Annotated in this window: 91 protein-coding genes and 3 tRNA genes (1 of these 94 running past the window's edge); 70 read left to right on the top strand and 24 right to left on the bottom strand. The window is 40.9% G+C overall.

The features are described from left to right. The 3 genes from AB4128_RS10195 to AB4128_RS10185 all read left to right on the top strand — a co-directional run. Nucleotides 1-288: the end of an NCS2 family permease gene (locus AB4128_RS10195; RefSeq protein ID WP_080916420.1), read on the top strand. The gene continues 1,002 nt to the left of window position 1, outside the view; only the last 288 of its 1,290 coding nucleotides appear in the window; its start codon lies off the left edge, out of view; its stop codon occupies nucleotides 286-288. A 214-nt stretch (nucleotides 289-502) separates the two neighbouring features. Then, nucleotides 503-1,612 (top strand): glutamate 5-kinase, encoded by a 1,110-nt coding sequence (proB, locus tag AB4128_RS10190; protein WP_055023692.1) that lies wholly within the window; start codon nucleotides 503-505, stop codon nucleotides 1,610-1,612. A gap of 16 nt (nucleotides 1,613-1,628) precedes the next feature. Beyond that, complete coding sequence (locus AB4128_RS10185; protein ID WP_372037659.1) at nucleotides 1,629-2,897, top strand: glutamate-5-semialdehyde dehydrogenase; 1,269 nt, start codon at nucleotides 1,629-1,631, stop codon at nucleotides 2,895-2,897. Between the two features lie 104 nt (nucleotides 2,898-3,001). Here the strand turns inward: AB4128_RS10185 and AB4128_RS10180 are convergent, their stop codons facing one another. Continuing rightward, the gene (locus AB4128_RS10180; protein ID WP_225442089.1) at nucleotides 3,002-3,331 is read right to left on the bottom strand and encodes a hypothetical protein; all 330 of its coding nucleotides are present in this window, start codon (nucleotides 3,329-3,331) and stop codon (nucleotides 3,002-3,004) included. Nucleotides 3,332-3,464: 133 nt separating this feature from the next. Beyond that, the gene (locus tag AB4128_RS10175) at nucleotides 3,465-4,364 is read right to left on the bottom strand and encodes a DMT family transporter (RefSeq protein ID WP_080916417.1); all 900 of its coding nucleotides are present in this window, start codon (nucleotides 4,362-4,364) and stop codon (nucleotides 3,465-3,467) included. Nucleotides 4,365-4,636: 272 nt separating this feature from the next. Here AB4128_RS10175 and dnaK point away from each other — a divergent pair, with 272 nt between their 5' ends. From dnaK to greA, 8 genes are all read left to right on the top strand, one after another. Beyond that, entirely contained in the window at nucleotides 4,637-6,556 is a 1,920-nt protein-coding gene (gene dnaK / locus AB4128_RS10170; RefSeq protein ID WP_055023695.1) for a molecular chaperone DnaK, read from the top strand. Nucleotides 6,557-6,643: 87 nt separating this feature from the next. After that, nucleotides 6,644-7,774 carry a molecular chaperone DnaJ gene (dnaJ, locus tag AB4128_RS10165; protein ID WP_372037574.1) on the top strand — a complete coding sequence of 377 codons (1,131 nt, stop codon included), beginning with the start codon at nucleotides 6,644-6,646 and terminating at the stop codon, nucleotides 7,772-7,774. Between the two features lie 214 nt (nucleotides 7,775-7,988). Beyond that, on the top strand, nucleotides 7,989-8,780 hold the full coding sequence (locus tag AB4128_RS10160; protein ID WP_372037573.1) for a M48 family metallopeptidase: 792 nt from the start codon (nucleotides 7,989-7,991) through the stop codon (nucleotides 8,778-8,780). Between the two features lie 107 nt (nucleotides 8,781-8,887). Further along, complete coding sequence (locus AB4128_RS10155) at nucleotides 8,888-9,502, top strand: FKBP-type peptidyl-prolyl cis-trans isomerase (RefSeq protein WP_055023698.1); 615 nt, start codon at nucleotides 8,888-8,890, stop codon at nucleotides 9,500-9,502. Between the two features lie 52 nt (nucleotides 9,503-9,554). Beyond that, complete coding sequence (dapB, locus tag AB4128_RS10150; RefSeq protein ID WP_055023699.1) at nucleotides 9,555-10,367, top strand: 4-hydroxy-tetrahydrodipicolinate reductase; 813 nt, start codon at nucleotides 9,555-9,557, stop codon at nucleotides 10,365-10,367. 181 nt (nucleotides 10,368-10,548) lie between these two features. Next, nucleotides 10,549-11,706: a glutamine-hydrolyzing carbamoyl-phosphate synthase small subunit gene (carA, locus tag AB4128_RS10145; protein ID WP_119968453.1), complete on the top strand. Its 1,158-nt coding sequence runs from the start codon at nucleotides 10,549-10,551 to the stop codon at nucleotides 11,704-11,706. Nucleotides 11,707-11,733: 27 nt separating this feature from the next. Then, a complete protein-coding gene (gene carB / locus AB4128_RS10140) occupies nucleotides 11,734-14,958 on the top strand; it encodes a carbamoyl-phosphate synthase large subunit (protein WP_055023701.1) in 3,225 nt (1,074 codons plus the stop codon). Nucleotides 14,959-15,224: 266 nt separating this feature from the next. Next, nucleotides 15,225-15,701 (top strand): transcription elongation factor GreA, encoded by a 477-nt coding sequence (greA, locus tag AB4128_RS10135; RefSeq protein WP_055023702.1) that lies wholly within the window; start codon nucleotides 15,225-15,227, stop codon nucleotides 15,699-15,701. Between the two features lie 152 nt (nucleotides 15,702-15,853). Here the strand turns inward: greA and yhbY are convergent, their stop codons facing one another. Then, on the bottom strand, nucleotides 15,854-16,153 hold the full coding sequence (gene yhbY, locus AB4128_RS10130) for a ribosome assembly RNA-binding protein YhbY (protein WP_055023703.1): 300 nt from the start codon (nucleotides 16,151-16,153) through the stop codon (nucleotides 15,854-15,856). 90 nt (nucleotides 16,154-16,243) lie between these two features. On the opposite strand from yhbY, the gene rlmE reads away from it, so the two are divergent. The 14 genes from rlmE to rpsO all read left to right on the top strand — a co-directional run bounded on the left by rlmE (nucleotide 16,244) and on the right by rpsO (nucleotide 29,506). Further along, nucleotides 16,244-16,873 (top strand): 23S rRNA (uridine(2552)-2'-O)-methyltransferase RlmE, encoded by a 630-nt coding sequence (gene rlmE, locus AB4128_RS10125; RefSeq protein ID WP_055023704.1) that lies wholly within the window; start codon nucleotides 16,244-16,246, stop codon nucleotides 16,871-16,873. A gap of 45 nt (nucleotides 16,874-16,918) precedes the next feature. Then, nucleotides 16,919-18,871 (top strand): ATP-dependent zinc metalloprotease FtsH, encoded by a 1,953-nt coding sequence (ftsH, locus tag AB4128_RS10120; RefSeq protein ID WP_192021400.1) that lies wholly within the window; start codon nucleotides 16,919-16,921, stop codon nucleotides 18,869-18,871. A gap of 114 nt (nucleotides 18,872-18,985) precedes the next feature. After that, complete coding sequence (gene folP, locus AB4128_RS10115; RefSeq protein WP_372037572.1) at nucleotides 18,986-19,825, top strand: dihydropteroate synthase; 840 nt, start codon at nucleotides 18,986-18,988, stop codon at nucleotides 19,823-19,825. Nucleotides 19,826-19,888: 63 nt separating this feature from the next. Continuing rightward, nucleotides 19,889-21,229, top strand: a complete 1,341-nt coding sequence (gene glmM, locus AB4128_RS10110) for a phosphoglucosamine mutase (RefSeq protein WP_372037571.1) — start codon at nucleotides 19,889-19,891, stop codon at nucleotides 21,227-21,229. Nucleotides 21,230-21,404: 175 nt separating this feature from the next. Then, complete coding sequence (tpiA, locus tag AB4128_RS10105; protein WP_055023708.1) at nucleotides 21,405-22,187, top strand: triose-phosphate isomerase; 783 nt, start codon at nucleotides 21,405-21,407, stop codon at nucleotides 22,185-22,187. Between the two features lie 4 nt (nucleotides 22,188-22,191). Then, entirely contained in the window at nucleotides 22,192-22,524 is a 333-nt protein-coding gene (gene secG, locus AB4128_RS10100) for a preprotein translocase subunit SecG (RefSeq protein ID WP_055023709.1), read from the top strand. 68 nt (nucleotides 22,525-22,592) lie between these two features. Next, nucleotides 22,593-22,678 (top strand) — tRNA-Leu (locus tag AB4128_RS10095). Nucleotides 22,679-22,759: 81 nt separating this feature from the next. Beyond that, nucleotides 22,760-22,836: transfer RNA gene (locus tag AB4128_RS10090), tRNA-Met, on the top strand. 162 nt (nucleotides 22,837-22,998) lie between these two features. Next, nucleotides 22,999-23,454, top strand: coding sequence for a ribosome maturation factor RimP (gene rimP, locus AB4128_RS10085; RefSeq protein WP_055023710.1), 456 nt, complete (start codon nucleotides 22,999-23,001; stop codon nucleotides 23,452-23,454). A 29-nt stretch (nucleotides 23,455-23,483) separates the two neighbouring features. Further along, entirely contained in the window at nucleotides 23,484-24,983 is a 1,500-nt protein-coding gene (gene nusA / locus AB4128_RS10080) for a transcription termination factor NusA (RefSeq protein ID WP_055023711.1), read from the top strand. Nucleotides 24,984-25,008: 25 nt separating this feature from the next. Next, nucleotides 25,009-27,657, top strand: coding sequence for a translation initiation factor IF-2 (infB, locus tag AB4128_RS10075; RefSeq protein WP_055023712.1), 2,649 nt, complete (start codon nucleotides 25,009-25,011; stop codon nucleotides 27,655-27,657). A 61-nt stretch (nucleotides 27,658-27,718) separates the two neighbouring features. Then, nucleotides 27,719-28,159: a 30S ribosome-binding factor RbfA gene (rbfA, locus tag AB4128_RS10070; protein WP_065108657.1), complete on the top strand. Its 441-nt coding sequence runs from the start codon at nucleotides 27,719-27,721 to the stop codon at nucleotides 28,157-28,159. Further along, nucleotides 28,159-29,103: a tRNA pseudouridine(55) synthase TruB gene (gene truB / locus AB4128_RS10065; RefSeq protein WP_192021397.1), complete on the top strand. Its 945-nt coding sequence runs from the start codon at nucleotides 28,159-28,161 to the stop codon at nucleotides 29,101-29,103. Before rbfA ends, truB begins: the two co-directional genes overlap by 1 nt. A gap of 133 nt (nucleotides 29,104-29,236) precedes the next feature. Beyond that, the gene (rpsO, locus tag AB4128_RS10060) at nucleotides 29,237-29,506 is read left to right on the top strand and encodes a 30S ribosomal protein S15 (RefSeq protein ID WP_055023715.1); all 270 of its coding nucleotides are present in this window, start codon (nucleotides 29,237-29,239) and stop codon (nucleotides 29,504-29,506) included. A gap of 138 nt (nucleotides 29,507-29,644) precedes the next feature. Here rpsO and AB4128_RS10055 read toward each other — a convergent pair whose 3' ends face one another. Beyond that, on the bottom strand, nucleotides 29,645-31,681 hold the full coding sequence (locus AB4128_RS10055) for a bifunctional diguanylate cyclase/phosphodiesterase (RefSeq protein ID WP_055023716.1): 2,037 nt from the start codon (nucleotides 31,679-31,681) through the stop codon (nucleotides 29,645-29,647). Nucleotides 31,682-32,058: 377 nt separating this feature from the next. Between AB4128_RS10055 and pnp the strand changes: the two genes are divergently transcribed. The 10 genes from pnp to deoD all read left to right on the top strand — a co-directional run bounded on the left by pnp (nucleotide 32,059) and on the right by deoD (nucleotide 45,590). Next, complete coding sequence (pnp, locus tag AB4128_RS10050) at nucleotides 32,059-34,161, top strand: polyribonucleotide nucleotidyltransferase (protein ID WP_055023717.1); 2,103 nt, start codon at nucleotides 32,059-32,061, stop codon at nucleotides 34,159-34,161. A gap of 276 nt (nucleotides 34,162-34,437) precedes the next feature. Then, entirely contained in the window at nucleotides 34,438-35,349 is a 912-nt protein-coding gene (gene nlpI, locus AB4128_RS10045) for a lipoprotein NlpI (RefSeq protein ID WP_065108655.1), read from the top strand. Between the two features lie 249 nt (nucleotides 35,350-35,598). After that, a complete protein-coding gene (gene prfC, locus AB4128_RS10040) occupies nucleotides 35,599-37,182 on the top strand; it encodes a peptide chain release factor 3 (protein ID WP_055023719.1) in 1,584 nt (527 codons plus the stop codon). A gap of 278 nt (nucleotides 37,183-37,460) precedes the next feature. Next, nucleotides 37,461-38,225, top strand: coding sequence for a TatD family hydrolase (locus AB4128_RS10035; protein ID WP_372037567.1), 765 nt, complete (start codon nucleotides 37,461-37,463; stop codon nucleotides 38,223-38,225). Nucleotides 38,226-38,403: 178 nt separating this feature from the next. Next, complete coding sequence (locus tag AB4128_RS10030) at nucleotides 38,404-39,666, top strand: NupC/NupG family nucleoside CNT transporter (RefSeq protein ID WP_065108653.1); 1,263 nt, start codon at nucleotides 38,404-38,406, stop codon at nucleotides 39,664-39,666. 363 nt (nucleotides 39,667-40,029) lie between these two features. Beyond that, nucleotides 40,030-40,860 carry an outer membrane protein OmpK gene (locus AB4128_RS10025; RefSeq protein ID WP_055023722.1) on the top strand — a complete coding sequence of 277 codons (831 nt, stop codon included), beginning with the start codon at nucleotides 40,030-40,032 and terminating at the stop codon, nucleotides 40,858-40,860. Nucleotides 40,861-41,278: 418 nt separating this feature from the next. After that, on the top strand, nucleotides 41,279-42,052 hold the full coding sequence (gene deoC / locus AB4128_RS10020) for a deoxyribose-phosphate aldolase (protein ID WP_055023723.1): 774 nt from the start codon (nucleotides 41,279-41,281) through the stop codon (nucleotides 42,050-42,052). A 144-nt stretch (nucleotides 42,053-42,196) separates the two neighbouring features. After that, nucleotides 42,197-43,528 (top strand): thymidine phosphorylase, encoded by a 1,332-nt coding sequence (gene deoA / locus AB4128_RS10015; protein WP_055023724.1) that lies wholly within the window; start codon nucleotides 42,197-42,199, stop codon nucleotides 43,526-43,528. 11 nt (nucleotides 43,529-43,539) lie between these two features. After that, entirely contained in the window at nucleotides 43,540-44,754 is a 1,215-nt protein-coding gene (locus tag AB4128_RS10010; RefSeq protein WP_282166402.1) for a phosphopentomutase, read from the top strand. A 125-nt stretch (nucleotides 44,755-44,879) separates the two neighbouring features. After that, nucleotides 44,880-45,590 carry a purine-nucleoside phosphorylase gene (deoD, locus tag AB4128_RS10005; protein ID WP_055023726.1) on the top strand — a complete coding sequence of 237 codons (711 nt, stop codon included), beginning with the start codon at nucleotides 44,880-44,882 and terminating at the stop codon, nucleotides 45,588-45,590. Nucleotides 45,591-45,675: 85 nt separating this feature from the next. On the opposite strand, the gene AB4128_RS10000 is transcribed toward deoD, so the two are convergent. Beyond that, the gene (locus AB4128_RS10000) at nucleotides 45,676-46,611 is read right to left on the bottom strand and encodes an AhpA/YtjB family protein (RefSeq protein ID WP_372037565.1); all 936 of its coding nucleotides are present in this window, start codon (nucleotides 46,609-46,611) and stop codon (nucleotides 45,676-45,678) included. An 87-nt stretch (nucleotides 46,612-46,698) separates the two neighbouring features. Between AB4128_RS10000 and serB the strand changes: the two genes are divergently transcribed. Together serB and AB4128_RS09990 are read left to right on the top strand one after the other, a co-directional pair. Next, nucleotides 46,699-47,685 carry a phosphoserine phosphatase SerB gene (gene serB, locus AB4128_RS09995; RefSeq protein WP_372037564.1) on the top strand — a complete coding sequence of 329 codons (987 nt, stop codon included), beginning with the start codon at nucleotides 46,699-46,701 and terminating at the stop codon, nucleotides 47,683-47,685. A gap of 226 nt (nucleotides 47,686-47,911) precedes the next feature. After that, nucleotides 47,912-48,805 (top strand): alpha/beta hydrolase, encoded by an 894-nt coding sequence (locus AB4128_RS09990; RefSeq protein WP_080916391.1) that lies wholly within the window; start codon nucleotides 47,912-47,914, stop codon nucleotides 48,803-48,805. A 64-nt stretch (nucleotides 48,806-48,869) separates the two neighbouring features. Here the strand turns inward: AB4128_RS09990 and AB4128_RS09985 are convergent, their stop codons facing one another. Next, complete coding sequence (locus tag AB4128_RS09985; protein ID WP_372037563.1) at nucleotides 48,870-51,269, bottom strand: PilZ domain-containing protein; 2,400 nt, start codon at nucleotides 51,267-51,269, stop codon at nucleotides 48,870-48,872. A 207-nt stretch (nucleotides 51,270-51,476) separates the two neighbouring features. Between AB4128_RS09985 and radA the strand changes: the two genes are divergently transcribed. Together radA and AB4128_RS09975 are read left to right on the top strand one after the other, a co-directional pair. Continuing rightward, nucleotides 51,477-52,850: a DNA repair protein RadA gene (gene radA, locus AB4128_RS09980; RefSeq protein WP_372037562.1), complete on the top strand. Its 1,374-nt coding sequence runs from the start codon at nucleotides 51,477-51,479 to the stop codon at nucleotides 52,848-52,850. Between the two features lie 166 nt (nucleotides 52,851-53,016). After that, nucleotides 53,017-53,868, top strand: a complete 852-nt coding sequence (locus AB4128_RS09975) for a transporter substrate-binding domain-containing protein (RefSeq protein ID WP_082972230.1) — start codon at nucleotides 53,017-53,019, stop codon at nucleotides 53,866-53,868. Between the two features lie 81 nt (nucleotides 53,869-53,949). On the opposite strand, the gene AB4128_RS09970 is transcribed toward AB4128_RS09975, so the two are convergent. After that, nucleotides 53,950-54,312 (bottom strand): PilZ domain-containing protein, encoded by a 363-nt coding sequence (locus AB4128_RS09970; RefSeq protein WP_080916387.1) that lies wholly within the window; start codon nucleotides 54,310-54,312, stop codon nucleotides 53,950-53,952. Between the two features lie 225 nt (nucleotides 54,313-54,537). Then, nucleotides 54,538-55,815, bottom strand: coding sequence for a YjiH family protein (locus AB4128_RS09965; protein WP_372037658.1), 1,278 nt, complete (start codon nucleotides 55,813-55,815; stop codon nucleotides 54,538-54,540). 500 nt (nucleotides 55,816-56,315) lie between these two features. Here AB4128_RS09965 and AB4128_RS09960 point away from each other — a divergent pair, with 500 nt between their 5' ends. Next, nucleotides 56,316-57,026, top strand: a complete 711-nt coding sequence (locus AB4128_RS09960) for a hypothetical protein (protein WP_080916385.1) — start codon at nucleotides 56,316-56,318, stop codon at nucleotides 57,024-57,026. Between the two features lie 6 nt (nucleotides 57,027-57,032). Here the strand turns inward: AB4128_RS09960 and AB4128_RS09955 are convergent, their stop codons facing one another. Continuing rightward, nucleotides 57,033-57,923: a U32 family peptidase gene (locus AB4128_RS09955; protein ID WP_372037561.1), complete on the bottom strand. Its 891-nt coding sequence runs from the start codon at nucleotides 57,921-57,923 to the stop codon at nucleotides 57,033-57,035. Nucleotides 57,924-57,933: 10 nt separating this feature from the next. Next, the gene (locus AB4128_RS09950; RefSeq protein WP_119968466.1) at nucleotides 57,934-58,935 is read right to left on the bottom strand and encodes a peptidase U32 family protein; all 1,002 of its coding nucleotides are present in this window, start codon (nucleotides 58,933-58,935) and stop codon (nucleotides 57,934-57,936) included. A 136-nt stretch (nucleotides 58,936-59,071) separates the two neighbouring features. Here AB4128_RS09950 and AB4128_RS09945 point away from each other — a divergent pair, with 136 nt between their 5' ends. After that, complete coding sequence (locus tag AB4128_RS09945; RefSeq protein WP_080916381.1) at nucleotides 59,072-59,593, top strand: SCP2 domain-containing protein; 522 nt, start codon at nucleotides 59,072-59,074, stop codon at nucleotides 59,591-59,593. A 135-nt stretch (nucleotides 59,594-59,728) separates the two neighbouring features. On the opposite strand, the gene AB4128_RS09940 is transcribed toward AB4128_RS09945, so the two are convergent. After that, a complete protein-coding gene (locus tag AB4128_RS09940) occupies nucleotides 59,729-59,980 on the bottom strand; it encodes a YfhL family 4Fe-4S dicluster ferredoxin (RefSeq protein WP_065108640.1) in 252 nt (83 codons plus the stop codon). A gap of 6 nt (nucleotides 59,981-59,986) precedes the next feature. Continuing rightward, the gene (gene yegQ, locus AB4128_RS09935) at nucleotides 59,987-61,384 is read right to left on the bottom strand and encodes a tRNA 5-hydroxyuridine modification protein YegQ (RefSeq protein ID WP_065108639.1); all 1,398 of its coding nucleotides are present in this window, start codon (nucleotides 61,382-61,384) and stop codon (nucleotides 59,987-59,989) included. 231 nt (nucleotides 61,385-61,615) lie between these two features. On the opposite strand from yegQ, the gene AB4128_RS09930 reads away from it, so the two are divergent. Both AB4128_RS09930 and AB4128_RS09925 read left to right on the top strand, forming a co-directional pair. Next, nucleotides 61,616-62,458, top strand: coding sequence for an HDOD domain-containing protein (locus tag AB4128_RS09930; RefSeq protein WP_055023744.1), 843 nt, complete (start codon nucleotides 61,616-61,618; stop codon nucleotides 62,456-62,458). Nucleotides 62,459-62,539: 81 nt separating this feature from the next. Then, nucleotides 62,540-64,060, top strand: a complete 1,521-nt coding sequence (locus tag AB4128_RS09925; protein WP_080916378.1) for a bifunctional diguanylate cyclase/phosphodiesterase — start codon at nucleotides 62,540-62,542, stop codon at nucleotides 64,058-64,060. A 14-nt stretch (nucleotides 64,061-64,074) separates the two neighbouring features. Here AB4128_RS09925 and AB4128_RS09920 read toward each other — a convergent pair whose 3' ends face one another. The 7 genes from AB4128_RS09920 to ettA all read right to left on the bottom strand — a co-directional run bounded on the left by AB4128_RS09920 (nucleotide 64,075) and on the right by ettA (nucleotide 77,213). Next, a complete protein-coding gene (locus AB4128_RS09920) occupies nucleotides 64,075-64,509 on the bottom strand; it encodes a thioesterase family protein (protein WP_080916377.1) in 435 nt (144 codons plus the stop codon). 170 nt (nucleotides 64,510-64,679) lie between these two features. Next, on the bottom strand, nucleotides 64,680-68,462 hold the full coding sequence (locus AB4128_RS09915; RefSeq protein WP_372037560.1) for an EAL domain-containing protein: 3,783 nt from the start codon (nucleotides 68,460-68,462) through the stop codon (nucleotides 64,680-64,682). Nucleotides 68,463-68,714: 252 nt separating this feature from the next. Then, on the bottom strand, nucleotides 68,715-69,188 hold the full coding sequence (locus AB4128_RS09910) for an NYN domain-containing protein (RefSeq protein WP_144430148.1): 474 nt from the start codon (nucleotides 69,186-69,188) through the stop codon (nucleotides 68,715-68,717). 80 nt (nucleotides 69,189-69,268) lie between these two features. Continuing rightward, a complete protein-coding gene (locus tag AB4128_RS09905; protein ID WP_372037559.1) occupies nucleotides 69,269-72,379 on the bottom strand; it encodes a multidrug efflux RND transporter permease subunit in 3,111 nt (1,036 codons plus the stop codon). Continuing rightward, entirely contained in the window at nucleotides 72,379-73,500 is a 1,122-nt protein-coding gene (locus tag AB4128_RS09900) for an efflux RND transporter periplasmic adaptor subunit (protein ID WP_372037558.1), read from the bottom strand. The genes AB4128_RS09905 and AB4128_RS09900 overlap by 1 nt, the downstream gene beginning before the upstream one ends. 293 nt (nucleotides 73,501-73,793) lie before the next feature. Further along, nucleotides 73,794-74,966: a hypothetical protein gene (locus tag AB4128_RS09895; protein WP_080916371.1), complete on the bottom strand. Its 1,173-nt coding sequence runs from the start codon at nucleotides 74,964-74,966 to the stop codon at nucleotides 73,794-73,796. A gap of 579 nt (nucleotides 74,967-75,545) precedes the next feature. After that, nucleotides 75,546-77,213 carry an energy-dependent translational throttle protein EttA gene (gene ettA, locus AB4128_RS09890; protein WP_065108633.1) on the bottom strand — a complete coding sequence of 556 codons (1,668 nt, stop codon included), beginning with the start codon at nucleotides 77,211-77,213 and terminating at the stop codon, nucleotides 75,546-75,548. 192 nt (nucleotides 77,214-77,405) lie between these two features. Here ettA and glyA point away from each other — a divergent pair, with 192 nt between their 5' ends. From glyA to AB4128_RS09845, 9 genes are all read left to right on the top strand, one after another. Continuing rightward, a complete protein-coding gene (glyA, locus tag AB4128_RS09885) occupies nucleotides 77,406-78,662 on the top strand; it encodes a serine hydroxymethyltransferase (RefSeq protein WP_055023752.1) in 1,257 nt (418 codons plus the stop codon). A 176-nt stretch (nucleotides 78,663-78,838) separates the two neighbouring features. Further along, nucleotides 78,839-79,288, top strand: coding sequence for a transcriptional regulator NrdR (nrdR, locus tag AB4128_RS09880; protein ID WP_055023753.1), 450 nt, complete (start codon nucleotides 78,839-78,841; stop codon nucleotides 79,286-79,288). 70 nt (nucleotides 79,289-79,358) lie between these two features. Further along, nucleotides 79,359-80,498, top strand: coding sequence for a bifunctional diaminohydroxyphosphoribosylaminopyrimidine deaminase/5-amino-6-(5-phosphoribosylamino)uracil reductase RibD (gene ribD / locus AB4128_RS09875; RefSeq protein ID WP_282166415.1), 1,140 nt, complete (start codon nucleotides 79,359-79,361; stop codon nucleotides 80,496-80,498). Nucleotides 80,499-80,584: 86 nt separating this feature from the next. Then, nucleotides 80,585-81,241 carry a riboflavin synthase gene (locus AB4128_RS09870; RefSeq protein ID WP_065108631.1) on the top strand — a complete coding sequence of 219 codons (657 nt, stop codon included), beginning with the start codon at nucleotides 80,585-80,587 and terminating at the stop codon, nucleotides 81,239-81,241. 69 nt (nucleotides 81,242-81,310) lie between these two features. Further along, the gene (gene ribBA, locus AB4128_RS09865; protein ID WP_055023756.1) at nucleotides 81,311-82,414 is read left to right on the top strand and encodes a bifunctional 3,4-dihydroxy-2-butanone-4-phosphate synthase/GTP cyclohydrolase II; all 1,104 of its coding nucleotides are present in this window, start codon (nucleotides 81,311-81,313) and stop codon (nucleotides 82,412-82,414) included. A gap of 121 nt (nucleotides 82,415-82,535) precedes the next feature. Further along, nucleotides 82,536-83,015 (top strand): 6,7-dimethyl-8-ribityllumazine synthase, encoded by a 480-nt coding sequence (gene ribE / locus AB4128_RS09860; RefSeq protein ID WP_055023789.1) that lies wholly within the window; start codon nucleotides 82,536-82,538, stop codon nucleotides 83,013-83,015. Between the two features lie 14 nt (nucleotides 83,016-83,029). Then, entirely contained in the window at nucleotides 83,030-83,434 is a 405-nt protein-coding gene (nusB, locus tag AB4128_RS09855; protein ID WP_055023757.1) for a transcription antitermination factor NusB, read from the top strand. Nucleotides 83,435-83,523: 89 nt separating this feature from the next. After that, nucleotides 83,524-84,480: a thiamine-phosphate kinase gene (gene thiL / locus AB4128_RS09850; protein ID WP_055023758.1), complete on the top strand. Its 957-nt coding sequence runs from the start codon at nucleotides 83,524-83,526 to the stop codon at nucleotides 84,478-84,480. Then, nucleotides 84,480-84,971: a phosphatidylglycerophosphatase A gene (locus tag AB4128_RS09845; protein ID WP_065108629.1), complete on the top strand. Its 492-nt coding sequence runs from the start codon at nucleotides 84,480-84,482 to the stop codon at nucleotides 84,969-84,971. Before thiL ends, AB4128_RS09845 begins: the two co-directional genes overlap by 1 nt. A gap of 76 nt (nucleotides 84,972-85,047) precedes the next feature. On the opposite strand, the gene recN is transcribed toward AB4128_RS09845, so the two are convergent. The 4 genes from recN to barA form a co-directional block, all read right to left on the bottom strand. Next, a complete protein-coding gene (gene recN, locus AB4128_RS09840) occupies nucleotides 85,048-86,706 on the bottom strand; it encodes a DNA repair protein RecN (protein WP_192021381.1) in 1,659 nt (552 codons plus the stop codon). A gap of 140 nt (nucleotides 86,707-86,846) precedes the next feature. Beyond that, on the bottom strand, nucleotides 86,847-87,812 hold the full coding sequence (locus tag AB4128_RS09835) for an AEC family transporter (protein WP_065108627.1): 966 nt from the start codon (nucleotides 87,810-87,812) through the stop codon (nucleotides 86,847-86,849). 183 nt (nucleotides 87,813-87,995) lie between these two features. Beyond that, nucleotides 87,996-88,607 (bottom strand): YjaG family protein, encoded by a 612-nt coding sequence (locus AB4128_RS09830; RefSeq protein ID WP_065108626.1) that lies wholly within the window; start codon nucleotides 88,605-88,607, stop codon nucleotides 87,996-87,998. After that, nucleotides 88,597-91,428, bottom strand: coding sequence for a two-component sensor histidine kinase BarA (gene barA, locus AB4128_RS09825; protein ID WP_065108625.1), 2,832 nt, complete (start codon nucleotides 91,426-91,428; stop codon nucleotides 88,597-88,599). Before barA ends, AB4128_RS09830 begins: the two co-directional genes overlap by 11 nt. Nucleotides 91,429-91,529: 101 nt before the next feature. On the opposite strand from barA, the gene rlmD reads away from it, so the two are divergent. From rlmD to AB4128_RS09755, 14 genes are all read left to right on the top strand, one after another. Then, nucleotides 91,530-92,903 carry a 23S rRNA (uracil(1939)-C(5))-methyltransferase RlmD gene (gene rlmD, locus AB4128_RS09820; protein ID WP_372037556.1) on the top strand — a complete coding sequence of 458 codons (1,374 nt, stop codon included), beginning with the start codon at nucleotides 91,530-91,532 and terminating at the stop codon, nucleotides 92,901-92,903. Nucleotides 92,904-93,238: 335 nt separating this feature from the next. Then, on the top strand, nucleotides 93,239-95,446 hold the full coding sequence (gene relA, locus AB4128_RS09815) for a GTP diphosphokinase (protein ID WP_372037555.1): 2,208 nt from the start codon (nucleotides 93,239-93,241) through the stop codon (nucleotides 95,444-95,446). Nucleotides 95,447-95,657: 211 nt separating this feature from the next. Beyond that, nucleotides 95,658-96,497, top strand: coding sequence for a nucleoside triphosphate pyrophosphohydrolase (gene mazG, locus AB4128_RS09810; protein ID WP_372037657.1), 840 nt, complete (start codon nucleotides 95,658-95,660; stop codon nucleotides 96,495-96,497). 513 nt (nucleotides 96,498-97,010) lie between these two features. Next, a complete protein-coding gene (locus AB4128_RS09805; RefSeq protein ID WP_055023767.1) occupies nucleotides 97,011-98,648 on the top strand; it encodes a CTP synthase in 1,638 nt (545 codons plus the stop codon). Nucleotides 98,649-98,880: 232 nt separating this feature from the next. Beyond that, nucleotides 98,881-100,182, top strand: coding sequence for a phosphopyruvate hydratase (gene eno / locus AB4128_RS09800; RefSeq protein WP_055023768.1), 1,302 nt, complete (start codon nucleotides 98,881-98,883; stop codon nucleotides 100,180-100,182). 102 nt (nucleotides 100,183-100,284) lie between these two features. Continuing rightward, complete coding sequence (gene ftsB / locus AB4128_RS09795) at nucleotides 100,285-100,587, top strand: cell division protein FtsB (RefSeq protein WP_055023769.1); 303 nt, start codon at nucleotides 100,285-100,287, stop codon at nucleotides 100,585-100,587. A gap of 4 nt (nucleotides 100,588-100,591) precedes the next feature. Then, entirely contained in the window at nucleotides 100,592-101,314 is a 723-nt protein-coding gene (gene ispD, locus AB4128_RS09790) for a 2-C-methyl-D-erythritol 4-phosphate cytidylyltransferase (RefSeq protein ID WP_119968481.1), read from the top strand. Nucleotides 101,315-101,359: 45 nt separating this feature from the next. Beyond that, nucleotides 101,360-101,839, top strand: a complete 480-nt coding sequence (gene ispF, locus AB4128_RS09785) for a 2-C-methyl-D-erythritol 2,4-cyclodiphosphate synthase (protein WP_372037554.1) — start codon at nucleotides 101,360-101,362, stop codon at nucleotides 101,837-101,839. 61 nt (nucleotides 101,840-101,900) lie between these two features. After that, nucleotides 101,901-103,061 (top strand): tRNA pseudouridine(13) synthase TruD, encoded by a 1,161-nt coding sequence (gene truD, locus AB4128_RS09780; protein WP_372037553.1) that lies wholly within the window; start codon nucleotides 101,901-101,903, stop codon nucleotides 103,059-103,061. Continuing rightward, entirely contained in the window at nucleotides 103,058-103,807 is a 750-nt protein-coding gene (surE, locus tag AB4128_RS09775) for a 5'/3'-nucleotidase SurE (protein WP_055023773.1), read from the top strand. The genes truD and surE overlap by 4 nt, the downstream gene beginning before the upstream one ends. After that, entirely contained in the window at nucleotides 103,804-104,439 is a 636-nt protein-coding gene (locus AB4128_RS09770; protein ID WP_055023774.1) for a protein-L-isoaspartate(D-aspartate) O-methyltransferase, read from the top strand. The genes surE and AB4128_RS09770 overlap by 4 nt, the downstream gene beginning before the upstream one ends. A 36-nt stretch (nucleotides 104,440-104,475) precedes the next feature. Further along, nucleotides 104,476-105,366, top strand: a complete 891-nt coding sequence (locus AB4128_RS09765) for a peptidoglycan DD-metalloendopeptidase family protein (protein ID WP_372037552.1) — start codon at nucleotides 104,476-104,478, stop codon at nucleotides 105,364-105,366. A 78-nt stretch (nucleotides 105,367-105,444) separates the two neighbouring features. Further along, nucleotides 105,445-106,425, top strand: a complete 981-nt coding sequence (gene rpoS, locus AB4128_RS09760) for an RNA polymerase sigma factor RpoS (protein ID WP_055023776.1) — start codon at nucleotides 105,445-105,447, stop codon at nucleotides 106,423-106,425. Between the two features lie 92 nt (nucleotides 106,426-106,517). After that, nucleotides 106,518-106,925 (top strand): hypothetical protein, encoded by a 408-nt coding sequence (locus AB4128_RS09755; RefSeq protein ID WP_055023777.1) that lies wholly within the window; start codon nucleotides 106,518-106,520, stop codon nucleotides 106,923-106,925. A gap of 85 nt (nucleotides 106,926-107,010) precedes the next feature. Here the strand turns inward: AB4128_RS09755 and mutS are convergent, their stop codons facing one another. Then, on the bottom strand, nucleotides 107,011-109,590 hold the full coding sequence (gene mutS / locus AB4128_RS09750; RefSeq protein WP_055023778.1) for a DNA mismatch repair protein MutS: 2,580 nt from the start codon (nucleotides 109,588-109,590) through the stop codon (nucleotides 107,011-107,013). A gap of 421 nt (nucleotides 109,591-110,011) precedes the next feature. On the opposite strand from mutS, the gene recA reads away from it, so the two are divergent. The 4 genes from recA to AB4128_RS09730 all read left to right on the top strand — a co-directional run bounded on the left by recA (nucleotide 110,012) and on the right by AB4128_RS09730 (nucleotide 115,306). Continuing rightward, complete coding sequence (gene recA / locus AB4128_RS09745) at nucleotides 110,012-111,070, top strand: recombinase RecA (protein WP_055023779.1); 1,059 nt, start codon at nucleotides 110,012-110,014, stop codon at nucleotides 111,068-111,070. Nucleotides 111,071-111,400: 330 nt separating this feature from the next. Continuing rightward, entirely contained in the window at nucleotides 111,401-114,025 is a 2,625-nt protein-coding gene (alaS, locus tag AB4128_RS09740) for an alanine--tRNA ligase (protein ID WP_372037551.1), read from the top strand. Nucleotides 114,026-114,525: 500 nt separating this feature from the next. Beyond that, nucleotides 114,526-114,726: a carbon storage regulator CsrA gene (csrA, locus tag AB4128_RS09735; RefSeq protein WP_055023781.1), complete on the top strand. Its 201-nt coding sequence runs from the start codon at nucleotides 114,526-114,528 to the stop codon at nucleotides 114,724-114,726. 488 nt (nucleotides 114,727-115,214) lie between these two features. After that, nucleotides 115,215-115,306, top strand: a tRNA-Ser gene (locus tag AB4128_RS09730). Nucleotides 115,307-115,343 lie beyond the last annotated feature (37 nt).

Genomic DNA, 115,343 nt, shown 5'->3' with positions numbered 1-115,343 from the left:
CCGTTAGCAGGGATGGTTCCGGCCTATGCGACTAGTGGTGCATTATTTTATGTTGCCATTTTAATGATGTCTGGTTTAGTCAATGTGGAATGGGAAGATCTTACAGAGGCAGCACCAGTGGTGATAGTGTGCTTACTAATGCCATTGACGTTTTCTATCGCTAATGCGATAGGTTTTGGCTTTATCTCATATGCCGTCATTAAAGTATTAACGGGCCGCTTTAAAGATCTTAACTTAGGGATTTTATTCATTGCATTATTGTTTTTAGCTAAATTCATTTATGGCTAAAATGGTATGTAGCAGTCGTTATCGCGTGTAAAGCAATATTCGATGGCTTTGTTATGTTTATATTAAGGGTTATGCAATGCATAGCCCTTTTTTGTGCGTCATCTAAAATTTAACAGTGAATATATTTATCCCTAGTAATGGATAGCTGTTATTTTCTGTATTTATTAGGTATAAAAATCTTTCATTAAACAATTTTTGTTGGGATAAGGTACAAATGGGTTACCAGCGGATCGTAATCAAGTTAGGCACCAGTGTGCTCACATCAGGCAGCAGAAGCCTTGATAAAGCGCATATGGTTGAATTGGCTAGACAAATGGCTTTGTTAATGCGCTCAGGCGTTGAAGTCGTATTATGTACTTCAGGCGCAATAGCTGCCGGACGTGAACATCTGCAATACCCCGTACTTCCCGATACGATGCCCAATAAGCAATTGTTAGCAGCCGTAGGGCAAAGCCAGCTGATTTTAGCTTGGTCTGAATTGTTCAGCATATACGGTCTGCATGTCGGACAGTTATTACTGACTCGTGCAGACTTGCGAGATAGAGAGCGATACCTTAACGCTAGAGATACGCTCAACGCCTTGCTAGATAATAATATTATTCCAATCATTAATGAAAATGATGCGGTTGCGACTAACGAAATTAAAGTTGGCGATAACGATAATTTATCCGCTCGCGCAGCACTACTTTGTGACGCAGATTTATTAGTGTTATTAACGGATCAAAAGGGGTTATTTGATGCTGACCCTCGAACCAACCCTGATGCCAAGCTTATCTCGTCGGTAAAAAATATTGATGCTGATTTACGCTCGCTCGCTGGCGGGGCAGTTTCAGGGTTGGGCACGGGAGGAATGGCGACAAAGCTCGAAGCGGCTGACATTGCTAGACGTGCAGGCATTGAGGTCGTTATAGCTTCTGGGCATCATCTCAATGTCATCACAAAAGTGGCCAATAAAGAACCCGTAGGGACACATTTTAGTGCTATTGATAATCCACTGGAAAGTCGCAAACAATGGATTTTAGCAGGTCCAGCTTCAGAAGGGCGCTTAGTGTTAGATTCTGGCGCATCAGTTGCCGTCACACAAAACGGTAGAAGTTTATTATCAAAAGGCATTATAAAAGTAGAAGGCAAATTTGAGCGTGGTGCGCCGATAATGTTAGTCGATGAAAAAGGTAAGGTACTCGCAAAAGGGATGAGCCGATATTGTGCAAATGCTTTAGCTTTAATCGCAGGTAAACACTCAAACGAGATAGAAAGTTTACTCGGTTATAACTATGGCGTGGCCGTGGTACATCGTAATGACATGGTATTACTAGATGAATAATTTACAGGACGAAAAAATGTCGAATCAGCAATATTTGCAAACATTAGGTCAGCAAGCTAAAACTGCAAGTTTTCAACTAGCTAATCTATCAAGCCAACAAAAATCAGCACTACTACATTGCATCAGCGAACAACTGACATTGAATACCGATGCGATATTATCTGCCAATGCTAAAGATGTCGCAGCAGCTAAGCAGAATGGGCTAACTGATGCGATGATTGATCGTTTATTACTTGATAAACCAAGATTGGCAGGCATTATCGCGGATATTGATAATGTCATTAATCTAGCTGATCCTGTTGGTAGTGAGTCGGCAAGTCAATTGTTAGATAATGGCTTACGCCTTACCCAACGCCGAGTCCCTTTAGGTGTCGTTGGGGTTATTTATGAAGCACGTCCCAATGTGACAGTAGATATTGCAGTATTAGCACTTAAAACGGGTAATGCCGTTATCTTGCGTGGCGGTAAAGAAACGCTCACCTCAAACCAAGTGTTAAGTGATGTCATTCGCCAAGCCCTGCGAATTCAAGGTTTGCCAGAAGATGCTGTGCAGCTGATTAATTCAACCGATCGTGAACTCGTAACTGGCTTACTGACATTAGATCAATATGTAGACATGATTATTCCTCGTGGTGGTCAAACTTTGCAGCGCTTATGTGCTGTAAAAGCCAGTATTCCTGTCATTTTAGGTGGGATTGGTATTTGTCATTTATACCTGGATAAAATGGCCGATCTCAGTCGCAGTGCAGAAGTGATCATTAACGCTAAAGTACAACGCCCTACAGTATGTAATGCGCTAGATACTTTGTTGATTCATGAAGCGGTTGCTGCAGAATACTTACCTAGATTATTTGAAGAAATGGCCGCATTAGGGGTGAGTTTTTATACCTGTGATAAAACCAAAGCCTTAGTTGATAGCCCTGCTTTTGAGCTACATTCAGCAACTGATGAGAGCTATTCTACAGAGTGGTTATCCTTGACCTTAGGTGTCAAAGTCGTCAGTAATATTGATGATGCTATTGAGCATATTAGAAAGCATTCAAGCGGACACTCAGAAGCCATTTTATCTGATGATATTCATGCAACGACCCATTTTTTGAATGAAGTTGATTCTGCTGCTGTGTATGTCAATGCCAGTACTAGGTTCACCGATGGCTCTCAATTTGGCTTAGGAGCTGAAGTTGCCGTAAGTACACAAAAGTTACATGCCCGTGGACCAATGGCGTTGGATGCATTAACGACCTATAAATGGCTTGCAACTGGCGATTACACAGCAAGAAAATGATTTGGGGTTTCGACTTCGTTTTTATACAAAAAGCACTTCGGTGCTTTTTTGTTTTAGCAATGTGGAAAAGCTAATGGCTTGAATGCAGAAAGTAACTGCTAGATCTACATATTATAAATAAGGTGGCTGGGCATAGGAGGGATAGAGAGCCTTAAATAAGTCGCATAACCCCAAACGCACAAGCTGGCTAAAGTCATAAAGATGGCAACGATGCGAGTTGCTTGAACATATTCTTTTAGCAATGGAAAGTATTTGTCTTGAGTCTTATTTGTAAAATACACCGCAGGGAATACAAAAACACATAGGTACATCGCTGGAAATTGTGTCGAAATATCGCCATTTAACAGTTCATAGAATATGATTAATGCAGTGACCACTAAACTGCTAAGCCTTATTTTTCGCTCAATCGTATCGCTTAAATTCCAACGTGGCATTCCCATTGCCCAGTTCTCCATGTAGTTGAATATTTGTACAATATATTAGTAGCAAGTAATGATGAAGCAATCAACTATCAATAAGAGGATGTACCAGTTGAACGTTAGCTTAATCGAGCTTATCGCTGTTTTATTACGGGTTATTAGTTTTTAGTAATCGAGGTAATAATTTTTGCAGCATTAAGCCCGTCAAAATAAAACACAAGCCAATGTAGGTGCTAATGGTTATGTGCTCTTTTAAGATAACAGCAATAAGGCCAACAGATAATACAGGCGTTAAAAAAACTAAGGTGGTAATGTTGGCCGTTTTCTGTGTTGTTTTAAGTGCCATTAGCCACAACACGAAAGTTAACCCCATCTCGAACAAACCAACATACATGCCAGCCCCTAGAGCTTGCCAACTGATGGATTCAATAGGTTGGTGTAACATCATTGCCACAGTGACAAATGGCAAACCAATTAAGAAACTGAGCAACAGGCTAACGATTGCATCACCATCATCTTTAGTATTAATAACCCAGTAAAGGCACCAAATCACTGTGCTACTTAATACAAAGGCTATTCCTGTAGGGCTTTCGAAATTAAATTCACGGATATTGCCGCCTGTGGCAATAACATACACTCCGGCATAAGCGATGATTGCCGCAACAGAATCTATCTTAGTGAGCTTATGACCTAATAAAGGCACAGCTAATATCGGTAATAAAATTGCCCAAGTATAGTTGAGTGACAACGCTTGTTGCGCTGGTAGAAGATCATAAGCTTCAAATAACACATAGTAATAAAGAAAAGGGTTTAACAGTCCCGTAAACAAATAAAATAACGGACGACGTTTCAATTGCTTTGAGATTAAAGTGAGTTTTCCTTGAAAGGTGACAATAATGCCAAGAGCAAGTATTGATGTCATCACGGCAACAAATACAAGTTGCAATGGGGTGAAGTAGCCTAATGCAATTTTGAATGCTGTGGCGACAGTTGACCAAAGTAACACAGCCAGCAGGCCATATAGGTATGCGAGAGTAGTATTTGACACGGCCTTTCCAGTGAAATGATGAGGTTGCTATCGGTTAATGTGAGGATTGTATGCAATATGCAAAAGTGGTGCACGGTTTATTTATCGATCCTTAATATATTTTTAATAAAAATTTCGATCTTCCCCCTTGTAATTCAGATCGCTGTCCCAATATATGCATTAAGGCTGATATGAGAGGCTAAAAATTTAGGACTTGAAATTAATAATCCTGACCCCATATCAACAACCATAAGCAAATTAGTAACACTAAAATTTATATTTCGGAGATCCTCATGGGCAAAATTATTGGTATTGACTTAGGCACAACAAACTCTTGTGTAGCTGTCCTTGATGGCGACAAAGCTCGCGTAATTGAGAATGCTGAAGGCGAACGTACTACTTCTTCTATCATCGCATACACTGAAGATGAAACATTGGTAGGTTCACCAGCTAAACGTCAAGCGGTTACCAACCCAACTAACACTTTCTTCGCGATTAAGCGTTTAATCGGTCGTCGTTTTAAAGATGACGAAGTTCAACGTGACGTAGACATCATGCCTTTCAAAATCATTGGTACTGACAATGGTGATGCATGGGTTGAAGCACACGGTAAGAAAATGGCTCCACCACAAGTTTCTGCTGAAATCTTGAAAAAGATGAAAAAGACTGCAGAAGACTTTTTAGGTGAAGAAGTAACAGAAGCAGTTATTACTGTTCCTGCATACTTTAACGATTCACAACGTCAAGCAACTAAAGATGCTGGTCGTATTGCTGGTCTTGATGTTAAACGTATCATCAACGAACCAACTGCTGCTGCACTTGCTTACGGTATCGATAAGAAACAAGGCGACAACGTTGTTGCTGTATACGATTTAGGTGGTGGTACTTTCGATATCTCTATCATTGAAATCGATAGCAACGACGGTGACCAAACGTTCGAAGTACTTGCTACTAACGGTGACACTCACTTAGGTGGTGAAGATTTCGATAACCGTTTAATTAACTACTTAGCTGATGAGTTCAAAAAAGAACAAGGTCTAGATTTACGTAATGACCCATTAGCAATGCAACGTGTTAAAGAAGCAGCTGAAAAAGCTAAGATTGAACTTTCAAGCACAACTCAAACTGAAGTTAACCTGCCATACATCACTGCTGATGCAACAGGTCCTAAGCATTTAGTTGTTAAAGTGACTCGCGCTAAATTAGAGTCTTTAGTTGAAGATCTAATTCAACGTTCTTTAGAGCCGTTAAAAGTTGCGTTAGCAGATGCAGACTTATCAGTATCTGACATCAATGAAGTTATCTTAGTTGGTGGTCAAACACGTATGCCTAAAGTACAGGCTGCAGTAACTGATTTCTTCGGTAAAGAGCCACGTAAAGACGTTAACCCTGATGAAGCTGTTGCAGTAGGTGCGGCAATTCAAGCAGGTGTTCTTTCTGGTGATGTGAAAGATGTATTGTTACTTGACGTAACACCACTTTCATTCGGTATCGAAACTATGGGTAGTGTAATGACTCGTCTAATCGAGAAAAACACCACTATCCCAACAAAAGCATCGCAAACGTTCTCAACTGCTGATGACAACCAAGCTGCTGTGACTATTCACGTATTGCAAGGTGAGCGTAAGCAAGCGAGCTACAACAAATCTTTAGGTCAATTTAACCTTGAAGGTATTGAGCCAGCTCCACGTGGTCAGCCACAAATTGAAGTTGTATTCGACATTGATGCCGATGGTATCTTAAACGTGTCTGCAACGGATAAGAAAACGGGCAAAGCGCAAAACATCACCATCAAGGCAAACTCAGGTTTATCTGATGAAGAAGTAGAGCAAATGGTTCGTGATGCTGAAGCGCATGCTGATGAAGATGCTAAATTCGAAGAGCTAGTTCAAGCACGTAACCAAGCTGATGGTATGGTTCACGCTACGAAGAAGCAAATCGAAGAAGCGGGTGACGCATTACCAAGCGAAGACAAAGAGAAAATTGAAGCTGCAATGGCTGAAGTTGATACCGCAACTAAAGGTAACGACAAAGAAGCAATTGATAAAGCGACACAAGCATTAATGGAAGCATCTGCTAAGTTAATGGAAATTGCTCAAGCAAATGCACAAGCACAACAAGGTGAAGCGCCTGCACAAGATGCTCAAGAAGCTAAGCCTGAAGATGACGTTGTTGATGCTGAGTTTGAAGAAGTAAAAGACGACAAAAAGTAAGCTAAATTTTTAGTTAACTTTCAGGCGGGCGTTGGGAGAAATCTCTAACGCCCGTTCGTACAATACCTGCTTGAGAAAACTGAGATTATGTCAAAGCGAGATTATTACGAAGTTCTTGGTATCGGTCGTGATGCCAGTGAACGAGAAATCAAAAAAGCCTATAAACGTTTGGCGATGAAGTTTCATCCAGACCGTAACCCTGGCGATCAAGAAGCTGAAGCAAGCTTTAAAGAAGTAAAAGAAGCTTACGAAATTCTCACCGATGCCAATAAAAAAGCGGCTTATGATCAATTTGGTCATGCTGGTGTAGATCCTAACCGTGGCGGCGGCCATGGTGGTGCAGGCGATTTCGGTGATATCTTCGGTGACGTGTTTGGCGATATCTTTGGCGGCGGACGTCGTGGCAGTGGTCAGCGTCAAGCTGCTCGAGGCAGTGACTTACGTTACAACCTTGAACTTTCGCTAGAAGAAGCGGTTCGTGGCCTTACAAAAGAATTACGCATTCCTACGTTAGCATCTTGTGATAGCTGTGACGGTAGCGGTGCAAATAAAGGTTCTTCAGCAACGACTTGTGGCACGTGTCATGGCCAAGGCCAAGTACAAATGCGTCAAGGTTTCTTTGCTGTTCAGCAAGCCTGTCCAACTTGTCATGGTCGCGGTAAGATCATTAAAGACCCATGTAAGAAATGTCATGGTGAAGGTCGTGTTGAAAAGAGCAAAACCTTATCAGTTAAGATCCCTGCTGGTGTTGATACTGGTGACCGTATTCGTTTATCTGGTGAAGGTGAAGCGGGTGAGTTTGGTGCACCTCCTGGAGATTTATATGTTCAGGTTAGTGTACGTGACCATGCAATCTTCACTCGAGATGGTAATAACCTTTATTGTGAAGTGCCAATCTCATTCAGCAAAGCTGCATTAGGTGGCGAAATCGAAGTTCCGACCTTAGATGGCAAAGTGAACCTTAAGATCCCTACAGAAACTCAAACGGGCCGTATGTTCCGTATGCGTGGTAAAGGGGTTAAGTCTGTACGCAGTCATGCCGTTGGCGATTTGCTGTGTAAGGTGGTAATGGAAACGCCTGTTAACTTAAATGAGAAACAAAAAGAATTACTTCGCGAATTTGAATCGACCTTAACAGGCGAGTCAAAGAAGCATAGCCCAAAGGCTGAAGGATTCTTTGATGGTGTTAAGAAGTTCTTTCACGATTTAAATAGCTAATTATGATTAACTGAACTCACTCATTGAGTATCAAAAAACTGCTTACTTCGGTAAGCAGTTTTTTTTTGATTTTCGAACAGCGCTTCCTTTCTTTGTTGACTTAGATGAAAAGAGGCAGCAATAGAGCCGTGCATTTAAACCGCGCTTTGGTTTAAAATAATGCATATAAATACAGAGTTATCTCACCAATAAGAGTTATTTTAAAGGATATAAAATGAACAAGTTAGTGCCGCTGTTATTTATTTCGCTGTTGATGTCAGCGTGTGCCACCCATAAATCTCCCACTGGTCGTAGTCAAATGTTGTTATTTGATAAAAATAAAATGAGCCAGATGGGTGAACAATCTTTTGCTGCCATGAAAAAATCTGAAAAAATTAGTCAAGATAAGCAAAAAACGGCATATGTAAATTGCGTTGCCAACAGAATAACAGCGGTACTACCTGACCAAACCCAGCAATGGGAAGTGGTGCTTTTTGACTCAAAGCAGGTAAATGCTTTCGCTTTACCTGGTGGATATATTGGTGTTTATACCGGATTACTTGAGGTTGCTGCGGACCAAGATCAGTTAGCAACTGTCGTTGGCCACGAAGTTGCACATGTTCTTGCTCGACACGGTAATGAGCAAGTCTCTCGCTCACAGATGACGAACACGGGTATTCAACTTGCTGACGTTGCTTTAGGTGCTGGTGGTGTCGCGAATAAAGATTTGTATATGGCAGGACTGGGGTTAGGGGCACAAGTTGGCATTTTATTGCCGTTTGGACGAGATCAAGAAAGTGAAGCTGACGAGCTGGGCTTAGAGTTAATGGCTAAAGCGGGTTTTAATCCAGCAATGAGTGTCACTTTATGGCAAAACATGGCCAAAGCGGGTGGTGAACAAGGGCCTGAATTGTTTTCAACTCACCCGTCACACTCTACACGAATAGCTGATTTACAAGCACTTCAAGACAAAGTATCCCCGTTATATCTGGCTGCAAAAAAACAGTCATTAACCCAATGTAAATAAGGCTAATGAAAAATAGTCAATATCACCGCAGATTAGCCTACATCAGGTGGTAAAGTGTGCTAAACTGCCCCGCAAATTTTAACTGATGAATTGAGAGTAAATAAGTTATGTCAGAGTTCAACACAATGGAACAGCAAGCAAGTTATGGTGTAGGTCGTCAAATGGGTGAGCAACTTGCAGCTAACTCTTTCGAAGGTATCGATATCCCTGCTGTACAAGCTGGTCTAGCGGATGCGTTTGAAGGTAAAGAAAGCGCTGTTGCAATGGAAGACTTACAAGTGGCTTTCACTGAAATCAGCCGTCGTTTACAAGCTGCTCAAGAAGAAGCTGCTGCAGCTGCTTCTGCAGAAGGCGAAAACTTCCTAGCTGAAAATGCTAAACGTGACGAAGTTACTGTGACTGACTCAGGTCTTCAGTACGAAGTGATTACACAAGGTGAAGGTGAGAAGCCAACACTTGATTCTACTATTCGTGCACATTACCACGGTACTTTCATCAACGGTGACGTTTTCGATAGCTCTGTTACTCGTGGTGAGCCAGCTGAATTCCCAGTGTCTGGTGTTATCGCTGGTTGGACTGAAGCATTACAACTAATGCCAGTTGGTACTAAGCTTAAATTATTCGTTCCACAACACTTAGCTTACGGCGAACGTGGTGCTGGTGCTTCAATCCCGCCATTCTCGGCGTTGGTATTCGAAGTTGAATTATTAGCAATCGTTTAATGATAAACGCCTAAGTTAATCTTAGGCGTTTTTGTATCACTGGGAGAAAGACATGACTGCAAAAGTAAGAGTCGCTGTTGTTGGTGCCAGTGGCCGTATGGGTCGCACATTGATTGAAGCTGCTAAGCAACATGAAATGATTTATTTAGGTGCCGCAGTTGAGCGTAAAGGCTCTACACTTATAGGTGTAGATGCTGGTGAACTCGCTGGCGTTGGTACTATGAATGTCGCGATTACAGATTCATTAGACATAGCATCAGAACACTTTGATGTATTAATTGATTTTACCTCGCCAGAATCGTCTCTTGTTCACCTTGAATGGTGTTCAAAGAATAATAAAGCGATTGTGATTGGCACAACAGGTTTTAATCATGCTCAAAAAGAAATGATTAACGCCTTTGCCGAGCAAACCCCTGTTGTTTTTGCCCCTAATATGTCTGTTGGTGTGAATTTAACCCTAAAATTATTAGAGTTAACCGCTAAAGTGATGGGTGATTACACTGATATCGAGATAACCGAAGGTCATCATCGATTTAAAAAAGATGCTCCTTCAGGTACGGCATTAAAAATGGGTGAGGTAATAGCCGACACTCTAGGTCGTGATCTTGAAGAATGTGCTGTTTATGGTCGTGAAGGTATGACCGGAGAGCGTGATAGGAATACGATTGGCTTTTCTACTATTCGTGCCGGCGATATCGTTGGTGACCACACAGTGATGTTTGCTGATATTGGTGAACGAGTAGAAATAACCCATAAAGCGACCAGTCGAATGACATTTGCTAATGGTGCAATGCGTGCAGCCTATTGGTTATCCGATCAGGATTCAGGCTTGTATGACATGCAGCAAGTATTAGGTCTCAATTAATATTTAAAAAAACCACCGTTGGTGGTTTTTTTTTGGAAATTATTTTTCCCAAAATAAAATAACTAAGCATAGACGCTTTAACTTAATTCATATAAAATCGCTGGAATTTGCCAAAATTTTGTAAATTGGTGGGTTTGTAAAAATTAAATACAAATAATTTCAGTGGCTTGGCTCTTATTTTTTGGAGGTCGCGTTGACACAGTCTGCCTTACTCGTACTCGAAGATGGAACCGTTTTCTCTGGCACAGCAATTGGTGCCGATGGACTCACTGTTGGTGAAGTAGTATTCAATACTTCAATGACAGGCTATCAAGAGATTCTAACGGATCCGTCATATTCTCGCCAGATCGTAACTTTAACTTACCCTCATATTGGTAATACCGGCACAAATGATGAAGATACTGAATCTGATTCAGTTCATGCTTGTGGTCTTATCATCCGAGATTTACCTCTATTAGCCAGCAACTTCCGTAACCAACAATCATTAAGTGATTACTTAAAATCAAATAATGTTGTCGGCATCGCGGATATCGATACCCGTAAATTAACCCGTATTTTACGTGAAAAGGGTGCGCAAGCCGGTTGTATTATGGTTGGCGATATCGATGAAGCTAAAGCATTAGCTGCAGCAAAGGCATTCCCTGGTTTAAAAGGCATGGACTTAGCCAAAGAAGTGACGACTGAGTCTACTTATCAATGGCGTAAAGCTAGCTGGCGTTTAGTTGGCGGTTTACCTGATGAGACACCAGCATCAGAACTTAAATATAAAGTAGTTGCTTTCGATTACGGTATTAAGCGTAACATTTTACGTATGTTAGTTGACCGTGGTTGTGATGTGACTGTGGTACCTGCTCAAACTTCTGCTGCAGAAGTATTAGCAATGAATCCAGATGGTATATTCCTGTCAAACGGTCCTGGTGACCCAGAGCCATGCGATTATGCGATTACAGCCATTCAAGAAATTCTAAAAACTGACATTCCAGTGTTTGGTATTTGTTTAGGTCACCAGTTACTTGCATTAGCATCTGGGGCTAAAACATTAAAAATGAAGTTTGGTCATCATGGTGCCAACCATCCTGTTAGCAATATCGAAAAAGGTAATGTGATGATCACCAGCCAAAACCATGGTTTTGCTGCTGATGAAGCGACGTTACCAGCGAATATTAAAGTGACACATAAGTCATTATTTGATGGGTCATTACAAGGTATTCACCTGACTGATAAACCTGCGTTTAGTTTCCAAGGGCATCCAGAAGCGAGCCCTGGACCGACGGATGCATCACCTTTGTTTGATCACTTCATTGAATTGATTGAGCAATTTCGTCAAAACACTAAATAGTTAGGTCACTCGGAGAAGATAGAAGCAATGCCAAAACGTACTGATATTAAAAGCATTCTAATCCTAGGCGCAGGTCCAATCGTCATTGGCCAAGCGTGTGAATTTGACTATTCGGGTGCGCAAGCGTGTAAAGCGCTGCGTGAAGAAGGCTATCGAGTTATTCTAGTTAACTCAAACCCTGCAACCATCATGACCGATCCTGAGATGGCCGATGCAACATATATCGAGCCTATTCATTGGGAAGTGGTACGTAATATTATCGCTAAAGAAAAGCCTGATGCGATTTTACCTACTATGGGTGGTCAGACTGCGCTTAACTGTGCACTTCAGCTTGAAGCTGAGGGTGTGCTAAAAGAGTTTAATGTCGAGATGATTGGTGCGACAGCTGATGCAATTGATAAAGCTGAAGACCGTAGTCGTTTTGACACCGCAATGAAAGCAATTGGACTTGAATGTCCACGTGCCGGTATTGCACATACAATGGAAGAAGCTTACGGGGTTTTAGACCAAGTTGGTTTCCCTTGTATTATCCGTCCGTCATTCACTATGGGTGGCAGTGGCGGTGGTATCGCTTATAACAAAGAAGAGTTTGAAGACATTTGTTCGCAAGGTCTTGAGCTTTCTCCTACCAGTGAATTATTGATCGATGAATCATTAATCGGCTGGAAAGAATACGAAATGGAAGTGGTTCGTGACCGCAACGATAACTGTATTATCGTGTGTTCTATTGAAAACTTCGACGCGATGGGTGTGCATACTGGTGACTCAATTACCGTTGCTCCAGCACAAACACTGACTGATAAAGAATACCAGTTAATGCGTAATGCTTCATTAGCAGTACTGCGTGAAATTGGTGTAGAAACAGGTGGTTCTAACGTTCAGTTTGGTATTTGTCCAAACACTGGTCGTATGGTTATCATCGAAATGAACCCACGCGTTTCTCGCTCTTCTGCATTAGCATCTAAAGCAACGGGTTTCCCAATTGCGAAAGTGGCCGCTAAATTAGCGGTAGGTTTCACTTTAGATGAGTTGATGAATGATATTACTGGAGGTCGAACTCCTGCATCATTTGAACCTGCTATCGATTATGTTGTAACTAAAGTTCCTCGTTTTAACTTTGAAAAATTTGCTGGTGCGAATGACCGTCTTACAACGCAAATGAAGTCTGTTGGTGAAGTGATGGCTATTGGCCGTACATTCCAAGAGTCTTTGCAAAAAGCACTGCGTGGTCTAGAAGTTAGTCGCACAGGCTTTGACCCAATTGTTGATATTGCGTTACCTGAAAGCATGCAGCAAATCCGTCATGAGCTTAAAGAACCAGGTGCTGACCGTATTTGGTATATTGCGGATGCATTTCGTGCAGGTTTAAGTCGTGATGAAGTGTTCAAGCTAACGAATGTTGATCACTGGTTCTTAGTTCAGATTGAAGACTTAATTGCGCAAGAAGCGAAAGTTGCTGAAGTGGGCATGTCAGGTCTTGATCAAGCATTCTTACTGAAACTAAAACGTAAAGGTTTCTCTGATGCTCGCCTAGCGCAAATCTTAGGTGTTAGCGAAACAGAAGTGCGTAAGATTCGTGACCGCTTTGATATGCACCCTGTATATAAGCGTGTTGATACCTGTGCTGCAGAATTTGCAACAGACACTGCTTACATGTACTCAACATACGAAGAAGAATGTGAAGCTGCGCCATCAAATCGCGATAAAATCATGATTCTTGGTGGCGGCCCTAACCGTATTGGTCAAGGCATTGAGTTTGATTACTGTTGTGTTCACGCAGCGTTAGCCTTACGTGACGATGGTTACGAAACTATTATGGTTAACTGTAACCCAGAAACGGTTTCTACGGATTATGACACGTCAGACCGCTTATACTTTGAGCCAGTAACCTTTGAAGATGTGCTTGAAATTGTTCGCATTGAAAAGCCAAAAGGCGTTATCGTTCAATATGGTGGTCAAACACCTCTAAAATTAGCACGTGCTCTTGAAGCGGCAGGGGTACCGATTATTGGTACAAGTCCTGATGCAATCGACCGTGCTGAAGATAGAGAGCGTTTCCAGCAAGCAATTCAACGCTTAGAAATGAAGCAACCTGAAAATGACACTGTAACAACAGTTGAAGGTGCGGTTATTTCTGCTGAGCGTATCGGTTACCCATTAGTTGTTCGTCCATCTTATGTACTTGGTGGCCGCGCAATGGAAATCGTGTATGACGAGCAAGACTTACGTCGCTATTTCAATGAAGCAGTAAGCGTATCTAACTCATCTCCAGTATTGCTAGATAGATTCCTTGATAATGCAATCGAGATTGATATCGATGCGGTATGTGATGGCGAGATTGTTGTCGTGGGCTCTATCATGGAGCACATTGAGCAAGCGGGTGTTCACTCAGGTGACTCAGGTTGTTCTTTACCTCCTTACAGTTTAAGTGAAGATGTTCAGAACCGTATGCGTGAGCAAGTTGCTAAATTAGCAATGGAGCTAGGCGTTATTGGATTGATGAACGTGCAGTTTGCTGTTAAAGACGATGAGATCTACATGATTGAGGTTAACCCTCGTGCTGCTCGTACAGTTCCATTTGTCTCTAAGGCAACGGGTGTACCTTTAGCGAAAATCGCAGCACGTGTGATGGCTGGTCAATCTTTAGCTGAGCAAAACTTTACTAAAGAAGTGATTCCACCGTACTTCTCTGTAAAAGAAGTGGTATTACCATTCAACAAGTTCCCTGGTGTAGACCCAATGCTTGGCCCTGAGATGCGCTCAACGGGTGAAGTTATGGGGGTAGGTGAAACTTTTGCTGAAGCGTATGCAAAAGCACAACTAGGTGCGACAGCTGAAGTACCAAAATCAGGTCGAGCATTATTATCTGTACGTAACAGTGATAAAGAGCGTGTTGCCGAGCTTGCTGCTAAGTTAATTGAACTTGGTTACCAAATCGATGCCACACACGGTACTGCCGTGATTCTTGGCGAAGCAGGAATTAACCCTCGCTTAGTTAACAAGGTACATGAAGGACGTCCTCACATTCTTGACCGTATTAAGAATGATGAGTACACCTACATTGTTAACACGACTGAAGGTCGTCAAGCAATTGAGGATTCTCGTCAAATTAGACGTGGTGCACTTCGCTACAAAGTGAATTACACGACAACGCTTAATGCTGCTTTTGCTACTTGTTTAGCACATTCAGCAGATGACAGAAATAATGTGAATTCGGTACAAGAATTACATGAGCGAATCGCTAAAAATTAATTTTATTTAATTTATTGATGATTTGATTAAAAAGGCTGCATTCGTGCAGTCTTTTTTATTACTATTTTTTGACAGTCAGTAGTAAGTAATCTCAAGTTTATGTAAGCTTAAGGCATCATCATTAGATGCATCCTCAACGCAAGACACCGCATCATTTAGACTTATTGTTATAAAGATCGTGCGCTATGCGAATTAATCGAGATTTAACTGTGTTGGTTTTGTACCAGCACGGGGTGCTTTTGTTTTTAAAGGAGACATAAGACATTATGAATACCGTCCCTATGACGATTATCGGAGCTGAGCAGCTGCGTAAAGAATTAGACGAATTAAAATTTGAACGCCGCCCACAGATCACTTCTGCTATTGCAGAAGCACGTGAATTGGGTGATTTAAAAGAAAATGCTGAATACCATGCAGCTCGTGAAGAGCAGGGGATTTGTGAAGCTCGTATTCGTGATATTGAAGGCAAGCTATCAAATGCCCAAATCATCGATGTGACCACGATGCAAAATACTGGTCGTGTTATTTTTGGTACAACAGTTACCATTTTAAATATTGATACTGATGCAGAGTCAACCTACCGTATCGTAGGTGATGATGAAGCGAATATTAAAGAGAATTTAATTTCAGTAAATTCGCCAATTGCCCGTGGACTGATTGGTAAAAGTGTCGATGATGAAGTGGCTATTACAACGCCAGGTGGCACAGCAGAATATGAAATTACGGCTGTTGAGTACATCTAAGCCAGAATTAATATCAATATTAATTACGACTTAAGATTGATATTTTATAGTAATAAAAAAACCACTGATTAACAGTGGTTTTTTTAGGTCAAAATGAACATTTGAATCGTATTGATGCAATATGAACATTTAAACCGAGTTGTTTGACGAAATTACTTTGCTTTTGGAATGGCAACTTTCATTTCAGCAGACTGACGGAAAATAACTAAGGTGTGTCCGATAAGCTGTATTTTGGTTGATTGAGTTTCGCGAATAATCGCGTCAACGACAGCATTTTTAAGCTCTCTATCAGAAGAGCCTACTTTCACTTTTATTAGTTCATGATGAGTGAGTGCACTATCAATTTCAGCCAGCACACCTTCGGTCAAACCATTAGCACCCAGCAGCACCACTGGCTTAAGATTATGCGCTAAGCCTTTTAAATGCTGTTTTTGTTTGGTTGTTAAGTTCATTTGTACCAACTTTTTGAATGTTACTGTTGAAAAACGGCTATTCTACCCTTATATAAGCTTTATGTAACTCCAAATCGTTACGGAATTTAAATGGCAACGAAAAAACGTTCGGCAAGTTCAAGCCGATGGATGCAAGAACATTTTGACGATCATTACGTTAAACTGTCACAAAAGCGAGGCTTACGCTCTCGAGCTGCATTCAAGTTGGAAGAAATCCAACAGAAAGATAAATTGATTAAACCAGGCATGACAGTGGTTGATTTAGGTGCAGCGCCTGGTGGCTGGTCACAGATTGCTGTTAAATTGGTTGGAGAAAAAGGCAAGCTTGTTGCTTGTGATATTTTACCAATGGATCCAATTGTGGGAGTTGACTTTTTACAAGGTGATTTCCGTGAAGAGAAAGTACTTGATGCTTTACTTGACCGTGTTGGTGAGGATAAAGTGGATGTAGTGCTTTCTGATATGGCGCCTAATATGAGTGGTTCAGACGGTGTGGACCAACCTAGGGCGATGTATCTTGTTGAATTAGCATTAGATATGTGTCATCAAGTATTGGCATCTAATGGTAGTTTTGCAGTTAAAGTCTTTCAGGGGGAGGGCTTTGATGAATATATGAAAGCAGTTCGACAAGCTTTCACTACAGTTAAAACACGAAAACCAGATTCATCGCGACCACGTTCACGTGAAGTGTATATAGTGGCGACTGGTTACAAGTTATAGTAGTCTAACGATTAATTATCGTGGGTCTTTAAGAGGTCTAGAAATTTGAGTGACATGGCAAAAAATTTAATTCTCTGGGTTGTCATCGCCGTTGTGCTGATGTCAGTTTTTCAGGGTTACTCCCCCTCTTCTTCGTCATCGCAGAAGATGGATTATTCCGTATTCTTAGATAGTGTCCGTAATGGCAATATCAATTCGGTTGAAATTAAGAGTGATCAACGAACTATTGAAGGGATCAAGCGTTCTGGAGAGAAGTTCACCACTATTATGCCAATGTATGACCAAGATTTAATTAATGATCTTGATCGTAAAGGGATTTCAATGAAAGGGCAGGAAGCTGAAGAGTCTAGTTTCTTAACCCAAATTTTCATTTCTTGGTTCCCAATGCTGCTATTGATCGGTGTATGGATATTCTTCATGCGTCAAATGCAAGGCGGTGGTGGTAAAGGCGCAATGTCATTTGGTAAAAGTAAAGCCAAATTGATGAGCGAAGACCAAATTAAAACGACTTTTGGTGACGTTGCAGGTTGTGACGAAGCTAAAGAAGACGTGAAAGAATTGGTTGATTACTTAAAAGAACCGACACGTTTCCAAAAGTTGGGTGGTCGTATTCCGACGGGTGTGTTACTTGTGGGCCCTCCGGGTACAGGTAAAACCCTACTCGCTAAAGCCATTGCTGGTGAAGCTAAAGTACCATTCTTTACTATTTCTGGTTCTGACTTCGTTGAAATGTTTGTCGGTGTTGGTGCATCACGTGTACGTGACATGTTTGAGCAAGCGAAAAAATCAGCACCTTGTATTATCTTTATCGATGAAATCGATGCCGTAGGTCGTCAACGTGGCGCTGGTGTGGGTGGTGGTCACGATGAACGTGAGCAAACATTGAACCAAATGTTGGTCGAAATGGATGGTTTTGAGGGTAACGAAGGTATCATTGTTATCGCTGCAACTAACCGTCCAGATGTTCTTGATGCTGCTTTATTGCGTCCGGGTCGTTTTGACCGTCAAGTGGTTGTAGGTTTGCCAGATGTCCGTGGTCGTGAGCAAATTCTTAAAGTTCATATGCGTAAAGTACCTCTAGCTGATGGTGTTAAAGCCAGTGTTATCGCTCGTGGTACACCAGGTTTCTCTGGTGCTGATCTCGCTAACCTTGTTAACGAAGCTGCACTTTTCGCAGCACGTGGTAATCGCCGCGTCGTTGGCATGGAAGAGTTTGAAAGCGCGAAAGACAAAATCATGATGGGTGCAGAGCGCCGCACTATGGTTATGTCGGAAGAAGAGAAAGAAATGACGGCTTATCATGAAGCAGGCCATGCAATTGTTGGGTGTTTAGTGCCAGAGCATGATCCAGTTCATAAAGTCACGATTATCCCTCGTGGTCGTGCATTAGGTGTAACATTCTTCTTGCCTGAAGCGGATGCTATCAGCCAAAGTCGTCGTAAACTTGAGAGTCAAATCTCGGTAGCTTATGGTGGCCGTCTAGCTGAAGAGCTCATTTATGGTGGTGAGAAAGTATCGACAGGTGCATCTCAAGATATTAAATATGCTACATCGATTGCCCGTAACATGGTGACACAGTGGGGCTTCTCTGAGAAGTTAGGGCCTGTTCTGTATGCGGAAGATGAAGGCGAAGTGTTCTTAGGTCGCAGCATGGCGAAATCTAAGAATATGTCTGATGAAACTGCTGGCATGATTGATCAGGAAGTGAAGCACCTTATTGATACTAACTATGAGCGTGCACATACATTCCTGACTGAAAATATGGATATCCTTCATTCAATGAAAGATGCACTAATGAAGTATGAAACCATTGATGCTGAACAAATTGATGATCTTATGAATCGACGTGATGTTCGCCAGCCTGCGGATTGGCAAGCGGATGATTCAATGGATGACCAAGATAAAGGCACACCGGTTAATACCGATTCAGTAGCCGAAGAGTCAACAGAAGATAAGCCTGATGTTGAACCTAAAACAGATGAATCTACAGCAAAATAACTAGCTGTATTTTGAAATAAAAAACCCCGAAAGGGGTTTTTTTATATTTATTGTACTAGTGTCATAATTAAGTCATATTGCTGGTGTGGCACTTTTTAATGTAAGTGAGGTTGTGTGTTTGAGTTGAAGTCTGGCGATAAAACATTATCGTTATCTAGCCCTGTCGTAATGGCAATTATCAATGTTACCCCTGATTCTTTTTCTGATGGTGGTCAGTTTTCTACGTTCGAAAATGCCTGTAAACAGGTTGATAAAGTCATCGAAGAAGGTGCGACCATCTTGGATATTGGTGGTGAATCAACTAGGCCCGGTGCAACTGATGTATCAGTTGAAGAAGAATTGGCTCGTGTGATCCCTGTGATTGAGTATGCGGCTAAACATCCTGATATTTGGATTTCAATCGATACGAGTAAACCAGAGGTGATGGAGAAAGCGGTCGCTGCAGGCGCGCATATTATTAACGATGTCCGCGCTTTACAAGCACCTGGCGCAGTCGCGATGGCGACTAGCTTGGATGTGCCTGTATGCTTAATGCATATGCAAGGTAAGCCTGAAACAATGCAAGATAATCCAAGTTATGACAATGTTATTCAACAAGTTATCGATTTTCTATCATTACGCATTGATTATTGTGTTGCAGCAGGTATGCCTCGCGAAAATATTATCATTGACCCGGGTTTCGGTTTTGGGAAAACCTTAGCGCACAATTATGAGCTATTGGCAAAATTACCTGAACTTCATAGCATGCACCTACCTGTACTTATCGGCCTTTCTAGAAAGAGTATGATTGGCGATTTACTCCAGCGAAATGTAGATGAACGACTCGCTGGTAGTCTTGCAGGAGCAATGATTGCGGCGCAACAAGGCGCGCAAATTTTACGAGTACATGATGTAAAAGAAACCGTCGATGCGTTAACGGTTATGTCAGCAACCATGGCGAGTTTACATCAATAAAGTGATATAACCTGTTAGTTTAGCTAATTGAGTTAGTGTGAATTCACTTAATGTGAGGTACTAATGCAACAACGTAATCTATTTGGCACGGATGGAATTAGGGGAAAAGTTGGCGCAGGCTTCATGACCCCTGAATTAGCTTTAAAATTAGGTTGGGCTGCAGGCAGAGTGCTTTCACGCAGTGGGACAAAGAAAATTATTATTGGTAAGGATACCCGCATTTCTGGGTATCTTTTCGAATCAGCATTAGAGGCTGGTTTGTCTGCAGCAGGACTTAATGTTTTGCTCGTTGGCCCAATGCCTACCCCCGCAATTGCTTACCTTACTAGAACGTTTAGAGCTGAAGCGGGAATCGTTATCAGCGCTTCACATAATCCATATTATGATAATGGCATTAAATTCTTCTCTGCTGACGGCAGTAAGTTAGATGACAAAATAGAATTGGAAATTGAGCATGAGCTGACTAAGCCTATGCAATGTGTTGAGTCACACCTACTCGGTAAGGCGGCTCGAATTGATGATGCCGCCGGTCGATATATTGAATACTGCAAAGGTCACTTTCCGGCAAATCTGACTTTAAACGGACTCACTTTAGTCGTCGACTGTGCTCATGGTGCTACCTATCATATTGCACCTAATGTATTTAAAGAGTTAGGTGCCAACGTGATTACCATTGGTGATAAACCTAATGGATTAAATATTAATGATAAAGTTGGAGCAACTTCCATGGCGGCTATTTGTGAAGCCGTTATCAATCACAATGCAGATGTGGGAATAGCACTCGACGGTGATGGTGACCGTATCATGATGGTCGATCATCAAGGCAATATTATTGATGGTGACCAAATATTGTATATTCTTGCTCGAGATGCGATCAAACAAGGTGAATTTCAAGGCGGAGTTGTGGGGACCTTGATGTCAAATCTTGGATTGGAAGTCGCATTGAATGAGTTAGATGTACCGTTTGTTCGTTCAAATGTTGGTGACCGATATGTCATGGAGCTTATGCGCAAAAATAACTGGCGTATCGGCGGTGAAAATTCAGGTCATATTCTTAATTTAGATCATGGTACGACTGGTGATGGTATCGTTGCTGGAATATTAGTATTAGCAGCCATGCAATATGCCAACAGCAAGCTTGCTGCATTAGTTGCCCCTCTAGAAATGTACCCGCAAGTATTAATAAATGTCCGCTGTCACGTCGACAAAAAGCCATTAGAATCAAAACTTGTGCGATCTGTTCAGACAAAAATTGAAAAGCTATTGGGTCAAAATGGGCGAGTACTTATACGAGAATCAGGCACAGAACCCTTGATAAGGGTGATGGTCGAAGGTAAAAATGATGTTCAAGTCACGGCTTTTGCAAACGAAATTGCCGATGTAGTCAAAAGCGTGGGTTTGTGACAAAGTTCGGTATACAATCATTTAGCGTTTTTATTTATTATTAACTTATTTAATATCTTAGCTCAGCGAATAAAAAAACATCATTCCGTCAAGTTATGATAAATATTCCTGAGTTAGCTATTGTAAGTTGTTTGGCGGTTCGTTATCATTCACGCCGCTTTCAAAGGAGACAGTAATGGCACTCAGACGTCCTATGGTAGCTGGCAACTGGAAAATGAATGGCAGTGCAGCGTTAGCTCAAGAGTTATTCAGCAAGTTTGCTACAAAGCTCCAAAATGATTCTGCTGAAGTAGTTTTATGTCCACCTTCAATTTATCTTGAAAGTGTTAGACAACTACTTGAAGCAAATAAGCAAACCTTAGATGGTGCGCTTGTAAGAATGGGCGCACAAAACCTAAGTCAACATGACTTCGGTGCCTATACTGGTGAAATTTCCGGTAAAATGCTAAAAGATTCAGGATGTCGATATGTGATTATCGGCCATTCCGAACGTCGTAGAATGTACGGCGAAACAAGTAATATCGTTGCAGAGAAATTCGCTGCAGCACAAAAACATGGTCTAACGCCGATTCTTTGTGTTGGTGAATCAGGTCCAGCTCGTGAAGCAAGACGAACTTTTGAAGTCATTGCTGAAGAGTTAGACATTGTGATCGAAAAGAATGGCACCATGGCTTTTGATAATGCCATTATCGCTTATGAGCCTTTATGGGCTGTAGGCACTGGTAAAAGTGCAACTCCAGAGCAAGCGCAAGAAGTTCACGCGTTTATTCGTAATCGACTCTCTGAAGTGTCTCCATTTATTGGAGAGAATATTCGCATTTTATATGGCGGTAGTGTTACCCCATCGAATGCTGCTGATATATTTGCCCAACCAGACGTAGATGGTGGATTGATTGGCGGAGCTAGCTTAAACTCTAGCGAGTTTTTAAGTTTATGTTCCATAGCGATGAGCGCATAATATTATGTATGAAGTTTTAATTGTTGTTTACTTGGTTGTTGCGATTGGTCTAGTAGGACTGATTTTAATTCAACAAGGTAAAGGCGCAGATATGGGTTCTTCTTTTGGTGCTGGTGCATCAGGAACTCTATTTGGCTCAAATGGTTCAGGTAACTTCCTGACCCGTAGCACCGCTGTTTTAGCGATTGGTTTTTTCGCATTAAGCCTTATTTTAGGTAACTTAAGTGCAAACCACTCTAAAAAAGATGATGCTTGGAATGATTTAGGTTCTGCAGTAGAGCAAGTTGAACAAGCTCCTACTCAGGCTGAAACCTCAGAATCAGAAATTCCTGACTAAATTATTGCCTCCAATTGGCAAAAAACTAGTAGTGATTGCTTTAGCTAACTAGTGTAAAAAGTTTGAATGCGGATGTGGCGGAATTGGTAGACGCGCCATCTTGAGGGGGTGGTGAGCTATGCTCGTGTGGGTTCAAGTCCCACCATCCGCACCAAAATTTAATTAATCAGCCTCAAGTTAACACTGATTAATTATTGCAAGCAAAGACGTAAGTTAATATAATTGCGCAAGTTGACGCGGGGTGGAGCAGTTTGGTAGCTCGTCGGGCTCATAACCCGAAGGTCGTCGGTTCAAATCCGGCCCCCGCAACCAGCTTATTATTTATTTCTTATTTCTAAGAATAAATAATTAAAAGGTTCTATATTTAAGACCTCGTTATTACGGGGTTTTTTGTTATATGGAGCTTAGTAACTCCGTGATTTTACGGACTTTCTTGGGGCTATTTGCCCTTTTTTTCGTTTTTGGGGGTCATTTTTGGCAACATTAGAAACTAAACTGACAGAAATGCTGACAGTACCTGTTGAAGCGTTAGGTTTTCAACTTTGGGGTATTGAGTTTGTCCATGCAGGGCGTCATTCAATATTACGTGTATTTATTGATGGTGAAAACGGTATCAATATTGAAGATTGTGCTGAAGCCAGCCGCCAAGTTAGTGCTGTTCTAGATGTTGAAGACCCAATTTCGACAGAATACACACTAGAAGTTTCATCGCCAGGTGTAGATAGACCACTATTTACGGCTGAACAATACGCTGCTTATATCGGCGAAGATGCAAAAGTACAGTTAACGATGCCTGTTGCAGGTAGTCGTAATTTAAAAGGTGCTATTACGGCAATTGAAGGGCAAATGCTGACAATTACCGTTGATGGTGAAGATTTGATTGTGGCTTTAGATAATGTGCGTAAAGGCAACATTATTGCGAAGTTTTGATAGTTTCAAGGTGAACGAGGCAAGACATAATGAATAAAGAGATTCTGCTAGTCGCAGAGGCGGTATCCAATGAAAAAGCCGTCCCACGCGAGAAAATATTCGAAGCGCTAGAAATTGCTCTAGCCACAGCAACTAAGAAAAAATACGAAGGCGAAATTGAAGTTCGCGTTGCTATTGACCGTAAAACGGGCCACTACGACACTTTCCGTCGTTGGATGGTTGTTGATGATCAAGGCGAAGCTTTAGAAAACCCTTATAGTGAAATTACACTTGAAGCTGCACGTTTTGAAAATCCTGAAATTCAACCGGGTGAATTCATCGAAGATGAAATCGATTCAGTTGTTTTTGACCGTATTACAACGCAAACAGCGAAGCAAGTTATTGTACAAAAAGTACGTGAAGCTGAACGCGCGCAAATCGTAGAGCAGTTCATCGAAAGAGAAGGTGAAATTGTTACTGGTGTTGTCAAGAAAAGCACCCGTGAAAGTGTCGTCGTTGATTTAGGTAACAATGCAGACGGTGTGATTTATAAAGAAGACATCATCAGTCGTGAATCTTTCCGCCCTGGTGACCGTGTTCGTGCATTACTTTATGCCGTTCGCCCAGAAGCTCGTGGCGCGCAACTATTTTTAACCCGTAGTAAGCCTGAGATGATCATCGAGCTATTCAGAGTAGAAGTACCTGAAATTTTAGACGAAATGATTGAAATCATGGGCGCAGCACGTGATCCAGGCGCTCGCGCTAAGATTGCAGTGAAAACTAACGATAAGCGTATCGACCCAATCGGTGCTTGTGTTGGTATGCGTGGTGCACGTGTTCAAGCTGTATCAAATGAATTAAGCGGTGAGCGTGTTGATATCGTTATGTGGGATGACAATCCAGCACAATACGTGATCAATGCAATGGCACCTGCTGATGTTGCTTCAATCATTGTTGATGAAGACAACCACTCAATGGATATTGCTGTTGAAGCAGATAGTTTGGCACAAGCAATTGGCCGTAACGGTCAAAATGTTCGTTTAGCTACTCAACTAACAGGTTGGGAACTTAACGTGATGACCGTTGAGGAGCTAAACGCCAAGCACCAAGCTGAAAGCGCTAAAGTGATTAGCTTGTTTGTTGAAACATTAGACGTTGACGAAGATTTTGCAACCGTTCTTGCTGAAGAAGGTTTCACTTCTTTAGAAGAAATTGCATACGTACCAGAAGCAGAACTGTTAGAAGTTGACGGTTTTGATGAAGATATTGTTGCTGCCTTGCGCGAACGTGCCAAAGCAGCGATTTCGACTCGAGCATTAGCAACGGAAGAAGCACTTGATGGTGCAGAACCGGCTGCTGATTTATTAGCGTTAGATGGTTTAGAAAAGCATTTAGCATATGTTCTTGCAAGTAAAGGTGTGTCGACCTTAGAAGACTTAGCAGAACAAGGTATTGACGATTTAATCGATATTGAAGAATTGACAGAAGAAAAAGCAGGTGAGCTCATCATGGCTGCCCGTAATATCTGTTGGTTTGGCGAAGAAGCATAAGTCGATCAACAGGGGGATTTAATTGATGGCAGATACAAGTATAGATAAATTGGCCACAGAAGTGGGCAAGAATGTAGACAGACTGATTGAACAGTTTGCCGAAGCGGGAATTAAGAAGACTAAAACTGACAGCGTTTCTGAAACAGAAAAGCAAACGTTGTTAGATCACTTAAAGAAGCAGCATGGTGGTGAAAATGCGCCGCAAAAAATGACTTTGCAACGCAAAACTGTGTCTACTTTAAGCGTGAATGCCGGTGGTGGCCAATCTAAAGACGTTAAAGTTGAAGTGCGTAAGAAACGTACTTTCGTTAAACGTGATGAAAGTGAATTAGCCGCAGAAGCAGAAAAACAAGCACAACAGCAAAAAGAAGCAGAAGCGGCGGCAAAAGCTGCAGCAGAAGCTAAAGCTGCTGAAGACAAAGCTAAGGCTGAAGCAAAAGCTAAAGCCGATGCAGAAGCTAAGGCAAAGAAAGAAGCCGAAGCTAAAGCAAAAGCAGAAGCAAAACCTGCTAAAGCTGATGATGCTGAAACTGCTGCAGCTAAAGCTGAAGCTGAGCGTATTAAAGCTGCTCAAGAAGAAGCGTTAACTAAAAAGCAAAAAGAAGAAGCTGCACAAGCTGCTGAAACTGCGCGTAAACTTGCTGAAGAAAACTCTAAGCGTTGGGCTGAAGAAGAGCGTCAACGTATAGAAGCTGAGAAAAACAGCGACCATCACATCACAACATCTAAAGCTGCTCGTGCTGCTGAAGATAGCTCTGATGCTGCAGAAGAAAAACGTGGTCGTCGTTCTCGTAACAAGAATGCGAACAAGAAACGTGGTGGCAAAGGCGGTCGTGATAACCGTTCAAGAGGCGCTCGTAACCAAAGTACTGCTCCTGAATCAATGGCACACGGCTTTAACAAGCCTGTCGCAGTAGTTAAAGGCGACATTCGTATTGGTGAAACCGTTTCTGTTGCTGAACTTGCGCAGCGTATGTCTGTTAAAGCAACTGAAATCATCAAGCAAATGATGAAAATGGGTTCAATGGTAACGATTAACCAAATCCTTGACCAAGAAACAGCACAAATGGTTGCTGAAGAAATGGGTCACAAAGTTGTACTACTACGTGAAAACGAATTAGAGCATCAAGTACTTGGTGATCGTGATGAAGAGAACGTTGTTCTAGAAACACGTGCTCCAGTTGTGACCATCATGGGTCACGTTGACCATGGTAAAACATCATTACTTGATTATATTCGTCGTGCAAAAGTTGCCGATGGTGAAGCCGGTGGTATTACGCAGCATATTGGTGCTTACCACGTTGAAACTGACAACGGCATGATCACTTTCTTAGATACTCCTGGTCACGCAGCGTTCACTTCTATGCGTGCTCGTGGTGCTAAAGCAACAGATATCGTTGTATTGGTCGTTGCTGCTGATGATGGTGCTATGCCTCAGACAATTGAAGCAATCCAACATGCTAAAGCCGGTAACGTGCCGTTAATCATTGCTGTGAACAAAATGGATAAGCCAGAAGCTGATCCAGAACGTGTTAAGAGTGAATTAGCGCAGCATGGTGTTATGTCTGAAGATTGGGGCGGCGAGCATATGTTCGTCAACGTTTCAGCTAAAGCAGGTACTGGTATTGATGAGTTACTTGAAGGCATTCTTTTACAAGCTGAAGTTTTAGAGCTTCAAGCTGTTCGTGAAGGTATGGCTGCAGGTGTGGTTATCGAATCTAAATTGGATAAAGGTCGTGGCCCAGTTGCTACTGTTCTTGTTCAAGAAGGTACGTTACGCCAAGGTGATATCGTTCTTTGTGGTCTTGAGTACGGTAAAATCCGTGCGATGAAAGATGAAAACGGTAAGAGCATTACTGAAGCAGGTCCATCAATCCCTGTTGAGATTTTAGGTCTTTCAGGTGTGCCATCTGCGGGTGATGAAGCGACAGTTGTACGTGATGAACGTAAAGCTCGTGAAGTTGCACTTTACCGTCAAGGTAAATTCCGTGATGTTAAACTTGCGCGTCAGCAGAAGTCTAAACTTGAGAACATGTTTGCCAACATGACTGAAGGCGAAGTACAAGAGCTAAACATCGTGCTTAAAGCAGACGTTCAAGGTTCACTTGAAGCAATTTGTGATTCATTAACTAAACTGTCTACTGACGAAGTTAAAGTTAGCATTATTGCTCGTGGTGTTGGTGCATTAACAGAAACTGATGCAACACTTGCAGCAGCTTCAAACGCTATCATGGTTGGTTTCAACGTTCGTGCTGATGCACAAGCGCGTAAGACAATTGAAGCTGAAAGCGTTGATTTACGCTACTACAGCGTTATCTATGACCTAATTGATGAAGTTAAAGCGGCAATGACCGGCATGTTAGCGCCTGAGTTCAAGCAGCAAATCATCGGTCTAGCTGAAGTACGTGACGTATTTAAGTCGCCTAAGATTGGTGCAATTGCGGGTTGTATGGTTACTGAAGGTACCATCAAACGTAGCGCTCCTATCCGTGTACTACGTGAAAACGTGGTTATCTACGAAGGTGAACTAGAATCATTACGTCGCTTTAAAGATGATGTAAACGATGTCCGTAATGGCATGGAATGTGGTATCGGTGTGAAGAACTACAATGACGTCAAAGTTGGCGATCAGATTGAGGTCTTCGAGACGGTCGAAGTGGCCAGAACGCTGTAACACAGAAAGGGCGGCGTAAGCCGCCTTTTTTATTTATATAAAGCTATAAGGTATTAATGTTATGGCAAAAGAATTTAGTCGTACACGCCGTATTGCACAGCAACTCCAGCAAGAGTTAGCAATGATTTTACAGCGCGACATGAAAGATCCACGTATCGGCTTCGTGACAGTCAATGATGTTGATGTCTCTCGTGATTTAAGCTTTGCGAAAGTTTTTGTGACTTTCTTCGAAGAAGATCAAGAGTTGGTTGATCAAAAAATTGAAGCACTGACAGCGGCTGCGCCTTATGTCAGAACATTAGTTGCAAGTCGAATGAAACTGCGTGTTATGCCTGAGCTGCGTTTTGTATACGATAGTTCGTTAGTTGAAGGCATGCGCATGTCTAACTTAGTGAGCCAAGTGATTACACAAGACAAAGCTAAGCAAGACAAAGCAAGACAAGATGAGTTTGGCTCTGACGATGTTGATGCATCAGAAGATAAAACTGAGGATAAAGATTAATGGCTCGTCGTCGCAAAGGTCGTTTTATTAATGGCATCGTACTTTTAGATAAAGGTACTGGCATCAGTTCTAACCATGCTTTGCAACGCGTCAAACGTCTTTATAACGCCAATAAAGCAGGCCATACAGGTGCTTTAGACCCTTTAGCCACAGGTATGCTACCCGTTTGCTTAGGTGAAGCAACCAAGTTCTCTCAACACCTTTTAGATGCGGACAAGCGATATTTGGTGACAGCAAAATTAGGTGAAAGAACAGACACCAGTGATTCTGATGGTGAAGTTGTTCAGATCCGACCGGTTAAGTTTGAGCAAAAGCTGTTAGAGGATTCTTTAGAGCATTTTCGCGGTGACACCATGCAAGTGCCTTCAATGTTCTCTGCACTAAAGTATCAAGGGCAGCCTTTATACAAGTATGCTCGTGAAGGCATTGAGGTTCCTCGAGAAGCCCGTCCTATTACCGTATTTGAGTTGCTATTTGTTAGCCTAGAAGGCGATGACTTAACACTTGATATTCATTGCTCAAAAGGTACATACATTCGTACCATCATTGATGATTTAGGTGAAATGTTAGGTTGTGGCGCACATGTCACTATGCTGAGACGAACCCAAGTTGCAGGCTATCCATATGAGAAAATGGTGACGCTTGAGCAGTTAACTGATTTGGCTGAACACGTCGATAAAGAAGATGAGTCTTCTTTTAGCGTGTTAGATGATTTGTTGTTGCCGATGGACACTGCTGTAGCAAACTTCACCGAAGTTAATTTACCGGATGCTTGTGAGCAATTTATTATGCAAGGTCAGCCTGTTCAGGCTACAGGCTTAAAAGCAGGTGAATTGGTCAGAATGACGTTAGGTGAGCAGCGTCGCTTTATCGGAATAGGTACCATGAATGATGATGGTTTGCTGGCTCCTAAGCGTCTAGTTGTTGATCACAGTGCAGAATAATCATTAATTACTAGCTTTTATCGGCTGTTAAGTGTTTTTTATTGCGATAGTGACTGAATATAGTTAGAATGTCGCCCCCTCTGGCTGAGTTAGTGATTGGCTAGAGTTAATTTAATTTTTTCTGGAGATAAATATGTCACTAAGTAATGAACAAAAAGCAGCTATCGTAGCTGAATACAGCCGTGGTGAAAACGACACTGGTTCAACTGAAGTACAAGTTGCTTTATTGACTGCACAGATTAACCATCTGCAAGGTCACTTCAAAGAGCACATCCATGATCACCATTCACGTCGTGGTCTATTACGTATGGTTAGCGCACGTCGTAAACTTACTGCTTACTTAAAGCGTAAAGACGTAGCTCGTTATACTGCTCTTATCCAGAAGTTAGGTTTACGTCGTTAATAACGATGTTTAATTTGATTGTGTTTACATAGTCAAATTCTAACCGTAAAAAAGGAGGCTTAAGCCTCCTTTTTTATTATGTCCAATTCAGTCATACATCATCGCTTTACGTCATTCTTTAAAGCTAGTTGCTGGCATTTATACCTGTTCTAACGGCATACTCATTTCAGTAAAATATTGCGCTTCAAACTCGTCTAGCGGTAAGGGCTTACTGAAAAAGAAGCCTTGGCCAATTTGGCAATTATGCTGCTGAAGCCAAGTGAGTTGCTCTTGGTTCTCAATACCTTCTGCAACAATATCTAAATTCAGTTGCTGACCTAACATCAAAATGGTTGAAGCAATTGATGCATCATGGGGTAAATCAGATACAAACCCTCGGTCAATCTTCATCGTTGTAATAGGCAGATGTCTTAAGTATGACAATGATGAATACCCTGTACCAAAATCATCAACCGCTATACCAAACCCTGCACTTTTTAGCTGCTCTAGTTTAGCAATTGCTTGATCGACATCATTCATCAAAGAGGTCTCAGTTATCTCAATTTCTAGGAGTTCAGGACGAATTTGATACCTTAGCGCTAATTGCTTTATGTCAGAAACCAAACTGGCATCAGCGAACTGCTGCGATGCCACATTCACTGCAATTGGAATCGCATAATTGTATTTCTTTTCCCATTCACGAATGACCTTACAGCTTTGCTCGATAACCCAGCGGCCTATAGGAATGATTATCCCCGTTTCTTCTGCGATAGGTATGAAAGACATCGGCGGCACGAGTTCGCCATTCTTTTGCCAACGGATAAGTGCTTCACACCCCATAATTCGATTCGTTTTTAGATCAAGTTTTGGTTGGAAGTATAATAAGAATTCATTGTGCTTAAGTGCGTCATGTAGTGAGGCTTCTGTTTTGAGCCTCACAGCGGCATTCTCGGTCATTTGTTGCTTAAAGAAAGCCCATTGATTAGAACCAGCAGCTTTAGCACTGTACATAGCGATATCAGCGTGTCGAATAAGATCCTCTGCGCCAGGGCCATCTTCAGGATAAATAGAGATACCGATTGATGCCGCAGGGTGAATGGCGTGCTCGTTAAGTTGTACGGGCGCATTTAGTTGTTTTTGCAGTTTATCGACGAAGTCAGCTGCTTGATCTGGTGTTTCTATATCATCAGCGACAATAACAAACTCATCGCCACCTAATCTTGCTACGCTGCCTCTGTCACCTACAACGGTTTCTAAAATCCTCGCGACACGTGCCAAGAATTGATCCCCAATAGCATGACCCAATGAATCATTCACGTTTTTAAAGCGGTCTAAATCGATAAAGAGTAGTGCAAAGTGCCTTTTGTGAACCCGTGCTCGTTGAATGGTTACATCCAAAGTTTCGAGCAATAAGGTGCGATTAGGCAAACTGGTTAATGGGTCCCGAGTTGCCATTTTTCTGAGTTTATTTTGAGTCTGACTAAACTGTAATAAAATCTGGTTGAACTTTGAGGTCACTAGCCCAAGCTCATCATCTTTGTGAGCCTTAGCCATAGGCAGTAAGTTTTCATCGGGTAAGTCTGGGTCAATTTTATCAATTGCTTCACTAATTTGGGCAATGGGTTGAGTCAAAAAACGGTGGAAAACGATAGTTAATACTAAGGTGAGTAATAAAGCTCGTGCTAACGTTGCAATAAAGCCAAGTTGTAACTGATTAAATAGGTTATTGGTCATCTCTTGTGTGTTGTAAAAGATGGTAAGCGTTCCAATCAGTTGCTGTTTTTTATTGCCTTCAAAATAAAAAGGGCGGTATAGCGGTCGTGAAATCTCATTTAAGTCTTTAAATAAAAAGTGGCTTAAATTGTCGTAGTTTTCAGAGAATTGTTTTGGTTGATTACTGGCTGTTACGAAAAGGCTACCATCATCTAAGGTAATGACTGCAGAGCTAATATTATCAATTTTGATAATACCCTCTAAGGTTTGTTCGGTTTGTTTATCATCTAGTGCCCAAACTGCATTAGAGGCAGTTTGTTCTACTGAATTAAGTAACTCTTCTTGAGAGGCGGTAAGCTGCTGTTTGGTTGTGACGACAACTAAAGCTATCTCGACAACAAAAATGGCAATCGCAAAAAACAAAGCAGTAAATACAACTAAGTTAGTTTGCTTCCATGTCAGAGATTTAAACCTTGGTGTCATTCAAACGATTCCATTTGTTTTTATTACAGTTTCATAGAGCAGATATTGATTAGATAGTAAATCTGCTGTGCCTAATCACTTATTAATTTATATCGCTTTCGCATCATCTCACTTTAGACAAAATTAGATTAAATGTCATTAATTATAGCGATAACCTTATTCAACAAGAGAGGTACTTCAAGCAGTTAAGCAATTTTGAGCGGCTTTGTCATCCTGCTGTCATCAAATGCAAGTATTTACAATGGCTGTTATCGGCTTCATTTTCGGTAAATTTAATTATTTTTTAGCGGTATATTGCGATGCGCTTTAACTATTGTAAAAAATTGCAGTATACTTATGCGCGTAATTTAAAGGTCAATAATTAAGGAATGGGTCACGTGAATCCAATTGTAAAGAGTTTTGAGTATGGTCAACATACCGTCACCTTAGAAACAGGTGTTATTGCACGTCAAGCAGATGCTGCAGTTTTAGCGAGCATGGGCGATACAACAGTATTAGTAACTGTTGTTGGTAAAAAAGTAGCGGATCCAAGCCGTGACTTCTTCCCATTAACAGTTAACTACCAAGAAAAAACCTACGCAGCAGGTAAAATCCCTGGTGGTTTCTTCAAGCGTGAAGGTCGTCCTTCTGAAGATGAAACACTGATTGCTCGTTTAATCGACCGTCCAATTCGTCCTTTATTTCCGAACGGTTTTAAAAACGAAGTTCAAGTAATCATTACGGTAGTTTCAGTTGATCCACAAATTGAACCAGATATGGTTGCAATGATTGGTACTTCAGCTGCACTTTCTATTTCAGGTATCCCATTTAATGGCCCAATCGGCGCAGCACGCGTTGGTTACATTGATGGCGAATATCTATTAAACCCAACAGTTGATCAAGTTGCTGAAAGTGATCTTGATTTAGTTGTTGCTGGTACTGAATCAGCTGTATTGATGGTTGAATCAGAAGCAAAATCATTAGCTGAAGAAATCATGTTAGGTGCTGTGACTTACGGTCACGACCAGCAGCAAGTTGTTGTTCAAGCTATTGCAGAATTCAAAGCTGAAGCGGGTAAACCTACTTGGGATTGGACTGCTCCAGTACAAGATCAAGATTTAGTAGCTCAAATTAAAGAGTTAGCTGAAGAAGGCATGACTGCGGCTTACCAAATTGAAGTTAAGCAAGACCGTTATGCTCAAGTTGGCGTAGTTAAAGCGGCTGCTAAAGAAGCATTGATTGCTCAAAATCCTGATGTTGATACTCGTGAAGTTGACAACTTATTAGGTAGTCTTGAAAAAGACGTAGTTCGTGGTCGTATTATCAGTGGCAAGCCACGTATCGACGGTCGTGAACCAGATATGATCCGCGCATTAAACGTATTAGCGGGTGTACTTCCACGTACACACGGTAGTTCTTTATTTACCCGTGGTGAAACTCAAGCATTAGTAACTTGTACATTAGGTACTGAACGTGATGCTCAAAAAATTGACAGCATCATGGGCGAGCGTACTAATCGCTTTATGCTTCATTACAACTTCCCTCCATACTCTGTTGGTGAAACTGGTATGGTTGGTTCGCCTAAGCGTCGTGAAATTGGTCACGGTAAATTAGCTTGGCGTGGTATCAATGCTGTTATGCCTTCTGCTGAAGAATTCCCATACAGTGTTCGTGTTGTATCTGAAATCACTGAATCAAACGGTTCAAGCTCTATGGCTTCTGTTTGTGGTACTTCATTAGCGTTAATGGATGCGGGTGTACCTATCAAGACTTCTGTTGCTGGTATCGCAATGGGTCTAGTAAAAGAAGGCGACGACTTTGTTGTTCTTTCTGATATCTTAGGTGATGAAGATCACTTAGGTGACATGGACTTTAAAGTAGCGGGTACTCGTGACGGTATTACTGCTCTGCAGATGGATATCAAGATTGAAGGTATCACTAAAGAGATCATGGACATCGCACTGCAACAAGCATACGGCGCACGTGTTCATATTCTTAACGTTATGGACCAAGCAATTGGTGGCGCACGTGAAGATATCTCTGATCACGCTCCACGTATCACGACTATCAAGATTAATCCTGAGAAGATCCGTGACGTTATCGGTAAAGGTGGTGCGACTATCCGTGCACTTACTGAAGAAACAGGTACAACAATTGAGCTTGACGACAACGGTACTGTGAAGATTGCATCTTCAAACGGTGAAGCAACGAAAGAAGCTATTCGTCGTATCGAAGAAATCACTGCTGAAGTTGAAGTGGGTCGCATCTATAAAGGTAAGGTTATCCGTATCGTTGATTTCGGTGCATTCGTTAACATTCTACCTGGTAAAGACGGCTTAGTTCACATCTCACAAATCAGTGAAGAACGTGTTGCTAACGTTTCTGACCATCTTGAAATGAATCAAGAAGTTGACGTTAAAGTGATGGAAGTTGACCGTCAAGGTCGTGTAAGACTTTCTATCAAAGAAGCGAACGCTAAAGAAGAAGCTGCTGCAGAATAATATCTGACACCAAGCGTTAATTAAAAGGAGATCTTCGGATCTCCTTTTTTGTGCCTATAATTTGTCGATAAATGCTTAGTGTAGACGTTATGGATATTGAATGAATACGTTGAGCAAGTCATGTAAATTATCAATTTCAACCGTAGCTTATTCACTCTAAAGCTGGCTATATCATCAGTTATGCTGGTAAATGAAATTTTATTGGTATCTGCATAGCCCTTATGGAGATTGGTTGATATGATGCAAAGTAATTATAGAACCTGATAAGGTATTTAAATGGAACAGAAATTACGTACCACAGTTGTCGCATTATGTGTGGGTGCCAGTTTGTTATTGTCAGGTTGTGCCTCTTTATCTGGTAGTGCCGATAGTGCAGCGAATGGCAAAATCATGGTTGCGCCAAATGTCCCAGACTACAAACTTGAAGTAACCTTAGCCAAATTAAATGAAATTCTTGGCACGATGGAACTTACGCCTGAACAACGAGCGCGTTTTCATTATGATCGTGGCGTAATATATGACAGCGTTGGTTTACGTTTACTTGCAAGAATAGATTTTCATCAAGCCATTAAACTACAGCCTAATTTAGCCGACGCTTATAACTTCTTAGGGATTTATTACACCCAAGAGGGGGAGTTTGAAAGTGCTTACGAGTCATTTGATGGCGTACTTGAGTTATCACCTGAATACGATTATGCCTATTTGAACCGTGGTATTGCTTTGTATTACGGCGAGCGTTATGAATTAGCCGCTCAAGACATGAAAGACTTTTTACGAAAGGATCCTTCTGATGGCTACCGTGCTTTGTGGTTATATCTAGTCGACTCACCAAGAGATGCAGAGTCAGCACAGCTAGCATTAGCGGAAAATCGTCAGTCATTGAATGATCAGGCTTGGTCGTCAGTATTAGTTGACTACTACTTAGGTAAAATGACTAAAGAGCAGGTTTTTGAGGCTGCTAAAGTAAATTTAAACCAACCTAAAGAATATTCTGAGCGCTTATGTGAAGCCTATTTTTACATTGCCAAAAAAGCAGTTGAGCAACAAGATTACCAACTTGCTATTGATTACTATCGATTGAGCTTGGCAACTAATATTTATGATTTTGTAGAGCATCGCTATGCAAGAATCGAACTTGCTCAAGCGCAGCAGCAATTAATTGAACAAGAATCGGCTCAAACAAACTAATTGAGTGAATATCTAAAAGGCCGATAATGTTATTATCGGCCTTTTTCTTTATACCCCTCAGGGCTAAGATTTATTAGTTCAGATTTTCTAGTTCAAATTCTGCAGTTAAGCTAGTCTAGTTCAAACTTCACTGACATCGTCAATCAGCTTTTAGTTTTGACTCACCAATACTCAAGACTTTACCTAGCCAACTATCCTCGGAAACGCTATAATTTGCGCCATTTTATTTATGCTAGGGCAAAGTAACTCATGTCAGCTCACACAGTCGAGGTCGATAAACGTCGTACCTTCGCGATTATTTCGCATCCCGATGCCGGTAAAACGACTATCACCGAGAAAGTTCTTTTATTCGGACAAGCTATCCAAACTGCAGGTACTGTAAAAGGTCGTGGTTCAAAGCAGCACGCAAAGTCTGACTGGATGGAAATGGAAAAAGATCGTGGTATTTCTATCACGACGTCTGTGATGCAGTTTCCTTATAGTGATTGCTTAGTCAATCTTCTTGATACACCTGGTCACGAAGACTTCTCGGAAGATACCTATCGTACCTTAACAGCAGTTGATTCATGTTTAATGGTCATTGACTCAGCTAAAGGTGTCGAAGATAGAACACGTAAACTGATGGAAGTTACTCGACTTCGTGACACGCCGATTGTCACTTTCATGAACAAATGTGACCGTGATATTCGCGATCCTATGGAAGTGATGGACGAAGTAGAAAATGAGCTGAAAATTGCCTGTGCTCCAATTACTTGGCCAATTGGTTGTGGTAAATCCTTCAAAGGTGTTTACCATATTCTGCGTGATGAAACTGTGCTTTATCAATCTGGTCAAGGTCATACGATTCAAGAAGTCCGTATCGTTAAAGGGCTTGAAAATCCAGATTTAGATGAAGCCGTTGGTAGTGAGCTGGCTGAGCAATTACGTGAAGAGTTAGAGCTGGTTATTGGTGCTTCACATGAGTTTGAACTTGAGCCTTTTTTGAAAGGTGAACTTTCACCGGTCTTTTTTGGTACTGCATTAGGTAACTTTGGTGTTGATCATGTACTTGATGGTCTAACAGAGTGGGCTCCTAAGCCGCAACCTCGCGCAACCGAAATGGGTGATATCCATGCTGAAAATGAAAAGTTCAGCGGCTTTGTATTTAAAATTCAAGCTAACATGGACCCTAAACATCGTGACCGTGTTGCGTTTATGCGTATTGTTTCTGGTAAATATCAGAAAGGCATGAAAATGCACCATGTTCGTGCCGGCAAAGATGTGCGCATTTCTGATGCGTTAACCTTTGTTGCGGGTGACCGTGAGCAAGTAGAAGAAGCATACCCTGGTGATATTATCGGGTTACATAACCACGGAACTATTCAAATTGGTGATACCTTCTCACAAGGTGAGAAGCTTAAGTTTACGGGGATTCCTAACTTCGCACCTGAAATGTTCCGCCGTATTCGCTTAAAAGATCCGCTGAAGCAAAAGCAATTGCTTAAAGGTTTAGTGCAGCTAGCTGAAGAAGGCGCTGTGCAGGTATTTAGACCGCTTGATACCAATGACCTTATTGTTGGCGCTGTTGGTGTGCTGCAGTTTGAAGTGGTTGTAGGCCGCCTTAAGAGCGAGTACAACGTAGAAGCGATTTATGAAGGTATTAGTGTGTCGACAGCCCGTTGGGTTTATTGTAAAGACGAGCGTAAGCTAGAAGAGTTCCGTCGTAAGTGCAGTGCAAACTTAGCACTAGATGGTGGCGATAACTTAACGTATATCGCACCTACCATGGTAAATCTGAATTTATCAATGGAACGCTACCCAGATGTTGAGTTTGCCAAAACACGAGAAAATTAATCCATAAACTCTAAAGAGTCGGTATTGATGAATATTAAAGGCGGATTTTCCGCCTTTTTTTATGCTCAAATAGCCCAAATAAATCGATTTGTATAAACGGAATAATCAGTATATTTTGTAGCAAGATATACTTATCAGCATCGACTATTCCATTATTTGTGTGCGATAGGCTTTTAACATTCAGTATCTTTTAAGCCGTTTTTGATAGGTTAAACTTAGCAATGACGATTAATAATAACCTGATGTATAAATGGTTTTAGTCAAAGGGAGAGGTATACATGATTGATTCTCATGCACATTTAGATCTTGCTGACTTTGATCATGACAGGGCTGAATTATTTAATGCTATGGCATTAAAAGGAATTAACTCGGCTTTAATCCCTGCGATTAGTGAACAGCATTGGGAAAACCAATTAGCGATAGCACAGCAATATCATTGCTATTTTGCTTTGGGTATTCACCCTTGGTATGTTCCCGAAGACATTAACGCATCACTCGTATCACTGGAGAATATGCTCGCCAAACATGCGGTTAAGGACAGACTTGTAGCCGTTGGTGAGTGCGGATTAGATAAGCTAAAACCAGACTTTGATAGACAGCAACAGCTGTTATCTGGACAATTAAAAATTGCAATTAACATGGAGTACCCAGTGATTCTTCATGGAGTGAAATGTCACCAAGAGTTATTGTCATTATTAAACCGATTCCCTAATCCCAAAGGGGGCGTTATTCATGGTTTTTACGGTGCGCCAGAGTTGGCAAGTCGATATATTGAACTAGGATATAAATTGGGTATCGGTGGCTTATTACTCAATCCAAAAGCCAAAAAGTTAAGAAAAACGATCACTGAATTGGATATTAAACATTTCATAATTGAAACAGACTCGCCTAGCATGACCCCCTATAATGCAACCGAAAAACGAAATACTCCGCTTATTTTGCCAAATGTGGCCTCTGAGATCGCAAATTTACAGAAAAAAACAACTGTTTTTATATTAGAACGATTGAATAAAAACTTCTCCCAACTGTTTGAGCTGTCGTAATTTTTTTTTAAACATGGTTATTAATAAATATTAATGTTTCATAAGATCCTGAAATTAAACTCTAAAAGTATGATCTAATCCACGATTTTCATCTGCTCCTCAGTTATAATCATTAACGGAAAATAGGTGAGTTAACAACAATTATACAAATCGTTAACATAAATAAGGGTGATGATTAATGGATATACTAATGAGTCTAGTTGGGGTGGTTACCATACTAGCAATCGGTTATGCACTATCAAACAACAGAAAAGCTATTAATGTTCGTACTGTTGGTGGCGCTTTAGCAATTCAAGCATTCTTTGCTGGTTTTGTTTTATACGTTCCAGTTGGTAAAGACATTTTAAAAGGTGTTTCTGACGCAGTATCTAGCGTAATTGGTTACGCTCAAAATGGTATTAACTTCTTATTTGGCGACTTAGCCCAATTTAAAGTTGGTTTCATCTTCGCGGTAAACGTACTTCCGGTTATCGTATTCTTCTCTTCTTTAATTGCAGTTCTTTACTACTTGGGCATCATGCAGTGGATCATCCGTATTATCGGTGGTGGTTTACAAAAAGCATTAGGCACTAGCCGTACAGAGTCTATGTCTGCAACGGCTAACATCTTCGTTGGTCAAACTGAAGCTCCTTTAGTTGTACGTCCTTTCATCGCGACAATGACTAACTCTGAATTATTCGCAATCATGGTTGGTGGTTTAGCATCAATCGCGGGTTCAGTATTAGCTGGTTATGCGCAAATGGGTGTACCGATTGAGTACTTAGTTGCTGCATCATTCATGGCTGCTCCAGGTGGTCTTATGATGGCTAAGCTAATGCATCCTGAAACTGAAGAAGCTAAAAACGAAATGTCAGATCTTCCTGAAGATCCTGACAAGCCAGCAAACGTGTTAGATGCGGCTGCTGCAGGTGCTTCATCTGGTATGCACTTAGCACTTAACGTTGGTGCAATGTTGATTGCTTTCGTTGGTTTGATTGCAATGATCAACGGTATCATCGGTGGTGTAACAGGTTGGTTCGGTCTTGAAGGTATTACTTTAGAGCTAATCTTAGGTTACATCTTCATGCCATTAGCATTCTTAATCGGTGTACCTTGGAACGAAGCATTAGTTGCTGGTTCTTTCATCGGTCAAAAGATTGTTGTTAACGAATTCGTAGCATACCTTAACTTTGCTCCTTACTTACTTGATGCATCAGCTGAAGGTTACCAAGTAGTAGCAGAAACAGGCATGATGATGACTGACAGAACCAAAGCGATTATCTCATTCGCATTATGTGGTTTTGCTAACTTATCTTCTATTGCAATTCTATTAGGTGGTTTAGGTGCAATGGCTCCTAGCCGTCGCCATGACTTAGCTAGACTAGGTATCCGTGCTGTTATTGCCGGTTCTTTAGCTAACTTAATGAGTGCGACTCTAGCTGGTTTATTCTTAGCGATTTAATTGTCTAAGACGACCTTGAGTTGAGTAAATGAAGGCTGTTGTTACCTCGGTAATAGCAGCTTTTTTTTAGGTTTTTTACCTAAGTTAATTGAAGTTTAATCTCGCTAGCCCATTGGCTGGCATATGACTTGCTTTGTTAAATCACCAGTTTTTTATATTACTTTACTCAAAAAATGCAGTTTATTAGTCATAAATGTTCTAAGTTGTTAGTAGAAAGTAGAGATATTGTTCACATTTTGGGATTAAGTATTCGTATTTTTACCAAATAATATTGAGCTTTTATCCAATCTATGTACAATGCAAACGTTTATAAAAATCGCCACCCACGAAGGTGGTAAAATAAATATATCAATGGGGTTGATAATGAAAAACGTTAAAACTTTAGCTTTAGCTGCTACAACTATCGCTGCTATGTCTGCACCTGCAATGGCTGCTGACCGTGGTGAAGATATCCGTTCTGGTGATTACAGCTGGATGCAGTTCAATGCAATGTACGCATTTGACGAATTACCAAGTGCTGGCGAAAGTGGCCACGATTACTTAGAAATGGAATTTGGCGGCCGCGCTGGTGTTGTTGATTTATACGGTTACGTAGACGTATTCAACTTATTTACTCAAGATTCTGGTGACAAAGGCTACGGTGAAAGCCGTATGTTCATGAAGTTTGCACCTCGTTTCTCTTTAGATGCAATCACTGGTCTTGACCTTTCAGTTGGTCCTATCCAAGAAGTGTACTTCTCTACTCTATTCAACTGGGGTGGTGGAGCAATTGGTGAAGACGTAAACTCTTCTTTCTGGGGTTTAGGTGCTGACGTTATGGTTCCATGGTTAGGTAAAACTGGCATGAACTTATACGCTCACTACGACATGAATGGTAAAGATTGGAATGGTTATCAGTTCTCTGCTAACTGGTTCAAGCCTGTTCATAACTTCGATAACGGTACTTTCGTAGCGTTCCAAGGCTATGTTGATTACCAATTTGGTGCTGATGATGAGTACGGCGATGAGTTCGTTCCAATGTCTAGCAATGGTGGTGCAGCATACTTCGGTCTACACTGGCATTCAGATAACTACGCACTTGGTTACGGCCTAAAAGGCTACAAAGATGTATACCTTCTTGAAGATGGTGCTGGTATCGTTGGTCTAGAAACAACTGGTTGGGCTCACTACCTAACAGCTACTTACAAGTTCTAATCTAATTTGTAAGCTTTGGAGCCACATTATGTGGCTCCAAATTTATTGCAAAATATGTTAGTATTTACTTAAGTACATACAAAAATTTGTTAGAATGTATTTAGATAAATATTAAAGTCCAAACAATTTAAAATAGTGAACTAATATTCTAGTGGTTCGGTATCAAATGTTTGGATTGATTTGCGCGCTAAAAGGGAATTTTCGCGGAATGGATGAAACAATTATTCTTTGTTTCACCTCTTCCGGTCTTCAAGGATTCAAGTCGTGGTACTCGTTATCAGATTGAATACTTAGTTCAGTAACTTATCAATTAATTTACTGGCAATGCTCGAAGGCCCGGCCTCTACATCAATCAACTGCCAGCTTTATGCATTGCCAAAACAAGATTTTTATTAGGTTTTTGTTTCGGAGAGCAAACATGAGTGATTTAAAAAAAGCAGCACAACTTGGTATCTCATTAATGGATTTAACCACATTAAATGACGATGATACTGATCAAAAAGTCATTGATTTATGCCACAAAGCGAATACTGCTGCTGGCCATACTGCTGCCATTTGTATTTATCCGCGTTTTATTCCAATTGCTCGTAAAACATTGAATGAGTTAGATTGCGAAGATATCAAAATTGCTACCGTAACTAACTTTCCACACGGTAACGATGATATTGCTATTGCAGTATTAGAAACTCGTGCTGCTGTTGCTTATGGCGCAGATGAAGTTGATGTGGTTTTCCCATACCGTTCATTAATGGCTGGTAACGAGTCTTTAGGTTTTGAGCTCGTTAAAGCATGTAAAGAAGCGTGTGGTGATGAAGCGATCTTAAAAGTGATTATCGAATCAGGCGAGCTTAAAGATCCTGCGTTAATTCGTAAGGCTTCTGAATTATCGATTGATGCTGGTGCTGACTTTATTAAGACGTCAACGGGTAAAGTTCCTGTTAATGCGACATTGGAAGCTGCAGAAATTATGCTGACAGTTATCAGTGAGAAAAACCGTAATGTTGGCTTTAAGCCTGCAGGTGGTGTGCGCGATGCTGCACAAACAGCTGAGTTCTTAGGCGTGGCAGAGCGTATTTTAGGTGCAGAGTGGATTTCTCCAGCTAGCTTCCGTTTTGGTGCATCAAGCTTATTAACTAGTTTACTTCATACTCTAGACCTTGCTGATGCTCCTCAAGGTAAACAAGGATACTAAGCAGGTCGATTTGCTTAGTTAGACCTCTTAACGGTTTTAATTGATAGCACCAAGTAACATTGCATTATTTATTTGGTGCCATCTTGTTAAGGTGAAACTCTTGATTTTAAGTATGAATAAAAGGGTTTCATTGGAGGAAATGTTATGTTTCTCGCTCAAGAAATTATTCGTAAAAAACGTAATGGTGAAGCACTTAGTTCTGCTGAAATTCAATTCTTTGTAGATGGTATTACCCAAAATACTGTTTCTGAAGGACAAATTGCTGCATTCGGCATGGCAGTTTATTTTCAAGATATGAACATGGATGAACGTATTGCACTGACCACAGGCATGCGTGACTCTGGCACAGTACTTAATTGGGATTCGTTATCGTTAAACGGACCGATTATTGATAAGCACAGTACTGGCGGAGTCGGTGATGTTATCAGTCTGATGCTTGGCCCTATGGCTGCGGCTTGCGGCGGTTATGTGCCAATGATTTCCGGTCGTGGTTTAGGCCATACTGGTGGTACTCTCGATAAGTTTGACGCAATTCCTGGTTATCAAACCGAACCTTCAAGTGAACTCTTCCGTAAAGTTGTTAAAGAAGCTGGTGTCGCTATCATTGGCCAAACTGGTGATTTAGTCCCAGCTGATAAGCGCTTTTATTCTATTCGAGACAATACAGCGACAGTCGAGTCTATTTCTTTGATTACTGCTTCTATTCTTTCAAAGAAACTCGCAGCGGGCCTTGATGCACTAGCGATGGATGTCAAAGTCGGTAGTGGTGCATTTATGCCAACTTACGAAGCATCTGAAGAGTTAGCTCGAAGTATTACTGCTGTAGCTAATGGCGCGGGGACTAAAACCACTGCATTACTCACTGACATGAACCAAGTACTAGCCTCATGTGCAGGTAATGCTGTCGAAGTTCGTGAAGCGATTAATTTCCTCACTGGTAAATATCGTAATCCGCGTCTATATGAAGTGACTATGGGCTTATGTGCGGAAATGCTAGTGTTAGGTGGCATTGCCCAAAATGATGCTGAAGCTCGTACTAAGCTTAATGCTGTACTTGATAATGGTAAAGCCGCTGAGATTTTTGGCCGTATGGTGTCAGGTCTTGGTGGGCCGGCTGACTTCATTGAGTCATTCGATAACTATTTACCTCATGCATCGATTATCCGTCCTGTTTATGCCAGCCAACAAGGCTTTGCGCACAGCATGGATACTCGAGAGCTCGGCTTAGCTGTTGTTACTTTAGGTGGCGGACGCAGAAAGCCTGGTGATAAATTAGATTACAGTGTCGGATTAACCGATGTCTGTGCTTTAGGTGATGAGATTACTCAAGATAAACCTATTGCTATGATACATGCTCAATCAGAAGCGGCATTTGAAGAAGCTTCTGCCGCGGTACAACAAGCGATACATATTAAAGATTCGGCGCCAGAAAAAACGCCTGAAATTTATCGCTATATCCGCGCATCGGATTTATAAGGAGCTCAAATATGAAACGTACATTTATTATGATGCTGGATTCATTTGGTGTTGGTGCTGCAACTGATGCTGATAAATTTGGCGATGTCGGTTCAGACACCTTTGGCCATATTGCAAAAGCATGTGCAGAAGGTAAAGCAGATATTGGCCGTCAAGGTCCACTTAAATTACCTAACTTAGCAAAGTTGGGCTTAGGCCATGCAGGTTTCGAAAGTACAGGTAAATTTGCTGATGGCTTCGGTGATAACGTTGAGCTCATCGGCGCTTATGGCCATGCAGACGAGCTAAGTTCAGGTAAAGATACACCGAGCGGTCATTGGGAAATGGCAGGTGTACCGGTTCTTTACGAGTGGGGCTATTTTTCAGATTTAGAAAACTCATTCCCACAAGAATTGACTGATAAAATCCTGGCTCGTGCCGGTTTAACTGAGTTTTTAGGTAATTGTCATGCATCAGGTACTACCATTCTTGAACAGCTTGGTGAAGAGCATATGCGCTCTGGTAAGCCTATTTTCTATACTTCAGCTGACTCGGTATTTCAAATTGCCTGTCATGAAGAAACGTTCGGTTTAGAGAACCTATACCGTTTATGTGAAATTACTCGTGAAGAGCTTGAGCCTTATAATATTGGTCGAGTGATCGCCCGTCCATTTGTTGGTAATGGTCCTGATGATTTCGCTCGTACAGGTAATCGTCGCGACTACGCTGTTGAGCCACCGTCAAAAACCGTGCTAGATAAATTAGCTGCTGCAGGTGGTGAAGTGGTTAGCGTTGGTAAGATTGCAGACATTTACGCTCATTGTGGTATTACTCAAAAAGTGAAAGCGACAGGCCTTGAGGCGTTATTTGATGCGACACTTGAGCAAGTTAAACAAGCGGGTGATAACACCATAGTGTTTACCAACTTCGTTGATTTTGACTCTCACTATGGTCATCGCCGTGATATCGCGGGTTATGCCAAAGCGTTAGAGTATTTTGACCAACGTTTACCTGAATTATTAGCACTGTTAAATCCAGAAGATTTAATCGTGTTCACAGCCGATCATGGTTGTGACCCAAGCTGGCAGGGGACAGATCATACTCGTGAACGTGTGCCTGTATTGGCTATGGGGGCAGGTTTAGCTGCTGGCTCACTCGGTCGTCGTAACAGTTTTGCTGATATTGGTCAGTCAATTGCTAGTTACTTTGAACTTGAGCCGATGGAATATGGTAAATCTTTCATTTAACAATAAAAGATTATTATCTTCTAACGCTATTTTGTTAATAAATATAGTAGAATCGCACTGAGTAATTAAGGGGATGACTTAATTACTCATATTAAAGATTTAATATAAAAATATAGGGGTTTTTCATGGCTACACCACATATTAATGCTGTTGAAGGTGCTTTTGGCGAAACAGTTTTATTTCCAGGCGATCCATTACGTGCAAAATACATTGCTGAAACGTTCTTAGAAAATGTTGAGCAAGTGACTGACGTTCGTAACATGTTCGGTTTTACTGGTACTTATAAAGGGACTCGTATCTCTGTTATGGGTTCAGGTATGGGTATTCCTTCATGTTCAATTTATGCTCATGAGCTAATCAAAGAATACGGTGTTAAAAACCTTATTCGTGTTGGTACTTGTGGTGCAATCAGCACAGACGTTAAAGTTCGTGACGTGATTATTGGTATGGGTGCATGTACTGATTCACAAGCTAACCGTCTTCGTTTTAAAGGCCAAGACTTCGCTGCTATCGCGGACTACGGCTTAATGAATGCTGTTATTGAGTCAGCTAAAACACACGGTACTAAAATCCGTGTTGGTAACGTTTTCTCTGCAGATTTATTCTACACTCCAGATCCTTCAATGTTCGATACAATGGAAAAAATGGGTGTATTAGGTGTCGAAATGGAAGCTGCCGGTCTTTACGGTGTTGCACACGAATTAGGCGCTAAAGCTTTATGTGTTGTGACTGTTTCTGACCACATCAGAACCGGTGAAAAAACATCATCAGATGAGCGTCAAACTACGTTCAACGATATGATTGTGATGACATTAGATGCTGCTATCACACTTTAATTTATTTTAAAGTTTGATAAAAAGGGATAACAGTGATGTTATCCCTTTTTTGTTGTTTAAAAGAGCTAAGATAAAGCCAAATAGCTTACTTTGGCTCGGCTTTATCTTTCTGGTCTTCTCTTGATTTAGCGGCGCTAGATGAGTTAGACGCTTTCGGTGATTTAGAGGCTAAAGCTTTGGCACCTTTGTTTTTCGTATCAGTAGTCGTTTGGCTATCTTGATTCAAATCAGTTAGCTCTTGATATTCAATATCAGCCAATTCAGTATCACTGAGCTCTGCATGTTCATCTGAGGGGATGTGGTCTTTCAGATCTTCTCTGCTATCCATACCATCATCCATACCATCATTCATGTCATCATCTATACCATCGACTGAGTCACTTTGATTAAGCTGTAATAAATGACTGTTCTTTCTTCCTTGTTTAGCTCGAGTTTTACGTCGGTCAAAGTCAGCTCGTTTAAATGACAGGGCGCGAGAGAGAAGCAAGCCAATAATTCCAGCCACAATTAACATGGTTTGTTGTAGCTTCATATTTTCTTGATACAAGGTTTTGATTTCGTCGAAGAATATTCGCAAGTTTACCCGTACTTCAATGTAACCTAGGTTGTTGTCCCCTTGGAGTACATTTTCAATCATTGGCGGATAAGGCGAGAGTAACTCTTTAAGTTCTTCATCATCGGCATCAAGTGCTTCTTCGCTGACCGATTGAGCGAAAGCAAGCCTAACGCCTTGAGCATCATAAATGTGGACGGACATGACTTTAGGGTCATCGATGAGGGCGTTTGCAAGCCACTGTAGCTGTTCATCATTTTGTAAAAACATCGCTGGCGCCGCACCATTTGCCGCTTGTTGGGCTAATAGTCTTGCCATAATCTGCGTTTGCGAATTGAGCAATTGTTGCCCGTTGTTGAGGCTAGATTTCCATAAATGAGTTAGCCCAATTAACAAGATTATCGCAATCACGATTTGAATTAATCTGCTGATCTTTTGACTTTTCTTAAGACCTTTAACAAAAATCACTTTAATCCTTGGTGTTTTTTCTATTTAATTAATACTAATCGAAATATTTAATTGTAGATAGTCGCAATCATTGAGGAAATGCAGTCGATGGAAAGTCAGAAAAACTCTAATGCTCTAACCTGGTTATTTTCAGGGGAAGATGGCTCTTTTTCTCATGGTGATTTTAGCTTAACTCGCTACTTTGAAGACGAATTTCTCAATAATATCCAAGTTAAACAGCCACATCGGTTTCGGGTTATTTTTGATGAGGTAGATTTTGATGCTGTGTCTTCGTGGTTGAATCATCTTAATCAGGATTGTTCGGTGGCTGTGTTAATGCGCCATAACGAGCTAAAAGGGTTTGAGATCGCTTCATCCTCTCGGTTAGCGCAATTAATTGAATGCTTTCCTATTGACAGTAATGCAGAGCTATTTGAAGTCACACAAGCATTGCCGAGTATATTTAAACCGGGCTTATTGGTGATGGATATGGACTCGACTGCGATTCAAATTGAGTGTATTGATGAATTGGCCGCGATGGCTGGAGTTGGTGAAGCTGTTTCTGAAGTAACAGAAAGAGCAATGCAAGGTGAACTTGATTTTGAAGAAAGTCTTCGTCTTCGAGTAAGCAAGCTTGCAGGGGCGAGTGACAGTATTATTAACCAGCTTTGTCAGGATTTACCACTAATGCCTGGAATTGAGTCTATTGTGGCTGAATTAAAGCCTAATGACTGGAAGCTGGTGCTAGCATCAGGTGGATTTACGCCGTTTGTTGGCCATTTAAAAGACTTACTGGGGTTAGATGCTGCCTATGCTAATGAGTTAGTCATCGAAGATGGAAAGCTAATAGGTGAGGTGACTGGTGAGGTTGTCGATGCGCAATATAAAGCCGATGTGATAGATAAAAGCGCTGCTAAATGGCAAATAGCTGCAGGTCAACGAGTGGCTATTGGTGATGGAGCCAATGATATTCCAATGGTTAAGGCGGCAGATTATGGTATTGCGTTCCATGCTAAACCTAAATTATTAGCAGCATCAAATGCGAGTATACAGCGATTAGATTTACGCTGTTTAGTATTCCACCTTCAAGGTTAACTCGCCACTAGGGTAGCCTGCTTAGCTGGAGGTTAACCAGGTGAGGTAGTTAATTTTAAAACCGCATTACTGTTAAGCAGTAATGCGGTTTTTGTTAGCTTATAGAAAGCACAGAACCGTCGCTTATATTATTGATTAGATTTTTTACTCTAATTAACTTGAAGTTAACATTTATGCTGTTTAACCTAGGTATATTCCTTTCTGCTGATAAAACTTACCAATACCAATGAAGCAAGAATCTCACTTTCTGCCATATCGTGATGGCAAGTTACACCTTCGACATATCAAGCCCTCTATGCCAATTGCTTCACGAGAACCTATACTGATGCTTCACGGCGCGATGTCGAACGGACGGGTTTTTTATAGTCCATCAGGGCGAGGTCTTGCCTGTTATTTGGCTGAGCAGGGCTATGATGTTTATGTGCTTGATACTGCTGGAAGAGGCTTGAGTGAGCCTAGAATTAATGCTTCATATTCTCTGGGACAAACAGAGGTGATTTTGGAGCAAATACCTTTAGCTCATCAATTTATCCTATCCCAAACTGGCGCTGATAAAGTGCATTGGTGCGCTCATTCATGGGGGGGCGTATTAATGGCGAGCTGTTATATACGGTTTGAGTCATTACGCCCTGAGGTTGCCTCATTCGTGACTTTTGGTACCAAGCGAACCATTAAGGTTAAATCATTAAGAAAAACGATGATGGTGGATGTATTTTGGAACAGACTTGCTCCATTAATGACGCAATATCAAGGTTACTTAGCGGCAGATAAATACCGGATAGGGATGGATAATGAAAGCAGGCAATCATTATTACAGACTATTGACTGGGTAGGTGGTGATTGGGTAGACGCTGAAGATCACTTCGATTATTCCGAAGCGGTTAAAGGTATCAGCTGGCCGAAAACCTGGTTTATCGCTGCTCAAAAAGATTACGTACTAGGAAACCCTAGAGACGTAAAAGACATGATGCTTGAGTGTGGTTTAGAAAACGCTGATTATACACTCTTGTCAAAACGAAAAGGTTTTAAGCGTGACTATACTCATGGAGGAATGCTGACTGATAAAGTGGCTGTTTTGGATCACTTTCCATTAGTGAGTGATTGGTATAATCGATTTTAAAAACATAAAAAAATACCTATAAAATAATAACGTTATTATGCTTGTGATAGGCGGGTTTTGACGGCTAATCTTCGAGTAAATGCAGCTCTGGAAACCTGACTTCGACTTCAGCTGTAATATCTAACAGTTCACCACTACCAATAATTCGCCACAAACGTTCCTCTAAGGCTTTAGCTCTATGGCTGGCATGGATAGTAATGTATTCCATTTCACGGCGAATATAGCTCATATCGGGTTTTTCTGTTGCGCCCAAATAAATCCTCAATGCCATAAACTTGCCTACAGCTTGTGCATGGCTAATAAATTTTATTTGTGCACTGCGATGGCTAAAATCACTGACTAACTGTGATTGAATGTTAATTGCTCCTCGACCTTGCCTTGATATCTGCAGAAAAACCTCAAAGTACTGCATGCCGTCTATGGGCTTCATTGATCTGACAGGATCAATAATGAGCTGTTTAAACTCGGTTTCATTAAACAATGGCGTGAGGTTGAAGCTGAGTGGTGTAGTTGAGCCCGCTGCAAATAAATGACTAATATCGTCGGTTTTGGTGCCAATTCCAATGCAGGCTAATTGAGCTGACTTTTTCGTTTTTTCAACAAAGTAAGGCACACTGACTAATTGTCGAAGCAATAAATTTTTCATCCCATCAGCCAGTTCTTTTAGCTCGCCCTCATCTTCTGAAAGCTGCTCAAATTTATCTCGGTTATGGTTGATTAGTTTATTGAGAAACTCCACTCCTTGGTGCGGTTCATGACCGATCAATGCGGATAAATGCAAAGTTTGCTGTTTCTTATTACCTTGAGTGCGAGCACGAATAAGTCGATATGGCAGTTGGCTTAATTGCATTTTTCCAGCGATTTCCTGCAACTTAGGAAAACTCAATATGACATCCGTAGCACTGCTAAACTGAGTATTATCTTCTAAGGTAAACTGGATACCACGTGATGAGATATCATGGGAAATACCTCGAGACTTCTTACCATTATGCTCAATTTCTATAATGGTTTTAAAGGCAAAGCGTGCTTCTCGTCTACGCTCGCTGAAAGGCATTGATAATCTTTTTATCGTATTTTTAGTCAGTTTCTTTTGATTAAAGATTTTAAGTTGATTGACGTTATCGCCTTCATTAAACCAAGCTCGATAGTTTGGTCTAATATCTTCATTTGTTAAGTCTATAAGCTGTAATGTATAGGCAAAACGAGCCAGTTGTTGCTCTGTTAACGCTGAGTATTGCTGTTCATCACCAGGCAATGTCGAGGTTTTATAATTAAGCTTATGATCTACCTTTTGTTGGCATACTTTAAAAATTCGCCAGCTGGATTTAGAGGCCCCAAAACCGAAAAACAGCTGCATAGCCTGATGCTTTTTTAGTTCATGTAAGGTTGCTGAAAAATACTGAGTAATGCCTTTATTACTATGGGTAAAACAAAAGAATAGACTGTGATCTGCTTTATCAGGCGACTTGATTAAGTTAACCAATCGATTATTGGTGAGGAAGTTAGGTAATTGGTTAACTTCGTTTTCGTCAATAAAATACTGCAATATAGGCTGGTTGCCACGACTAAGTAACTGATGACTGATAAATGGCTTCCCATTTTCAACAGACAGATACAGTGGCATGTGTGACAGCATAGGTAAATAGTGACGCTCAAACCCTAAACCGGTGGCATTGACGATGACATCATTGACATCAACTTTGTAGCGAAACTTGTAACCTCGAATGAGCTGACTGAGTAGTTTGTCTAATTCTTTGCTATCTCCAAGACGCTTAAGGCGCATGATGGCGCTGTCATCTTTATTTTGTATATCAACAATTTGATAATCTACACCATGTTGTAAATCTTCGAAAAAGAACTCTTCATTAAGCTCAAGTAGTTTTACTCTAAGTGGTTTATCTTGGTCAAAGCGATGTTTGGCGGGTAAACGAACTCTAGCGCCACCCACGGATAAATCTAAACTGGCACCTAAGACTTCGCCGCCGCCATCTTGTGATGCAGAAATACGAATGGAATAATTCATTCTCTCTTCGCTGCGACTGAAGTAGCTCCCTAATACAACACCAGGGACGATGAGTTCAGATAACTCTTCAGTGGGTTCTTGTTCTGTTTTGCGAAGGCTTTCTTTGCGAAGTTTGTGTTGGCTCAGGACATGCTCGTATACGCCAACAGTATATTTATTACGGTATAGTCCAAGTGCTTGAACAAGGGAAAGTTTAGCGGGCTCATCAAGAAAATGACGCTGTTTAGCAACGGTCACTTCTTCACATTGAAGTTCAGATTTATCTCGTAAATCAATAATTCGGGTGCAACTGGCTGAAAGGCGGTTGAGCTCCATTTTAACTAAAAAGCGGGTAGAGTTAGACTCATCGATGGTGAGTTTTTCAAAGACCTCTTTGAAGTCGGGCTCCATTAATAGCGGCTTGAGTTGTTCTATTAGCTGACTATGGTCTTCTATGCTCATTAGCTCTTTTCAGTTTAGATACGAGATATAGGTGATAAATATAAGCCTGACTGTTAATCTTATCGGCCTAAAGTAAGCTTACTTTATATAAATTTAAATTATGTGCCTGTTAAAGCAAGTAAGATAATCATTAAAATATATTATAAATGAATTGATAATTCATTCATTATCAAATTGGTTTAACTCTAAACGAAATGACATTGAAGCATGGCAAAAAATAAAACAGCGTTTGTATGTAATGAATGTGGGCAAGATTTTCCACGATGGCAAGGGCAATGTAGTGCATGTCAGGAGTGGAATACGATTTCTGAAGTGCGTATTGCAGCAGTTAAATCTACAGCAAACTCAGTGGCGGGTTACGCAGGCTCTGTTGGTGGAGGTTCAAAAAAGCTCGGTGAAGTTGAAGAGTTTGAAGCCGAGAAAAAATTAACGGGTATTGGTGAATTAGATCGAGTGTTATGTGGGGGGCTCACGACCGGCTCAGTCAATATTATTTCAGGCGATCCAGGGGCGGGTAAGACCACATTATTGTCTGATCTGATTGCAAGAATGTCTCAAAGCATGCCATCACTCTACTGTACTGCTGAAGAGTCGTTATCCCAATTTAAGAACCGAGTTAATCGGTTGAAGCTTAATTATAACGAAGATAACTTGTATTTAATGGCTGAAACCAGTGTCGAAGCGATTATTGCAGAACTTGAAGCCAAAAAAGTTAAATTTGCTGTGATTGATTCGATACAAGCTGTTGTGTCAGAAACGGCGAATGGCAGTCCAGGTTCGCCTTCACAGGTTAAAAGCAGTGCCCAAGCACTAACACAGTATTGTAAGCAGAATAATGTGACCATGTTTTTAGTGGCTCACGTCAATAAAAATAATGAAACAGCTGGGCCGCAAACACTAATTCACATTGTAGATTGTTTGACTCATATTGAATGTAATGATGGTCAAATCAGAACCCTACGTGCGAATAAAAACCGATTCGGTGATGTTGATACTGTGGGTATTTTCAAAATGACCGAACGTGGCATGATAAGTGTTGATAATCCGAGTGAAATCTTCTTATCTGGGTCAACAACCAATTCTCCTGGGGCTGCCATTACCTGTATTCGAAAGGGGAATCGCAACCTATTACTTGAGATTCAATGCCTAACAACTGAAACAGAAGGCGAATTTCCACAGCGAGTCTGTGTCGGTTTAAATATGAACCGAATTAAAATGCTCACTGGCGTATTACGTAAACACACCAAAACCAAAATTTATCACGATACTTATTTTAATTTAGTCGGTGGGTTAAAAATTGATGAGTCAGAAACCTGTATTGATTTAGCGCTGGTGACAGCACTCTTAAGTAGCTTGAATGATTTTGTGGTACCAAGAACCACCTGCATTATGGGCGAACTCAGTTTAAATGGCGATGTTAGGCCAATCGACAGCGGTGTACCACGTGTTAAAGAGGCGGTACAACATGGCTTTACAGAGGTGTTTATTCCGTATCGTAATTATCATAAATCGATGGAAGGTTTAGGCGCAAAAATTCATCCGATTAAAACCATTCATGAATTACTTGAGTTAATTAATTAGTTGGTTTTATCGCTTACGCTATTGTCAGCATGTGTTGACAATAGCGTTGAGCGGTTTAATCGGAAAAAACTAGAAAGTTTAAAATTAACAAAGGTATAATCTTTCATTATTTGTAACGTTAAGCCTCATTCACTCAATCTCATCACATTTAAAATGGAATATAGCAGTGTTTATTCGATTTAAAGTCAGTTTATTATTGTGGTGTGTCTTTTCAACAAGTGTGTTCGCTAAAGAATCCACTCCTCAAGTTTTGCGCTTATATCAGAATGAGTTTCACTTTCAGTACCATATTGAATTATTAAAAATGGCATTGGATAAAACGGCTGCTGAATACCCTGAAGCTAGAGTACAGTTTACCGAGCAAGTTACCCCTGGTCGCGGTTTAAAGATGTTGGAGCAAGGCGAGGTCAATGTCGCTTTTCTTGCTTCAAGTAAGCAACGTGAAAAGATGTTTATTCCCATAAAAGTCCCATTGTTGCAAGGCTTATTAGGGTATCGGTTACTGTATATTCATCAAGATAATCAAGATAAATTTAAGCAAGTTAACAGTGCAAATCAGCTAAGCCATTCATTTGTTGCTGGCTTTGGCTCACATTGGGCTGATTTAGACGTTTTACGCCATAACGAGTTGCCAACGCAGGAAGTTGGCACCGCGAAAAGTTTGTATCGTATGTTACAAGCGAAGCGTTTCGATTACTTCCCAAGAGGGGTGAGCGAGATTTGGGCTGAAAAGAAAAGGCTAGGCCCTGATTTGCCCGATCTCATTATCGAACCTAACTTAGCACTTGTTTATCATTTGCCTATGTATGTGTTTGTGAATAAACAGAATCCAGAGTTGGCGGAGCGGATTGAGAAGGGCTTACAAAGAGCCATTGAAGACTTATCGTTTCAAGAGTTATTTTTAAAATATTATAGTGACGCTATTTTAAAGGCGAAATTACCCCAGCGAACAATTATTCATTTAGAAAACCAAGATTACCTTAGCGAAAAACCTATCGATTCAAGCTGGTGGTTATAACTGACTTTGAGTCACAGCCAGATTAAGCATCGATAAGTTGATATCTTGATGCATTGAGTGTTCACCTACACATAGGGATGCTTAATCTAGATGCAGCAACTGTGCTAATTCTCTGTGCAATAACTCAGCATCACCAATGTTCAACTCTATGATTCTTTTTAAATGGCTAATGCTATCAAGGTCAATGTGCTGACACTCTAGCCCAAGTTGTTGGCCTTTATGATGCACGAGTACAGTATCCATATTCAGGACGATATCAGATTCAGGCAGTAAAAAGCTTAAGCCAATTTTTTGTCCTAATGTGAGGGATAAGGCTTCTGGCTCTGATACTAATGCGCCATTAATACTGAGATCTAATATATTGGTACGATAGGTTTTATCGTTAAAACTGAGGGTGGCTGTCGCGGCAAACAATGTGCGAGTGTATTGTCTTCTTTCATCCATAAAATGTTACCTAGATTGTCACTCGATTTAAATTGAATAGGGAAGGAAGGGCTAATTTCACCATTCAAATAACCACTTAAGAATACGCTATCTGTATTTGATTGCCAATATAAGTCAGTTGTTAGAGGAACCAACCTGATTAAAAATAGCGCATGAAAAAAGGAGCATTCAGCTCCTTTTTTAATGTTGAGTAAAATAATTACTCAATGAGTTTACTGATTTACACTAAATGAGTAAATGAGCACAAAGTGCAATGACAGGCAGTGTAACGAGTGTACGTAGAATGAATACTACAAATAATTCAAAGAAGTTAACTGGAATTTTGCTACCAATTAATAACGCACCGACTTCACTCATGTAGATTAATTGTGTGACAGACAAAGCCGCAATCACAAAACGCGTTAAATCAGATTCAATAGAGCTTGCTAAAATAGATGGCAAGAACATATCAGCAAAACCGACTACGATTGTGGTTGATGCGACATCAGCTTCCGGAATTTGCAGTAGTTCTAACAGTGGAATAAACGGCATACCTAAGTATTCAAAAATAGGTGTGTTTTCTGCAAGTATAAGGGCAATAGTACCAATGGCCATTACTACTGGGATAATACCGAACACCATATCCACGACATTTTTTACGCCTTCACACAGTACATGTTTAACGCCGCCAGCACGAGATGCTTTATTGATTGCTTGCTCAAATCCCCACGACATAACCCCATGGCCTTTAGGGATCATTTCATCGTCAGGATGACGAGGTGTGTTATCTATGTATAAATCTTTTTTCCATGACAGTGGTGGTAACTTAGGAACCACTACAGCTGCGACAAAACCAGCTAAACATACTGTTAAATAAAACGGTACAAAAAGGTGTTCAAGTTTGACTTGAGAGATAACGACTAAGCTAAAGGTAATCGAAACAGCAGAAAAGGTTGTACCGATGACAGCGGCTTCACGCTCAGTATAAAGGCGTGTTTCATATTGTTTGTTGGTCATTAAAATACCGACACTACCATCACCTAGCCATGATGCCATACAGTCGATTGCACTTCTGCCAGGTAAGTTAAAGATAGGACGCATTAATTTAGTCAACATGGTTCCGAAAAACTCGAGCAAACCAAAATTTAATAATAACGGCAGCAACATACCTGCGAAAATGAACACAGAAAATAATACAGGTAGCAAGTCATTAAGGACTAATGCACCAGTATCTGCAGAATAGATAACTTCGGAGCCAATCTCTAAATAAGTTAATACAATGAATATCGCACCTAAAATACGAACAACTAACCAAAAAGGTGACACATTGAGAAGGGTATTAAGAAAAGGCTTTTCTAATACCAACTTAGGCTTAAGTAATTTACTGATTACCGAAATGATAGCCATAAACACGACAATACAAGTCACCAATAAAGGCAATACGTCGGCAAAATGGCTTTGCACTGCTTTGGAAACAATAGCAATTGGAATCGTAATGGCGCCGTTATAACTGATAGGCGTCATGAATAATAACAAGCCTAGCAGTGACGGTATGACAAAGGTCAATATTGTCTTAATGTTGTATTTTTGTTTTTCTTGAGTCACTTTTTATATGCCTTTGCAATTGGCCAAATAAGCTTGGCTGATTGTGTCTAACCGTCCAGTGGGAAAAATGCTGAATGTCCATTCAGAAGTAATAAAGCGAGGCAAGGGTACCTGCTTATCTAGTCTATGTAAAACTATTCACTTTGGCGAATAGTTATTGAGTTATTTTGCTTATCTATATTCTATAGGGTTTGGCAATAAATGCACGTAATAATTTGTTTGTAATCATAATGTTAGCTAACTGTTGTTGTGTGTTTTGGTCTTTGTTATTACAATTATTAAGGTGCTTTGTTCGATTGTGCATAGCAGGGTACTGTTGTCGTCATATAAATGAGTTACTAAACATTAGATGTGCATAGCGGTTTTATCAATGTAGATTCAGTATGATAAAGCAAACCATATAAGGAAATTTGACTACTGTGATATTAAGTAAACGAGAAAAAATCGCCAGATTAGCTTACCTGTTTGGTTTGCTAGGGTTGCTTGGCCTTTTTCTTGGTATTAGTTTATCGGTATTGATGGAATATATTCAATTTGGCGATCAATACAGTTTACTGCAATTTTCTATCAGTGAACTCGGCACCTACAATCGTTCTTCTAGTGCGTTATGGATCAACGGAGGGCTGTTTTTTGGTAGTTTAAGCCTGACAATGAGTTGTTTATTTGGCTTACAGTTAAGTCGACGTATTTCCAGCGGACTCTTTTGGTTTTCACTCATCGTGACGTTTATTGCTTTAGCTGCAACGGGCTTATTTCCGCTTAATGTGTTTCATTTACACATCAAAGCTGTGTCTATCTACATTTACTTTGGTTTATTAGCTGCGATTTTTTGCTTTATAGAGTGTGCTATTGAGCGAAGAATTCGCTTGTTCTTACCTCTGATGTTGAGCTTTGTTATTGTGCTCATTCATGGCAGCATTTTAGCTCATGAATGTTGGCGGGAGAGCTTAGGCTTAAACCCGATTTCAGATGGTGAATTATTTCAGGCGATAGTTTCTCAATCGCCGAAACCTGATATTTGGTGGCTATCCATTTTATTCTGGTGCAGCATTGTCACTATGTGGTTATGGATATTGAGTATATGTCGCTGGTACTTCTTGCCCCTGCAACAGGGGCAATTAAGCAAGTAAACTACACTACACTTGTTGTAATCCTGCTTGACCAAACCAATAGCCATTACAGGCATTAACGTTCGAAGATGTGGTCTTATTGTCTGCTTCATCGCTGTGGTTTTTAAGGTGGCTAATTAAGCTCACTAATTCATCGGCTCGCTTAATATCGTGAATATCATTGGGTGAGACCCTAAAGAAATTAACGCCCATTGCTATCATATCGGCGATTTCAGAGGTTAAGTCCAAATGAGCTGCAGATTGAGTTTGAATTCCGTTTAGACGTAATAGACTTTGCTGCTCTTGAGTTTGCGCCAAAATGCCTTTCGGATGCTGGCGGCATATTGTCTCGCAGTTATCTTTACTTAACCCGAAATGTTTAGCGGTAAAACAACGAGCAGAATGCGCCAATGGAATATACCCATATCCAGTCACTTCAACTTCAAACCCAGGCTTATTAGGATGATTTAATACTGTATCTAACCAAGCTTTAGACAGTTCAAATGGCATAACAAAACGACTCATTCCCATTTTATGCAGTATATCTAAGCTGGCTCGGTTGTAGTTGTTGATTGAAGGACCACAGATAAATGGCAGATTTGCTTGTTGTGCGATTTGAATCGCAGCCATATCATTTGCTTCGATGCTGAACTCACCATTATCGACATACTTTTTTAACTCGGTCAGCTCCGATTGAGCTTCAATTAATGCCATGGTAGATAAAATGACATTTTTTCCGTGAGCGTTAAGCATGGTTGCCAGTTCAATGTAATCATTGAATTTGAGTAATCTTCTGCGACTGCAGACGGTTTCACCAAGGTAAATGGTATCTATGCGACTTTGAGCAGCTTGCTGGTAAAAGTCATCTACTGCGGTTTTTTCCCAACAATAATTAATTGGTGCGAGTGAAATTTTCATGAATTCTTACCTACTGCCATTGACGCTCGTAGGCGCCTAATGTGGTGACCTGTCCTTCTGATACCTTTGCTAATGTTTCATTCCATCTTGCAAGTTCAGTAAATGCATTTGGGTTGGCCAAGTAACTGTCTATTGCTTCACGCCAAACACGGGTGACTTGTTCAACATACGCTGGACTGCGTTGGCGGCCTTCAATTTTAAGAGAACAAATACCTGCGTTAGCAAGTTGAGGCAATAAACTGAGTGTATTCAAGCTTGTTGGCGACTCGAGTAAGTAGTCGGCTTGGGATTCATTTTCAGCAATGTAGCGCCCTTTACAAACAACAGGGTAACCTAACTGTTGGTCGATATTAGAAGTGTCAATGAGTACTTCATTTAAACGTGTTAAACATTGATTACCGTCTTCTTGCCATCTAACGTGTTTTGCTGGCGAGCAAGAACCACCGGTATTGGGTGACTGTCCTGTAACATAAGATGATAGCTGGCATCGTCCTTCTGCCATAATGCAAAGGCTACCAAAGGCGAACACTTCCAAGTCAACAGAGCTATTTTTAGCAAGATCTTTGACTTGCTTCATCGACAATACCCGAGGTAATACCGCTCGCTCGATATTAAATGCCTGCTGGTAGAACTCTAGTGCAGCAAGGTTCGTTGCACTAGCTTGAACTGATAAATGAAGCGGTAAATGAGGGTATCGACGGCTTGCATAGTCGAGCAGCGAAATATCAGCAGTGATTAAAGCATCCATTTGAAGTTGGGCTGCCAGATCAATGGCCTGATACCAGCGTGACTCTTCACCTGGTTTTGGGTAAGTATTCAAGGTTAAAAATACTTTTCTGCCTTGACTATGGGCAAGCTTCGTCGCTTGTTTCATTTGCTCGGGTGTAAAGTTTAACCCTGCAAATGAACGTGCATTTGTATCATCTTTTAATCCGAGGTAAACCGCATCAGCACCTGCTCTAAAAGCGGCTTTTAATGAGGCTAAATTTCCTGCCGGGCACAAGAGTTCCATATTCTCTCTCTCAAACTGTCGTAGAAAGGGAGTGTAAAGTTGAATGACGTCACATGATTTGATTTGAAACAGGTTTCAATTGATAAAATGTGAGTAAACTAGCTTAATTATTAGAGTAAGCAGTGTAGGAGTAGGGATGTCTTTTCGTTTCACCAATAGTGTGGCTAAAAATGTACTAGGGTTAGCCCCTAAAGTGGCAACGCAATCTTTGGCGGTAGTACCAGAAAAAGCCAAAATGAATGTGTTGGCTAAATTATTGTCTTTGACATTGTCTGAACAGATAAAATTTGGTGAGTTAGACTTTTTGCAGTCTAAATGGGTTGCAATTTCTGTGATGGATATTGGCTTGCACTTTGAAATCAGTTTCAATGACGAATTGTTGCTTAGACCATTAACTCAAGCAGATGTGACTTTTACGGCTAATGTTCCTGAGTTACTGTTAGTTGCGGCAGGAAAAGAAGATCCTGATACCTTATTCTTTCAACGTAAGTTAAAAATTGAAGGGGATACTGAGTTAGGTTTAGAAGTGAAAAATTTACTACTCGGTATTGAGCTAGAATCTCTGCCTAAACCCGCTAGATTAACCATAGAGAAGCTGGCGTTAACACTACAAACTCTTCAAGGCTACTCATCTGAGCAGCCCCAAGCGTCAGCTTAATGTCTGTAGGCAACTTATTACTATTGTTGAGCACTATCTGAGCAGAGCATTAAAATTCTATTAATAAAAAGGCGCCTTAGGCGCCTTTTTTGTGTATCTCAGTTTTCACCGAGGGATTAAGCTTGTGCTTGTGGGTTATACCTTTCCTGTGATGACTTGGTATTTATATTTAAGCTCTTCAGGTGTTTCAGCATGTTCAGGATCGGGATCAATACAATCGATAGGACATACAGAGACACAAGTCGGCTTATCATAGTGGCCAACACATTCTGTACACAGTGCTGGGTCTATTTCATAAATCTCTTCGCCCATGGTAATCGCTTCATTAGGGCATTCAGGCTCACACATGTCGCAGTTAATGCAGCTATCATCGATTAATAATGCCATAACAGATTACTCAGCTTTTTCTGCAGCTTGATGAGGATTACGAGTATCTTGGCCTTGCGGTAAGTTACGCATCAAGATTGCTTTATCTAACTCAACGCTTTCAGGAACGGCTAAAAATACAAAGTGACCCGAACCTAACCCAGCTTCAACTGATTCACCTTTACGATTGACTAGCTCTGAAATCGTCAGGGTAAAGTTTCCTTGTGGCGTCATGACTTCAACACTATCACCGACAGAGAACTTATTTTTAACATCGACTTCTGCAGCGCCGCTATCATTGCGAACGCCAGTGAACTCACCAACAAACTGTTGAGTGTCACTGATTGAGTAACCGTAATCGTAGTTTTGATATTCATCATGAACATGGCGACGTAAGAAACCTTCGGTGTAACCACGATGTGCTAACCCTTCAAGGTTGTGCATTAATGTACGATCAAAGTCTTTACCTGCAACTGCATCTTCAATAGCTTGACGGTACAATTGAGCTGTACGTGCGACATAATAAAATGACTTAGTACGGCCTTCAATTTTAAGAGAGTCTACGCCCATTTTTGTTAAACGTTCGACGTGTTGAATCGCACGTAGATCTTTAGAATTCATGATGTAAGTGCCGTGCTCATCTTCATAAGCGGGCATATATTCACCTGGACGCCCAGGCTCTTGTAATAGGACAACTTCATCTGAAGGTTGACCAGCACCTAATGTCGGTGTCTCAATTTGCACACCGTTTGCATCGACGATACCTTGTGGGTTAACGGCGATGATATCACCAGTGTCTGTTTGCTTGGCTTCATGTACATCATATTTCCAGCGACAAGCATTAGTGCATGTGCCTTGGTTTGGATCGCGTTTATTGATATAGCCTGATAATAAACAACGTCCAGAGTAAGCCATACATAACGCACCGTGGACAAACACTTCTAATTCAATATCTGGGCACTGTTGACGAATCTCTTCAATTTCATCTAATGATAATTCACGAGATAAGATGACTCGTTTAATCCCCTGTTGTTGCCAAAACTTAACAGAGGCCCAGTTAATTGCATTAGCTTGCACTGATAAATGAACCGTTTGATCTGGGAATGCCTCACGCACCATCATAATAAGACCAGGATCTGACATGATCACAGCATCAGGCTTCATATCAATGACAGGTGCCATATCACGTATGTAAGTTTTTAATTTTGCATTGTGCGGTGCAATGTTACTGACGACATACAACTTTTTATTTAGCGCATGGGCTTCTTTGATGCCCATAGCCAGATTTTCCATTTTGAAGTCATTATTTCTAACCCGTAAGCTATAGCGAGGTTGGCCTGCATAAACAGCATCTGCACCGTATGCAAAGGCATAGCGCATATTCTTTAACGTTCCTGCTGGAGACAATAGCTCTGGTCTAAACATAATCACTCTCAATTTGATGGAAATTCGCACACAGCGCGGGGGGCGGCATTTTACTTAAGTATGGTCGCTGAATGCAAATAATTCATCTGTGATTGTGCTGCCTGTCTAATTTAATGTTTGCTAATTAATTGACATGCTTTATAAAGATTAGTGCTTTTTCTTTATTCTATTAAATGACATAGCTGATATAATCGAAACAAAGCAACAACAATAAAATTACAGGCGGGATCTATGACAACTGAACACCAATTATTGGTAGGGCTATTAAAGAAGCTAAAAGACGATGCTTTAGTGCTTCCGACACTGCCTGAAGTCGCCATGCGGGTGCAGGAAGTTGTTGCGCAACCAGACTCAAGTCTTAAACAAGTTGGCGACATTATTGGCCAAGATGCCGCAATTTCGGCGCGTATTATTAAGGTGGCAAACAGTGCTTTATATAGCCGAGGTAACAAAGCTGAAAATATCAGTGCTGCTGTCAATCGTATTGGACTAATACAAATAAAAGCGATTGTTACCTCTGTCGCATTAGAGCAATTATTTATCTCAACCAATGAGATGGTTTGGGAAGTGATGGATGAAGTGTGGCAAACCTCTATTGAGGTCACCGCATCAGCCGGTGCTATGTTGGCTATTTACAATAAACGTCACCCGAGTAAGAAATTAGACCCTGAAACATTAACATTGGCAGGCTTAGTCCATAATATTGGCGCTCTACCTGTGTTATCTGAGGCAGAAACAAAGCCTGATGCCTTTACAAGTATTGAACAGTTACGTGGTTTAGTCCGTAAAATGCAAGGGCCAATTGGTCGTGCTATTTTAAAGACTTGGGACTTTGCGCCTGAAGTGATGGAAGTGGTTGAACGCTGGGCTGATCTTCATTATATGCCTGAGTCGGTGACCTATTTAGACTTTATTCGCTCAGCAGCTTATTATACTGGCGAGTTAAGAGCAGGGCCTGAATTGGAACAACGTCTAGATATTTTTGCAACTCGCGGCTTACCTGTAACACCGGAAGATCTAGAGAGTGACGAGTTTTTAGATGTGTATCATTCTATTAAGCAAAGTTACCAATAACAGCTGAGAATATAGCCGCCAAGCAGACATGAATGAGCTTGGTTATGGAATTAACCCCAATTGAATAAGGAGCGATAAGTTGTGTTAAGTATTGAAATTATAATTGTATTGTTTATCGCCCTTATTTTGTTATTGGGTATTGTATTAGGCGGTTACTTCCAACAAGGCAAATTCATCGCAGAGCTGACTCAAACCTTAGAGTCGAATAATGCAACCCAGTCCCCACTTAACTTTAAACATACTCCAAGAGCATTCAAACCTCTGGTTAGAAACCTCAATTTATTCCAGCAAAACAACCCTATAACGCTTGAGCGAGACAAGCTGACAGGGTTATCTAATCGAGTTGGATTCAAGCGTAAAATGTTTGCCAAGATGCCTGCGACTGAGGGGATGCTCGTGCTGGTGGACATTCAGCAGTTTCGCTTTGTAAATGATCTCTTTGGATTTATTTTTGGTGACCAGTTATTAAAATCTTTTGCATTACGAATTAAGGGGCTAAACAATCCGCCACAATTCGTTTCAAGAATGAACGGTAATGAGTTTTTACTTTTCTACCCTAAAGCTATTTCAGTTAACGAGTTATCTAATATAAAGCAGCATCTACAAAAGCCATTCGACATCGAGCAAACTCCAATCAGCATTAAAGTACAATTAGGGGTACTTGAGCTGCATGACCATCATGCGGATGTGAGTTTAATGCTACGTCGATTAGATTTAGCACTTAAAAAAGCCAAGCTCAGCCGAAACGATATCGCATTTTATAATCAAGATGATGACAAAGCTCAATATCGTGAATTGACAATCATTAATAGCTTGCCTAAAAGTCTAAAGCAAAACCAACTCCATATGGTGTATCAACCTAAGTTGGATATCAGCTCGGGTAAGTGTTCACAAGTTGAAGCGTTAATTCGATGGGAGCATGATGGCTTAGGTATTATACCGCCAACAGAGTTTATTCCTTTAGCTGAACATACTGGCATGATTGACTTAATCAGTAAGTGGGCTCTTGAACAAGTGTTACAGCAACAGGTTAAGTGGTTACAGCAAGGCATTAATATCAAAGTGGCAGTTAACTTATCCACTAAAGATCTTGAAAATCAGCATTTGCCAATTGATATCAGTAATTTGCTTATGCAGTACAAAGTGCCTGCTGAGAACTTAATGATTGAAATTACTGAAAGTGTGTTGATGTTAGATTTAGCACGGACCATCGAAACACTAAAAGAAATTCGTGAGTTAGGAGTTAAAATTGCCATTGATGATTTCGGTACAGGGCATTCATCTTTAGCTTACTTACGCCACCTTCCCATTGATGAAGTTAAAATTGATAAAGCCTTTTTGGACGACTTTAATTGCGATTTACAAGCTAATAAGATTGTGAAAACTAGCATCGAACTGGCTAAGAGTCTTGGTTTTGATGTTACGGTCGAAGGGGTTGAAACCAAAGATGTATTTGATACCTTAATTGAGTTCGGTACTGATACCATTCAAGGGGAGTACTTTAGTAAGCCTCTTGTCGCAACAGATTTTGAGCTACGATACACGCAGCTCATTGAACAACCTTTCTTATTCCTACCAAGCTCAGATAACGTTAAACATTAAAGTGATTAACGCGCTTATGACTGATTAAATTGTTGCTGTAACTGGCTAATCAAGTTGAGTGGCATAGGGGCCATCTGACGTTGCTGATTCATGCAGACCATCTCAATTGTGGCTGTCACAGCAGGCTTTTTAGCATTAGGACGCCAAATCTCTTGTTGCCAAACAGTACGGTACTTACTTTCAAAGTAATAACGCGTTCTAACATCAACGATATCAGCAAATTCAATCCCATCGTGACACAGCATATCTGTGCGATATACCGCGAAGCCTAGCTGTTGCTGTTGCCACAATAAGTTCAGTACGTCAGCGCCAATCACATGTTCTCTAGCTCGTTCAAAATACTTTAAAAAGTTGGGGTGATATACCACGCCTGAAAAGTCTGTATCTTCATAGTAAATTTGTACAGGAAAGTGAAAAGTTGGGCTATATTCAATCGTTTTCTGAGTCATCTTGATGCTACTAAGTCATTTTATGAGGGCATTGTTACTTATTCTTAGACGTTACAACAGTGTTTTTCGGTTTGCTATGGCGATTCATTGACTGCTCAGACCAGAGTTTGACTCATCCCCTTTAATATCTCGACAGAGGTTACTCAGTTCAAACCGTTTAAAATGCTTATTTAGCCAACTTTGTTTTGCATAAATTTAGGCAGTAATACCGTTTCACCTGTTAGCATCTTATAAGCACTTTGGGTATTTACCGCTGGGCTGAAAATGTAACCTTGACCAGTATGACACTGGTACTGAATGAGTTTAATTAATTGCATTTCAGTTTCAATCCCTTCTGCGATAATTTGCATTTTTAGGTCATTACCTAAATTAATAATGTTTTTTAAGACCGCTTTTGCGGCTTCATTATCTAAAAAGCTATCGATAAAACCTTTGTCGATTTTTAAGGTATTTAATGGGAATCGGGTGAGGTAATTTAAGGATGAATACCCCTTACCAAAGTCATCTAAACTGAGTCTGATTTTTAAATCATGTAATTGGTTTAGCACCTTTTTAGCGGTTTCAACATTCTCAATCAAAAGTGATTCGGTAATTTCCAGTTCCAGCTTCTCTGCAGGGAAACCGGTTTCCACTAATATGGCTTCGATTTTTTCGCCAATATCTGGCTGAGATAACTGCACAGGGGAGATATTGACCGACACATTCCCTTTGAGCAAGCCTTCTTGGTGCCATTGATTTGCCGTGATACAAGCCTGTTTAATAACCCAATAACCAATTTCAATGATTTGACCATTACTTTCAGCTTCTGGAATAAACTTATCGGGTGGTATCAAACCTTTTTCGGGGTGGAACCAGCGCAACAATGCTTCAAATGAACGGATATTACCTGTTTTAAGGCAAATTTTAGGCTGATAATACAACTCAAACTCATCATTGGTTAATGCATGTTGAAGCTGCTGTTTAATTGAAATTTTTTCTTGTAAGGCGACTGACAGTGCTTCATTAAAAAAGTAGGCGCTATTACGTCCTGCTTGTTTAGCAGCATACATCGCGGTATCGGCATGTTTTAGTAACGTCTTCGCATCCAGACCATCTTCAGGGTAGCAAGCAACCCCAATACTGGCAGAGCTCTTAATCCAATGTTCCTGTATTTGATAGCCTGTGTTAATTGCTAATCTTAGGCGTTCAATGATATTCACTAGCTGTGAAAGCTCGCCCGGATTTCGAAGAATAATTGCAAACTCATCACCGCCTAAGCGGGCTAATAGGTCATCACTTTTGAGGTTTGATGATAGGCGTTTGCTCACTTGAATAATCAGCTCATCACCTATGTCGTGTCCCATAGAGTCATTGACTTCCTTGAAGTAATCAAGGTCGATAAAAGCAACCGCAGCATGCTGATGTTTTTGATTCACAGTGGCTTCAAGTACAGTATTAAAACGGAATCGATTTGATAAGCCTGTTAACGTGTCGAAATTAGCTCGGTTTTTCAACTCTGTGACTTTTTGATAACGGGTTAACAAAAATAAAAAGGTCAATAACGCACACACAAGTACTAAACTAATGATGGCAAAATACCACCAGGGTTTTTTAATGGTGAATGAAAGCTCTGCAATTAACGGACTCCAAATACCATCGCTATTACTGCCTTGCACGACAAAACGATAATCACCTGCATGAAGATTGGTATAGGTTGCTGTGGAAATGTTTTGCGAGTATATCCAGCGTTCATCAAAGCCATGCAGTTTATATCGATATTGGTTTTTTTGTGGCGCATTAAAATCCAGTGCAGCGAATGAAAATTGCACCATATTTTGTTCATAGTCTAAGGTCAATGCATCAATACTATGGTTACTGTTTAAGTGGATGTATTCTTCATTGGCAATTAATGCCGATGTTATATGAACCTGTGGGGAAAATTGGTTACTTTTAATTGCTCGTGTATCAATTTTAAAGGCACCGTTGTTTGTACCTATATACAACTCATCTTTTTGAAATGCGATGGCAGCATCTGAAAAAGAGCTATCTTTGTGATTGATAGCACTAGGAAATTTAGTGATTTTTTGAGTTTCGATGTGCATCTTGGCGAATTTAGATTGTGTCGTGATCCACAAATGCCCTTGACCATCGCCTGTGACACCTTTAAGAGTATTCGAAGCTAAACCATCTTCTTTAGTAATATATTCAAGTTGTAAATCGTCACTCCAGAAGTCACTCACTTCAATTTTGACCAGGCCTAGACCTTGGCTTGCGACCCAAACAGTATTGTTCTCATCTTGATATATTTTAACGGTACGAATATTTTGCGCTTCACTACCTAAAGGAAGGTGTTTGACTTCGTAGGTTTGTGGATTGACTCGGTATATAGCATTGGTTGTCGCTAGCCATAGCTCGCCATTATGGAGAAGCTGCTTATCAAAGGTGAAGTTTCCACCCGCGGCATAAGAATTATCATTGTGATGCAGTAGCTGCTTTAGTATCCCTTTGTCAGGGTTAAATAAAATGAGCCCTACATCAAGGTAGCCTGTGATCCATGCGTTGCCATGATTATCAGGCAGTGCTAAATAAAATTCGCTTTCAGGCAAACCATGAGGGTTATCTTTAGCATTACTGAAGTGGCGTAAACGTTCTGTATCAATATCATATACTGTCAAACCATCTGCTTGGGAAATCCACATGGTGTTGGCGTCATCGATTGTTGCACTATAAATCATCGAAGGAGTTAACTCAGAAATAGGCTGCAAAGAGATTAAATCTTTATTTAACCTTAGTTTATCTATGCCTTTTGTCGTGCTTATCCAAGTATTGTTATCTTTATCAAAATCGAACCAATAGACCATATTTCCGGATAATTCAGAGCTAATCGGTTTTGGTCTGTATAAACGTGTTCCTTGTTTAAAATTAGAATACAGCGATGCGCCATTACCGGTACCAAACCAAACCCCACCAGACTGATCAACCATTACAATCGGGACATAATCACTTGGCATCGAATTAGGGTTAAATGCCTCATGAGTCAGGTGTGAAAAGCTCATGGTGTCTAATGTAATGCGGCTAGCGCCTTTACCGTGTGTTACCCATAGGGTGTTGTCGTCTTTAAAGGTGAAGCTTTGAATGTGATTGGATGGGAGCTGCTGATTACTCGGGTTATCCTTGTTGAAATGGATATTGTTGATGCTGCGAGTTTCTAAGTTAAGTTTGAATAATCCATTTCGATAGCTACCGAGCCATATTTCGCCATTCTTGGCTTTTTTGGCGCCATAGAAAATGACCGGGTCTAGTTGCTTTGCAAGTTCGCCTTCAAATTTCACTATTTCGAGTTGATCCGATTGGGTGTTGAGTGTGGCTAAGCCGTAGTCTGTGACGGCCCAAATAGTGCCATTGTGATCGCTAAAAACTCCGCTGACTGAGGTTTCGTATGCTTGATTTTCATCAAATAATGAGTAGGCAGTGAACTGTTTGTTTTGCGGGTTATATTGGGTTAGTCCTGAACCGGTGCCAAACCATAGTAAGCCATTTTCTTGTTCATAAATTTCTATAATCCAACTTGAACCTAAACTGGATTGGGTGGAAATCATGTTATGAATGATGATTTCATTGTCTTGGGTTAACTGGTTTAAGCCATCTTCGGTAGCTATCCAAATATTGCCACTGCGATCTTCATGGATCTTGGTAATGTAGTTGTTGGATATGTGGGTCTTGTCAGATTCAGAGAACTGAAAATTGGTAAAGTTAACCCCATCATAGCGACTGGCTCCAGTATCGGTACCAAACCAAATAAATCCATCACGTTGTTGATACAGCGTGGTAATGCTAGAGGACGGCAGGCCATCACTAACCGTAAGGGTTTCCAGCTGAAATTGCTCAGCCTGAGCGCTATGGGGAGACAGAGAAACAGAAAAAAAAGTAGCCACAATAAAGAATAAAAGCAGATGTTTTAACGCTGATAACATTTAAAGCCCTTATTTTATGTGGTTATTATATCGTTACGCATTTTAACCAATTTTGTAAACGTATGTAATGCGGTAAAACAATACTTCTTGTGTGACTTTGTATCGGCAATCGTTACGTTTCTTGAGGAAATAGTTTGTTGAAATGTATTATTGCTCGAATTAGCAGCGGATTGTAAAGACTTTGGCCTGCTTAGACTGTTCTTTGTGCTACATAAGTGCGTTTAAGCAGGTTTGGTTGGAGGAGTGTTAGGGCTAAATTAAAAGCTGCTTATCGATAGGGGTATGATGGGAAATCACATCTAATAAAGATTTAGCGGTTAACTCTGTCACACTAATGACTTCGGTTTTACAGTTAAATTTTTGCGCTACTTTTGCCATCAGTAAGTCGAAGTCACCGTCACCAGAAAGCAAAATGACTTTATCTACTTGCTCGGCATAGTCTAAAACATCGATGGTAATGCCGACATCCCAGTCTCCTTTGGCGCTGCCATCACTTCTTTGAATATAAGGTTTGAGTTTAACTTCAAAACCAATATGTTTAAGTGCATCTTGAAACTTAACTTGGCCATCGTCCGCCGGAGCGATGGCATAGGCAATGGCATATTCAATTTGAGTTGTATAATTGAGGTTTTGGAATAAGGCTCGATAGTTAAATGAACGCCCAAAGGCTTGTTTACATGTGTAATAGATGTTCTGCACATCAACAAATACGGCAACTTTTTCCATGTGACACCTATTATCCATTTTAATTAATTTAACTTGTTCAAGCAGGGTTTAGCCAAGGTAGGCTAAACCCTTAGAGCTAACTATGATTTGCTGGCGCTTGCTTTTTGTTGCTCAATAGCCAAATTAAGTTGCTGCTCCACAAAGCCTGGCGACTTTGTTGCCCCTGATATGAGTCGATACATAGCTGGGATGACTAAGAGTGTCACTAGAGTAGCAAATGCCATCCCAAAGAACACTACCGTACCGACAGCGATGCGACTTTCTGAACCTGCACCTGTCGATAATATTAATGGGATTGCTCCAATTAAAGTGGTGAAGGCCGTCATGAGAATCGGTCTTAAACGTCTAGCAGATGCATCGATAATTGCTTGTTCGAGAGAGAGCCCTTTATCACGCAACTGATTAGCAAACTCAACAATTAAAATGCCGTTTTTAGTGACCATACCAATTAACATTATCATGCCAATTTGGCTATAAATGTTGAGGCCTTGTCCGGTGAAATACAGCCCAAGGAATCCGCCGAATATGCCCATGGGAACAGTAAACATAACGACCAACGGATTGATAAAGCTCTCAAACTGAGCAGCAAGTACTAAGTATGCGACTAATAACGCAAGACCAAACACGATGAAAACGCTGCTCTGGTTTTCCTTAAAATCTTTTGACTCGCCGGTATATGAAATGGTGATATCGCTTGGCAGCATTTCAATGGCTTTCGCATCGAGAAAATCTAATGCTTCACCTAAGGTATATCCTTCGCCTAAATTGGCTTTTAAGCTGATGGACTTTTGTTTATTCAGATGGCTAAGTTTTTGCGCTGAAGCCACTTCATCAATTCGGGTGATGGTATCTAAGGTGATAAGGTCGCCCTTTGAAGTGCGCATATATATCTGACTTAAATCGGCGACACTGTTAAAGCTGTTTTCATCGCCTCGTAGGTACACATCATACTCTTCGCCACGCTCAATAAAGGTGGTTTCGCTGCGACCGCCAAGCATGATTTCTAAGGTGTCTGAAACTTCAGTGACACTCACGCCAAGTTCTGCAGCACGCTCACGATCGACACTAACTAATAGTTCTGGGGTTGTTTCAGCATAATCAAGATCAGCCCCTTCTAATATCGGGCTTAAATCCGCTTCTTGTTGTAGTTTTTGCGCCCAATCAAACAGCTCTTCATAATCGGAGCCACCTAATACAAACTGTACTGGCTCACTTGACTTACCTCTAAAACCTGGCAACATTGGGCGTACCATGACGTCAGGGATGCCTTCTAGTGCTTTTGCGACTATCCCTAACGCTTGCTGGGCATTAATACTCCTGTCTTGCCATTCTTCCAGCTGAATAATAACAAAACCAGTCTGATCGCCAGCTCGGCCGCCAAATGCCGGTGCTTGAATACTAAATGATTTTATAACACCATCACCTAGCATAGGTAATAGTCGCTGCTCTACGATTTCCATATTGGCAGACATGCGATTGTAGCTAGTGCCTTCGGCGCCTTTAATGAAGGCAAAAATAACGCCTCGGTCTTCCTGAGGGGCTAATTGAGCAGGTACTTGGTTTAACAACCAGCCACTACCAGCCACGCACGCAACAATAACCAATGGTGCAGCCATACGGAATTGCACAGCTTTACTCACGACACGGCGGTATTGTGTTTCTAGTGCATCAAATAACCCGTCTACCCATAAGTTAAAACGGTTAGGCTTTACATTGGCTTTTAGCAATTTACTACCGAGTACGGGGGTAAGCGTTAATGCAATAAGCGATGAAAATAACACTGACATTGCAAGCATTACCGAGAACTCAGTAAACAGTAATCCAACCATGCCTTCCATAAATGAAATGGGTAAAAACACCATGACTAATACTGCTGTAGTGGCGACAACTGCAAAGCCAACCTCGCGAGCTCCTTTGTAGGCAGCAAGCAAAGGAGGTTCACCTTTTTCAATGTGATGGAAAATATTTTCAACGACCACAATAGCGTCATCAACAACCAGTCCGATGGCTAGGATCAGCGCCATCAATGTGAGAAGGTTAATTGAAAAACCGAATGAGTTAGCCGCAATAAATGCCGCAATTAACGATACAGGCACAGTCACCGCAGGAATTAACGTCGCACGGACTTGGCCGATAAAAATATACAGCACCAATATCACTAATACTGCAGTGATAATTAAGGTGTTATAGACCTCATCGATTGAGCGAGAAATGAAAATGGTAGAGTCATAATCGACCACGAGCGCCGTACCATCAGGTAAGAAGTCTTGGATTCTATCGACTTCTTGATGAACCCATTTCGCGACATCTAATGGGTTCGCATCAGATTGGGCCACAATGCCCAAAGAAAGGTTAGCAACGCCATCACTTTTAAAGGTTGAGTTCTCGTTCTCTGCACCGATGAATACATCCGCGACATCTTTTAGGTAAACAGGTGTGCCATCGTCGGCAGTACGAACGACTAAGTAGTCAAAGTCCTCTGGGTGGTTATAGAGTCTTGCTGTACGAACCGTCATGACCGTAGTGTCGTTACGAACTTCGCCGCCAGGCGTTTCAACATTTTCAGTTTTTAGTGCTGATACGATGTCGTTGGCCGACACATTACGTCCTGCCATGAGTTCAGGTTTTAATTGAACATACATGACTTTGTAAAGTCCGCCCGTGATGGAAATTGAGCTGACTCCTGTGATCAAGTTAAAACGATCTTCTAATACTCGTTGGGAGTAATCGGTGAGCTGAGTTCGGTCCATCGTTGATGAACTCAGGTTGACATAAATAGACGGCTCGCCTGAGCCATTATCTTTAGATACTACAGGATCGTCAGCTTCATCTGGAAGGCGGCGCTGAGCTCTCGCTACAGCATCACGCACATCACTCACGCCTTCTGTTAAATCCCAGCCAAGTAAAAATGTGACTGTAATGCGGGACATACCATTACGAGTGACAGATTCAATTTCATCAACACCACTAATACCCGTTAACTCATCTTCAATCGTGGTGGTAATTTGGCTTTCCATAATAGTGGCTGAAGCGCCACTATAGGTGGTCATTACCGTGACTACCGGATTTTCAACATCCGGCATTTCTCGAATCGACAGTTTTGACAGTGAAACTAGGCCAAATACGCCCAATAATAAGCTGAGTACAATAGCGACAACAGGACGCTTGACTGAAACATCAGAAAGCCACATTAGCTTTTCTCCTGCTGATTACTTTCTTCTGCTGTGTTTTCATTGGCTAGGCGCTCAGCAGTATTTTGCTGTTCAAGCACATCCACTAATACCCCATCACGCATGTTAACTAACCCTTGAACTACAACATGGTCACCAATATTTAAGCCGTCAGAAATTAACACTTCGTTGTCAATACGAGCGCCCAATGTCACTTCAGTGCGTTTTGCTATGTTGTTTTCGTTGATGATATACACAAAACGCTTTGTGCCAGAGTATTCAATTGCTTGGACTGGAATGACAGGTTCAGAAACTGCAGGGAAGTTAAGTACTGCAGCCATCATCATACCTGGCTTTAAACGGTTTTCGGGGTTATCAAACTGTACTCTCACCCGTAAGTTTAAGGTGTCTTGATTAATGCGAGAGTCGATGGCAATGATTTTGCCTGTAAATACTTGATCAGGCCAAGCACGACTTTGTGCATTAACGGCCATGCCATTTGAAAGTAACGATAAGTAATGCTCAGGTACTTGTAGATCAAGTCTCATGCTAGATAGATCGTCAAAAGCAAGCAATTCAGTACCAACCGAAATCATCTTACCAACACTAAAATCAATTAATCCTGCTGAGCCTGAAAATGGAGCTTTAAGTGTGTGGTAGTTTAGATCGGCTTGAGCGGAGGCAAGGCGAGCTTGAGCCATATCGACATTAGCACGTTGGGCATCAATTTCAGTTTGGGTAATGGCATTACTTTTGATTAGCTTTGAAAACTCTTTCAATTTTCTTTGTTCATCTGCAAGATAGGCAGCAGCCTCCGCTGTTGCGGCTTTGGCTTTCGCATTATCAAGCTGAACAATAGTTTGTCCCGCTTTAATGTCTTGATCTGGTTCAATGAGAATATCACTGATTTGGCCAGCAACCTGTGAAGAAATAAACACGGACTGTTCAGCATCTAATTTGCCAATCAATGATAACGATTGCGATAACTCATGTTGATCAACAATGCCTGTTACCACAGGAATCGTTCTTTGCGGTTTATTGTTGCTATCGGGTTTAGATTTACTAGCCTGGCTAATACCACTAAATGAAAAAGCGGCAGCCATAACGCCACAAACAATAATAAGGAATGCTAATTTTTTCATTGATGAACTCTAAAAATGCCTATGCTGATGTGAGGCTATTTTAATAAAAAAAGCAGCATATAAGGGTAAAGGAATGTAAAGCGTAGCAGATAAGACTGTAACAAAACATGCTGATAACATTAGTGTTTAGTTATTGGATCTGAGTTGTGAACTTGTGTCTAAGTTGGTATCAATTTCTTAACAGTTGCCAGAGGGAGGATACAGTAAAGCAGGTTGATTTTTTAAATTGGTATGCTAGAAAACAAAAAAACCACTTAGCCATACTAAGTGGTTTTTTATTCTAATATGAGACGCTACAGTTTTGCTGAAGGTGTTCCATTAAAGCTTTCGTTTTGCTCTTTAGTCGATGCTTCAATTCCCATGAAATATTCGTAGCTCTTGTTTGATAGGCTCATTTGAGGCTTATCTTTAGCAGCGACATTCGCTTGCTTAGGCTTCATTTTCATGGTTTGTTTTTTGGTTTTTTCGGTCTGTGGCAATGTCACTAAGTCATTATTACGAGATGTTTCGTTAAAGTTATAGTTGAAAACACCATTGCCTTGAATGAACTCAACACTCGACTTATCTTTCGTTTGATAAGAAGCCAAAATACCGTGTTGACCTAATGGCACTTCATGAAAAATTTCACGACCAGTCCCAACTTTAACACCATCGACAAACCAATCAGCGGCGACATTACTAACTAATGTAATCATGGCTGATTTAAGACCTAGTTCTTCATTAATCAGTGAGTCAATTTTACTGTTATATGAAGGTTTGAATGCCATCTTAATTTTATAGTTTAAGTTGCCTGACATATTCATACTGGCGTCGATGACGTCATATGAAAGTAAAACACTGCGCTCATTCAAAAAAGGATCAGTTTTGATTGTATTAGTCACAATGTAGCTTTCTGAATCTTTCAAACAATCGTTAATTGACTGAAATTTACTACATAAGGTTGAACCATCTAAATCAACTGATTGAACCGTGTCTGCTTTTGATACGTCGGCAATAACACGCTTGGTGATTTCACTTTTAAGTGCGGCTAGTTGCTCATCTTTGTTTGTGCGAGTTTCATTAATGACATCATATTCTGCCATTATCGATTTGTATTCTCTCTTAAGGGATTTACCGTCGATATCATATTTGGTTTCAAGTTGATCTATTTTAAGGACAAGGTTTTCTAAATCACGGTAAAAAGAACTTAGGTTAGCGCGTGACAAGATTTTAGCTGGTAACTTAGAAACCAAATGTTCATATTCAGTTTGCTTGCTTTTAATCTCGACACTTAAGGCGTGAAAATCTGATTCTTTCTTTTTGTGCGTTGACAATTTATCGTTGGCAGAAATGAGTAAATCATCAATATTATACTTTTGCTCAATTTCTTGTAGTTTTTGGGTTTCGCTACTCGAAATAATCTCTAAACCAAATGAGCTGCTGGCATAAAAACATAATAAAATAAAAGTAATTCGACTATATCTCACTGATTCCTCCATTTTTGTGTAATTGTTCGTGCATAGCCTTGTGCTACTGCAACTGGTCAACAGTAAAATAATCCGTCAATAATTTTATAGTACTTAAGTTAATTTGTCTTTACAAATAGATTGTGGTTTTTTGACGCTTTTTTACAACAAGCCAACAGTAGGGCGGTTTGACTGATATATTGTTACCTTATTATACCTGATGTTGCTTTATCCTCTTGTGCTTAAGTTATTGTTAATGTTCTTTAAAGAACCAAGTTTTTGTTGGCTATGTAAGTTATGTTGTTAACGCGAGTGAATTAACTCAATAGAGTAAGTTAACCATGAGGAATTTAGAAATTTAACAAATTGCAGGTTTTCAGACAGTCGTCATTTTTATGACTGCCTTTATAGGTAAGTGGTCATTTTAGCGATTAGTGAAAGTAATGGCAGGTAAACATAAAAAAGTCCTATTTAAAGTGAAAACTCGAATTAACGAATTTCACCATCAATAGGACTTTTATAATGGCAATATAATCAACTGACTAAAGCTAAAACTAAGTGATTAATTTTAGTCTGAATCAGATAATGATAATCCTGTGACTATTTAGCAATACGCTTGTATTTTAAACGATGAGGCTCAATGGCTTCAGTGCCAAGATGTTCTTTCAACCAGGCCGTGTATTCTGTGTAGTTTCCTTCATAGAAGTTGACTTGGCCTTCATCACGGTAATCTAAAATGTGAGTGGCGATTCTGTCTAAGAACCAACGGTCATGAGAAATAACCATGGCACAACCAGGGAACTCTAATAGTGCCTCTTCTAGCGCACGTAGTGTTTCAACATCTAAGTCATTGGTTGGTTCATCGAGTAGGAGTACGTTACCACCAGCTTGTAGCAGTTTGGCTAAATGAACACGGTTACGTTCACCACCAGATAAGGTACCAATGATTTTTTGCTGATCGCCACCACGGAAGTTAAAACGCCCAACGTAAGCACGACTTGGGATCTCTGTGTTGTTGATACGCATGATATCTTGTCCATCTGAGATTTCCTGCCAGACGGTATTCTTGTCGTTCATTGAATCACGGAATTGCTCAACCGAAGCAATTTGTACTGATTCACCCACTTCGATGCTGCCGCTATCAGGTTGTTCAGCGCCTGAAATCATTTTAAATAATGTTGATTTACCCGCACCGTTTGCACCGATAATACCGACAATCGCACCTTTAGGAATTGAGAAACTTAAGTCATCAATCAACACTCGATCGCCATAAGACTTAGTTAAGTTATTAACCTCAATTACTTTGTCACCTAAACGAGGCCCTGGTGGAATGAACAATTCATTAGTCTCGTTACGCTTTTGATAGTCGTTGGTGTTCAATTCTTCAAAGCGAGCCATACGGGCTTTGCCTTTAGATTGACGACCTTTACTGCCTTGGCGTACCCATTCTAATTCTTTTTGAATGGTTTTTTGGCGGGCGCTTTCAGTTGCAGACTCTTGTTGTAGACGTGCATCTTTTTGCTCAAGCCAAGATGAGTAGTTACCTTCCCAAGGAATACCTTCACCACGGTCAAGTTCTAAAATCCAACCCGCAGCATTATCCAAGAAGTATCTATCATGGGTAATCGCAACTACGGTGCCAGTATAATCTTGTAAGAAACGTTCAAGCCACGCGACAGATTCAGCATCCAAGTGGTTAGTTGGTTCGTCAAGTAACAACATGTCTGGCTTTTCAAGTAGTAAGCGACAAATTGCGACACGGCGACGTTCACCACCTGATAGCACTTCGATTTTTTCATCCCAATCAGGTAAGCGTAATGCGTTAGCTGCTCGGTCTAAAATAACATCTAGGTTATGAGCATCTTGAGACTGAATAATTGCTTCAAGCTCACCTTGCTCTTTTGCTAATGCATCAAAGTCGGCGTCGGGTTCAGCATAAAGTGCGTAAACTTCATCCAGACGAGTCAGCGCGTTCTTAGCCTCACTGACTGCTTCTTCAATTGCTTCACGAACTGTTTGTGATTCATCAAGCTTAGGTTCTTGTGGCAGGTAACCAATTTTTAGGTCCTGCATCGGACGTGCTTCACCTTCGATTTCGGTATCTAAACCTGCCATGATTTTTAGCAAAGTTGATTTACCAGAACCATTTAAACCAAGTACACCAATTTTGGCGCCAGGGAAAAAACTAAGTGAAATATCTTTGAGGATTTGTTTTTTAGGCGGAACAATCTTTCCTACCCGCAGCATACTATAGACAAATTGAGCCATTTTTAAGGTTCTTTAGTGACCAATGATGATGATAATTCTACTTTATTTTTTGTTTAACTCAAATTTTGGATTAATCAAATTAAAGATAATTTCCAATGAAATTCATGTTCTAAATGCTGGGATTGTGACGCAGAGCAGAGTAGAATACCGCGCAACCCTATATATATATAAGAACTGCTGTTGGAGACACCAATGCTAAAGAAAGCTATGAATATCGCGGATTACGATCCACAACTGTTTCAAGCCATTGAAGATGAGACTCGTCGCCAAGAAGAGCACATTGAATTAATCGCATCAGAAAATTATACCAGCCCACGTGTTCTTGAAGCACAAGGTTCTCAGTTAACCAATAAGTACGCAGAGGGTTACCCTGGTAAGCGTTACTATGGTGGTTGTGAGCATGTTGATATTGCTGAAGAATTAGCTATTTCACGTGCTAAAGAGTTGTTCGGCGCAACTTACGCTAACGTTCAGCCGCATTCTGGTTCTCAGGCAAACTCAGCTGTTTTCATGGCGCTTTTACAAGGTGGTGACACCGTTTTAGGTATGAGCCTGGCACACGGTGGTCACTTGACTCACGGGTCTCATGTGAGCTTTTCAGGCAAATTATACAATGCGGTTCAGTACGGTATTGATGAAACGACTGGCAAAATCGATTATGCAGAAGTAGAGCGTTTAGCTGTTGAACATAAGCCTAAAATGATTATTGCTGGTTTCTCTGCATATTCAGGTATCATCGATTGGGGTAAATTCCGCGAAATCGCTGACAAAGTAGGTGCTTACTTATTTGTTGATATGGCCCACGTTGCTGGTCTTGTTGCTGCTGGTATCTATCCGAACCCGTTACCACATGCACACGTAGTGACAACGACGACACACAAAACACTTGCCGGTCCTCGTGGTGGATTAATTTTATCTGCATCAAACGATGAAGATATCTATAAAAAATTAAACTCAGCAGTATTCCCTGGCGGCCAAGGTGGTCCATTAATGCACGTTATTGCAGCTAAAGCCGTTGCATTTAAAGAAGCATTAGATCCAGAGTTTACGACTTACCAAGAGCAAGTTGTTGCCAACGCTAAAGTGATGGCTAAAACCTTTATCGAACGTGGCTATGATGTGGTATCTGGCGGTACTGATAACCACTTATTCCTGCTTGATTTAATCAGCAAAGATATGACTGGTAAAGATGCTGATGCTGCCTTAGGCAAAGCTAACATCACAGTGAACAAAAACTCGGTGCCAAATGATCCACGTTCACCGTTTGTGACTTCAGGTTTACGTATTGGTTCTCCTGCAATTACACGCCGTGGTTTTACTGAAACTGAATCAGTTGAGTTAACCAACTGGATGTGTGATGTACTTGACGATATTAATAATGAAGCCACGATTGAGCGTGTGAAGAATCAAGTGCTTGAATTATGTGCTAAATTCCCTGTTTACGGTTAATACCTTTCAAGTATTCTGTAACAGGAACGTGATTGAGTAAGACTGGCTTTATTCAATTTATCTTCGCAGGATAATCTTATCGATAAGGTTAACCTTATAAAGTAAATAGGATAAACTTTAATGGCTGTAAGTACCGAGTACTTACAGCCATTTTCTTTTTAATTTCAGGAGCGAATATGCATTGCCCATTTTGTAGCGCGACAGATACTAAAGTGATTGACTCTCGACTTGTGGCTGATGGCCACCAAGTACGTCGTCGCCGGGAATGTACAGAGTGCCATGAACGCTTTACAACCTTTGAAGGTGCTGAGCTGGTGATGCCTAGAGTGATCAAACAAGATGGCACTCGTCAGCCATTTGATGAAGAGAAACTTCGTGGCGGTATGCTCAGAGCAGTTGAAAAACGCCCTGTTTCTATGGATCAAATTGAGCAAGCATTAACAAAAATAAAATCCACGCTTCGTGCAACAGGCGAACGAGAAATTGACTCTGCTATGATCGGTAACTTAATGATGGAGCAGTTAATGGTGCTTGATAAGGTTGCCTATATTCGCTTTGCTTCTGTTTACCGTGCATTTGAAGATGTGTCTCAATTTGGTGAAGCAATCGCTAAGTTACAAAAGTAACCGTATTATCATTACTTGCCGCTAGCAAAATATTGCTTTTTATCGTTTTGGTGCAATCAAGAAGGTTTTTATGTCTCAGTGGTCTATCCTTGATATTTCAATGATGAGTCTGGCAATTTCATTAGCAGAAAAAGGACGTTATACAACTCGGCCTAATCCAAACGTAGGCTGTGTGATTGCCGTTGGCGAGCAGATTATTGGTCAAGGTTATCATATTAAAGCGGGTGGCCCGCACGCTGAAATTCACGCTTTAAATGCAGTACAAACCAATCAGCAGCAAGATAAATTAAGCCAAGCCACTGCCTATGTCACCCTTGAGCCTTGCAGTCATTATGGCCGAACCCCTCCTTGTGCATTAGCGTTAATAAATGCTGGGATAAAAAGGGTTGTTATTGCTGAGGTTGATGCCAACCCGCAAGTGGCAGGTAATGGTATTCGAATGCTACAAGAAGCGGGAATTGAGGTTGAAGTCGGATTATTAACCGAGCAAGCCAAACAACTTAATCTTGGGTTTACTAAGCGAATGCTCACAGGCTTGCCACTTGTTACCATTAAGCTTGCTGCCAGTATTGATGGCAAAACGGCATTGTCTAATGGGGTGTCTAAATGGATTACAGGACCTGAAGCCCGAGCGGATGTACAAAAGTTACGTGCTCGACAATGTGCCATTATAACTGGTGTAGAAACGGTACTTGCTGACAACCCTTCGATGAATGTCCGTTATGAAGAATTAGGCAGTGTAAAAGAGCATTTAGCAGAAAGTGAAATTAAACAACCATTAAGGGTTATTCTAGATAGTAAAGCTAGGCTAACAAATGACTTTACACTGTTTGAAATAGCGTCTCCTATACTGTTGGTTTCATGTGTGGAATACCCCGCAGAAGTGAGAGAAAGATTTAACAATCATGTTAGTTGTATCACTATTGGTGCAAATGATGATGGACGCGTTGATTTACATGCGTTATTTACTTATTTAGGTAAGCAATGCAATACGGTTCTCGTAGAGGCTGGAGCAACATTAGCGGGTAGCGTCATCAAACAAGGCTTAGGTGATGAATTGTATTTATATCAAGCGATGAAGTTACTGGGTAGCCAAGGTCGTAATTTAGTCCAGCTTGATGATTACCAAGCCATGTCAGATATCCCTAAAATACAACTTAACGATACGCGTCGAGTCGGTGCAGATCTAAGAATGATATTTGCTCTATAAGCAACAAGATTTTTTGCCATTATTTAAACGGTATTAGGCAACGAACACTGTTAAATAATATTGAATAAGATAACAAGTGAGTATTTATGTTTACCGGCATTATTGAAGCCCTAGGCACATTAAGAAAAATTGATCGCAAAGGCGATGATATTCGTTTAAATGTTGCAAGTGGTAGTTTGGATTTATCTGATGTCAAACTAGGAGATAGTATTGCAACCAATGGCGTGTGCTTAACGGTTGTACAATGTCTACCTGATGGTTATGTTGCAGATATTTCAGCTGAAACTGTCGCACTAACTGGTTTTGCTGATTATAAAGTCGGACAAAAGGTTAACCTTGAAAAAGCGGTGATGCCAACGACGCGTTTAGGCGGCCATATGGTAAGCGGGCATGTTGATGGTATTGCAAGAGTTGAGCAACGAAATGTGCGCGGAAAAGCCATCGAGTTTTGGTTACTCGCACCTGAAGACTTATCTCGATATATCGCTCATAAAGGCTCAATAACCATTGACGGAGTTAGCTTAACAGTTAACGAAATTGATGGGCATCGTTTTAGGTTAACGATTGTGCCACATACAGCCGAAGAAACGACCTTGTTGGCTTTGCAAGCCGGCAGTAAGGTCAATATTGAAGTGGATTTAATTGCACGTTATTTAGAGCGCTTGATGAACGCTGAAAAAGCCACAAAATCTGAAGGCGGCATCACTATGGAAATGCTAGCCAACGCCGGATTTATGCGATAGAAAATAGAATACCCGAATATATTTAGCCTATGTTGCTGATATAGAAAAACTAAACATAAAGGTCTTAACATGGCACTACACAGTATAGAAGAGATCATCGAAGATATTCGTCAGGGTAAAATGGTTATCTTGATGGACGATGAAGATAGAGAGAATGAAGGCGATCTTATCATGGCGGCCGAAAAGGTGACGCCTGAGGCAATTAACTTTATGGCGACCTATGGTCGTGGATTGATTTGCCAAACGATGACCAAAGAGCGCTGTATGCAGTTAAATTTACCTTTAATGGTAACTAATAATAATGCACAGTTCTCGACAAACTTTACTGTATCAATTGAAGCTGCAACAGGTGTAACAACAGGCATTTCAGCTCATGATCGTGCTGTTACGGTTCAGGCGGCTGTTGCAAAGGATGCTAAAGCCGCTGACTTAGTTCAGCCTGGGCATATTTTCCCATTAATGGCGCAAGATGGCGGCGTATTAACGCGTGCTGGACACACTGAAGCAGGTTGCGATTTAGCTCGCTTAGCAGGTTTGGAGCCTTCAGGTGTGATCGTTGAGATTTTAAATGATGACGGCACGATGGCACGCTGTCCTGATTTAGAAGTGTTTAGTGAAAAACACGGTATTAAAATGGGGACAATTGCTGATTTAATTGAGTACCGTAATACCAAAGAAACCACTGTTGTGCGTGAAGCAGAATGTAAACTACCCACACGTTTCGGTGAGTTTACTATGGTGACATTTAGAGACACCATCGATAATCAATTGCACTATGCATTGGTAAAAGGTGAAGTGAAAGCTGATTGTTTAGTCCGTGTGCACTTGCAAAATACATTTAACGATTTGCTTCACTCTGAGCGAGATCAAAAACGTAGCTGGCCATTAGAAAAAGCGATGGAACGCATCGCTAATGAAGGTGGTGTTTTAGTGTTATTAGGCCATGAAGAGCATTCGAGTGAGATGCTAGCCAAAGTGAAAGCGTTTGAAGCAGAAGACAAAGGTCAAGCACCAACAGCGGCGAAATGGGTCGGCACCTCACGTAAAGTAGGCATCGGTTCGCAAATACTATCAAGTCTTGGTGTCAGCACCATGAGACTATTGAGTTCGCCGAAACATTATCATTCGTTATCGGGCTTCGGTTTAGAAGTGACTGATTACATTGCAGAATAATTCACTAATTTAGTGAAGTTAACATTTATCATTAATTGCACAGGACTCAGGGCATTTTGCTGTGGTATTATACCGCCACTTTTGCCCAGAGCTGGGTGCTTTAGCTAATTTAGGTAAGATAATGAACGTAGTTCAAGGTAATATCGAAGCAAAAAATGCCAAAGTGGCGATCGTTGTATCGCGTTTCAATAGTTTCTTAGTTGAGAGTCTGCTTGATGGCGCAATAGATACACTAAAACGTTTTGGTCAGGTTGAAGATGACAACATTACTGTTGTTCGTGTTCCTGGCGCTGTTGAATTACCGCTGGCTGCACGACGTGTTGCTGCTTGTGGGAAATTTGACGGTATCATTGCACTTGGTGCTGTGATTCGTGGTGGTACTCCGCATTTTGATTTAGTTGCAGGCGAGTGTAATAAGGGTCTAGCTCAAGTTGCTTTAGAGTTTGATATTCCTGTTTCATTTGGCGTGTTAACCACAGATACCATTGAGCAAGCAATTGAGCGCTCTGGTACTAAAGCAGGTAACAAAGGTACTGAAGCTGCCCTTGGCCTACTTGAAATGGTTAATGTTCTGCAAGAATTAGAACAACAGTTGGTATAGTAGTAGGAAAAGTAATGAAGCCTTCAGAGCGCCGTAAGGCACGCCGTTTAGCTGTTCAAGCTATCTATTCGTGGCAGTTAAGCCAAAATAACGTTGCTGACGTTGAACACGAATTTTTAACTGAGCAAAACATTAACGGTGTTGATGTAGCTTATTTTCGTGAGTTGCTATCAGGTGTAGCAACAAAAGCGACTCAACTTGATGCGCTTTTAAAGCCACATTTAGATCGTGATATTGAAGACGTATCGCCAGTTGAGAAAGCCATTGTGCGCTTAGCTGCGTATGAACTCACTTATCGTAAAGATGTGCCATTTAAAGTGGCTATCAACGAAGGTATCGAATTAGCGAAAGCCTTTGGTGCCGATGACAGTCATAAGTTTGTCAATGGTATGCTAGATAAGCTTGTTACTCGTAAGTAATAAATAAAACGGTATCTTCGGATACCGTTTTTGTATGGCTTACCGATTTCTATAACAGTAGGTGGGCGGGCAACCGTACCAATTTTATCGTGAAAGAATTCCAACTTATTGAACAATTTTTCCGTGATAAAGGTCAGAAGCGTCGTGATGTTCATCTCGGCATTGGTGATGACTGTGCATTAGTACAGCCAGCTGAAAACAAATCTATTGCAATTTCTTGTGACACCCTCGTAGAAAATATTCACTTCCTACCTTCAATGCCTGCGCATGAGTTAGGCTATAAATCAGTGGCTGTAAACTTATCTGATTTAGCTGCAATGGGAGCAGATCCCGCTTGGATGACCCTGGCGTTAACCTTGCCTGATGTTGATAACGACTGGTTACAGCAGTTTAGTGAAGGGCTGTTTGAAGCTGCGGAATACTATAGTGTGAGCTTGATTGGTGGTGATACTACTCGTGGTCCACGCAGTATCAATATCACGATCCATGGTCAAGTTCCTACCGGTAAAGCCTTAACTCGTGGTGGTGCAAAAATCGGTGACTGGATTTATGTCACTGGTACCTTAGGTGATTCCGCATTAGGCTTGGATATTTTGCTAGGTAAGCAAGATGTTGACCCTCAGTTTAAAGAGTTTTTGATTAATCGCCATTATCATCCAACGCCAAGGATCTTGGCTGGACAAGCCCTGCGTTCATTAGCAACCAGTGCAATTGATTTATCTGATGGTCTTAACTCCGATATTGCTCATATATTAAAAGCTTCAAACGTTGGAGCCGTCATTGATGTCAATGAATTACCGTTATCGACTTCATTGGTTGGCTCAGTGGGGCCAGAGCAAGCAATCAATTATGCTTTGACTGGGGGCGAAGATTACGAGCTTCTTTTCACTGTACCAGAAGCACAGCGGGGCGCTTTAGATACAGCCTTAATTCACGCAGGTGTTAAATTTGTCAAAATTGGGCAAATATGCGCGGGTGATAAATTAAGGTTGGTATCCAATGGCGAACCATTTGAGCTAGACCTAAAAAGTTTTGAGCACTTTTAATGAATCTATTATCAAACGATCCAGCGGTAAAAAAATTATCACTTAAAAATCCAGTGCATTTCCTAGCACTTGGGTTTGGCAGTGGGTTAGCAGCTAAAGCCCCCGGCACTTTCGGTACATTAGCAGCAGTGCCATTAGTTTACTTAATGGGGCACCTTAGCTTAACCGCATTTATTATTATCACTGTGTTAAGTACGCTTATTGGCTTTTATATATGTGATAAAGCAGCCAAAGACATGGGAGTCCATGATCATGGCGCCATTGTCTGGGATGAGGTTGCTGGCTTAATGATTACCATGATAGCTGCCCCAGCGGGCTTAATATGGTTAGTCATTGGTTTTGCACTATTCCGTTTTTTTGATATTTTGAAACCTTGGCCTATTCGTTGGCTAGATGCCAAAGTGCATGGCGGCTTTGGTATTATGATTGACGATGTTTTAGCAGGCTTTTTTGCATTAATCTGTCTGCAGCTTATCTATTATTTCGTATAAGTCTTGATTGATAATCACTAAAAAGCCCACCAATTGGTGGGCTTTTTAGTGATTAGTGCGCATTTTACTATCTTAGCTATTGAAGTAGCTCTCGAGCGTTAGCAAGTGTGTTTTCTGTAATAACATCACCAGCTAATAACCTAGCTAATTCACTGATCCTTTGCTCTTTATCAAGGGGTTTCATTTGTGTTTCAGTGCCACCACTTTTACTAAACTTGTTCACCAGCATATGTTGGTGACCATTACCTGCAACTTGAGGTAAATGGGTCACACAGATAACTTGAGTAGATTCCCCTAAACTGCGCAGCATACGTCCTACAACAGCTGCAGTTGGCCCAGAAATACCGACATCGACTTCATCAAATATGAGTGTCGGCGTGGCAACTTTTTTCGCAGTAATAACTTGAATACCTAAACCAATACGTGATAACTCACCACCAGAAGCGACTTTTGCAATCGGTTGAAGGGGTTGTCCTGGGTTAGTGGTCACTTGAAATTCAATTTGATCGCTACCAGTAACAGATTGAATGTCAGGGTTAAAATTGACTTCTATAGAAAACTTACCCTTAGGCATATTCAATTCATGAATCGAGCGAGTGACAAGTTTATTAAGCTCTTTTGCATAGCGAAGGCGGCTTTGGCTGAGTTTTTGAGCGCTTTTAATATAAGCTTGTTTACTGTCGTCAACTTGCTGTTGAATCTCATCTAGTCGGGTTGCATCGTTATTTAGCTCTTTTAATTCTATGGCTAATGCTTGATGGTGTTCAGCTAAATGCTCTGTTTGAACATGATGCTTTCTTGCCAGTTGCATGGCTTTGGAAATACGTTGTTCCAAAAATGCAAAATGCTCAGGATCTAGCTCTATTTTGCTTAAATAGTCTTGAACTTCACTGGTACTTTCTTGTACCTGAATTAAGGCTTCATTGAGCATGTTTGCAACACTTTGCAATGCTGGATCAAATGATTGTAATTGATCGGCAAAACCTATCACCCGATTTAATGAGGACTCAATATTGTGCTCATCGTCCTCGCTAAGCAATTGAAGCGTTAATTGACAATTTTCAATTAAATCACTGCCGTTAGCCAAGCGTTTGTGTTCTTGCTCTATTTGCTCAAATTCACCTGGCTTTAAAGCAAATTCGTCCAGTTCTTCGACTTGGTATTGTAGAAGTTGTTTGCGGGCAATACGCTCTTGTTGGTTTAACTGTAATTGTTTTAATTCATTTTCAATGAGCTTACAGCGTTGATAGCTTTTACTGACATTGTCGATAAGGATACTGTGGTTGGCATAGCTATCGAGTAAGGTAAGTTGATGCTCACTTTTAAGCATGGCATGGTGAGCGTGCTGCCCATGAATTCCGACAAATAATTGTCCTAGTGCTTTAAGTTGAGTGAGTGGGACAGGGTTACCATTAATGTAGGCTCTAGAGCGACCGTCGGCGCTAATCGTTCGACGTAAAATACATTCTTCATCGACATCAAGATCATTATCTTCAAGCCAGCGTTTAGCATACGGCACATCTTCAAGCGAAAAACGTGCAGAAACTTCAGCTTTGTTTGCCCCAGGGCGAACGGTATTGGCATCGGCTCTATTGCCTAAGCATAGGCCTAGCGCATCGATAGCGATAGATTTACCGGCACCAGTTTCCCCCGTGATGCTGGTCATTCCGGCTTTAAAGTCAAGTTCAAGAAAACGTACAATCGCAAAATTATTAATGCTTAATTGGCAAAGCATAATCAATCCCTGTGTAAAGAAACACCAAACCACTGTATTTATAAACAGTCTACACTGTTTTTATATACAGTAAAGTGCTGGTTGCTAATTTTTTTGAGTTGTATTTATGTGGAAGTTATTAGCAGCAAGAAGCTGAGTATTTAGTTGAGCTGTTCAAGTAATTGTTCAATCAGGGGAAGGCTAATAAAGGTGGCAAGGGTACTAATCAAGATGCATTTAGCGCTCGATAACCCATAGGTTTGATAACGCTGTGCGAGTAAGTAAACACTTGCTGCAGTTGGTAATGCAGCTAAGATGACCCCCATGATAAGTAACTCGTTATCGACATTAAAATAGCGTAGTAAACCATAAGCAATTAATGGCTGAATCACGAGTTTAAGTATATTTAATATGCCCATTTCGATTGCAAGATGGTGAGGTGGTGTTTCAGGCTCTGTACCTCCATGCATTGCTTTAGCGAGAACCATACCAATCGCAAACAGCGCACATGGGCTTGAGGTATTGCCAATTAACCTCATCATCATGCTGATGCTATCAGGAATTGGGATATACAAAGCTGATGCCATGACTCCTAAAGTGCAACCAATAACAATGGGATTACTAATTAACGCATTCAACATAATAAGCACAGGGTGTCGTTTTTGCTTTTTATTGATGGCAAGTTCCATATTGACCATTGCAAAGGCAAACATAATGACAGATAACAAACTCGCAATAGCAGCAGCTGTGATTGCGTGATTGTTATCTGGATAAAGCATCATCATTAGTGGAATACCAATAAATGCGGTATTACCAAAGCTGGTATTTAACCCTCTGATAGCGGCTAGTGCTGGTTGTTTTTTATCTGCGATAGATGAAATGAGCACCGTAATGAAATAGGTCACAACCATTGCAATACCAAAGGCCGCAATAAAGCCCCATTGCATGATCTCATGTATATCGGTTTCGGCTAACGCAATGAATAAAATAGCGGGGAACGCCACGTAATAGACGTATTCGTTTAATGTAAAGTCGGTATCATGAGGAAGCACTTTAAGCTTTTGAACAATAAAGCCTAGCAACATGATGCCAAAGACAGCAATAAGGGGAGTTAAAATGTTGGCCATCATCTTCTCCTTATGTGTGTCTATTGGAAGTCAATGACATTGTTGATTTGACAGTCATTGGGGTGGCGAATAAGTTAATGATGCAAGTGCAACTCTGAGCGCACGAACGAGTGAACTCAAAGTTTATTTATAGGCTGAATGCCCATAAATCTTGCCAATAAATATTCCAAACAAAAAACTCAGTTACTGAACACTGATCCCAATATTAGAAACACCAGCGTCGACTATTTCTTTACGTAACTCTTTAACGAATTCAGCTGATAATTTAGGGTTAGCTTCAATAATATCCAGTAGCATCCCTTGTAGTTCTTTTTCTTCCTGCATCACAGGATGTGCGAAAACAAACTCTTCTACGACTTCTTCGTTTAATTCATCTTGAAGTTCATCAACACTGATAGCTTCAATGTAGTTGGCTACTGTACTTGAAGATAATTTACTGATGTTAGTAATGTCTTCTTCAATTTTACCCTGAATACCGCCAAGTAAGGTGGTTAACGCAACAGCTGCATCCATTGCTGGGTAAACTCCGTATGCTTCAAAGTTACTTGGCTCAGGGGTGTTGTCTTCTAAGCGTTGTAAATGAATGTCATAGTTAAATTTAAGTTTTTTATCGTATTGAGATTGCCACAATAGCTCTAAGACAGTGCTGAGTGTTTTTGGCTCGCCAAATTCGCAAACTTCAGAAAATAACTGATAATTTGGCAACATGCGTTGGCAAAGTGCGGTAGCAAATAATTGCTTTTGAGGTAAAGACAACGCTTTTAAACGTTTAAAGAAACCGGGTTTATGACTCATTGGGTACATCCGCTGATAACTGTGATATCACTTGATTTGCTGCTGATTCTACCTTAGTTAACTCATCAAGTAACTCAAGTATTTCTGGTTCAAGATCTTCAATGCTGGTTTTGTGCTTTAGCGCAGACTCAATTTCTTGGCAAAGCTTCTGAGTGTTAGGTACACCACAGTAACAACTTGCCCCATGAAGTTTGTGCACGGTCTGTAACATGAGTTCGCTATTGACGGTTTTAAGGGCTGTTTCAATGTTAACAACGTTATCAGGCAATGAATCAACTAACATCTGCAGCATTTCGAGGGCTAAATCAGGTTTTTGATTCGTTTGAGCAAGGCATAATTCCCAATTTAAAGTGTGCATATCAAAATGGGTAAACTTAGGTTTATTGATCCAGCGATCAATAACTCCTTTAAGGGCTGCCTCATCAATCGGCTTCGGCAGATAACCGTCCATGCCGCTACCTAAAATTAATTCTCGCTCTTCTGCAATTGCGTGGGCAGTGACGGCAATGATTGGCGTATTGCGGTTTTGTGACTCTTGACGAATCAACTTGGTTGCCGTGATGCCATCAGTGCCAGGCATTTGAATGTCCATAAAGATGACATCGAATACTTGTTGTTTAGCATACTTAATCGCATCATCACCGTTATTCACCGATACCACATTCACCACGAGTTCTTTCAATAAGGTATCAATTAACTTAAGGTTCGCTAAGTTGTCATCAACGGCCAGAACATTAAGGTTTTTACGTTCATAAACTGTTTCAGGCAATGTTTCAGTTAATAACGCTGTTTGCGTTGGTGGATGTATCAACTGATTCGCTAAATCATAGTCACTGACCGGCATACTCATCAGTATGTCCGTATTAGGTCTTAATCCTTGGTTTAAGATTTCTTGTTGCTCGATACCGTCATGCAATAACACCAAGCAAGCTGTCTTTTCACGAGCAAGTTTTAAGAAGCTGAGTAATTGCTCATTATCTTTAAAGCCATGACAGCCTAAAAGAATATAATCGTAGTGCACTTTACTCGAAGACAATGTGGTTTCTAAATGTGGTAGTTGTCCCACAGACGTTAAATGCATTCCCCAAGCTTCAAAGCGGCGATTAAAGGTATCACGAGTGAGCTCTCGTGATTCAAACAGTAATAGTGTTTTATCCCGCAAAGACTCTAAGTGTAATACTTCACCGATATGGAATTGACTTAGCTCAAGCGGCAGCATAAACCAGAAAGTCGACCCTTTATTAGGCGTAGAGGTAAAACCGATTTGCCCGCCCATTTGATTGATTAAGCGTTTGGTAATCACTAAGCCTAATCCTGTACCGCCAAAGCGTCGAGATATAGACGAATCAGCTTGCCCGAAAGCTTGGAATAAATATTCTTGTTGGCCTTCATCGATACCGATACCTGTATCAATCACTTCGCAGCGCAAAGTAATGTTTTCATCTCGCTGGCCAACTAAATGCATTTTTAAAATCACACTGCCTTCATCAGTAAATTTAATCGCATTACCAATTAAATTCGTCATGATTTGACCTACGCGCATTGCATCACCGCTGACACTTTCTGGCACGTTGTCATCAATATCGACAACTAATTCAATGCTTTTTTCATGGGCGCTACCCGCCACGATACTGATGGTGTCGGCAATGGTTTCTCTCAAAGCAAAAGGCATTTTTTCAAGGACCATTTTACCCGCTTCGAGTTTAGAGAAATCAAGAATGTCATTAATGATGCCGAGTAAGTTACTGGCACTTCTTTCAATGGTTTTGATGTAATCAAGCTGGCTAGAGTGCAGGGGCGTTTTAATCAGTTGTCGAGAAAAACCAATGACACCGTTAAGCGGAGTACGTAACTCGTGAGACATGTTTGCTAAAAATTCAGATTTTATTCTGCTAGCTTCAAGCGCCCGTTTTTTAGCTAAGTCCAACTCAACGTTTTGAATCTCAATTTGCTCTAAGGTTTCACGCAGATCAGAAGTCGCTTGGTCAATATTTTGCTGCATTTCATCGTGATATTCAGACAAGGAGCTTGCCATGGCATTAATGCCACGTTTCAGTAAATCTAGCTCACCGATAAGTTGTCCTTCAAGGCGAGTATCGAGCTTTCCTTCACGGATTTTTGCGACGACCCGAACCATTTCTGTAATTGGGTAGTTCACATGCTTTACTAATCGAAAGGTGAAAAATAGATTTAACTGCACCCCGATTAATACAATAACAAAAGCCGCTATCGCTGCCCGATGTTGTTCTAATAATGCATTTTCTTTGTTTAATAATATTGAAATGTAGCCCAGTATTTGCTGACCTTCCGCATTATTGATGACGCTAGTTCCTGTCGGAGCAGGAGAGGCTGTTGCAATATAGTTATTGGTTTTGGGCGCAATACCGGTATGGGATAAAATAGGCACACGAATGACCATAGTATCGTCTATGGTTTCATATTGGCTGGCGATTAAATTTCTCAGCGCTAGTGGATATCGCATACTTTCGAAATCTTTATGGTAGTGCGAGGTGACAAACAGTTGGTTGTCGCTATCAAAAATGGCGATAGAGTGAATCAAAGAGGAGTTGTTTAATTGCGATGCGGCTAATAAGCGTTTAGTGGCTTCTCTATCTTCGGTGACAAGACCAAATTCACTTGCAATAGCCAATGGTTCGACAATACTACGGCCTTGGGCGATTAAGGTTTCTTCAAGTTCATAAAAACGGTTTATGGTGAAGTAACTTCCAAGTAGAATACCCACCATCACGGTAGGCGCTAACGCAAGTACAAGCACCCACGAACGGAGGCTGTATTTGGTCATGTTGTTAGCATTATTCATCGTGAAGTAATTATTCCTAAAGACTTTTATCAAATATGTTGTCTAGATTGCCAGAAATAGAGCACTCTTGACCAGTTTTTTATTCCATACCAGAGGCCAAAATGGCGCAATTTTTTAAAGCAAAACCGAACAAAACGAAGCAGTTATCAGCTAAGTTGAGTTTAACGGTAACACAACTTGATCACCTTGGCGCTGGTATAGCACAGCATAATGGTAAGGTCGTGTTTATACCTGGTGCGCTCCCTGGTGAAAAAGTGACGGTACAGCTAACAGAACAAAAGAAAAAATACGCTAAAGCGAAATTAATCGGTATAGACGAAAAAACACCAAATCGTGCCAAAGCAAAATGTCCACATTATCAACAGTGTGGCGGTTGTGATTTACAACACTTAAGCATAGATGCACAACGTCAACATAAACAAGCTGCCTTAACTAATTTAATGAGCAAACTGGCAGTAGATGTCGAAGACGGTATTCTTACTGAGCCTGTCGTCAGTGAAGATTGGCATTATCGCCGAAGAGCAAGGCTAGCTACGCTGTTTAATAAGAAATCAAAAATGCTCGAATTAGGCTTCCGTGCTGCCAATAGCAATAATATTGTGCAAATAAAACAATGTGATGTATTAGCGAAGTCATTATCAAATTTAATTACACCGTTTACCGCATTACTTAATCAACTTCATGCTAAGACAACGTTAGGGCATGTGGAGTTAACTGAAGCAGAAAATGGCGTGTTTGCGGTATTGCGCATCACTAAAACTTTGAAAGAAAGTGATAGTCATTTACTCATCGAGTTTGCCAAAGCGCAAAAGATTCATTTGCTAACTCAAGACAATGAAGGTCAATTACAGTCTCTGTTTGTGGCAGATGAGTCTCCAGCCGATGTCATTACTGAGAATCATATTAGATTACCTTTTTATCGGTTAGCTGAAGGCCAAGTTCAGTGCCAGTTCAGTCCTGGTAATTTTGTGCAAGTGAATGCGGATATTAATCAAAAGATGGTTGCTCAAGCTATTGAGTGGCTAGCACCTAAAGAAAATGAACGAATTTTAGATTTGTTTTGTGGCGTAGGTAATTTTAGTTTGCCATTGGCGTTACAAGCCGCAGATGTGGTTGGGGTTGAAGGCGTGCCTGAAATGGTGGCTCAAGCCAATCAAAATGCGAAAGAAAACCAATTAAACAATATTCATTTTTACCATGCCGATTTAAGTGCTGATTTATCTGAGGCAAGCTGGTTAGGACAAATTGATAAATTACTTCTCGATCCGGCTCGTGCCGGTGCATATGAAAGCTTGCAATGGTTATCTAAAATGAAACCTGCAAAAGTGGTCTATGTATCCTGTAACCCAGCAAGTTTAGCGCGCGATAGTCAAGTGTTAATTGAGCAAGGTTATCAATTAAGTAAATTGACTATGTTAGATATGTTTCCACAAACGCATCATATTGAAGCGATGGCATTATTTGAAACTCGCTAAGTTGAACCAGCCAAAGCAAGTCGGCTCATTTTTTGGTTAATGGCTAAAGGTTTTTGGGGAATGTTGCTCACGTAACACTAAATTCATTCTAGATGATTTATTATTGATATTACGTGTCGCCAATACCCAGAACAACTCACTTTTGGCCAAACAATAAGCTGAAATTTGAATTTTACGTAAGAATTTGTAAATTGAGTAATATTAATTTGACATAAAATACTCAACCCTCAAGATGACTATTTTTATCTGTGCAGGGCGAAATGCACTGCGTTAGTTTTGTTGATATTGCTTGTTTCATTGTAAGGGTAAAATAAGTACCGAAAAGGAAGTTTACTATGGTCTCAGTCCGAGAAGCACATTTCAATTCATCAGATTTTAATATCGATGAATGGGTTAAGCGTTATATAGAAAACGCCGAAGAAGCCCAAATGTTGCTGGAACTTATTCAACAGCTCGATGCTTTGCCAACCGCAACGCCAGATGTTCATCGTGGATTACTTGACCGAGCACGAGAGATGGTCGAGATTCTTGCCCCTTTAAACATGGACATCGAAACCCTGCAGGCCTCACTGCTTTTTATCGTTCATGATGAAGGCATATTATCCATTGAGGATATCGAAGAAAAATTTGGTGTAAGTTTAAGTAAACTTGTGGCGAGTGTTGTCACCATGGAAGCCATTGGTGCACTAAAAGTCAGCCAAGATTCTCGTGCAGCCGAACCGCAAATTGATAATATTCGTAAAATGCTATTGGCTATGGTCGAAGATGTTCGTGCTGTAGTAATAAAACTTGCTGAGCGGTTACGTTTACTTCGTGAAGTCAAAAATGGCGATGAAGAAACTCGGGTTTTGATTGCGCGTGAAGTTGCTGATATATATGCCCCTCTTGCCAACCGGTTAGGTATCGGCCAACTCAAATGGGAACTAGAAGACATCTCTTTTAGATACCTGCACCCAGTTGTTTATAAAGATATTGCTAAGCAATTAGATGGTAAACGTGTCGATCGAGAAGTGTTTGTCGATAAGTTTGTTACTCAGCTGCAAGAGCGTTTAGATAAAGATAATATTCGCGCTAAAGTCTACGGTCGTCCAAAGCATATTTACAGTATTTGGCGGAAAATGAAGGGTAAAGATCTTACCTTTGACGAGCTATTTGATGTACGAGCGGTGCGAATTGTCACTGACCGCTTGCAAGACTGTTATGGTGCTTTAGGGGTTGTGCATACCTTGTGGCACCATATTCCGCGAGAGTTCGATGATTATGTCGCAAATCCTAAACCTAATGGCTACCAATCTATTCACACTGTGGTTGTGGGCCCAGAAGGCAAGACCGTTGAAATACAAATCCGCACAGAAACCATGCATCAAGATGCAGAGCTCGGTGTGGCAGCTCACTGGAAGTACAAAGAAGGTACTGCTGGTGGTAAACAAAGTGGCTATGAAGAAAAAATTAACTGGCTACGTAAGATTTTATTGTGGCAAGAGGATGTGGCTGAAACTGGCAACCTTGTCGAAGAAGTGCGCAGTCAGGTTTTCGAAGACCGAGCATATGTATTTACCCCCAATGGTGAGGTAGTCGATTTACCGCTAGGTTCCACGGTACTGGATTTTGCTTACTACATTCACTCCCATGTCGGTCACAAATGTATTGGCGCTAAAGTGGATGGGCGTATTGTGCCGTTTACATACCAAGTTGAGACCGGTGAACGAATTGAAATCATCACCTCAAAACACCCTAACCCGAAACGCGATTGGCTTAACCCTAACTTAGGCTACATTAAGTCATCTCGTTCACGCTCTAAAATTCAGCACTGGTTTAAACAACAAGACCGTGACAAAAACATGGTTGCAGGTAAAGAATTACTAGAGGCTGAACTGGCAAGAGTGTCGCTGAAACTTAAAGATGCTCAAGTTGCGGTTGAGCGTTTTAACATGAACTCTATGGATGACATGTTAGCGGCGATAGGTGGGGGGGATTTACGTTTAAACCAAGTGGTCAACTTTGTTGAAACTAGCTTGCGTAAAGAGCCGAGTACAGAACAAGAAATTGTCGAAGAAATCATTAAACGCTCCCATACAAAGCCTGCTCGAAAAGGCAAAGGTCAGGTCGAAGTTAATGGTGTAGGCAATTTATTAAGCCACATTGCAAGTTGCTGTAAACCTGTTCCTGGAGATGAGATATTTGGTTATATCACCATGGGGCGCGGCGTATCGGTACATCGTAGTGATTGCTCACAAGTTAAAGAGTTAATGCGTGCTCACCCTGAGCGCAGCGTGGAGGTCGTTTGGGGCGAGAACTATTCAGGTGGTTATCGCATTAAAGTCCAAGTGAGCGCTCACGATAGAAGCGGCTTGTTAAGAGATGTCACAACGGTGCTTGCGGCTGAAAAGTCCAATGTGATGGCGATGAGCTCAACATCGGATGAAAAAAATCAAACTGCTGCAGTCGACCTTGAATTAGAACTGTATAATTTAGATGGCTTATCAAGAATATTAGTTAAGCTTGGTCAGATAGAGGGTGTGATTGAAGCAAGACGGTTATAATCATTCGACTAGTTGAAAGTGATACGTTTTAATTAAGGTGGTAAATCAACTGGTTTACCACCTTTTTCTTTCATAGCTTTAGTTTACTGTTTGTCCCATTTTTAAAACGCGCAAAAGAGTATTTACCATGTCACAAACTCCAGATACTGCTGAATTAGATGCCCTGCTAGTAAGCCAGCCACAAAACATTATTCAACCATTGTTAAACATAATGGAAAAACTGCGGGATCCTGAAACGGGATGCCCATGGGATAAACAACAGACATTTGCGAGTATAGTGCCGTTTACGCTTGAAGAGGCTTATGAAGTCGCTGATGCCATTGAGCAAGCCGACTTAACATCATTACCAGATGAGCTAGGCGACTTGTTATTTCAAGTGGTGTTTTATTGTCAGTTAGGAAAAGAGCAGGGCTTATTTGATTTTGCCACCGTAGTAGATAAAATTTGCGATAAATTAACCCGCCGACACCCGCATGTCTTTCATCAACAAAGCGCTCTAAAGCTAGGTTCAACTAACAGTGCGCCAACTAACACTGTGCCAACAAACAATGACACGGCAATAGACAACGCCGAAAAAGTCAAACAGTCCTGGGAGGCGATTAAACAAACAGAGCGTGAACAAAAACAGCAGTTTTCTCTACTTGATGATATTCCAGTATCACTTCCAGCATTAAATCGTGCGATTAAAATTCAAAAAAGAGTCGCTAAGGTAGGGTTTGATTGGCCTGATTTAGCCCCTGTTGTCGCTAAAGTCCATGAAGAAATAGACGAAGTCATGGAAGAGGCGAAACATTTACAAGCTGAGCCAGAAATCTACCAAGCTAAAGTGGTTGATGAAATGGGGGATTTACTTTTTGCTGTAGCCAATATGGCGCGGCATCTAGGTGTTAATCCTGAATCTGCTTTACGACAAGCGAATCAAAAATTTGAGCGTCGATTTAGAGGTGTTGAAAGTTTAGCTGAAAAAAGTACAAAAACCATGAGTGAGCACACACTCGAAGAGCTAGACGCATATTGGGATACCGTTAAGCAAACCGAGCGAAGCAAATAATTGCAGGCTTGATAAGAGCAAGTTGTTTATAGAGATTGAACTTAACAACTATCAAATAAACAACGATGAACTTAACAACGATGAGCCCATTACCTAGCATTAATTAAGGTATCAGTCCCAATGGCATCAGTCGTTAAAATACTGGGCGTTAAGCAATTAGGCGCTAAGAGACTGGCGGCTAAGGTACTTGTGACTAAGGTACTTGTGGAAAATATATTGGAATAGATTATGGCCATAAGTATTTGAAATAAAGTGTGGCATTCACAGCAGAAGCAATGAGTCTTACTTATCGCCGTGTTTAATCGCACCACTAAGAATAGAATCAATTGGTTAAATTACACTTTGTTGCGGGGATAGATGGGTAACTAGCTCGCTAAAACAGTGAGCATAAGTTTTATATCAATTTAATGAGTTTATTGTTTGTTGTTATCAGGCTAATTTGGTAGAATGTCGCCCCGTCCTAGTGCTTTCTTACAAGCACGTATTTTTCAAACTCACATTCTCAGGTTCAGCATGACTACAAGGTATATCTTCGTTACTGGTGGCGTTGTTTCTTCACTAGGTAAAGGCATTGCAGCAGCGTCGCTCGCAGCAATTTTAGAGGCGCGTGGCCTCAATGTAACCATTATGAAACTGGACCCATACATTAACGTTGATCCAGGTACCATGAGCCCGACTCAGCACGGTGAAGTATTCGTGACTGAAGATGGTGCTGAAACTGACTTAGACTTAGGTCATTACGAGCGTTTTATTCGTACCAAAATGAACCGTCGTAACAACTTCACTACTGGTCGTATTTACGAGCAAGTATTACGTAAAGAGCGTCGTGGTGATTATTTAGGTGCAACCATTCAGGTCATACCGCATATTACTAATGCGATTAAAGAGAAAGTACTTGAAGGTGGTGAAGGCCATGATGTTGCTATCGTAGAGATTGGTGGCACTGTGGGTGATATTGAATCATTGCCTTTCTTAGAGTCTATTCGTCAATTAAGTGCAGAGCTAGGACGTGATCGCACTTTATTTATGCATTTAACCTTAGTGCCTTTCTTAGGTGCTGCAGGTGAGATTAAGACTAAACCTACACAGCACTCTGTTAAAGAGTTACGTTCAATTGGTATTGCGCCAGATGTACTTGTATGTCGTGGTGACCGTGCGATCCCTGTGAATGAAAAAGCAAAGATCTCGCTATTCTGTAATGTAGAAGAAAAAGCCGTTATCTCGCTTAAAGATGTTGACAGTATCTACAAAATCCCAGCGTTACTTCGCTCGCAAGGTCTTGATGAATTAGTTATCAAGCGCTTTGGTATTGATTGTAAAGAAGCAGATTTATCTGAGTGGGAAAATGTAATTTACCAAGAAGCTAACCCAACAGGTGAAATCACTATTGGTATGGTGGGTAAATACATTGAATTACCTGATGCTTACAAGTCAGTTAATGAAGCATTAAAACATGCTGGCCTGAAAAATCGTTTAACCGTTAATATCACATACGTAGATTCACAAACTGTTGAAGCAAAAGGTGCTGAAGTTTTAGAAGGCTTAGACGGTATCTTGGTTCCTGGTGGGTTCGGTGAACGTGGTGTTGAAGGCAAAATTTATGCTGCTAAATACGCCCGTGAAAATAACGTACCTTATTTCGGTATCTGTTTAGGTATGCAAGTGGCATTGATTGAGTTTGCTCGTAACGTTGCGAACCTTGAAAATGCGCATTCAACAGAATTTGATTCTTCAACTGATCACCCAGTTATTGGTTTGATCACTGAGTGGATCAATGAAGAAGGTAATATTGAGAAGCGTCATGAAGAGTCAGATCTAGGTGGCACGATGCGTTTAGGCGCTCAGCTTTGTCATTTACTTGAAGGTTCTAAAGCTGCAGCGGCGTATAATTCGAATACGTGTGTTGAACGTCATCGTCATCGTTTTGAAGTGAACAACAACTACGTTGAGCGCTTAGAGAAAGCAGGATTAGTATTCAGTGGTCTTTCATCTGACCGCAAGTTAGTTGAAATGATCGAGCTGCCAAATCACCCTTGGTTTGTTGCGGGTCAATTCCATCCAGAGTTCACCTCGACGCCACGTGATGGCCACCCACTATTTGAAGGGTTTGTCGCTGCCGCTGCTGCCCATCAAAAAGGTGATGCTAGCTAAATAATGAAAGCCATTGATGCCAACATCAATGGCTTTTTTTTATCCATAGACAATCTTGTGCGCTTTGATAGTTGCTGCGCTAACATAATAGGTCTATGCTATGCTGCGAATTGATTTTAAATTACCAAACTGAAAGTGAAATACCAATAGTGATTCATTATTTAGATTAATGTTACTGATTATTGGTATTGATTTTCTATTTTAATTTTATCTTACATATATCGAGGATATTATGGCTAACATTATTAACGTCATTGGTCGCGAAATCATGGATTCGCGTGGTAACCCAACAGTAGAAGCTGAAGTACATCTTGATGATGGCTCTTTTGGTATGGCTGCTGCACCATCAGGTGCATCTACTGGTTCACGTGAAGCATTAGAATTACGTGACGGCGACAAAGCACGTTACTTAGGTAAAGGTGTCTTAAAAGCAGTTGAAGCGGTAAACGGGCCAATTGCAGATGCACTAAAAGGTAAAGATGCATTGGCTCAAGCTGAACTTGACCAAATCATGATTGACTTAGATGGTACTGAAAATAAAGCTAAATTTGGTGCTAACGCTATTTTAGCTGTGTCTTTAGCTGCGGCTAAAGCTGCTGCAGCATCAAAGAAAGTACCTTTATATGTTCATATCGCTGATTTAAACGGTACGCCTGGTGTTTACTCTATGCCACTACCAATGATGAACATCATTAATGGTGGTGAGCATGCTGATAACTCAGTAGATATTCAAGAATTTATGATTCAGCCTGTTGGCGCTGCTAATTTCCGTGAAGGTTTACGCATGGGTGCTGAAGTATTCCATAGCCTAGCGAAAGTCTTAAAAGCTGACGGTCATTCAACTGCAGTGGGTGATGAAGGTGGTTTTGCACCTAACCTTCCATCTAATGCATCAGCATTAGCTGCAATTAAAGTCGCTGTAGCGAATGCCGGTTACGAGTTAGGTAAAGACATCACACTAGCGATGGACTGTGCCGCATCTGAGTTTTATGACAAAGAAGCAAATATCTATGACCTTAAAGGTGAAGGTAAAAAGTTCACTTCAGAAGAGTTTAACTACTTCTTACAAGATCTAACGAAAGAATACCCAATTGTTTCAATTGAAGATGGTCTTGACGAGTCTGATTGGGACGGTTTTGCACACCAAACTAAATTGTTAGGTGACAAAATCCAATTAGTTGGTGACGATTTATTCGTGACAAACACTAAAATTTTGAAGCGCGGTATCGACAACGGTATTGCTAACTCAATCTTAATCAAATTTAACCAAATTGGTTCGTTAACTGAAACGTTAGCTGCAATCAAAATGGCTAAAGACGCAGGCTTTACTGTCGTTATTTCTCACCGTAGTGGTGAAACAGAAGATGCAACGATTGCAGACTTAGCTGTTGGTACTGCTGCAGGCCAAATTAAAACGGGCTCATTAAGCCGTAGTGATCGTGTGGCTAAGTACAACCAACTACTTCGTATTGAAGAAGCACTAGGTGAAAAAGCACCTTATAACGGTTTAAAAGAAGTGAAAGGCCAAGCTTAATTTCAAATCTTAGCTAAATCTTAAAAAGGTCACCACTAGGTGGCCTTTTTTGTTGTACTATAGCATTACTATTATTTTTAAATTTCGCCGAAAACCAACTATATGAAACGACTTTTACTATTACTTTTTATCTTAGTAGGCTTGTTGCAGTATCGACTATGGTTAGGCGAGAACAACCTTTCTCAGTATATGAATTTGCAAAAGCAAATTGCCAGCCAACAAGAAAGTAATAATAAACTTATTGCAAGAAACCTCGTGCTTAAAGAAGAGATTATTGATCTTAAAAGTGGCACTGAAGCAATTGAAGAACGTGCTCGCAATGAGCTAGGCATGGTAAAGGAAGGAGAAACTTTCTATCGTGTCGTAGGTAATAACCCTCGTAATAATTCTACCTTTGGTCAGTAAGAAAATGATGAAGTCTGTAACATCAGATGTGATTGCCATTGTGCCGGCAGCTGGCATTGGCGCAAGAATGGGCGCCACTATTCCTAAACAGTATTTAGCACTTGGTGAGCAAAGTATTTTAGCCCACACCTTAGATAGCTTAATCGCTCATGCTGATATCAGTGAAGTCATTGTTGCTTTGCATCCTGACGATCGATTCTTTGAGACATTGTCTCAGGCTGAACATCCAAAGATAACAACTGTTATCGGCGGAGATGAACGAGCTGATTCTGTGCTCGCCGCTCTTAGCGCTATCTGTAAAAATGATCACAGTACTCTGCCTAAATGGGCATTGGTTCATGATGCAGCAAGGCCATGTTTAACCCAAACTGATATCGATAAATTACTGTCTTCTCGAGAGCAATTTCCACAAGGCGCTATTTTGGCTATGCCGGTAAGAGATACCATGAAAAGGTGTGAGTCATCGAGTCAGTCAATTGCAGAAACCGTGTGCCGAGATAATTTATGGCATGCATTGACGCCACAGCTATTCCCAGCAGGGCAGTTGCAACAACATCTATCATCAGCACTTGAGCAAAATATCACGATTACAGATGAAGCCAGTGCGATGGAGTGGGCTGGCGTGAAGCCAGGCTTGGTCAACGGTAGAGCTGACAATATTAAAGTGACTCACCCTGATGATCTGCAACTTGCAAAGCTGTTTTTAGCGCATATCAATAGCAAATAAGCTTGATAAACCTATACGCATAAACATTAACGAAAAGTGATAATGATGAATATACGAATTGGACATGGTTTTGATGTACACAAGTTTGGTGGTGATAAGCCACTTATTTTAGGCGGTGTCACAGTACCTTATAAGACGGGATTAATTGCTCACTCAGATGGTGATGTTGTGCTGCATGCTGTTTCAGATGCGATTTTAGGCGCTATGGCGCTTGGAGATATCGGTAAGCATTTTCCTGACACCGATGCTGAATTTGCAGGGGCTGATAGCCGTGTTTTATTAAGACATTGCTTTAATCTCGCAAAGCAGAAGCAATTTATCGTAGGCAACCTTGATGTCACTATTATTGCTCAAGCGCCTAAAATGCTACCTCATATTGAAGCTATTCGTCAGTGTATTGCGACTGATTTAGAGACGCATGTTGAGAATATTAATGTTAAAGCGACTACGACTGAAAAGTTAGGTTTTACAGGTCGCAAAGAAGGTATAGCCGTTGAGTCAGTTGTATTAATGACACAAAAATAGTTAAACCGTTTTCTTGTAAGTGCCGTTCAACTTACAACCCCTATGAGTTAGAGAAAATATCATGAGTTCGTTACATTACCTTTTTGGTAAGCCTGCATGTAAAGCTGATTTACGTACTGTAAACAGTGATTTTATCGTTAAAGAAATGCTCCCTTTCAGTCCAACAGGTGAAGGTGAGCATCATATGATCCATGTGCGTAAAGAGGGCTTGAATACCAATCAGGTGGCTGAAATCTTGGCTAAATTCGCTAAAGTTCATCAAAAAGAAGTGACGTATGCGGGCCAAAAAGATAAAAACGCCGTTACTGAGCAATGGTTCGGAGTCAGAATTCCGGGAAAAGAAACCCCTGACTGGCAGTCTCTTTCAACACAAGATAATACTGATGTAAAGGCGAATGAAGCTGACTTAGCGAATAAAGAAAATACCCCTCGCTTAACCATATTATCTAGCCAGCGCCATAGTAAAAAATTGCGTATTGGGGCATTACTTGGAAATCGTTTTGAACTCACCCTACGCAATGTCAGTGACAAGGCTGAGCTTGAGAAACGTATTCAACAGGTGATGCAAACTGGTGTCCCTAATTATTTTGGGGAACAGCGCTTTGGCCACCAAGGTAAGAATTTGATTTTTGGCCAGCAAATGCTAGCTGGTAAAAAAGTAAAAGATCGAAAAAAGCGCAGTATGTATCTTTCGGCAGTTCGCTCTAATGTGTTTAATCAAGTCGTGTCTTATCGATTAAACCATCATAGTATTGCTCCTCTGACAGGAGATTGCGTCATGCTTGCGGGGAGTAAAAGTTTTTTTGTGACAGATAAATGGGATCCTGAAACATTAGCAAGATTATCAAGTAATGATATTCAGTTATCGGCGCCGTTATGGGGAAGAGGTAACATACTCCCTCAAGCTGATGCCGCTAATGTTGAGCAAGCTGCGTTAATAGCACTAACAAACGATCTACAAGGGTTAGAGCAAGCTGGGTTAGAGCAAGAAAGACGGCCTATGCTGTTAAAACCGCAAGCATTGAAATATCGTTTTGAACAAGACACCTTGTTCATAGAGTTCATATTACCTGCAGGTAGCTATGCAACCTCCGTTTTACGAGAGTTATTGGATTATCAAGATGTGCAGGAAGTTGCACGTCAGCAAAGGGTTGCAGAACAGCAAATGCAAGCTTCAATGCAAGCAGAGAACCTACAAAAAGCACAAGAGTCGACAAAGTGATTAATATACTTGTTAGTAATGATGATGGAGTAACGGCTCCTGGTATAAAAGCCCTTGCTGTTGAACTTGCTAAAATCGCGAAGGTAAAAGTGGTCGCTCCTGATCGTAACTGTTCTGCGGCGAGTAATTCTTTGACCTTGACTAACCCATTAAGAATTAATAACTTAGATAATGGGTATATTGCGGTTAATGGCACACCTTCCGATTGTGTTCACTTAGCAATTCGTGAGCTATGTGATAATGAACCCGATATTGTCGTATCTGGCATTAATGCAGGCGCAAACATGGGTGATGACACATTATATTCAGGCACAGTGGCAGCAGCGATGGAAGGGCGATTTTTAGGACTGCCTGCCATTGCTGTGTCTTTAGTTGGTAAAGAGCTGATACATTATCAAAGTGCTGCAATTTATGCGGCTAGAATTGTACAAGGCTTGCTTGAACACCCCATTAATAATGATCAAATTTTAAATGTTAACGTCCCTGACTTGCCTGTAGAAGAAATCAAAGGCATACGTGTGACTCGCCTAGGCTCGAGACATAAAGCTGAAGGCATGATCAAAGCTCAAGATCCTGCTGGGCGAGATATATACTGGTTAGGCCCGCCAGGTAAAGAACAAGATGCGAGTGATGACACTGACTTTGGCACTGTAGAGCAAGGTTTTGTTTCAATCACTCCGTTAACTGTCGACTTAACTGCATATAATCAGCTTGCTGGTTTAGAGAACTGGATAAATAAACTATGAGCCAGGTAGCCTCAACAGTTGCCATTAATTTAGCGAGAAAGTTACACGAAGCTGGGATTCGTAATAATGCCGTCTTACAAGCCGTGTCTAATACTCCAAGAGAGCTATTTTTAGATGGCGCTTTGGCGCATAAAGCTTATGAGAATACCGCCTTACCCATTGGGCAAGGACAAACGATTTCTCAGCCTTATATTGTCGCAAGAATGACTGAATTGTTGTTACAACATAACCCTAGCAAAGTGTTGGAGATTGGCACAGGTTCAGGATATCAAGCTGCGATATTAGCTCAGTTAGTGCCGCAACTGTGCACTATTGAACGAATTAAAGCGTTGCAAATTCAAGCTCGGCAGCGATTAAAGCGTTTAGATTTGCATAACGTTTCTTTTAAATACGGTGATGGCTGGAAAGGCTGGCAGAACAAAGCTCCTTTTGATGCCATTATGGTGACTGCTGCTGCTGCTTCAGTGCCAGAAGCTTTATTGATGCAGTTATCAGAAGGCGGTGTATTAGTGATCCCTGTTGGAGAAGACTCCCAGCAATTATTAAAAATTACTCGTCACGGGAATGAGTACAGTTCACAGATTATTGAGGCAGTAAAATTCGTCCCATTAATTAATGGCGAACTCGCTTAATTAGGGTGATATTTCCTATCATTTTGGAGAACATGCTTGAAGTATCACAATTGGGTTTTAATCACTTTCATATTGCTTTCAATTACGGGCTGTAGTTTTCAAGCTCATACCCCAGCACCTGTGAGTAGTATTTCGGCTTCTGCTGGGCCGAAATACAATAAAGGCTCGATCACCTCTGGCACTTACAAAGTAAAACGTGGCGATACCTTGTATTCAATTTCTTGGGGGGCAGGCAAGGATTTTAGCGATATTGCTAAATATAATCGCCTCAAAGCACCTTACACAATTTACCCCGGGCAGACACTGAAACTCTATCAGCCTACACCTAGCAAAACGTCAGCTAAACCGGTTGCTGTAGCGAACAGTAAACCTAAGCCTGCAAAGAAACCTGTGGCAAAACAAACTACAGCTACAAAACAGGCTAGCACTAGTGCTGATAAAAATAGTACAAAAAAAGAGCTTGATCACAAAGCAAAGCCTGCGTATTCTGTAAAAACTACCCAAGAAAAAACGGTACAAGTAGCGAAAAATCCTGTTTCACGCTTGCCTGATAAAGTAAGTAAGTGGAATTGGCCGAATAAAGGTCGAATAATAGGGTATTTCTCTACCACTCAACAGGGGAATCAGGGCATTAAGCTTGCGGGTTCTCGCGGTGATATTATTAAAGCCGCAGCTGATGGAAGAGTGGTTTATGCCGGCAATGCACTTCGTGGATATGGTAATTTAGTCATTATTAAGCATAACGAAGATTTTTTAAGTGCATATGCCCATGCTGATGCAATATTGGTCAAAGAAAAACAATATGTAAATGCAGGACAGACAGTGGCGAAAATGGGTAGCACAGGGGCAAACCAGGTGATGTTACATTTTGAGATCCGTCTCCATGGTAAGTCAGTTAACCCATTAAATTATTTACCTAAACGCTAACTGTTTAGTTCACATTAAAACGGAGGATAGGCAAGTGCAGTAGATACTTAAATTTTATCAGGTTTGGGAGAGCACCATATGAGCCAGAAACAAAACGCTGCAGTAGCAGAAGAGCTTATGGATTTAGCTAAACAACCAGAAGAGGTTGCACTAAAGGCAGGAACTAAAGCCAAAACAGCACAGCAACCCGATATCGACCAACAAGTTCAAGATGATTTGCAAAAGAATCTTGACGCCACTCAACTATATTTAGGTGAGATTGGTTTTTCCCCTTTGCTTAGTGCAGAAGAAGAAGTCTTCTTTTCACGTAAAGCACTCAAAGGCTGCGAGAAATCTCGTAACCGCATGATAGAAAGTAACTTACGTTTAGTTGTTAAAATTGCCAGAAGGTATAACAACCGTGGACTAGCGTTACTTGATCTTATTGAAGAAGGTAACCTAGGACTTATTCGCGCGGTCGAAAAATTTGACCCAGAGCGAGGCTTTCGTTTTTCAACTTATGCGACATGGTGGATAAGACAGACCATTGAGCGCGCTATCATGAATCAAACTCGCACCATTCGTTTACCTATTCATGTCGTTAAAGAGCTTAACGTGTACCTTCGTACCGCAAGACAATTGGCTCAAAAATTAGATCATGAGCCCACGGCTGAAGAAATCGCAGATACGTTAGATGTTTCTACTAGCGATGTAAGCCGCATGTTAAAGCTAAACGAAAAAATCACTTCTGTAGATACGCCATTAGGCGGCGAAAATGATAAAGCCTTATTAGATGTCATTGCTGATGATGATTCGGTTGGACCTGATTACAAAGTACAGGATGAAGATCTATCAAATTCGATAGTAGGTTGGCTAAATGAGCTAAATACTAAGCAAAGAGAAGTGCTCGCGAGACGTTTTGGTTTATTAGGTTATGAGCCTTCTACATTAGAAAATGTGGGTGCTGAGATTGGCCTAACGCGTGAACGTGTCCGCCAGATCCAAGTTGAAGCTTTAAAACGATTGAAAGATGTTTTAGGTGCACAAGGCTTGTCAGTTGAAGCGTTATTCAGAAGCTAATTTGTTGGAATAAGCTTTAGTATGCTTTCAGTGAATAAGGACATTAATCATGTCCTTTTTTATTGTCTGTTGAAAACGAGGAATAAGAAACAATGAATAAAAATGTCATTAGTTTTATCAGTATTGTATGTGTTGTGATATTGACTGGTTGTCAAAGCACAAGAGACACAATGATAGAACAAGGTTACCCCCTAGCTTATGCCGATGGTTTTCAGGATGGGTGCGATAGCGGTAACAAGGCTGGCGGAAGTTTGTTTGATGAGTTTAAAAAAGATGTCAATCGCTTTAATCAGGAGCAGGATTATGCTCAAGGCTGGACCGATGGATTTAGACAGTGTGAAACTGAGCAAGAATCAATACAGCGCCAAGTAAGAATGAGCATCGAGCAACAGAAATTACAGCAACAGACCAAGAGTAATGAGTTAGCTGAGCAACATGCATTAGAGCGAGAAGTCATGAAAGGAGTTGATACGAGTAGCCTAAAATCATTAGAGAAGTGACCAGGCTATACTCAATGCTGTTAGTGAATAAAAAACGCTGCGAAATCATCGCAGCGTTTTTGTACTGAGTCTATAAATAGATGTATTAAAGCTGAGCTAGCCTTTTAAGTTCATACAACATATCTAAAGCCTGTTTAGGCGTTAAATTGTCTGGGTTTATCTGAGCTAACTTGTCTGTTGCAGCAGATGACTGGGGTTCAGGTAATGTTAGGTTTAATGCTTCTTGAATCGGTACTTGATTGTTATTAGCAAAGTCACGACTTTCAAGCATATGCAGTTTTTGTTTCGCCGCTTTGATGACGTGGGCTGGTACCCCTGCTAGTGAAGCAACTTGTAAGCCATAACTTTTACTCGCAGCGCCCTCTTGAACTGCATGCATAAAGGCAATTGTGTCCCCGTGCTCGACGGCATCTAAATGCACGTTAGCGGTTCCATTAATCTGTTCTGGCAATTGTGTTAGCTCAAAATAGTGGGTTGCAAATAAGGTTAATGCAGCCACTTTTTCAGCTAAATACTCTGCTGCTGACCAAGCTAGAGATAAACCGTCATAGGTCGAAGTACCTCGACCGATTTCATCCATTAAAACTAAACTTTTCTCTGTAGCATTATGAAGAATGTTAGCGGTTTCTGTCATTTCGACCATAAAAGTAGAACGTCCAGAAGCGAGATCGTCAGAGGCGCCGATACGTGTAAATATTCGATCTACAGGGCCGATAATTGCTTTTTGTGCAGGTACAAAGCTACCTATATGAGCCATAAGCGTGATTAACGCAACCTGACGCATATAAGTCGACTTACCCCCCATATTGGGCCCCGTTACGATAAGCATTCTTCGCTTAGGCGCGAGGGTGACTGGATTGGCAATAAATGGTGTTTGGCTAACTAATTCGACCACAGGATGACGGCCAGACTCGATATGAATACCAATGTCATTACTGATTTCTGGACAATGATAATCCAGTGTTTCAGCTCGCTCTGCAAAGTTGCTTAGCACATCTAATTCGGATGCAGCTTGGGCAAACAGTTGTAGTTCATGCAATTTAGGTAAAAGTAAATCAAATAACTCTTCCCAAAGCTGCTTTTCAATCGCTAATGCCTTTCCTTGACTAGATAGCACTTTCTCTTCGTATTCTTTTAACTCTGGTGTGATGTAGCGTTCGGTATTCTTTAGTGTTTGACGACGCTGATAGCTCAAAGGAACTTGATCTGATTGTAAGCGACTCACTTCGATATAGTAGCCGTGAACCCGGTTGTAGCCGACCTTTAAGGTATTGATGCCAGTTTGTTCTTTTTCACGGTTTTCTAATTGTACTAGATAATCAGATGCCCCTTCACTTAGGCCACGCCATTCATCTAGTTGTGCGTTGTAACCCGCTTTAATTACGCCGCCATCACGGATAAGCATAGGCGGATTATCGACAATCGCATTTTCCAATAGCTGTTGCTGCTCTGGAAACTCGCCTAATAAATTGGCTAGACGTTGGAGTTCACTTTGTTGGCAGTGACCTAAAGTTTGCTGAATTTCAGGTAATAAAGCCAATGCCTGGCGAAGACGGGCAAAATCTCGTGGGCGTGCGCTGCGAATAGCTAGCCTCGCCATGATACGTTCGATATCGCCAAGGGCTTTTAATTGCTGGTGTAAGTCTGCATATAACCCCGTATCAATTAACTCAGCAACTGCTTGTTGCCTTTGGCTAATATGCTGTTGGTCACGCAGCGGTTGGTGGATCCATCGCTGCAACATACGACTTCCCATCGGCGTCGCTGTCTTATCGAGTACCCAAGCTAAGGTATTATCACGTGAACCAGATAAATTAATAGTAAGTTCTAAGTTTCGGCGGGTGGCGGCATCAAGAATGATAGTATCAGCCTGATTAAACATGGTGATGCTATTAATATGAGGCAAAGCTGTTTTTTGTGTGTCTTTGACATATTGCATTAAGCAGCCAGCTGCTTGAAGCGAAAGCCTAGCATTTGTAATACCAAATCCATGAAGATCTTTGGTTCCAAATTGCTCTAGAAGTAATTGAATGCTGGTATCGTAATCAAACTCCCATTCAGGTCTTCGACGTATGCCTTTGCGATTTTCAATTAATTGGCGGTCAAGTAAATCTTCACTGTAGAGCAATTCTGCAGGACTGGTACGTTGCAGTTCAGCTTCCAGTGTTTCTTCATTTTCAAGTTCAACAATAACAAATCGACCAGACGAAACATCTAAAGTCGCGTAGCCAAATCCACTCTTACCCTGATATACCGCAGCAAGTAAGTTATCCTGCTTTTCTTGTAGTAAGGCCTCGTCGGTTAAGGTACCTGGGGTAACAATTCTTACAACTTTACGCTCAACTGGTCCTTTACTTGTAGCAGGGTCACCGACTTGTTCACAAATAGCGACAGATTGACCAATTTGAACCAATTTTGCGAGGTAACCTTCAACGGCGTGGTAGGGAAGTCCTGCCATGGGAATCGCGTTACCACCACTTTTCCCACGTGCAGTTAATGAGATACCTAACAGTTCAGATGCCAGCTTAGCGTCTTCATAAAATAATTCATAAAAGTCTCCCATACGATAAAACAACAGCATTTCAGGATGCTGTGCTTTCAGCGTTAAATACTGGCGCATCATGGGAGTGTGCTTTTCTAAATTTGGGTCTTCATTTACGGTCATTAAGTGATTGCTCTTACTTTATTTTGAATTAGGCTAAGTCTGGGTCAATATAGGCGGTCATCTTAACAACAATTGATTTGATACCCAATAGAATCGCAACGATGCTATGCCGTCTTGCCCTTGTTTACTGATTTTTTGAACAATACTTATTGTTGTAAACTCAGGTATTTACCCAACCTAGAAGTACTGTATACAGTGGTTTTGTTTGTCTACTATTTATCGTTATTAATATATTTTTGTTATTAACTGTATGATTTTTAATGTGTAAATAATAGTAAGGTAAAAAAAAGGAAAAAAATTATACAGTAACTATTGATACTGTATGATTATACAGTATACTGAGCTCATATTACGAAACAGACAAATTTATTCGTTACCAAGTTCGTTATTCGAACTGAGTCACCTTAAAGGGATAAAGAGAATGAAAGCAGATCCAAATAAAGAGAAAGCGCTGAATGCTGTATTAGGTCAAATTGAAAAGCAATTTGGTAAAGGTTCAATCATGAAGTTGGGCGCTGATCGCACAATGGATGTTGAAACCATTTCTACAGGTTCGCTTTCGTTGGATGTTGCCTTAGGTGCTGGTGGTTTACCAATGGGACGTATCGTTGAAATTTACGGTCCAGAATCATCAGGTAAAACAACGTTAACACTTGAAGTTATTGCTGCAGCACAACGTGAAGGCAAAACGTGTGCGTTTATTGATGCTGAGCATGCTCTAGACCCTATCTATGCAAAAAATCTAGGTGTCGATATTGATAACCTATTATGTTCACAACCTGATACTGGTGAGCAAGCGCTTGAAATCTGTGATGCGCTAACACGTTCAGGTGCTGTTGATGTAATTATTGTCGATTCTGTTGCAGCATTAACACCAAAAGCTGAAATTGAAGGTGAAATTGGTGATTCTCATATGGGCCTTGCCGCACGTATGATGAGCCAAGCAATGCGTAAGCTTGCAGGTAACTTAAAACAGTCAAATACGCTACTTATTTTCATTAACCAAATTCGTATGAAAATTGGTGTTATGTTTGGTAACCCTGAAACCACAACGGGTGGTAATGCACTTAAATTCTACGCTTCTGTACGTTTAGATATTCGTCGTACAGGTGCGATTAAAGACGGCGATGCTGTCGTAGGTAACGAGACTCGAGTTAAGGTCGTTAAAAATAAAATTGCAGCGCCATTTAGACAAGCTGAGTTCCAAATTCTTTACGGTAAAGGTATTAACCGTACTGGTGAGCTCGTTGATTTAGGTGTAGCACACAAGCTGGTTGAGAAAGCTGGTGCTTGGTACAGCTACCAAGGCAACAAGATTGGTCAAGGCCGTGCAAATGCGGGTAAATACCTAGTTGAAAACCCTGCTGTAGCTGAAGAAATTGAAGCAAATTTACGTCAAATGCTATTAAGCACTGAAAAAGAAGCGGCACCAGCTGAGTCGGATGAAAACATCGATTTAGAAACAGGTGAAGTGTTCTAATCACGTTTTAACAGTAATGAAAATAACTATCGCGGTCGACATGAGTCGGCCGCGATTTTTTTTTGTAAGTGCTCTATTCATTGGCATATGTGATCGAACGCCGCTCGTAAGGAAATGACTTCATTAAAGACGTCATTTAGCTCGTATTACGGCACAGATTATTAAAAACCAATTAACCGATTGCAGTAATCGCCCCTCATAGCAAGAAAATCGCTAATCTAAATACGCTTGGATCTCGCACCTTCAGTTTGTTTAAGTATATAATGTTGCCAATTTAAAGCTGATATTCAGCTTCATGATAAATAGAATTTATCCATTTAGGGCGATTTCATGTTTCAGACCACCACAGAATTAAGAAGCGCATTTTTAGCGTATTTTGGTAACAACGGACACCAAGTTGTCGACAGTAGCTCGTTAGTACCACATAACGATCCAACGTTATTATTTACAAATGCGGGTATGAACCAATTTAAAGAAGCTTTTCTAGGATTGGAAAATCGTGGTTATTCACGTGCAACGACATCGCAACGTTGTGTCCGTGCTGGTGGTAAGCATAATGACTTAGATAATGTAGGTTACACCGCCCGTCACCATACTTTCTTTGAAATGTTAGGTAACTTTAGTTTTGGTGATTACTTTAAAGAAGAAGCCATTTCATATGCGTGGAACTTCTTAACCCAAACACTGAAATTACCAACAGAAAAACTTTGTGTCACTATTTACGATACTGATGACGAAGCCTTTGAAATCTGGAATAAGAAAATCGGTGTTGCTGCTGAAAATATTATTCGTATTGGTGATAACAAAGGCGCTCCTTATGCCTCTGACAACTTCTGGCAAATGGGTGATACAGGTCCTTGTGGTCCATGTTCAGAGATCTTTTATGATCATGGCGAGCACATTTGGGGCGGCCGCCCTGGTACACCAGAAGAAGATGGCGATCGCTTCATTGAAATCTGGAATATCGTTTTCATGCAGTACAACCGTCAAGCTGACGGTGAAATGAAACCGCTACCAAAACCTTCAGTCGATACAGGTATGGGAATTGAGCGTATTGCAGCTATCATGCAAGGCGTACACTCAAACTACGAAATTGATATTTTCCAAGCGTTAATCAAAAAAGCGGCGGAAATTATTGGGGTTGAAGATTTAGAAAATAAATCACTGCGCGTAATTGCTGACCATATTCGTTCTTGTTCATTCTTAATTGCTGATGGTGTGATGCCGTCGAATGAAGGCCGTGGTTATGTATTGCGTCGTATCATTCGTCGTGCAGTGCGCCACGGAAATAAGTTAGGTGCAACCGATACGTTCTTCTTTAAATTACTGCCTACCCTGATTGAAGTCATGGGCGATGCGGGTAAAAGTTTGGTTGAAGCTAAAGCTATTATTGAAAAATCATTAAAAGCTGAAGAAGAACAATTTGCCAGAACACTAGAGCGTGGCTTAGGTATTTTAGATGCTGCGTTAAACGAGTTAGATACTAACGTTTTAGATGGTGAAACAGCCTTTAAACTTTACGATACCTATGGTTTCCCTGTGGATCTTACAGCTGACGTCTGTCGTGAACGTGATATTACCGTTGATGAAGCCGGTTTCGAAGCTGCGATGGCTGAGCAAAGAAGCCGTGCACAAGCTGCTGGTAATTTTGGTACTGATTATAATACTGGTCTTAAAATCGAAGGTGAAACTGAGTTTTGTGGTTACACCGAATTAAACGGTGAAGGCAGTGTTTCTGCAATTTATGTTGGTGGTGAATCAGTCGAGACGTTAGCAGCAGGTCAAGAAGCGGTAATCGTATTAGATAACACGCCTTTTTATGCTGAGTCAGGTGGTCAGGTAGGTGATAAAGGCTTACTTTCAATTGGCGAAAATGTTTTTGAAGTTGCTGATACGCAAATCTTTGGTCAAGCATTTGGTCACGAAGGTAAGTTAACGGCAGGTACATTGACTGTAGGCCAAAAAGTCACTGCAGAAGTGGATAAGAAATTACGTCACCGTACACAGTTAAATCATTCGGTGACTCACTTATTACATGCCGCACTGCGTAATGTTTTAGGAACTCATGTAAATCAAAAGGGATCTTTAGTTAACCCTGAGCGTTTACGTTTTGACTTTGCGCACTTCGAAGCCGTAACTGCTGCAGAGCTCAAGCAAGTAGAAGATATGGTTAATACCCAAATCCGTCGTAACCATCAGCTAAAAACTGCTGTGATGGGTATTGATGAGGCAAAAGAGCAGGGCGCTATGGCTTTGTTTGGTGAAAAGTACGACAGTGAAGTACGCGTTGTGACTATGGGTAATTTCTCGATTGAACTTTGTGGTGGTACACATGTTGGCCGTACAGGTGATATTGGTTTATTCAAAATCACTTCTGAAGGCGGTATTGCGGCGGGTATTCGTCGTATTGAAGCGGTGACTGGCGCTGCGGCAATGGAGTATATTGCTGAGCAGCAAGCACAACTTGATAAAGCGGCTTCATTGTTAAAGTCTGACTCAGCTTCAGTTGTTGCTAAGCTTAAAGCGCAACTTGATAAAGTGAAGCAACTAGAAAAAGAAATGTCGCAGCTAAAAGATAAGTTAGCTGCTGCAGCTAGTGCAGATATTGCTGGTGAAGCCATTGAACTAAACGGCGTAAAAGTTCTAGTTAAAAAGCTTGAAGGCGTTGATCCTAAATCATTACGTGGTTTACAAGATGAGCTTAAGCAGAAGCTAAACTCAGCCATTATTGTGCTTGGTATTGCTAATGAAGGTAAAGTAAATCTTATTGCTGGTGTGAGTAAAGATTTAGTCGGTAAAGTGAAGGCTGGTGAGCTTGTTGCTATGGTCGCTCAGCAAGTTGGTGGTAAAGGCGGTGGTCGTCCTGATATGGCTCAAGCTGGCGGTACGCAACCAGAGAAACTTGATGATGCATTAGCATTAGTTCAACCTTGGTTAACAGAGCGTTTAGGCTAACGGTTAATTAAGATTAAAGTCACTCTCATAGAGCAATGAACATAAAGCATCTAATATCGGTAGCGGGTAAAAATGTGATTGATTTACCAGTGATTGTTAGTTGCTTTATGGCTTGAGTGATTGTTCAAGGTTTGGCATAGTAGAAACGTAATAATGACAGCGGTATTACGAAACCACATTTTTGAATAAAAACAGATTTAACGCACTGAAAATCATGTAAGTATAGTTTTTTATGCTTATTTGGTTATGAAAGCGACAAATTGTTTTGAAGGTTCTGTTTTAGCTTTGTCTAAAGAATGAACGTCAAATGTTAACAGCTTGAAACAATCGGACTTTAAAAATACCGAATTTCTTTATTTTTTGATTTTTTACAGTAAAAAGCTTAAAAATTTTATTGATTTAGTGTCGTTACTAATGATTTGTATTAAGCTAACTATATTAAAACGCGCATATTACGGATAGAAGCTGGTGTATGCTGATTGGACTAAAGGAGCAATCGAATGCTGATTTTGACTCGCCGTGTAGGCGAAACATTAATGATAGGTGATGAAGTTACAGTTACTGTGCTTGGCGTAAAAGGTAATCAGGTACGTATCGGTGTAAACGCACCTAAAGAAGTATCAGTTCATCGTGAAGAAATTTACCAACGTATCCAGTCAGAAAAATCTGGCAATACGACCCCAGAAGGGGGCAATTTCTGATAAATCAGAATTGTTAGCTATACGAATAAGGCCAGCGAAAGCTGGCTTTATTGTTTTCGGATGGTAAATAATGCTGGAACAATGGAAGCTATCGTTGTTGCTTTAATCATTTTTAAACGTTTTTAATCATCATTGCTGTGACGCTTCTTTTTTATCTTTGAGTCGTTGACGACTTGAGTGTTGTTCTAACCCTCTAATTATTTCGATCTTCATTTATTTGCTCTAATCATTATGCACACAATTATTCTCAAATAAGCTGATTTTTAGTTTATGGGCAGGTTTATCTACTTCATTTTAATGAATGACAACGATGGCTACAAAAATGATGGTTTATTGTTTTTATCTATAAAAACAAAAATCGGGTAAAAGAATTGATAAATATTGTGGCATATGTCGGCAATGTGATTAAAAACAGTTCAAATGAATATAGTTTCTGAAAAAGGGTTTGACTTATTTTCTTCAAACAGTAATATACCGCCCAAGAAAACGGAGAGGTGGCCGAGTGGCCGAAGGCGCTCCCCTGCTAAGGGAGTATGGGCTTTAACTCCCATCGAGGGTTCGAATCCCTCCCTCTCCGCCATTTCTTAAAAATAGTAAACGATGCGCGTGTAGCTCAG

It is taken from the genome of Shewanella sp. 10N.286.52.A9, assembly GCF_041468985.1.
Lineage (GTDB): Bacteria > Pseudomonadota > Gammaproteobacteria > Enterobacterales > Shewanellaceae > Shewanella > Shewanella japonica.
Note: the sequence above shows the minus strand (reverse complement) of the source record. Positions and strands in the feature narration are given on the sequence as shown.

Coding starts and splice junctions, on each gene's coding strand:
- serB (WP_372037564.1), top strand. CDS start 46,699: ATGGAAAGTCAGAAAAACTCTAATGCTCTAACCTGGTTATTTTCAGGG.
- truD (WP_372037553.1), top strand. CDS start 101,901: ATGAGTTCGTTACATTACCTTTTTGGTAAGCCTGCATGTAAAGCTGAT.
- dnaJ (WP_372037574.1), top strand. CDS start 6,644: ATGTCAAAGCGAGATTATTACGAAGTTCTTGGTATCGGTCGTGATGCC.
- AB4128_RS09770 (WP_055023774.1), top strand. CDS start 103,804: ATGAGCCAGGTAGCCTCAACAGTTGCCATTAATTTAGCGAGAAAGTTA.
- AB4128_RS10185 (WP_372037659.1), top strand. CDS start 1,629: ATGTCGAATCAGCAATATTTGCAAACATTAGGTCAGCAAGCTAAAACT.
- nusB (WP_055023757.1), top strand. CDS start 83,030: ATGAAGCCTTCAGAGCGCCGTAAGGCACGCCGTTTAGCTGTTCAAGCT.
- AB4128_RS09985 (WP_372037563.1), bottom strand. CDS start 51,269: ATGAGCATAGAAGACCATAGTCAGCTAATAGAACAACTCAAGCCGCTA.
- AB4128_RS09970 (WP_080916387.1), bottom strand. CDS start 54,312: ATGGATGAAAGAAGACAATACACTCGCACATTGTTTGCCGCGACAGCC.
- carB (WP_055023701.1), top strand. CDS start 11,734: ATGCCAAAACGTACTGATATTAAAAGCATTCTAATCCTAGGCGCAGGT.
- ribE (WP_055023789.1), top strand. CDS start 82,536: ATGAACGTAGTTCAAGGTAATATCGAAGCAAAAAATGCCAAAGTGGCG.
- dapB (WP_055023699.1), top strand. CDS start 9,555: ATGACTGCAAAAGTAAGAGTCGCTGTTGTTGGTGCCAGTGGCCGTATG.
- AB4128_RS09755 (WP_055023777.1), top strand. CDS start 106,518: ATGAATAAAAATGTCATTAGTTTTATCAGTATTGTATGTGTTGTGATA.
- ettA (WP_065108633.1), bottom strand. CDS start 77,213: ATGGCTCAATTTGTCTATAGTATGCTGCGGGTAGGAAAGATTGTTCCG.
- AB4128_RS10180 (WP_225442089.1), bottom strand. CDS start 3,331: ATGCCACGTTGGAATTTAAGCGATACGATTGAGCGAAAAATAAGGCTT.
- AB4128_RS09845 (WP_065108629.1), top strand. CDS start 84,480: ATGAATCTATTATCAAACGATCCAGCGGTAAAAAAATTATCACTTAAA.
- AB4128_RS10025 (WP_055023722.1), top strand. CDS start 40,030: ATGAAAAACGTTAAAACTTTAGCTTTAGCTGCTACAACTATCGCTGCT.
- relA (WP_372037555.1), top strand. CDS start 93,239: ATGGTCTCAGTCCGAGAAGCACATTTCAATTCATCAGATTTTAATATC.
- AB4128_RS09805 (WP_055023767.1), top strand. CDS start 97,011: ATGACTACAAGGTATATCTTCGTTACTGGTGGCGTTGTTTCTTCACTA.
- AB4128_RS09930 (WP_055023744.1), top strand. CDS start 61,616: ATGACAACTGAACACCAATTATTGGTAGGGCTATTAAAGAAGCTAAAA.
- AB4128_RS09905 (WP_372037559.1), bottom strand. CDS start 72,379: ATGTGGCTTTCTGATGTTTCAGTCAAGCGTCCTGTTGTCGCTATTGTA.
- truB (WP_192021397.1), top strand. CDS start 28,159: ATGGCTCGTCGTCGCAAAGGTCGTTTTATTAATGGCATCGTACTTTTA.
- AB4128_RS09915 (WP_372037560.1), bottom strand. CDS start 68,462: ATGTTATCAGCGTTAAAACATCTGCTTTTATTCTTTATTGTGGCTACT.
- recN (WP_192021381.1), bottom strand. CDS start 86,706: ATGCTTTGCCAATTAAGCATTAATAATTTTGCGATTGTACGTTTTCTT.
- nrdR (WP_055023753.1), top strand. CDS start 78,839: ATGCATTGCCCATTTTGTAGCGCGACAGATACTAAAGTGATTGACTCT.
- nlpI (WP_065108655.1), top strand. CDS start 34,438: ATGGAACAGAAATTACGTACCACAGTTGTCGCATTATGTGTGGGTGCC.
- AB4128_RS09955 (WP_372037561.1), bottom strand. CDS start 57,923: ATGAAAATTTCACTCGCACCAATTAATTATTGTTGGGAAAAAACCGCA.
- AB4128_RS09990 (WP_080916391.1), top strand. CDS start 47,912: ATGAAGCAAGAATCTCACTTTCTGCCATATCGTGATGGCAAGTTACAC.
- ispD (WP_119968481.1), top strand. CDS start 100,592: ATGATGAAGTCTGTAACATCAGATGTGATTGCCATTGTGCCGGCAGCT.
- deoC (WP_055023723.1), top strand. CDS start 41,279: ATGAGTGATTTAAAAAAAGCAGCACAACTTGGTATCTCATTAATGGAT.
- tpiA (WP_055023708.1), top strand. CDS start 21,405: ATGGCACTCAGACGTCCTATGGTAGCTGGCAACTGGAAAATGAATGGC.
- AB4128_RS10055 (WP_055023716.1), bottom strand. CDS start 31,681: ATGACACCAAGGTTTAAATCTCTGACATGGAAGCAAACTAACTTAGTT.
- yegQ (WP_065108639.1), bottom strand. CDS start 61,384: ATGTTTAGACCAGAGCTATTGTCTCCAGCAGGAACGTTAAAGAATATG.
- csrA (WP_055023781.1), top strand. CDS start 114,526: ATGCTGATTTTGACTCGCCGTGTAGGCGAAACATTAATGATAGGTGAT.
- ribBA (WP_055023756.1), top strand. CDS start 81,311: ATGGCACTACACAGTATAGAAGAGATCATCGAAGATATTCGTCAGGGT.
- AB4128_RS10160 (WP_372037573.1), top strand. CDS start 7,989: ATGAACAAGTTAGTGCCGCTGTTATTTATTTCGCTGTTGATGTCAGCG.
- rlmE (WP_055023704.1), top strand. CDS start 16,244: ATGGCAACGAAAAAACGTTCGGCAAGTTCAAGCCGATGGATGCAAGAA.
- AB4128_RS09920 (WP_080916377.1), bottom strand. CDS start 64,509: ATGACTCAGAAAACGATTGAATATAGCCCAACTTTTCACTTTCCTGTA.
- rpsO (WP_055023715.1), top strand. CDS start 29,237: ATGTCACTAAGTAATGAACAAAAAGCAGCTATCGTAGCTGAATACAGC.
- yhbY (WP_055023703.1), bottom strand. CDS start 16,153: ATGAACTTAACAACCAAACAAAAACAGCATTTAAAAGGCTTAGCGCAT.
- AB4128_RS09900 (WP_372037558.1), bottom strand. CDS start 73,500: ATGAAAAAATTAGCATTCCTTATTATTGTTTGTGGCGTTATGGCTGCC.
- AB4128_RS09830 (WP_065108626.1), bottom strand. CDS start 88,607: ATGAGTCATAAACCCGGTTTCTTTAAACGTTTAAAAGCGTTGTCTTTA.
- recA (WP_055023779.1), top strand. CDS start 110,012: ATGAAAGCAGATCCAAATAAAGAGAAAGCGCTGAATGCTGTATTAGGT.
- AB4128_RS09870 (WP_065108631.1), top strand. CDS start 80,585: ATGTTTACCGGCATTATTGAAGCCCTAGGCACATTAAGAAAAATTGAT.
- AB4128_RS09945 (WP_080916381.1), top strand. CDS start 59,072: ATGTCTTTTCGTTTCACCAATAGTGTGGCTAAAAATGTACTAGGGTTA.
- rlmD (WP_372037556.1), top strand. CDS start 91,530: ATGGCGCAATTTTTTAAAGCAAAACCGAACAAAACGAAGCAGTTATCA.
- glyA (WP_055023752.1), top strand. CDS start 77,406: ATGCTAAAGAAAGCTATGAATATCGCGGATTACGATCCACAACTGTTT.
- AB4128_RS10030 (WP_065108653.1), top strand. CDS start 38,404: ATGGATATACTAATGAGTCTAGTTGGGGTGGTTACCATACTAGCAATC.
- AB4128_RS09950 (WP_119968466.1), bottom strand. CDS start 58,935: ATGGAACTCTTGTGCCCGGCAGGAAATTTAGCCTCATTAAAAGCCGCT.
- ispF (WP_372037554.1), top strand. CDS start 101,360: ATGAATATACGAATTGGACATGGTTTTGATGTACACAAGTTTGGTGGT.
- nusA (WP_055023711.1), top strand. CDS start 23,484: ATGAATAAAGAGATTCTGCTAGTCGCAGAGGCGGTATCCAATGAAAAA.
- barA (WP_065108625.1), bottom strand. CDS start 91,428: ATGAATAATGCTAACAACATGACCAAATACAGCCTCCGTTCGTGGGTG.
- secG (WP_055023709.1), top strand. CDS start 22,192: ATGTATGAAGTTTTAATTGTTGTTTACTTGGTTGTTGCGATTGGTCTA.
- glmM (WP_372037571.1), top strand. CDS start 19,889: ATGCAACAACGTAATCTATTTGGCACGGATGGAATTAGGGGAAAAGTT.
- ftsB (WP_055023769.1), top strand. CDS start 100,285: ATGAAACGACTTTTACTATTACTTTTTATCTTAGTAGGCTTGTTGCAG.
- infB (WP_055023712.1), top strand. CDS start 25,009: ATGGCAGATACAAGTATAGATAAATTGGCCACAGAAGTGGGCAAGAAT.
- prfC (WP_055023719.1), top strand. CDS start 35,599: ATGTCAGCTCACACAGTCGAGGTCGATAAACGTCGTACCTTCGCGATT.
- mazG (WP_372037657.1), top strand. CDS start 95,658: ATGGAAAAACTGCGGGATCCTGAAACGGGATGCCCATGGGATAAACAA.
- mutS (WP_055023778.1), bottom strand. CDS start 109,590: ATGACCGTAAATGAAGACCCAAATTTAGAAAAGCACACTCCCATGATG.
- ribD (WP_282166415.1), top strand. CDS start 79,359: ATGTCTCAGTGGTCTATCCTTGATATTTCAATGATGAGTCTGGCAATT.
- deoA (WP_055023724.1), top strand. CDS start 42,197: ATGTTTCTCGCTCAAGAAATTATTCGTAAAAAACGTAATGGTGAAGCA.
- AB4128_RS09835 (WP_065108627.1), bottom strand. CDS start 87,812: ATGGCCAACATTTTAACTCCCCTTATTGCTGTCTTTGGCATCATGTTG.
- deoD (WP_055023726.1), top strand. CDS start 44,880: ATGGCTACACCACATATTAATGCTGTTGAAGGTGCTTTTGGCGAAACA.
- AB4128_RS10155 (WP_055023698.1), top strand. CDS start 8,888: ATGTCAGAGTTCAACACAATGGAACAGCAAGCAAGTTATGGTGTAGGT.
- AB4128_RS10010 (WP_282166402.1), top strand. CDS start 43,540: ATGAAACGTACATTTATTATGATGCTGGATTCATTTGGTGTTGGTGCT.
- alaS (WP_372037551.1), top strand. CDS start 111,401: ATGTTTCAGACCACCACAGAATTAAGAAGCGCATTTTTAGCGTATTTT.
- AB4128_RS09940 (WP_065108640.1), bottom strand. CDS start 59,980: ATGGCATTATTAATCGATGATAGCTGCATTAACTGCGACATGTGTGAG.
- AB4128_RS09965 (WP_372037658.1), bottom strand. CDS start 55,815: ATGACGCCTATCAGTTATAACGGCGCCATTACGATTCCAATTGCTATT.
- rbfA (WP_065108657.1), top strand. CDS start 27,719: ATGGCAAAAGAATTTAGTCGTACACGCCGTATTGCACAGCAACTCCAG.
- eno (WP_055023768.1), top strand. CDS start 98,881: ATGGCTAACATTATTAACGTCATTGGTCGCGAAATCATGGATTCGCGT.
- dnaK (WP_055023695.1), top strand. CDS start 4,637: ATGGGCAAAATTATTGGTATTGACTTAGGCACAACAAACTCTTGTGTA.
- AB4128_RS09910 (WP_144430148.1), bottom strand. CDS start 69,188: ATGGAAAAAGTTGCCGTATTTGTTGATGTGCAGAACATCTATTACACA.
- proB (WP_055023692.1), top strand. CDS start 503: ATGGGTTACCAGCGGATCGTAATCAAGTTAGGCACCAGTGTGCTCACA.
- greA (WP_055023702.1), top strand. CDS start 15,225: ATGAATACCGTCCCTATGACGATTATCGGAGCTGAGCAGCTGCGTAAA.
- AB4128_RS10035 (WP_372037567.1), top strand. CDS start 37,461: ATGATTGATTCTCATGCACATTTAGATCTTGCTGACTTTGATCATGAC.
- radA (WP_372037562.1), top strand. CDS start 51,477: ATGGCAAAAAATAAAACAGCGTTTGTATGTAATGAATGTGGGCAAGAT.
- rpoS (WP_055023776.1), top strand. CDS start 105,445: ATGAGCCAGAAACAAAACGCTGCAGTAGCAGAAGAGCTTATGGATTTA.